Genomic DNA, 115,343 nt, shown 5'->3' with positions numbered 1-115,343 from the left:
ACAAAGACGGCGTTTTGTCCTATGGTGCTGGTGGGGCAGTTACCCTGCTCAGCGACCCCGAAGAAGAGTACAACGAGGTGGTAGTGAAGATGCTGCCATTTCGGTTGTTGCTCGGAGAGGAATCATGAGAGCCACGAGCTTTCGGCTTGTCGACGGCCGCGTCCGCAACCTCACCGGCCACCTTCAACGTTTACGACTCGACGAAAAGCAACTCGCAAAAGTCCGCACAACACTTCGCAATGCCGGTCCTGGCACTTATAACCCGATTATTCGAGCCACTGGTTCCTCTGTGGAGGTTGATATCCGGCCCGATCGACCCATAAAACCCCAAATCGTCCTTGATGCCCACCCTCACCAGGACCAGCGCCTTATCCCCACCGTCAAAGGCCCAGACTTAGGCTGGTTGGCCACCCGCATGGATATTTCTCGACGCCGCGGCTGCGATGAAGGTTTACTCGCCCATAACTGCAAACTTATTGAAGCGATTCATTCCGCCATTATCGTATTCCACAACAACACGGTCTTATGGAGTGTCCACGCACGTGCCCTCCCATCAACGACCGCAGCTCAAATTCTTCCCCTTCTGCAAGCACATGGTTACCAATTAAAACCTGTAAATGGCTATGCCATGCACCAACTCCGTGACGGCGAACTTTGGTTAGCAAATGCGTTTTCCGGCATTCGATGCGTTTCCGCATGGATGGAATACGGCGCACTCGAACCAGCACACACTGGTTTTGCGCCAGATATTGCTGAAGCGAATACGTGGTTATGGGAGCAAGCAGAAGAAGTGTAGTTCCCCTACACCTCGATAGTTTTCTCGTCGTCGAACGCAATTGCTATTGGCTGACCAAGAATATCCGCTGGTGGAGTGTCGGTATGTGCCCCACACCCATATCCCGAGTGAACGATTCTTCCATCTGCCGAATACTCATTCACGCACACCCCAAAGCGGGGCCCTACCGGCTCACCCACCGGCAAATAGAATGCACAATCGGCGCACTGCAATTTGGACCTAGTTGCGAACTCACTCGATGGCCCAAATTTTCCTTGCTGCCAGCGGCTCCGGGCATCATCCAATCCTTGCCGGGTCAATTGCTTCGCCGAACAACTGCCGGGCACTTTTACAGTGTGGGGGCCTTCAATATCCGCTAATCGAGGATCGTTACTTCGCGGTGGTAAATCATCATTTGGGCCCAAATCCCCTGGCTGAACGCGATCAATATACGGAACCCATTCCGGTGCCCGGAGCGCACCCTCACCCGGCAATAAGGCCAACTCATTTACGGTAATACGCCGTGTTCCTGGCGCGCAGGCCAAAACGACTTGCCATTCCCATCCCCGATACCCTTGCATCTTCGTTGCAAAATGATGGGTTACAAGATGTTTTCCACTACTAATAGCGCGAAGATGTTCGCCAATTTCCCCTTCGCCAAAATCTTCTAAAGCAGTGCGGGCTACTGCAATTGCTTTGGAATCTAAAAGGAAGTTGCGTCGACTACGAGATGGCACGTCGTTCATTATCACCCATATACGGCATGATAGTGTTCATGGCCCTCCGTTTTAGGTTTCTTTGTTCCACTGTCTATGCTCTCGGCGCGCTGAGCGCCTGCACCACCGAAGCCTCCCCACCGTCCGAACAACTCAACCTTGAAATTGTGGCCACACACCCATTTGATGATCGGTACTTTACGCAAGGCCTCGAAATGGTTGGCGATCAGCTTTTGATTGGTACCGGTCTGGAGGGGGAAAGCCGGATTCTGTACCGCACACTCCATGGCACCGAATCGCAGAGTAAAGACTTGGACCCAGAATATTTTGGTGAGGGAGTTACTCGCACCGAAAACGCCGTGTGGCAACTCACATGGCGACATGGAACGGCCATAAAGCGCGACGTCGATACGCTCGAGGAAACTGGACGCGCAACCTACTCCGGCGAAGGTTGGGGTTTATGCTCGTTTCCAGATCGCCTCATTATGTCCGATGGCACTTCCCAATTGCGCGAACTCGACCCGGAAACTTTTGTGGAACTCCACCGCGTCCAAGTCACACATAATGGCGAACCTATTGACGCCCTAAACGAACTCGAATGCGTAGACGATTCCATCTATGCAAACCGCTTCCTCACCAATGAAATCGTGCGTATCGACGCCACCACCGGCACCGTTACCGGCACCATAGACGCCTCCGGCATCGACAGCGGCGCCGCACCCGACCGGAACAATGTTCTTAATGGCATTGCGCATATCCCCGGAACCGATCGCTTCTATATCACCGGAAAGCGTTGGCCAAAACTCTTCGAAGTGCGTTTCCAACCAGCACGATAAACTCTCAAACATGGCTACGAAACGGAACCGCGCAAACCTTCAGCAATTTATTATCCTCATTATCGCAGTAGTGCTAGTTGTAGCGGCTTCCATCGGATTCCAAACATGGTGGAATAACCGTCCTGGTACCCAGCCTCACGATGTCACGCTGAAAGCAACCAGTGGCGGTCAAGAAATCACCGTCCCACCCTTTAGCGTTTGTGAAATCGGCACCACTTGTGAAGGTGAAGAAGTCCCCGAGCTAAAACTCCAAGACTCCCTCCATATCACATTGCCAAAAGAGATTTATGATCACGATTGGCGACTACTAAAAATCTATGACGATCCCGAAGCAAACCATGAAGAGTTCTACACCGGACACGAAAAAACCGAAGTCGACATCGCAGCAACCACCGACGCCGGCGCAAAACTTACCGTCGTAGAAGTATCCACCGCTCTTATTGGCACCAACCCCAATGGGGAAGAATCCCCCTACGCGGTTGTCTGGTCCATCAAACTCAACCAGGAGTAACCCAAAGGGGCTACCGAGTACTCGGTAGCCCCTTTACCGCTATACGAGCGCTGATTGCCTAGGCATCAAGCTCCTTGGCGACAGCCCTCAAAATCTCCGCAACCTGCTTACCAGACTTACGGTCCGGAAACCTCCCGGCCCGCAAATCAGGCTGCACCTTTTGCTCCAAAATAGTCACCATATCCAAAATCATGCCGTGTAACTGCTCAGGCTTGTACTTATGGTGTGGCTTGCGGGAAACACGGGGTTGCTCCAGGATTTTCACGCGAAGTGCCTGAGGCCCTTTTCGGCCCGCTGCGAAATCAAACTCGATTCGCTGGCCAGGATAAAGCTCCGTCACACCCTCAGGGAGAACCTGCTTACTAACAAAGCAATCCTCCTCGCCAGGATTTGTAACAAACCCAAAGCCCCGTTCGGCGTCATACCACTTCACTTTTCCGATCGGCATGTCCTATTCACCGCTTCCCAAGTAACTAATGAACGACGGGATAAACCGCCAGGCAATAAGCCTTCCCACCGACAAGGAAGGCAGACAGATAACTATACCCGCCAGTACAACGCTGCGGGGAGAGCGAAAATTTCCGCGACGTCGAAAAGCTTTTGTAGACACATTAATCAATGTCACACTATTCTTTTTGGCGACGCTTGAACTGGGGTTTTGCAAACTAAAACGATAAAGAGCAGACCTATTTTCGCGTTTTACGTGACACATTCGTTATAAACCGCTACGGTCTATGTCAGGCACAACAAGATGAGACGCATATGGTCCCTCCCGCCAAACCCTGTCTGGGGACCTAACGTAATCATTTTGTGCTTTATGTGCTTGTACGTATCACGACAATTTCATTGCAGACAGGGGTGGGGAACCCACTATTGGTGATTTGCTAAAAAGTCACCTTGGGGTGAAGCCACAGCAACACAGTGGCCGGGCGCTTTCCTTCTCAGCCCGAACCCGACAGCTAACTTCGCAGGCGGAACAACGAGAGGATTTATTTTTCAATGGCCCGACATGCAGCCCGCACTTCGCACCCGTTTGCCAAGCTTGCCGCAACTACCGCAGCGTTTGGCACCGCAGCCACATTGATGGCACCGCCAGCTGCCGCTGCCCCAGACTCCGACTGGGACCGCCTTGCACAATGTGAATCAGGCGGCAACTGGGCAATCAACACCGGCAATGGCTATCACGGTGGCCTCCAGTTCTCACCATCAACCTGGAACGCTTACGGTGGCCAGCAGTTCGCAACGTACGCATTCCAAGCCTCCCGCGAACAACAAATCGCGGTTGCCGAAAAAGTACTCGCTGGTCAAGGTTGGGGAGCATGGCCTTCCTGTTCATCACGCCTCGGCCTGAGCGCTGGTCCGACACCTCGTGATCACGTTGGCGCAGCCGCCGCCCCCATTGCCGCCCCCGCTGTACACGCAGATCCAGTAGCGCAATTCATGGCAAATCCGACCAAAGCTGTCTACGAAGCAATCAAACAAGCTCTTCAAAACGCAGGCATTCCAATGCCTGCAGCTATTAACGATGCCTACTACGCGCACTTCGGATAACTCCTAGGCCACCCCCTTTTCAGGGGTACGATATCCAAACTTCTTATAATGCCGCTTTTCCTCTTGGGAAGGCGGCATTTTTGCATTCGTACTTTTGCCCCCATGCAGCACATTCAGCGACTCAAAGCGCATTACAAAACTGGAAGTTTGCAAAGAAATTTGCAAACTTGTTAATGATCTAAGCCTGAGATTTTCGCCCGATATCTCAAAAGTGTGACAAGTTGGCGAAGATCATGTGTAATGTCTCACAACGTCACCAAAGCGTGATGCAGCTTTCAGATCAATAAAGCGTTCTGCAGCACGCTCCCCGAATAGCCTGCCGAGAGAGGTAGACATGACTGACCCCACACGTGCCAAGCACGTTCCCACCCCAGAGGAATTCCTCGAAGTCTCAAAGAGCGACGAATTCGCCGAACTTCGTGGCACTTTCCGCCGCTTCGCATTCCCGATGAGCGTGGCGTTCCTTGCCTGGTACCTCGGGTACATCGTTACAGCCACGTTCGCTGTAGATTTTGTGCAACAACCCGTCTGGGGTGCCATCAACGTAGGAATGGTTATGGGCCTCGCCCAATTCGCAACAGCTGGCCTTGTTACCTGGGCTTATGTTCGATTCGCCGATAACAAACTTGATCCTGCCACCGCCGCAATCCGCGACAAGATGGAGTCCCCTCGATGAACCTCTCAAACCAGACACTTGCCAGCGCGGCCGTCGAAACTGGCAACCCGATTCTCAATATTTCAATCTTCGTTCTCTTTATTGTGGCCACTATGGCCATCGTGATTCGTGCTACCCGGCAGACCTCCCAAAAAGGTTCAGACTTCTACACCGGTGGCGGATCCTTTAATGGTTGGCAAAATGGTCTAGCCATCTCCGGCGATTACTTGTCTGCAGCGGCATTCCTAGGAGTCACTGGCGCCATCGCCCTCTACGGCTATGATGGATTCCTCTATTCAGTGGGCTTCCTTATCGCTCTTTTGGTCGCACTCGTGCTGGTAGCAGAGCCACTGCGAAATACCGGTAAATTCACTATGGCGGACGTACTTTCATTCCGCCTTAAGCAACGTCCAGTACGCACTGCAGCCGCTATTTCCACACTTACAATTTCTCTTTTCTATCTAATCGCACAAATGGCTGGTGCAGGTGGTCTCGTGGCACTGCTCCTAGGCATTTCCGGTAAAGGCGCGCAATCTGCAGTTGTAGCAGTCGTAGGTATTCTTATGATCGCCTACGTCCTTATCGGTGGTATGAAAGGCACCACCTACGTACAAATGATCAAAGCCGTTCTATTGGTTGGCGGTTCTCTAATTATTTCACTCCTGGCGTTCTGGGCAATCGGTGGCGGCTTTAACGCAGTCCTCGAAGCAGCTGTAGCCAACCACCCACAGGGTGATGCCGTTCTTAATCCGGGCATGAAGTACGGAAAGAGCACCTTAACCAAACTCGACTTTATCTCCCTTGGTATGGCACTGGTATTTGGTACCTCCGGTCTGCCACACGTACTTATGCGCTTCTACACTGTGCCTACCGCACGTGAAGCACGCCGCTCCGTAACCTGGACCATCGCAATCGTTGCACTCTTCTTCCTGCTCACTGTTGTTATGGGTTACGCTGCTGCAGCACTTGTTGGCCCAGAACAGATTCAAAACGCACCAGGTGGAGTAAACTCCGCTGTGCTCCTGCTTTCTTCTAAGGTCGGCGGCACAATCTTTATGGCATGTATCTCAGCCGTTGCCTTCGCAACAATCCTCGCAGTAGTAGCAGGCCTAGCGATTACCGCTTCCGCATCAGTAGCACACGACCTGTACAACTCTGTATTCCGAAACGGCGAAGCAACAGAAGAAGAACAGGTCCGGGTTTCTCGCATCACCGTAGTAGTTATCGGCATCCTCGCAATCGTCCTAGGCATTGGCGCAATGGGCCAAAACATTGCCTTCCTGGTCGCCCTCGCCTTCGGCATCGCAGCCTCCGCTAACCTACCTACCATCTTGTTCTCCCTCTACTGGAAGAAGTTCAACACCACAGGTGCTCTATTCTCCATCTATGGTGGCCTGCTTACCTCAATCATCCTGATCATCTTCTCCCCAGCAGTATCCGGTTCACCAACCGCAATGGTTCCATCAGCCGACTGGGCATGGTTCCCACTTACAAACCCATCCATTATCGCAATCCCAGCTGGCTTTATCCTGGGCATTATCGGTACTTTCATTGGAAAGCCTGATAACTTCGAAAAGAAAGCCGCCGAAATGGAAGTTCGCTCCCTTACCGGCGTCGGTGTGGAAAAAGCAGTTTCCCACTAGTTCCAGTCTCGATCAAAGGCCTTATGCCGCAGAAGCGTGTATAAGGCCTTTTGGCTATGCAAGGTTAGCCGTAAAAGGTGTGGAAGACATGCACGGTATGGAAGACATGCACGGCTCCGATCCAACACACCCACAATTTGGCGCGGAGGTTTGGCATTCCCAAACCGATCACAGTGGGTACTGAGAAGACCAAACCTTCCCCCCTCAGATCTCGCAACTCCCATACAGACAATAAACACGTTTGCAGGAATGAATTGTGTTGGGGTTGGAGCGAGCTTGGCTTTTTCGGAGAGCCTTGTGGTTGGCCTTAAGGAGTCGTTGGGGCTGATGTAGTTTTTGGTGCTTGTGTGATTATAGTGTCACAGATGTCGCTGGGAGTGGCTTGCTTTGCGGTTTGTTTGCAGCCGGCGGTTTGGTTGTGCGCGTCCGGTGGCCTGGGATTTGGTTGGGGGTTGGTGGGAGATGCCTAGTCTTTTCGGGCGCTGGCCGGTCTTTTCGGGCGCTGGTTGGGCGTGTTGTCACAGATTCCATTTTTTTCGGCGGATTTTATGGAATTTGTGACACGATAGGTAGGGAACCTGTCACAGATTCCATTTTTTTCGCTGTTTTTATGGAATCTGCGACAAACCCCAGGTCAACGATTGTGCGCAATGTTGGTTGCTGTCACAAATTCCATTTTTTCGGGCGATTTTATGGAATCTGCGACAGTTGGCATAAAAACATCACCAGTTCAATAGGGTCAGCCTATCAAACTGCAGGGAAAGCGGCTCAAAGGCTCGTAAAGCCAACGTAAACCCCTGGGAATCCCTGGTTTTCAGCCCCACCAACCTGAAAATCAGGCAGATCTAACACACCCCACCACCCAACAAAGGCAGATTTCACATCACCCACAACCCGCCACCGCATTTCCCCAGCTCACACCCCCAAACCAGGAGCCCACAACACAAATCTGCCTGCTTCTAGCGCTTCTTCCCTATTCCAGGCATTTCTCAGACGACTCCCCCGAGCTTCCCACGATCTTCCACACCCCAGCCCACTCCAGAAACACATCGAACCTCTAAAACCCTCACTTCAAGGTTCCGCAGGAAGAAAGTTCCACAAGAAGAAGGTTTTAGAGGTTCAGCGCTATTGTGTGTTAGGGCTTATTGGTGTTGGTATAGGGGTGTACGTAGCCGAGTTTTTCGGCTGGGAGTGGGAATGGAGTTTCATCGCCGTATGGGCTTGAGGCTCCAGCGACTTTGGAGATAAGTTCGGTTACTACGTGTCCGTCTCCTGGGGCATGGTCGGGCCAGCCCGGATCGACGTAGCCTTTCTTTTGCATATTAGCCATGTGCTTATTCTTTCAAATCGGGGGCAGAAAAGTCATCTCTTCTATGGTTAGACTCGTGTCCATTATGTCTAAGAGTGTTGATTTGCCAGAAGAGTTTGGTTCGTTTCGGGATTGGCTGATGTCACTGGATAATGCCGCCTTAGAGGAACTGTTTGAGCTTCGCCCAGATGTTTTACATCCACCACCTCCCAGTTTTGGGGTTTTAGCTGCTCGTTTACAATTGTGGCAGTCTCTTGCACTGGCACTTTCGCAATTGAATGCGGTGGATCTTTTGGTTTTGGAAGCGGCAGCAGATTTGGGTGGAGAGTTGACCCCGGTGGATGCCCCCGCTGTGGTGTCGTGGGTTTTAGAATGTGTAAATGGTTCACGTTTTGAACCTCCGCAGGATAAGGATCTTAATGAGGCGATTCGAAAGCTACGGGCACTGGCTCTGATCTTTGGCTCTAAAAAGCGTTTTCGGGTGGTGTCGGAGGTGATGGCAACGTTACCTATAGATTGGCAACTATTACCGGAGCCTGGAGTGCCTTCTCCTTCGTATTCAGAGGCGCAGGAGTTTATTGAGCATGCGGATTCTCGGTGCCGCAAGATTTTAGAAACGTTACTGGATTCGGGTGGTTCTGGGATCACAAAGGATGCAGATGAAGATGCTGATCCTCAGCGTCCTATTCCGATATTATTGGCGGCGGGGTTATTGCTCCGGGTGGATTCGCGAACTGTTCGTTTAGCGCCAGTGACTCGGCGGGTGTTATGGGATTTAGGTCCTTTGGATATTCCGTTTGTGCCGCCATTCCCGGATATAAGTTCGGATGATCAACAGTTTGATCAAGCAGATCGTGGGGCGACTGCAGCGGGCCTCGAAGTAGTCCGACATATGGGGGAATTGATTTCCGTTTTGGGGGATTCGCCAGTGGCGTGTTTACGGGATGGTTCGATCGGGGTTCGTAGTGTTCAGCGCTTGTCAAAAGAGCTAGATATTAGCCAATTTGAAGTGTGTCGATTGGTGTGTTTGGGAGTTACTGCGGGTCTATTAGACACCGGAATTCCTGAGCTCGCTACTGAGGGCACAGAGCTCAAACCCGTATTAGCACCTACGGTCGATGCCGATGCCTGGCTTGCAACAGATCTTCATGTTCGTTGGGCCATGCTGATCCAAGCTTGGTCTGGATCGTACTTCGGTGCGTGGTGCGTGGTTCGTCCGGTGAATTTGTTGCATGTAAATACATTCCTGCCTGCGCTACGGAAAACGAAGCAATTATTACTCTCGCAATTTGTTCGAGCGGGGAAAATGTCGCTTGATCAGGCATTAAGTATGGCTGGTTTTTATGCGCCTTTAGATGCTAGCAATATGCAGTATCCAAAAGAGGTTTTAGATGAGGCAGTGTGGTTGGGTGTGCTTGATGCGGATTTTTCCCCAACGCATATGGCTAAAGCACTTATCGAGGACCCCGCACAACTGGAGAAAGCAACGGCTTTAGCAACCCCTGCGACTGTGGATTATTTTATCGCTCAAGGGGATATGACAATTTTGGTGCCAGGTCCTTTAGAGCCAGTGATCCAGCGCAAACTTGAACTTTTGGCGGATCTTGAATCCCCCGGGTTGGCGAGTGTGTATCGGATTTCAGAAGGATCTTTGCAACGAGCATTAGATGCTGGTCTCGGCGCAGAGGACATTGCGTCGTTTTTGCGGGATTACATTAAAGGTGAAGTGCCGCAGGCAATTTCATATCTTTTGGCAGATTTAGGACGCCAGCATGGTGATCTTCGAGGTGGGAAAGCACTGAGCTATGTGCGGTGTCAGGATACTGATTTGCTAGAGCATGCGGTGTCTGTAACTCCAGAGCTACGGCTTATAGCACCAACTGTAGCTATTTCGCATTTGTCTCTGGGCTCTATTTTGGAGAGTTTGCAACGTGGTGGCTTCCGGCCAGTAGCTGAGGATGCACATGGTTTCACTATTGATATGCGCCCTAGCCCAACTCGATTGATATCTGGTACTACGGTACAATTAGCGCCGGAGCTACCAAAGATTGATGCAGCTGAGGTAATCGCTGAGCTTCGGCAAAATACAAATAAGGCGACCACTGAGAATTCTTCGCCCAATATTCTATCTACGCTGCAGGCAGCTGTACGTTCGAAGCGGAGGGTGACCCTGGGGTTCGTCGATAAGCATGGTGTGGCATCTGTACGGGTGGTGCAACCTATGTCAGTGACCGGCGGTCAGCTTGATGCATTGGAGCCTTTGACGGGGGCAATACATCGCTACCAGTTGCATCGCATTACGAGTGTAATTGTGGATAATTAGGGAGTTGAATTGTGCAAATGGTAGGAGGCCTAAGGTGTCCTTTGGAGATGGACCACTTATTGTCCAATCCGATAAAACTGTCTTGCTAGAGGTGGATCATCCGCTTGGCGACGAAGCCCGCGCCGCCCTAGCTCCCTTCGCCGAGCTCGAACGCGCACCCGAACATGTGCATACCTATCGGATTACTCCCCTAGCATTGTGGAACGCCCGCGCAGCTGGCCACGACGCAGAACAAGTAGTCGATGTATTAGAGCGTTATTCGCGCTTTCCGGTTCCACAACCATTGCTTATCGACGTCGCCGAAACTATGGCACGCTATGGACGCGTACGTTTACACAAACACCCCGCCCACGGGTTGATCTTGGAATCCAGTGAAACCGCCATTCTGACTGAAATTACCTTGCATAAGAAAATCAAACCTATGTTGGGGCAGGTAATTGATTCGGAAACCGTAGTAGTGCACCCATCAGAACGTGGACGGCTTAAGCAAGAGTTATTTAAAATCGGCTGGCCAGCCGAGGACTTAGCCGGATATGTTGATGGTGAGGCCCATCCAATTGCGCTTTCGCAAGACCAAGAAACCTGGGAGCTTCGGGATTATCAGCGACGCGCGGCAGACTCCTTTTGGCAGGGCGGCTCTGGAGTTGTGGTGCTTCCATGTGGTGCCGGAAAAACTATGGTTGGGGCGGCAGCGATGGCAAAAGCCCAAACCACCACTCTGATTTTGGTAACCAATACGGTTGCTGGGCGGCAATGGCGCTCGGAATTACTTCGCCGCACTTCACTAACCGAAGATGAAATCGGCGAATACTCTGGTGAAAAGAAGGAAATCCGTCCAGTAACTATTGCCACCTATCAGGTAATGGTGCGGAAAACCAAGGGCGAATATCGGGCGCTTGAACTCTTTGATAATCACGATTGGGGCCTGATTATCTATGATGAAGTCCACCTCCTGCCCGCGCCGGTTTTCCGTATGACCTCTGATTTGCAGTCCCGACGCCGCCTTGGACTTACCGCCACATTAATCCGTGAAGATGGCTGTGAGGGCGATGTGTTTTCCTTAATCGGGCCGAAGCGTTATGACGCTCCCTGGAAGGACCTGGAAAACCAAGGGTTTATTGCTACTGCGGATTGCGTGGAAATCCGCACCACTATGACCGATGCGGAACGTCGAGCCTATTCACTTGCCGATTCCCGCGAACACTACCGGCTTGCCGCCTGCGCGGCCACGAAAATGCCTGTGGTGCGGAAGCTTTTGGAAATGCACGCTGGACAACCCACCCTTATTATTGGCGCGTATTTGGACCAATTAGAACAAATAGGCACTGAGCTTGGAGTTCCGGTCATTGAAGGGAAAACCCCAACCAGACTCCGGGAAAAACTCTTTAGTGCATTTCGACGCGGCGAGATAAATGTCTTGGTAGTAAGTAAAGTGGCAAACTTTTCTATTGACCTCCCGGAAGCCGCAGTGGCCATCCAAGTTTCCGGAACCTTTGGATCGCGGCAAGAAGAAGCGCAACGCCTTGGCCGATTGCTGCGTCCCAAGGCTGATGGTGGTCAAGCACATTTCTATTCCGTGGTGAGTCGGGATACTAAAGACACATTGTATGCCGCACACCGACAACGCTTTCTTGCCGAACAGGGTTACGCATACCGAATCCTCGACGCAATAGATATCCTCCGACCCATGAAAGAAAACTAATGTCAGCTTTTAGTTTTACCGTTGACACCACACACGCCAAAACCCATAATGAGTTTCTCAAAGACCAAAAACGCCTCCAGATTTCCGCACTGGTGTTTGGTATCGTGCAGCTCCTTGTGGCCGCAGCGTTTCTATGGTTTACCAATCAGGCAACATGGGCCTGGCTGCTTTCAATTGGACTCGCGGTTACCGCCCTGGTGAGCTTTAGCATGATCGCTATTATTCCGAAAAAAATAGGCACGCCCCAACATATGTATGACACCTATGAGCTTGTGCCAGCAATAATCGCCAAAATAAACCCCCGCGATATGGTACTGCTCGCGCTTGTCGACGCCCGCGTCGACAACACCAAAGGCAGCCCGGCCCCCGCACTTGCCGCTCGCACGATCACAAATCTGGTCGGGCATTCACGAACCGTTGGCGAACGCGTGCCAGCGGTGGCCGTTGCGGGCCGTCGTAATATGAAAAACACTGGCTTTTGGGATGAAATCTCCCCTATGCCAATCGCCTGGGGAACGCCGCTACCGGAAACGATTAAACAGGCCAGCAAGGCTATCCCCCAGCAACAATGGCAAACGCTCGCTAAGCACGCCGCGCGTATCGACGACGTGCTGGCCACCCCCCTCAATTTACTGCGGCTCTAATGACAGTTACTGGTAATACCCAGCTTGCAAAGCATTACCCTAAACCATGACTCCAGGGTGGAACGCAAACCAATCTTTGGAGCAAACACCACATCAGAAGGGTTTGAGCCACCACCAAAAATATTCCAAAGCGCCGTAATAGTAGCGATCTCCGCAGGCTTTTCTGGAGGATTATTCGGGTGATATCCAAAATCAAGTTCCCGATGTAACTCCTCCGTTGGCGGATCAATCACCGAAAACGCATCCGAAGCCGCACTAGTCGATTTGCTGTCTGGCGGGATTAGCCAAACTTCTTGTAACCCCGTGACCTCATTGCCAAATACTTCAACATCGAGAGTCACGGCGTCGGCACGCTTATGAGACGTTGCAGCTGCCTGCCAAGGTTTTGGCGCGCGTACACGGACTTGATACAAGCCATCCGGGGCGTCTGTAAAGAAATACCTACCATTGGTATCGGTCTCAACCGTGGAAATAACCTTATCCCCACTGAGTAACTCGACCCGAACCTTCGCTGCGGGCCGCTCCGTTACCTGACGTCGCGAATCGCCATTGGCATCAAAAAACACGTCCCCCGCAAAGCTATACGTTAATGCCGCGCCCATATTAACCGACTTCGACGAAGCTGATACCTGAAACGGTTCACTTAACCGCCCACCGTCGGCACGCCGGGTTGCGTGATTATCGGCACCGTCTGCCGAAAAATTAAAGCCATCGGGAGCCCGGTACAGCAATTGATACTCCCCAACAGGCAAATGCTTAAAAGTAAATTTTCCGTTTTTAGCCGAAGTCTTTTTAACAGCCCAAGGCTCTTCAATCGGCTTCATTTGGCCGTCAGGAGACTCCTTGCGAAGCAACTGAACTTCAACTTCAGGGACCGAGCCCGTAGCGTCTGTATCCTCGCGAACGCCATCACCGTCGGTCTCAAACCAAATAGCGCCAAACACCTTACCAACTGTAGGCACAAACATTGGCGCTGGAATATCCACGGTACTACCAGCAGCAAACTCGACGACCTGAGAATATGCGTATTTAAACTCTGGATTCTCAGGAGCAAAACCACTGGTTCCTTCAGGCGCAGGATTCGTTTTACCCCAATCAGAATGCGCAGGAGATAAGACATAGCCCTCAGGAATAACCACGCGAGCTACATACTTACCAAACGGCACATCAGAAAACTCAAAAACACCAGACTCATTCGAATGTGCCACAATAACACCCGTAGGGCTCGGGGCAGCACCATCAACAACGGGCAGTAGTTCTACCGCAGTCCCGGCCAAAAAAGCATCAATATCCTTGTGGAACTTCCCATCGCCATCATTATCAAGCTCAAGCTTGCTCGACCAGGAAACACAACAAGAAGCATCCGCAGGTTCAGCAACCGCCACAATAGAAGAAGATAAACCTACCGACGAGACCGTCAACGACAACGCAGCAATTGCAGCAATAGCAGCCCTACGAAAGGTGTTGGACATTACGTACAGCCCCTTTCCAAAGCCTAAGAAAACTAAATGACTGGACAAAGAATCCTATTAAAACCAATCGTATAGGACGCAGAACCGCTAGCAAATTAGACAACCATGCCGCACGGCGAAGGGTGCACCCAAAACCGTCAATATAACGCAATCGTTACCTAAAATCTTGGCAAAACCGCAGGCAAAAAGCATTATATAAAGAAACAATAAAGATTCCCCCGATAGGTGAATTCACACCAAAATCCCCGCCCCTGGATCGATAAAATCCATGTGAAATTTTAAGCATATATTAGCTCGGTACGTAAAAAGCCCAACCGTGGTGGTTGGGCTTTGTGGGTTGTGGTGTCGGCGGTGTCCTACTCTCCCACACACTTCCGTGTGCAGTACCATTGGCGCTGGTGGGCTTAGCTTCCGGGTTCGGGATGGGTCCGGGCGTTTCCCCGCCGCTGTTGCCACCGACTGGTTGGTGGGGTGGGTGTTGGTTGTTGATACTGTGTAGTGGACGCGTGGCGTGGTGTGGTGTGGTTGTGTTCGGTGGATTAGTACCAGTCACCTTGCATATTGCTATGTGTGCAGTTCTGGCCTATCGACCCCATAGTCTGTGGGGCACCTGTTGGTGAAACCTTATCTTAGAACGGGCTTCCCGCTTAGATGCTTTCAGCGGTTATCCCTTCCGTACGTAGCTAACCAGCGGTGCCACTGGCGTGACAACTGGCGCACTAGAGGTACGTCCGTCCCGGTCCTCTCGTACTAGGGACAGCCTTCTTCAAGTTTCTACGCGCGCGGCGGATAGAGACCGAACTGTCTCACGACGTTCTAAACCCAGCTCGCGTGCCGCTTTAATGGGCGAACAGCCCAACCCTTGGGACCTACTCCAGCCCCAGGATGCGACGAGCCGACATCGAGGTGCCAAACCATCCCGTCGATATGGACTCTTGGGGAAGATCAGCCTGTTATCCCCGGGGTACCTTTTATCCGTTGAGCGACACCGCTTCCACAAGCCGGTGCCGGATCACTAGTCCCTACTTTCGTACCTGCTCGACCTGTCAGTCTCACAGTCAAGCTTCCTTGTGCACTTACACTCGCCACCTGATTGCCAACCAGGCTGAGGAAACCTTTGGGCGCCTCCGTTACTGTTTGGGAGGCAACCGCCCCAGTTAAACTACCCACCAGGCACTGTCCCTGACCCGGATCACGGGCCGAGGTTTGAAGATACCCAATACGATCAGAGTGGTATTTCAACAACGACTCCTCCATCACTGGCGTGATGGGCTCATAGTCTCCCACCTATCCTACACAAACCGTATCGAATATCAATACCAAGCTATAGTGAAGGTCCCGGGGTCTTTTCGTCCTGCCGCGCGTAACGAGCATCTTTACTCGTAGTGCAATTTCGCCGGGTCTGTGGTTGAGACAGCAGGGAAGTCGTTACGCCATTCGTGCAGGTCGGAACTTACCCGACAAGGAATTTCGCTACCTTAGGATGGTTATAGTTACCACCGCCGTTTACTGGGGCTTAAATTCTCCGCTTCAACCCACCACACAGGTGGGTTTCACAGGTCCTCTTAACCTTCCAGCACCGGGCAGGCGTCAGTCCGTATACTTCGACTTGATCGTCTTCGCACGGACCTGTGTTTTTAGTAAACAGTCGCTTCCCTCTCTTCTCTGCGGCCCCGCGCAGCCTCACCACCGCAAGGGTGGGTCACCACGCGTGGCCCCCCTTCTCCCGAAGTTACGGGGGCATTTTGCCGAGTTCCTTAACCACAGTTCGCCCGATCGCCTGAGTATTCTCTACCTGACTACCTGTGTCGGTTTCGGGTACGGGCCGCACACACACTCACTAGAGGCTTTTCTCGGCAGCATAGGATCATCGACATCCCCACATACTGTGGGTACGCATCACGTCTCACCCTCCCAACCGTATTGGGGCAGTACCGGATTTCCCTGGCCTGCGGGCTACACGCTTACACCACAATCCAATCAGTGGCTCGACTACCTTCCTGCGTCACCCCATCGTTTGGCTACTACCAGATATTAGGCCCCACGCGAATACCACACCCACCATCATGCGAACACGTAACCGTGTCCGCGGCAGGCGCACTATCGGGTGGTTAGTCTCACTGATTCACCATGGGCGCATGTGCGCGGGTACGGGAATATCAACCCGTTGTCCATCGACTACGCCTGTCGGCCTCGCCTTAGGTCCCGACTCACCCTGGGAAGATTAGCTTGACCCAGGAACCCTTAGTCATTCGGCGGACGAGGTTCTCACTCGTCATTCGCTACTCATGCCTGCATTCTCACTCGCATAGCCTCCACCACTCGATTCCTCGGCAGCTTCACCGGCCACACGACGCTCCCCTACCCACCCACACAACACTGCATGGATGCCGCGGCTTCGGCGGTGTACTTGAGCCCCACTACATTGTCGGCGCAGAACCACTCGACCAGTGAGCTATTACGCACTCTTTCAAGGATGGCTGCTTCTAAGCCAACCTCCTGGTTGTCTTCGCGATCCCACATCCTTTTCCACTTAGTACACGCTTCGGGGCCTTAGCCGGCGATCTGGGCTGTTTCCCTCTCGACTACGAAGCTTATCCCCCGCAGTCTCACTGCCGTGCTCTAACATTACCGGCATTCGGAGTTTGGCTGGCATCGCTAAGATGTTGGTCCCGCTTAACCATCCAGTAGCTCTACCTCCGGCAAGAAACACACGACGCTGCACCTAAATGCATTTCGGGGAGAACCAGCTATCACGGAGTTTGATTGGCCTTTCACCCCTACCCACAACTCATCCCCTCAGTTTTCAACCTAAGTGGGTTCGCGCCTCCACAGCATCTTACTGCTGCTTCACACTGGCCATGGGTAGATCACCCCGCTTCGGGTCCAGGACATGCCACTACAACACCCTCATTAGGATTCGCTTTCGCTACGGCTCCCACACACACATGTTAACCTCGCGACATGCCGCTGACTCGCAGGCTCATTCTTCAAAAGGCACGCCATCACCCCCACCCCAAACACATGAGGCACAGGCTCTGACGGATTGTAAGCGCACGGTTTCAGGTACTCTTTCACTCCCCTCCCGGGGTACTTTTCACCATTCCCTCACGGTACTCAATCCGCTATCGGTCACACTGAGTATTCAGGCTTACCGGGTGGTCCCGGCAGATTCACAGCAGATTCCACGAGCCCGCTGCTACTCGGGACATCATCACACACACCACACACAGCTTTCAGGTACGGGACTCTCACCCACTCCGGCAGACCATTCCAAGCCACTTCCCCTAACCACGCGCAGCACGCCACAGGCACGGCAGCACCCGCAACAACAACATCCCACAACCCCACACACGCAACCCCTGCCGAGTATCACACGCATATGGTTTAGCCACCATCCGCTTTCGCTCGCCACTACTCACGGAATCACTATTGTTTTCTTCTCCTACGGGTACTGAGATGTTTCACTTCCCCGCGTAACCTCCACACCAGCTATCAAACCTTCACCAGCATGGCGACCGCACACAACCACGGCCAGGTTTCCCCATTCGGACACCCTCGGATCAACGCTCAATTGACAACTCCCCGAGGCTTATCGCAGCCTTTCACGTCCTTCATCGGCTCAGCATACCAAGGCATCCACCGTGCGCCCTTACAACACAACAAAACACACACAAAAAGAAAAAACGCTCGCGTCCACTATACAGTTCAACAAACAACACCCGAAACAACACAACAACACGTGTCACCCCAGACACCCAACAGCATGCCACACTCATCCATTACCAACCGGCCAACCAATCTGCCCCAACCACCTGCACGCAATCAATCACATGCCGTCCACCTGGAAACAACAAAACAAACCAGCCACACACCAACACGATGCGCAGCCACAAAAACAAAAAACAAAACTCCTTAGAAAGGAGGTGATCCAGCCGCACCTTCCGGTACGGCTACCTTGTTACGACTTCGTCCCAATCGCCAATCCCACCTTCGACCACTCCCTCCAGCAACAGCCGGTTAGGCCATGGGCTTCGGGTGTTACCAACTTTCATGACGTGACGGGCGGTGTGTACAAGGCCCGGGAACGTATTCACCGCAGCATTGCTGATCTGCGATTACTAGCGACTCCGACTTCATGGGGTCGAGTTGCAGACCCCAATCCGAACTGAGGCCGGCTTTCAAAGGGATTCGCTCCACCTCACGGTCTCGCAACCCACTGTACCGACCATTGTAGCATGTGTGAAGCCCTGGACATAAGGGGCATGATGATTTGACGTCATCCCCACCTTCCTCCGAGTTGACCCCGGCAGTCTCTCATGAGTCCCCACCATCACGTGCTGGCAACATAAGACAAGGGTTGCGCTCGTTGCGGGACTTAACCCAACATCTCACGACACGAGCTGACGACAACCATGCACCACCTGTATACAAGCCACAAGGGAAACACCATCTCTGGCGCGATCCTGCATATGTCAAGCCCAGGTAAGGTTCTTCGCGTTGCATCGAATTAATCCACATGCTCCGCCGCTTGTGCGGGCCCCCGTCAATTCCTTTGAGTTTTAGCCTTGCGGCCGTACTCCCCAGGCGGGGCGCTTAATGCGTTAGCTACGGCACAGAAGTCGTGGAAGACCCCCACACCTAGCGCCCACCGTTTACGGCATGGACTACCAGGGTATCTAATCCTGTTCGCTACCCATGCTTTCGCTCCTCAGCGTCAGTTACTGCCCAGAGACCTGCCTTCGCCATCGGTGTTCCTCCTGATATCTGCGCATTTCACCGCTACACCAGGAATTCCAGTCTCCCCTACAGCACTCAAGTTATGCCCGTATCGCCTGCACGCCCGGAGTTAAGCCCCGGAATTTCACAGACGACGCGACAAACCACCTACGAGCTCTTTACGCCCAGTAATTCCGGACAACGCTCGCACCCTACGTATTACCGCGGCTGCTGGCACGTAGTTAGCCGGTGCTTCTTCTACAGGTACCGTCACAAACACGCTTCGTCCCTGCCGAAAGAGGTTTACAACCCGAAGGCCTTCATCCCCCACGCGGCGTCGCTGCATCAGGCTTGCGCCCATTGTGCAATATTCCCCACTGCTGCCTCCCGTAGGAGTCTGGGCCGTATCTCAGTCCCAATGTGGCCGTACACCCTCTCAGGCCGGCTACCCGTCGACGCCTTGGTAGGCCATTACCCCACCAACAAGCTGATAGGCCGCAGGCTCATCCCGTACCGAAACAACTTTCCACCATGACACACTAAAGCATGGTCCTATCCAGTATTAGACCCAGTTTCCCAGGCTTATCCCAGAGTACGAGGCAGATCACCCACGTGTTACTCACCCGTTCGCCACTCGAGCACCCCGCAAGCAGGGCCTTTCCGTTCGACTTGCATGTGTTAAGCACGCCGCCAGCGTTCGTCCTGAGCCAGGATCAAACTCTCCACAAAAAAGAACAATCAGCTCAAACAATCATGAAAAGCCAACATCCCAACAAAAACAAACAACCAACAAAAACAATCAGTTGCCCAAAAAAACAAAAAACAAAAAAACAGTCGAAAACCAAGTCCCAACCATCCACCATGACCAGCCACACGCCAGCTCACGAAGCATGAACCCCGCCAGCAACACACAACCAACCACAACAAACAGCCAAAACAAACCAATCAACCACAACAAACAAACATGGCACACTATCGAGTTCTCAAACAACACATTCCACTTTAAGAGCGGACCCGCAACATTACTTAACTCATTAGAAGATTGTCAAGTAGATGTTTTAGGATTATCAGCCGACTGATTGTTTTACCAACAAACATCTGCCGCGCTGACTCATAAAACCTTACACACGGCAATGATTTTCCACAAATCACCTGCTTAACACCTAAAAAGATTTTGTGCTTTACGACGTAACTAGCTGCCAAAACTCTACGTTTGTAACAACATAGAGACTTCTCAGGCACAAATGTTCCACCGAGCATAGAAGTTTGTTCCAAAGCTTCGTAGCATGGAATGTGTCCCTGGTGTTTTAAACACCAACTCCCCATGCTCTTTTAAGGAGTCAAAATGTCTAACAAGAGCACCCCTCACATTAATCCGCACGGAGTCGAGATTGCTGAGACCGTTCTCATGCCCGGGGATCCACTTCGCGCAAAGTTTATCGCTGAGAATTACCTGGAAAATCCGGTCCAGTTCAATGAAGTCCGAAATATTCTTGGATTTACAGGAACGTTCCAAGGCACACCTGTATCAGTAATGGGTAGCGGCATGGGAATGCCTTCCATCTCCATCTACGCATGGGAATTGATCCACGAATTCGGCGTTAAAAAGATAATTCGAATCGGTTCTTGCGGATCCCTTCAAGAGAATCTCGATCTTTATGACATTGTTGTTGCGCAATCCGCATCAACCGATTCAAATTTCCTCTCGCAGTACAATCTTCCAGGAACCTATGCCCCCACTGGTTCATGGAAACTCATTTCTGCCTTGATCGAACAGGCAAAGCTTCAAGGAGTAACGCCTCATGTAGGCAATATACTCTCCAGCGATATTTTCTACAATGCCGATGAAACCGCGAATGCCCGATGGGCACGTATGGGCGTACTGGGCGTCGAAATGGAAACCGCTGCGCTATACGCAATCGCTGCCTACTCCGGCATCGATGCACTCGGACTCTTTACCGTGTCCGACAATATTATTACCGGCGAGAAAACCACCGCTGAAGAGCGCCAAACAGCGTTCACCACGATGATGGAACTCGCGCTTCCACTGGCAGGCGTGTAGATCATGTCTAGCGCCACAGCTCAACAAGCTAAGAATCCCAAAGCGGCCGTACCAATACTGCTTTTCAGCTTTGTGTTCTGTTTGGTTATCGACAATGGATTTAAGTTCATGTCGCAACCAATCGCTGATGATCTGGGCCTTTCTGTCACAGAGGTAAGCCTCCAAGCTACACTTGCGGGCATTGTTATTGGTATTGGCGCAGTTGTCTACGCCGCAATGGCCGATGCCATAAATATCAAAAAGCTAATGCTCGTAGGCATTGCCTTTATTACGGTAGGTTCGCTGCTGGGTTTCTTTTTCAGCTCCTCTTGGTATGCCGTTCTCACTGGAAGGCTTATTCAAACAAGCGGTCTAGCCGCAGCCGAGACTTTGTACGTTATTTACGTTACAAAATATCTCTCGCGTGAAGATCAGAAAACGTATTTAGGCTTTTCGACGAGCGCGTTTCAACTCGCCCTACTTATCGGAACGTTAACAAGTGGTTACGTTGCAACCTATATTTCTTGGACAGCAATGTTCCTGATACCACTGCTTATGCTTCTCACCGTTCCGGCGATTATAAAGCAAATACCCCCAGAAGAAGCCACTCAAAGCAATTTGGATATATTTGGCTTATTCCTTATTACAGTAATCGCCACTTCAACGATGCTGTATATGCAGGATTTTAACTACTGGTATCTAGTCCCAGTTATTGCTGGCATTGCATTGTTTGTGTGGCATATTAATACAAATCCAAAAGCGCTTGTTGCACCGGAGTTTTTTAAGAATGGCCGATATGTCTGGGCGATTATTCTGGTCTTAATTATCTATTCAGTGCAACTAGGGTACATTTTATTCTTGTTCCCCTATGCAATGAGCGACCTCCAGGGAATGACACTAGATCAAGCTTCACTTATGGTTGCACCAGGATATGCGTGTGCCGCAATTGTCGGCGCATTGTCAGGTTTTATTGGACGGTATATGTCATCTCGGGTGACTATTTTTTCCGCGCTCGCAGGCATAATTATATCGCTTGCAATAGCAGCGTTTTTCCTTGAATCTGGGCGCATACCGCTTATCATTTCCGTGATTGTCTTTGCATCAAGCTTTGCACTGCTTTATGCCCCACTAGTATCAACAGCGATTCAAAACATTCCAGCAGAAAAGTCTGGTGTTGCGATTGGTTTCTATAACCTTACAATTAATATCGCAATTCCTGTTGGTATTGCATACACCGCAAAATTAATAGACCTCAAATTGTCTACATTTGCGGCGCTCACGGGAGCAGAATCCGAAGTGGGGATTCAGTATGCGACAGTACTTTGGATTATCACATGCATAGCTTTAGCTGGGGCAGTCATCTATGTCCTTGCAGATCGAACTATGGCAATAAAGGAGCGATCGATAGCCACCACATAACCTACTCCGTTCTGACCAAACAGCCCGCCATCCGTTTTCTGGTAAGCGGGCTTTTATATTATTAGCTTCGGTTTCGGAAGCTTTTACAAGACACAGGACTCCTCTCCGATATAAAATGAGGATATCTATCATTTCTTGTACAGCTAAATCAACCTAAACTTTTTAATCCCTGATTGATCATTGAATCAATATGCATCTCCATCAAGGACTACCACTATGGAAGTAAAAGAATATAGCCTAAAATCAACCATTATTTTTTACGTTATTGCATCATTGCTTTTCTGGATTCTAGCAATTCCGCTATGGCTTGTCGATGAACAAACTAAGTTTTTAATAATTTTGCCTCTATTGCTGCTTGCGATGTTCACCCCCACCGTTGCCGCGGTTTTCGTCGCGCGTTATTTGCATAAGGTCGCCTGGAAACAGGTACCGAGTTTTCTCAACATCACAATTCGCCAACCTTATAAAAAGACAGTTGTGTGGATTTTGGTGAGCATGGCACTAGCCATTCTGATTCCCGTAATCTCTAGCTTTATTGCTGCAGCATTTGGCTGGTTCCGGCTCGATCTGCTGAACTTCTCAGCATTTGAAAGCAATCTGCAAGCGCTATCAAAAGAGTCCGATCAACCCGCCTTGCCGGTTAAGGTATTGCTTTTAATCCAAATAGCCTCAATTCCATTTAGCGGCTTATTTAATAGCTTTTTTGCTGCTGGTGAAGAGATTGGTTGGCGTGGTTATCTTCTTCCTGCATTACAAAAATATGGGGTTTGGCCTGCACTTTTAATCAGCGGAGCATTATGGGGTCTTTGGCATAGTCCAGTTATCTTGATTGGATACAATTTCAATCGAACTGATTGGGTAGGCGTCGCAGTAATGACTATTGGTTGCATGTTTTTGGGTGTAATTATCGGCTTTACCCAGATTTTTAGCGGAAATATTTGGCCTGCAGCAATTTTCCACGGTACTTTTAATGCAGCCGCTGGACTTCCCATACTTCTTGGCCATATTGATCAAGAACCTGACCCTATTAAATTCTTGGCACTAGGGTATCCCGGTTGGATCACTGCCTTAATTATATTAGTATTTTTTATTCCACTCTATATGAGGCATGTACGTCAGCATGCATCTCAAACCGGCGACTAGCATTGTCTAGCAATAGCGGATGAGACCTCAGTTGAGGTCTCATCCGCTAAATGTTGTTCTACCTTCGATGTTTATTGCGATTCGCAACGACCATCCGCAAAAACTCGTATTCCATTTCCAGTAGCATTACAGGATCGCGCAGCCGCGGATTCTGATGCAAGAATAGCGGTAATTGCCCCTGCAGCTGTGGGACCGATCCCGGCTTTGTGCGTCAATATTCCTGCGGGGCCTGCAAACCCTACATCTAATGATTCCGAATGTTCTGCGGCATTAATAATGCAACTATCTATTAAGATCGCTGGTGGATTAAATTGGTACCCGTTTACGCCTCCGCACGTTCCAGGAGTGTTAAATTCGCTCCGCAATTGTTGAGCTTTGGTCTCAATGTCTGAGATTCCGCCACCAGTACCGACAAGTTCCCAACCTGATGATTTCAAGCCAATGGCATAGTCTCTCACTATTTTCTGATCAACAGCGTTATCAGCTGAAGCGGCCCCGTAGTCAAATGTCGCGTTTGACATATCAATGTACTTTTCCAAAGCTCTCAAAGTACTTTTTTCATAGTCACCCAGGTGAGAAGCATCCAATAGTTTCTCAATATCTTCTGGGCTAAGCTCCAGGTATCCAGCTTCTTCCGCAGCTTGTTTGATTACGTCAACATTATTCGTTATTTCCGTATCTAGATCTGCTGCACCAGCAATTGCGTTTGAAAAAATGAGTCCTGCAAAAAGAGCGGCAGAGATCTTAAACGCCCGCATACTGCACCTTCCTTTTGGGAAAATTCGGCCAATCCAAGAACTTGTACAAGCTTTTCTTTTTTGAGCCTACGTATCCCAAAGGGCGCTGTCTACACTTCATTTTAAGGGTAATTTAATCGTTATATTACAGCACTTTAGTTTTAAAATTGTTATACATTAACGATATGGAAAGTTATAAAACAGCATTTCCCAAGGTCATCATTTCAAAACCAAAAGCACGTAACACATAATCGCCGACTATGTAATATCCACATCTTTAAGGTTTCAATTATTGGAATGCCCACAATAGTTATGGAAGCAGCTCTGCAAGTTGTGCAAAATATTGATATTGCTTCCACGCCTCGCGATCCCCCACAACATAGAGTCGGCGTTTCGCACGGCTAACAGCAACATTAATTAGGTTTACTGACGACGCCGCCCACTTTTTCGCTCCATTTCGTGCAGGATCTCCTCCCAACACAAAAAATACAATGTTGGCTTCTCGTCCTTGAGCGGTGTGAATGGTTCCAGCTCGTAAGCCTGGGTATTTGCGTGAGAATTTTTCTAACCACTTGGCAAGCTCACGAAATGGAGTTATGGCGATAATGTCTGTGGTTGGGATACCTTGGTCAAGCAATAACTGTAAGCCATTTTGAAATCGTTCGAGTTGGCGTTGTTGGATATGCGTGCCTGGGTTCGTTGCTGGTTCATCACACCAAAAGCTTTTTGGTAGCTGCTTGTTTTCGGATGCTTCATGAACACCATGAACCATAATTCCGTCATACGCAACCTCATTGCAAAATTGAAACATTGGATTGCTGCAACGTCTATGCACTCTTAGTGGCATGGAAACCCAGATTGGGTCACTGTCTTCATTTAGGGTGGTGCCGTAGCGTGATACGCGATCAGCAAGTGTCTGCACGGATGCGTTAGGAGGTATCCATAAAGAGGGCACCTTACATGCGTCAATGATTCCACGTTGCATTGCCGCTGGCAGAGTCACCACCGGCTGGAGCTGCAACGGATCACCAACCGCTACTACTCGTTTTGATCTCCAAATAGCCCCAAGTGCGTGTTGTGGAGCCGCTTGGCCAGCTTCGTCTATAAAAAGCCACCCTATTGACTCTTCAGTTAGACACTGGAACATCGATCCGCAAGACGCAAAGGTCGTTGAAATAACTGGCACAACCAAAAAGAGGACTTGCCAGGCAGCAAGCGTTTTCTGGGGGCTTAAATCTGCAGGTGCGCTTCCTTTTACGATGTCACAGACTGCGCGCAAGTTTGTGAGCATCCGTCCAGCGTTATTTGCAATGAAATCGTGGTGCAATTGCAATGCCGCCAGAAAAAGCTCCGAACGAGCAATCTCTAATTCTTTATTGAGCCAAGGAGCGTAGAGTTCTTGTTGGTCACCTTGCCACTGTTCGTCTGGATAATTCTGTAGAAAACGCGCTTTATCATTCGAACATTCGTTGGCTAGCTCGTCGTGTTCCTGCAGGCTTTGGTTAAAAGCATCTTGCGCGGCTAAACGTTGTTCCTCACACTTGTTCTCTGTAGCTCGTAGTTGCGATTCTTCGTCCTGATATTGCCGGAGTGTTTCTTCAGCTTGGGTAAGCGCTGCGGATATTTCCGCAAGCGCAGCTCTCCATGTTTTTCGTTGGCCCCCTAGGTCAAGCCAAGTCTCTAGTAATCCTGGTTTGAGGTTTAGTTGGCGTTCATATTGGGCTTTGGTAAGCGCATAGTGTTCTTCGGATTGTTTTCGCACCACCGCTATTTCATGCAATTTCTGGCGTATTTCTTCCAATTGCAATTGGGTACTGGTAAGTAGTTGGGAAGCCTGTAGGAGCTTTTCTTGGATAGCTACAAGTTGGATTCTTCGCTGATTTGCTGATTCGCATTCCGCTTTAAGCTTTTCGACGCGCCGCTGGGCTCGGCGAAAATTTCGTCGGCTTTCGTCCCAATTTGGGATCGGTTCCTTACCTTGGTACCAGGCTTCTAAGCGACCCTTCATATCAGGTATTTTCGGACCGCTTTTTACTTGCTTCGGCGTGCTCCAAAATAAATCAATAAATTTCTTGCGTTTCGCTCGATTTCCTAACACCGCGGCATTATTTGCGGACGCTACAACCATCTCATAACCAGTAATTTCAGGCTTCAGCGCAAATACACTTCGCTTGTAACCTTGTTCTGTCGACCAGGTGAGTTTATCTGGAACAAAGCCGTCACCGGGGCGTCGTAAAGCGGCTAATTGCTGGGCTCGTTGAACAACGTTTGCGGCAATAATATCCCGCAGCATTGTGGTTTTTCCGGTACCCGGAGGACCATTTACGCCAACGAATTTTTGTGCAGCTTCAGCAGGATCCAATATCTTGTTCACCGCAAACTGCTGGCTTAATGCTAGCGAATGCTCTGGTCGCGCCGGCCAACGCCCCAATGGAATGTGACTTGGAGTCACGGAGGAAAGCACAACGTTTCGATCTTTACGCAAATCTATTCGATTGCCTGTTTGGGCGGTATCCTGTTCAGATAGATAGATGCCGCAAGCAGATTGAGAGTCGATATTTTGGCGGCTTACTCGCGCTAAATCATCTAGAAAAAAGCTATTAAGAAAATCTCGTTGAAGATTCGCTTCCTCGGTATGTGGATTCACTAGATAGCTTTTAATAATAAAATAATCGCTGAAGATTTCCGCTAGATCCCGAACTCCCGAAATAGATTGGGCAATATCCAAAAGCGTTGTCAGATCATCCCAGCGCAAGGTTTTTGAACCCTCATCGCACGTTACTTCAGCTTGCAAACCCTGCTCCGCAAAATCATCTACTTTCATTGAAAATCTATGTTTTGCTTCACTAAATCCTTCTACCCAATCAGAATTCCCAAAACCAACTGTGCGCAAACTACCAACAGCCCAGAGCGCAGAAGAAAGTTCGGCAGTTCCTTTAATGATTTCGCCACATTCATTAAGCATTAGTGCCGCACACGCACTATTTCCAGCTACTTTTTCCTCATATCCCCCTTCACGTAAGCGAAATAATGTTCGAAGATAATTATGGGTTGATTGGAGCGGGTATATACCTGCAAAGATTACATGCCGCCACACTCGTTTCTTTCCCTTTTGCGCTTTCGGCGGCTGTAGATATTCCCAAGGCAATCGGCCCCCAGGACGAAGTCGGACAACTTGCTCATCAAATGGAGATTGCCTGCTAGCTTTTTGAATCCGCGGTAGCGGCTGCGGATTCAATAGCTCTAATGCTCTCCAACATTGGACAATATGACTCCAACCAGAAGAAACCATACCCCTATTGTTCTCGGTAAAAAACCAAAAAATCAATGGTTTTATGTTTCTTTTTACATTGAGAGTAAAAATAATGGCAGCGATTACTGATACCAGCTAGTTATAGCGCTCTTTGCAAGTAGATCATGTCAACCAATTGGACACCACATTCAAAAATTGGGTGGTCATAGTTGTCCGTAAAAAAGTCTTTCACTACATGCGACCTGATAAAATCACATTTTTCATAAAAGCCGAGTGTTTGAGGGCTTTCACCAGTGCCAACCTGTAATACAGAAAATTGGTTCTGGTATCTCTTGGCTACAAATTCAATAAGCGCCCTACCATACCCATTGCCCTGAAACTCGGGGACGGTCGCCAGATTTTTAATTTCCAGAATCCCACCACCTTCATCAGTAACCACGCACTCTGCCTTAACCCCGTTATCGTCTAAAACGAACATGGTTCCTCGACCGAGATACTTATCGATCATATTTTCTTGCTCATCGGCGAGAAGCAGCAGTTCCAAAAACTGTTTCTTATTTTCAGTGACTTCCAGTATCTTCATGTGTTTCCTCGCCACTATTACACGGATATTGCACGCAATCAGTTTATGGCTTCTAAGACCCTAGACTCCTGCATCCAACCGCCAGTTCCCCCAGAATCCTAGTAACAGCAACTTTCCATTGAGCACATCTGATACAAAATGGCAATGTTTTTTAAAAACTTGCCCTTTTTGTATCACCTGCGGTTATGAAAACTCTCCTCTAGCTCCCAACAACCAACCCCACCCGATAGCTACATCCGACATCCACTCAAGCTCGGCCCCTCACTGCCGACCCTCTAGGACAGCCATCCCCCGGACCACTGCCTACCCTCTAGGACACCCCCCAAAAAACCACCGCCGACCCTCTAGCATCGCCGCCCCCAACCAGCAATCATTCACGCAGTAAAGAAAAAGTACCAAACCTGAAAATCTATCTCTCAGGTTTGGCACTTCTAGTGGAGCTGCCGGGAATTGAACCCGGGTCCTTCGTCATCTTGCCAGGACTTCTCCGTGCGCAGTTCGCACGTGATCTCTACTCGGCCCTCCGGATCAGACGAACATGTCCGGATGATAGGCCCAGTTGTCGGTGAAAGTCCCGCCACATCCCGTCAACACAATGTGGCAGCAAGTCCTTTAGTCGATGCCAGACTCTAGGCCAAGGACGAAACCTAGGCTGACAGACATGCAGTCGCTGGATTAGGCAGCGAGTGCATAGTCGCGCTGAGTATTCTCTGCGCTTATTTTGTGCCACGACGCTTAACGGTGGTCTCTAGCCTGCACCGGCACGCTTCCCCTGGCTTAATGTACGGAGTCGAAACCTAAATCAGCCCCTCACATTTCTTTCGGCGGGATTGTGCCTTCCGAAAGAGCTTCACCATTGTAAACCAATTGTGTTTATATCCGCAAGCTTTTGCTTTTTGACGCCCACCCCCACTCTTATCAGTTAGTTCGGCGTATCGTCGCTTTCATCCCATGATTGTCGGTTTTTCGGGAACGTTTATGGTCCCGGTACGCAATTAGGCCTATAACCACCCCCACTACCAATGGCATCCAAAGATTCGAATTATCCAAAGCCCACACTGTCCATGCTGGAAGCTTCGGCAAATGAATATTCGGCCATGGTATGGCTGGCAGATGAAACGCTGGCCAGGGAATATTCGGCACATTAATAGTGGGGAGCAAGCCAACCAATTGTTTTAAAAGCGGGACAAATATAAGAGCAAGTATTGCCCACCCAACTTTCCCGAGCCCACCAAGTAGCGGATAGAGCAGGCGCTTAATTGGAGTTTGTTCCATTTCTTGATAGCGCTGCGCGGCCGGTGAACCTTTTGGAGGTTCCAGGAACACCACACCTTCAGTGGTGCACAGCTTTATTTCAATGATTTCACTAAATGGATTTGCCTGGATAACACCGTAGTTTTTGGTCCGTTTCGGACGCATTGGACTAAAAACTTCGGGTTTGCATTTGGCCCCTAATACAAAGCGAACATTGGACGGGCGTTCGAAGCGTGCGGTAGGGGTGGCGTCGACAAGCACTAAGACGCTGCGCTTACCGCCGGCGATGGCTCGTTGGCCAATACCCTTCCATTTGATTGTGTGAAGTATGGAAATAGTTTTGGAGGGTTCTGGAAACCCGGGGTCAAATTCGCATAGTTTTTCGAACCCGGCCTCGATCACTTGAATGTGGCCGAGGACCGGGTGCGTTATTTCCCACACCCAAGCAGGGTGCTCACTCATCCACGTATTCCTTTAACGCGGCGCCCTAATTCGCGGGTAACGTCGCGTTCTGCGGCACGTCGTTTTAGGTCTTGTCGCTTGTCATATTTTTGTTTGCCTTGACCTAATCCGAGTTCGACTTTAAGCCGGCCGTTTTTAAAATACAGTTTGAGCGGTATAAGGGTTCGGTTTCCATCCCGCACTTTGCCTATAATCGCATCGATTTCGCGCCTATGTAGCAATAACTTTCGGCTGCGGCGTGGGCTGTGGTTCATCCACGAACCATGCGAATATTCGGGTATATGCAGGTGACGTAACCAAATCTCACCATCGTCAATGGTTGCGAAGGCATCGTTGAGTGTTACTTTGCCTTCACGGAGTGCTTTAATTTCCGTTCCTACGAGCGCCACACCGCACTCATAGGTCTCTAGTATTTGATAATCGTGTCTTGCTCTGCGGTTGGTAGCGATAACCGGGTTATCCACCGCCTTCTTCTTTTTCTTAGCCATAGCGAAATTAAGCTTACAGCTATTTGCGGACGTACATCCGCAATGTCACCTGTGCAGTGATCGCCGCAAATATAATGCCGACGATCGCAACAATCGGTGAAACCACCCAAATATCCGCCGCAGTAATAGGCGCAATCAGTTTCGATTCATAAAGTCCCGTAAGCGCCCGATCTAGAACAAACTTTTTACCAGCGATAAGACCTACCATGGCAAGAACCGAACCAAACAAGGCAGCCATTACTGCTTCCATAACAAAGGGTGCTTGGGTATACCAGCGAGATGCTCCGACCATGCGCATAATGGAAATTTCTTCGCGCCGAGCAAAGGCAGCAATTTGAACCATATTTGCAATAAGGAAAATGGCTGCAATTGCTTGAATTGCGGCAATTAAAAAGGTGGCGTTTCGTACTGCATCAAGGTTTCCGGTTGCCGAACGTAGGTCATCAACTTGATCAATAACATCGGCGACCTGGGGCATTTCTCGCACTGGGTCCAGCGGTGATGGATTAAGCGGGTCTGCAAGGCGTACATGCAATGCAGCAGGGAGGGCATCTTTACTAGTAGAAGCGACCAGCAATGGATCCGAATCTTGGAATACCTCTACAAAGCGTTCATAGGATTGGTCCCGGGAACGGAAGGTCACACTTTCAATACCATTTGCGCCATCAAGCTTATCCCGCACTTCTTTACACGGCTGCGATGAGCAATCTGGATCATTCGCCGATATTTCTTCATTAAGCTGCACCATGACTTCTACACGATCAAGGTAGATTTCCTTGGTACGCTCCGTCATTCCGGTAACTAGGAAACCTGTTGCAAGCAACGCCAATGAAATCGCTGTTGTAATAATCAATGCCACAGTCATGGTCAGATTGCGGCCTAAACCTTGAAAGGCTTCACGCAGGACAAAACCGATCTTCATAAGTCTGGATTCCTTTTCTACTAGCGGCCTACGCCATACACGCCGTGAGCATCGTCGCGAACAAGCTTGCCAAGATTAAGTTCAATCACTCGCTTGCGCATTGCATCCACCGCAGCCGCATTGTGTGTGGACATCACCACAGTGGTTCCAGTGCGGTTAATTCGATTTAACAGAACCATAATGTCATTGGCGGTCTCTGGATCGAGGTTTCCGGTCGGCTCGTCAGCAAGTAACACAAGTGGCCGGTTTACAAAGGCCCGAGCAATAGCTACTCGTTGCTGCTCACCGCCGGAAAGTTCGCCTGGTGTCCTATTTGCTTTACCTTCAAGCCCTACAAGTTCCAAGGTTTCTGGGACAAGCTTATCGATGATATTTCGTTTTTTGCCGATCACTTCAAGGGCAAAGGCAACATTATCGTAAACCGTTTTTTTGGGAAGCAAGCGAAAGTCTTGGAACACGTATCCGATTCGCTGACGGAGTTTATTTACCTGGGAACCACGCAACTTATTAACGTGAAACTCCCCCACATGGATATCACCCGAGCTAACTTTTTGCTCACGCAGCATAAGCTCTAAAAAGGTTGATTTGCCAGATCCGGAAGGGCCAATAAGAAATACAAACTCACCACGATCAATGCTGAGTGAGATATTGTCTAGAGCTGGCCGTGTGGAGGTTTTGTAAATTTTAGTAACACTATCGAAGGTGATCACTCAATCCACAGTAGTTCACACCTGTCACATGATCTAGTGCGTTCAGGTAATTCTCAGAAAACCTATACGGGCACTGCAAAGCTTGGCTACTCCGCCTAGCGTTGAGCGTTCACTTGCGAATATTCCTTTTGCACTTGTCCTGAGCTCGCAGAGGCATCTGATTCGCGCTTATGCTTTTTGCCGAGCAGTAATAAATGCACACTTACAGCGATCCCAATAACACCCAGAATTACCGCGACAACCGGTTTACTGGACATATACGCAGAAAAACCTAGACCAATCCAGAGGATGGCAAGTGTGCGGATTTTATCCGCAAGAGTAAGTGCACCAGATTCATAACGTTGGAGGTACCCACCAAAAATTGAATGCTCATACAGATAGTGGTGTAAACGCTCAGAACTCCGCGCAAAACAAAACGCGGCAAAAAGTAAAAATGGTGTTGTTGGCAGGAGCGGAAGGACAACTCCGACTGCCCCGAGACCTAGGGAGAGTAAGCCAAGGACCTTGAGAAGGATTTTCATACCAGACACTGTAGTAGGTAAGCCTAAGGCAATTCCAATAGTTTCCTACGCTTCCGTCTGAGACATCCGCCAACGAATGCCTGCTTCAAGGAAGGCATCAATTTCACCATCAAGGACTTTTGCTGGGTCATTGACCTCAAATTGGTTACGGTGATCTTTCACCATCTGGTAGGGGTGCAATACATAGGATCGCATTTGATTACCCCATGAAGCATTACCACCCGCACCGAGTGCATCCATTTCCGCACGTTCTTCTTGGCGTTTGCGCTCCAAAAGCTTTGCTTGCAGAACCCGCATTGCTGACGCCCGGTTTTGGATTTGTGATTTCTCATTTTGGCAGGTCACCACGATCCCAGTAGGGATATGTGTAATACGAACTGCGGAGTCTGTTGTATTTACCGATTGCCCACCTGGCCCCGATGAACGGTATACATCGACACGAATATCGGAGTCCGGGACGTCGATATGATCTGTGGTTTCCACCACCGGCAATACCTCAATTTCCGCAAACGAGGTTTGGCGCCGCGCCTGGTTATCAAATGGGCTAATGCGCACCAGGCGATGCGCCCCCTGCTCCACCGAAAGCGTGCCATATGTATATTCGCCATGCACAACAAAGGTTGCGGATTTAATGCCAGCTTCTTCCGCGTAGGAAATATCGTAAATATCAACATTGCGCCCAGACTTTTCCGCCCAGCGAATATACATTCGCATAAGCATTTCAGCCCAGTCTGCAGCATCGACCCCGCCAGCGCCGGAGCGAATATTAATCACCGCTTCCCGGGCGTCGTACTCCCCAGACAGCATTGTTTTAACTTCCAAGGATTGAATATCCGCACACAACTCGGCGAATTCTTCATCCACCTGTTCGGTCCCCTCACCTTCTTCTTCGGCAAGTTCGTACATAATTGGCAGGTCATCAAGGCGTTGGCGTAGCTCCTGCAGTTTCCTAAGGTTGCCCTGCACCGTGGAAAGCTCACTGGTTACTTGCTGCGCGTTTTCCGGGTCGTCCCAAAGCGAGGGATCGGAAGCCCGCGCCTCCAATTCGCGCACCCGTTCCGACATCTCCTGCGGGTCCATAATTTTTTCAATAGTGGTAAGCGTCGCAGAAAGGGCCGAAAGTTCAGCAGCAAGATCTTGTCGCATAGCGATCAAGTTTAGCCGACCCCACACACCCGAGCATCTTGCGTAACGACGCCGCGCCCACCACCAGGCTACTTCCGCCTAGCAATCCGAAAATGCACGGTCAACATGGCAATCAAGGTGAGTCCCGAAAGGGTAAGACACACCATCGTACAAAGCTGATGAAAAAATACCTGCTCATTCATAGTTGGTGACACCCACACCGCCCACGGAAGCGTCACACCAATAACTGTCCCATAGGTAATTCCTGCCGCACTCCCCCATTTCCGCCGGCCATTCCACGTCCCTGCAGAAACAACAATCACACATGCCACAGCCAATAGGAAAAACAATATGATCATTGGCCCGTCACCCAAACCTAAAACAATGCCCCAAAACGGAAACAACATCCATAGCCCAGGTCCGATAAATAGCCCAGCCCAAAATAAAGAAGAACTGCGGATTCCATTTTCCCAACATATGCCCTGATGCATACAGCACATCTCCCCGATTGCGGGTACTGCAAGGCAGCCAACCATAAAAACCAGAAAGAACACTGCGGACAACATAAGATGAGCGTACCTAAGTTCTATAAGATCTATTTCATTGCCCAGGCTATACCATTCCAGCGCACAAAGTCTGGCGTGACAATGCAAAATAGAACCTATGCAAAACTCACAAAATCTCGAAGAGATGATCGGAACAATTACCAAAACCTTTGTTATTGCACATGAGGCGGATACCGATGAGCATCTCGCACAAGCTTTAGTATTTAACGCCGGACGGCTCGCTTGGCGTATGCGCGAAACCGGAATTACCACTCAACGAAAAACCAATATTAGTGACGTGGTTACAGAAGCAGACCACGCCGCGGAACAATTTATTTCTGGCGCATTATTGGCACTGCGTCCAAATGATGGTGTTTTAGGGGAAGAGGGTGCTTCGCGGCCTGCTGAAACCGGCCGTATATGGGTAATCGACCCTATTGATGGCACGTACAATTTCGCTTCCGGCAGCGACTATTTCTGCTCCGCCCTAGCCCTACAGGACAACGGCGAATTACGCTTCGGCGCAGTACACCGGCCTACAATGGGCTATACTTGGTTTGGCGGAAAACACATCCCAACCACGCGTGATTCGCAAAAACTAGCGCCATTACAGGACACTCCATTAAGCGAAGTTTCCCTGGGGTCATATCTTCACCCTTCGTATATGAATTCGCTTTCTGCTACTTGGATCAATGTTGCGAAACACGCAGCCACGGTACGAATGCTCGGCGCTGGCAGTATTGATTTAGCAAGTGTGGCCGATGGAACCCTAGGGGCGTGGATGCAACACTCGGCCCCAGCATGGGATTGGCTGCCCGGCAAGGCCTTAATCGAAGGCGCGGGCGGACGCTGCGAAACAGCCGATGCTGGTGGCGTAACCTGGCATATTGCTGGGAACACACGCGCGGTTGCAGAAATACTGGACGCGTTACACTAAAACAATGCATAAAGACCTCGTCATAGCGCTACAACTTGCCGATCTGGCGGACAGCATTACCCTCCCCCGGTTCGAAGCCAGCGATTTGAAAGTGGATTCGAAACCGGATATGACACCGGTTTCTGATGCCGATCTTGCCTGCGAAGAAGCACTTCGAATACTCATTAATGAACTAGCCCCCGAAGATGAAATTCTTGGCGAGGAATTCGGTGGAAGCACCTCCGCAGGCCGCCAATGGGTAATCGATCCAATCGACGGCACCAAAAACTATGTTCGAGGCGTTCCCGTATGGGCGACACTTATCGCACTGCTTATCGACGGCCGCCCGGTCTTAGGCGTTATATCAGCCCCAGCGCTCGGACGGCGCTGGTGGGCAGTTGAAGGTGAAGGAGCTTGGCGCTCGGTATTTGGCGGCGAACCAAAGCGTTTGGGGGTGTCCGCAATTTCCAAACTCGAAGATGCATCCGTTTCCTTCTCGTCCCTCGACGGTTGGCGTGATCTTAATCTTCGCGATAATTTCTTTAGCCTCTCCGATATCACCTGGCGGCTCCGCGGCTTCGGCGATTTTTACTCCTATTGCCTCGTGGCCGAAGGCGCCGTCGACATTGCAGCAGAACCAGAAGTTAGCCTTTGGGATCTCGCACCTCTAGCTATCCTGGTCACCGAGGCAGGCGGCCGTTTTACTTCCCTTGAAGGTATCGACGGCCCCCACGGTGGCAATGCACTCGCCACTAACGGGCTTATACATGAAGAGACACGGAAAATACTGACCGAGGGCCGATAGAATTCCAAAGGTACTATCGCTTAGCCCGTTCCCACGCCAATAGAAATAGTTGTCCCATTGGCATCGGAGGCGGGCACCCTGGGATAATCGGCTGCACATCCTGGCCAGCCAATAGCGAATATAGTTTCGCCTTGTGCTGTTCCATACCCACATAGTGATCATGGCTTTCAAGCCACGGTCCGGGGATACCCCATTTACGCCGAGCATCTGGGCGCGCCAATGGGGCCAAATATGCATCTAGCTCACGTGCTAATACTGCCAGGTAACCGGGCTGCCAACCATTCCAATAGCAAATATTCTCATCATTTGGATCAGTAAGCGCCAGCAACTGCAGGTAATAGCGTGCGGCATCAATCCCAACCTGCAGATCATGAGCTACAGCTTCCACCACAGTAGGGGCAGAAACCAGCGGATCATAAGGGTGCCCGCTCGGGCTACCATACGGACGAGATGCCTCAAGCAATGCAAGATTTAGAACACCCTTTCGTAACATTTCTAAAGTGAGGGCATCTAAGTCCAGTAATGAATTATCCGCAATTACTTCATCAAAACCTAGATTGAAATCTTCCGGGAATTCGTAGTTTTGTTTGTGGATATGGCGCTGTACCTCTCGCAATTGCCTGGCTATAAACGCACGTTCAGGATCATCAGTTCTACGCCACGATAAAAGAAGCAGCAATGCCCCGATGAATTGGGCGCTTATTTCGTCTACTTCAATCTGCTTCCATAATTGCGCACAGGTTTTCGCACTAAAAAACCGCAAAAGTTCCGCATACTCATAATCACTCAAATGGAGTTGCGGCTCGCCAAACTTACTCCGCCAAGCATTGATACAGAATTCGATTCGCCTTCCGTATTGTATTGACTGGTCTGGATTTTCAGAGTCGATAAGTTCAACTAAAATCTCCGCGTAATCAATAAACGGTCGCTCCCCTAGCTGGGCAATTGCAATATTTCGCAATTCGCCATTGAGCGGCTTGCCACCTAAAAGCCAACGGGCTGCCGCCGGAGTCCAACATGTCCCAGCACTCAACATTTCAATTTCTTTTTCGAGTTTTTCAAAGTCGGGTTCCTTGCGCTCTTCCAATGCTTCCAATCCCGCCAAGAACTCCGCCCGAGGCAACCCAAATTCTTCCAAAACTTCTTGCGCTTCCACAGCCACTGAAGGGGCCAACACCTGGGCACTCAAATGTTGAGATTCCAACACAATACAATCCCCAATCACACTTGGCGCCTGTAAATCATGCAATGGCACAACAACGTGAGCTAATCCACCACTCAACACACCAGCATTTGTGACAGCCCGTAAAAACCCAGCAAGTTCGAACACAATTTCCCGACGTAACAGGGGTGCACTAAGCAAACTTAAAAGCAATCGCTCTCGCCCAATAAAATAGAAAATTGGCGCAAAAAATAGGGAGTCATCAATCTCACTCGGATGGTGTAATACCCGTGCAAGTGTCTCAAGAGCGATCCTGACCTGGTCTCCACTGAATTGGCCAGTATCCGCACCATAAAGGTAGCCAATAAGGTCATTGGAAATATCTCGCAATTCCGGAAACGAACATACTTCCACGAAATCGGCGGCATTCCCGGTGCCTCCCCTTAAACTTTCAAATCGCTGCGCCAAGGCCGCAATATCCGCAGCCGTATGTACGATTGCAATCGCCAGCTCTTGTGGCATCGCACCAAACTGTTCATTGATCACACGAAGCACCTGGGAATCCGAATTGGTATTCATACTCGTAGTGAATTCAACCGTGTTATCCCCATAACGCCACCATTGCTTTCCTGGTTGCATTACGCTACCCACTTTGCGACCTGGCTCTGGAACTAATGCGCTCAGCAGACGAGCTGCCTGCTCGGCCGTACAATGGCGCAGTTTCTCGCTAGCACCTTCGTTTCTTGGGCGCATATGATGCCAACCAGCTAGTGGCAGGTTCGAAGACATATACATTGCTTCGCCATGCGCGTTAAAGCTTTTCATCAACGGTACGTCAGCAGCGGCGTCGAAAAGCTCTGAACCATTGGTAAGCCAAAAACCACCACCTGGACGAGCGAGCACGGCGCACACATCATATGCACTATGAAATACGCCAAATGGAGAAACAATAGTAGTGCCGCTATCCGTTTTGAATACGATATTAATGTGTCGATCACCAACCCGCCCCATAGGGCTCGGCGCCGTTTCAAACGCAATGGGAATTACTGTGGAGTGATTCGGCCTAAACCGAACATTTGGCCAATTAAATGCCTCTCCAACAGCGTTTTTAACCCACGAATAGACGCCAAGGCATTCGAGAACCTCTTGGAGTGTGGCGCTGCGCCCCAGGTTTTCCGCGCGGAATCCTTCCCGTATAGCCCACACCGCAAAACCGTTCCCCTCGAGAGGAATGTATGCAATGTCCCCATTGACCAAAACCTGCCCGCCAGCATGCCACACCGCTGGCTCCCGTTGTTCTCCCGAGCGCAATATGCCCACACCGGTCAGCCGAGAATCTCCAAAAGGAAACGAATATCTTTCCGCATTGTGGAATCCGCCTGAGACTTCCTCCAGCTCACCACCATCCAGCAAGCCAGCAAGGAAGACTGAGTCATAGCTCATACATACGGCTACATCATCACCTACCATCCGCAACGATGCTATATCCCAAAATGCAAAGGAATAATCCACATGATGAAGTACAGCGTCACCGGACACGAATTCGGCCTCATTGTGTGAGATCACAGCAAGCGCGGGCCATGATTCACACAGCTGTGGAATATCACCTTCAGAATCTGACAAACGTTCAATACAACGTTCTAAACCTTGCCAGCCCAATTCCGCCGCCAGACCGAACCGAAGGGCTGCCGCTAACTCCAGTGGGGCGTCGAAACGCAAAATGCGTTCCATTGCCTCTGGCGCAAACTCCCATAATTCCGGCGCCGCGAGATTAGCAATCCTATTCTGATAAAGGCTTGCCAGACCAGGAACACTCCCCTTATACCGCTCCCGATCATGCGCAGTGGAGCGTAAATATTCCGCCAATAATTCGCGAGTGCCATCGAATGCCAACAGCGTATCAACATTACGTTGCAAATCTAATACCGAAATAGTCGAATGCAACCACGAACCCAATTTCGAATGTTCGCGCAAATGTTTTAAATTGCTGCGGGAATAATTCTCCGGAAAACTTTTACACCAGCGATACAAACTATATGTAAAATCTGCCCGCCCCTGTTCGAATTCAGTAACGTCCCAATCCACCGCAGTAGCGCATAAAGCGTTTATTAGTTCGAGAGACATAGTGCCGAAAGGGACCTGGCGCGGAATTATCAAACCATCGAACCCATCACGCGCTTCCTCGATTGCCGCAATCAATTGAGGATGATAATCCTGCAGGTCATCGGCTACCCTCGCTAATAAAGCAACGATCCGACGAGCCAATACCCTAGGCTCGCACGCTGAAGTAGCCAATGGATACTGCAACTCAATCCGACGCAAAAAATCCTCCACCAAAGCCTCCCAGCAGCAAAAGTATCAATGCTTCTAGTTAAGCAAACAGAAGTGCACAACTGGGGGACAAATCGGATTGCCACAATAAAATAGAACTAATTATTAAGGAAAACTATTTACAAGATGGCAGGGCGCTGGACTAGCAATGAATTTAGACTCAATATTACGGTTTATTTGAGTTATTGACCCCTGAGGCTAGTGAGAAACATGAGGCACTGTCGCAAAATACACCAATTGGACACAAGATGGTGTAAAAAGCGTCACCGAAGCCCCTCAGAAGCCATAGTTTTGTCGCTAAATACACCAATTGGGCACAAGATGGTGTATTCGGCGACAAGCCCCAGGTCAGCGATTGTGCACTATCTACCGGCATGCCCACCCCACCAATAAACAAGAAAATCAGCCAGCGCCTTACCGCGTTGTATGCTTTCGCATCGCGGAGGCGTTGGCTGATTTTCCGGAACTTAATTACCCTAGTTGATTTCCACGAGGGCTTGGCCGCCTTGGACGGCGTCGCCTACATCCACATGGATTGCTTGGACGGTTCCGGCGGAAGGCGCAGTGATTTCGGTTTCCATCTTCATGGCTTCAAGGATGAGCAGTACTTGGCCTGCTTCAATTTCTTGGCCTTCTTCCACAAGGATCTTAAAAACAGATCCAGCCAGTGGTGCCACCACAGCATTGGCGGATACACCTTGGACACTGGCGGTTGCTGGTTCGGAATCGTATTGGCTTCCACCGAAAACGATACTGCCGAGTTGGCGCTGCTCTTCTTCGACCTCGACATCAACGCTGTAGGCGATGCCGTTAACTGTCACTTTGAGCTTCATGACTTCTCCTTACAGGTGACGGGAGCGGGATTGAACTGCTTGACGACCTTGGGCTGCCCAAGTGCGATGGCGGCTAAAGTGTACTGCTTTTACGCGGCCTTTATTGCCAAGGTATGCAGACACTGCCGCGGAGATAGCCAGAAGGACGTCTTCAGGGATTTCTTGTTCTGAACGCTTTTTCAGTTCCGCGAGTTCGGCTTCAACGTGGTCGAGCCGAAGTTGCAGTTGTTGAACCAGTTTGAGGAGTTCAGGGTTTTCCATTGTTTACACCGGTCCTAGGCCATGCTTCTTCGCTGGGCGGGTAACGCGCTTATTGGTCAGGACCTCAAGTGCCATCGCTACTTCGTGGCGGGTAGCTGCTGGGTCGATAATATCGTCAACGAGCCCGCGAGAAGCTGCCATAAATGGTGTAGAGAAGGTGTCCTTATAGAGCTGGATCAACTCTTCTCGTTTTGCTTCTTTATCTTCGGCAGCTTCGATTTCACGGCGGAACACCACATTGACAGCGCCATCGGCACCCATCACCGCAATTTCGGCGGTTGGCCAGGCGAAAACGCGGTCAGCGCCAAGATCCTTGGAGCACATTGCAAGATATGCGCCACCATAAGATTTCCGTAGTACTACCGTAATCTTTGGAACGGAGGCGGAGGAATATGCGTAAAGCATTTTCGCACCATGGCGAATAATACCGCCATGTTCTTGCGCCACACCAGGCATAAAGCCTGGAACATCCACCAAGGTGATCAGTGGGATATTAAAGGCATTGCAGAAACGGATAAACTGGCTGCCTTTATCCGAGGAGTTAATATCCAGAACACCGGACATTACATTTGGCTGGTTGGCAATAATGCCAACGGTGCGGCCAATGAGGCGGCCAAAGCCAACGACCAGGTTGCGGGCGTAGCCGGCTTGCACTTCCAGGAAGTCACCGTGATCTACCAGGCGCTGAATAACCTCGCGGACATCGTAGCCTTTTTTGCCTTCCACAGGAACGATATCCCGCATGGCTGGGTCCGGCTCCACATACTCGTCCGGGGCAACGATTGGTGGTTCTTCCGTATTGTTTTGCGGCAAGAAGCTAAGGAGTTTTTGGGCAATAAGTATTGCCTGCTCATCATCTTCTGCCACGAAGTGAATATTGCCGGCTTTGGTCATATGGGCATCGGCACCACCGAGGGCTTCGGAGGTTACTTCCTCACCGGTTACAGACTTAATTACGCCCGGACCAGTAATAAACATCTGGGCCTGACGGGTTTGGATAATAAAGTCAGTAAGCGCAGGTGAATATGCGGCGCCACCTGCACAAGGGCCGGCAATAATGGAAATTTGGGGCACCAAACCGGACAAAAGTACGTTTTGGTAGAAAACTTTGCCATATCCGGAGAGGGAGTCAATACCCTCTTGGACACGAGCTCCACCGGAGTCGTTAATAAATACAAAGGGGGTACCGGTGGTAGCGGAGGCTTCCATCATTGCGGCAACTTTATTGGATTGGGTTTCACCTGCGGAACCACCCATAACCGTAAAGTCTTGGGAAGCAATATGGACGGGGCGTCCAAAAACAGCACCAGAGCCGGTGACCACACCATCAGCGGGTGCTTCAGCCTTATCCATGCCAAAGTGAGTGGTGCGATGTTTAGCAAACATGCCTGTTTCTTGGAATGTGCCTTCATCCACCAGAGCGGCAATGCGCTCACGAGCAGTGAGTTTCCCGCGCTCATGTTGCTTTTCGAGTTTTGCCTCGCCACCGCCGAGTTCAACAGTGGTGCGTGCTTCTTGGAGCGCCTCAAGGCGTTCTTGCATGCTGGCTTCGTGTGCCATAAGTGTTCTCAGTCTCCTTAGGCCGGTTCGACCTTAACGGTCTGCGTGCGGCCACCCACAGTGACCTTGTAATTAATAGGTTCGCGGACTGCATTTGCAGCACCCGAAGCTGCAGCTTTCTCCTTTTCCAGCTGCTCGGCAGTCTTGCCCACATTTTTTGGCCCTTCGGGGCGGGTCTTTAAAAAGCCGGGGGCAACACCTGGGAAGAGTGCAACAGTAAGCACATCTTCATCGGAGCCATCAAAGCCTTCCAAACTAGCGGCTTCTTCGCGGAGTTTATCCCATTCTGGTGCCAGTAAATCAGCCGGGCGAACAGTAATAGATTCCTTCTTGGTTTGTGCTTCGGCTTGTTGAATAAGCTCCGGGTTGCGCTCACCAATACATTCGCCATAATAGCCAAGCATAAGGTCGGCGAATTCAGCGGTCATCACCTTGTAGCGGCCCATAAGCACATTAAATACGGCTTGGGTACCTACAATTTGGGAAGATGGCGTTACAAGTGGCGGATAACCTGCATCTTTACGTACAACTGGTACTTCCCGCATCACATCATCGATACGGTCACCTGCGCCTTGTGCACGCAGCTGCGACTCCATATTGGAAAGCATGCCGCCGGGGATTTGGGAAAGGAAAATATCCGTATCCACTAAAGTTTTTGATTCAAACTCAGCATACTTCGGGCGAATGGCTTTGAAATGATCGCGGATTTTAATGAGCAAATCCATATCAAGGCCGGTTTCATACCCAGTGCCTTCAAGCATTTCCACAAGAGATTCGGTTGGGTTATGCCCAGGCCCAAGGGACATGGAAGAAATAGCCGAATCAACCACATCGGCGCCAGCTTCAATAGCCTTCATAAGGGTAACCAGTGTGACACCTGTAGTGGAGTGGCAGTGCACATTGATTTGGGTATCTTCACCGTAGGTTTCTTTAATGCCGCGAACAATATCGTAGGCGGGTTGTGGCTTTAATAGGGCGGCCATGTCTTTCAAAGCAATGGAATCTGCACCCATATCAAGCAGGCGACCTGCTTGTTGGATATAGCCCTCAACCGTATGCAATGGGGAAACCGTATAACAAATGGTACCTTGTGCATGCTTACCAACCTTTTTCACGGCCTGCATGGCGTGTTCAAGGTTGCGGTCATCATTGAGGGCGTCAAAAACACGGAATACATCCATGCCGTTTTCGGCGGATTTTTCTACGAATTTATCAACCACCATATCCTCGTAGTGGCGGTAGCCAAGGAGGTTTTGCCCGCGAAGTAGCATTTGCAGGCGACTATTCGGCATGAGTTTGCGGAACGTCCGTAACCGTTCCCATGGGTCTTCATTGAGGAATCGAATACAGGAATCGAAAGTAGCGCCACCCCAGCACTCAACGCTCCAATAGCCTGCTTGATCGATTTCCTCACAGATACCGACCATGTCTTCAAGGGCCATACGAGTGGCCATCAGGCTTTGGTGCGCATCGCGCAAGGCGACTTCTGTTACGCCAATTTTTCGTGGACTCATACCCTCAAATCTATTGCAAACAAGAACACAATGCATTTCAAGAAACCAACACAACCATGCCCGATTCACCCCATGAAAAGCCCGTTTTATGCCCGACCAAAAAAATTTCCCCTTTTCAGGACTATTTGCGAGCTATTTTGCGTTACAGAGAGCAGACCCAAGAAACGCAACTGTTCCCCGAATTTAGTGAAAAAGATCGCACTAAGAAAGGCTTGAGATGACCTCAAAAAGGCGCATTATCATCGGAGCTCTTGTCGCTTCTGTAGTCGTTGTTGTTGGAATCGGGTTGGCCGTATTTAAGCCATGGCTGTTGTTTGTTAATACCGAAGTCAATGACACCGTTCCCAGCGTCAGCGCCCAGGCGAACTCCTCTTCACCAGGCGATTCAAAAGAAAACGGTAGCGCTCCAAGCGGACCAACGATCGTTGCTGAAGGGGAATTTATTTCCCATGAGCACACCACTACAGGTACCGCTCGTATTTACCAACTGCCCGAGGGCAACTACCAACTTGCGCTCGAAAACCTGGACACTTCAAATGGACCCGATGTAAGGGTCTGGCTCTCTCAAGGCCCCGTAATTGAGGGCACCGCTGGATGGACCACCGCTGGCGAACACCCCCACCTTGATGTTGCACCTATTAAAGGTAACCGAGGTACCCAGGTCTATGACCTCCCTGCGGACTTTAACCCCGCAGACTGGCCAACTGTGGACTTATGGTGCGAAGATTTCTCCGTCTCCTTCGGCGCTGCCGCTCTCAAAGCTCTCTAAGTTGCTTTTCGACGCCCTGCCTTCCGGACATGCCCGGTTCAAGGCAGGGTTTTTTGATTGTCTGTGTTTTCCACTACAGATGGGCATACCCAAGAACCACCAAAACAAACGCCACAATAACGCCTGTAGTTTTGGTTACTGTCTCTTGGTTTTCCCGCGCCCATACAAATCCCCTGCCCAAAAATCCCTCCGGATGACGGCGTATATACCCAACCGCAATCGCACATAGTGCCGGAAGACTTAACGCTAAGGTTGCATAGAGAAACAATGTGATATAGCGAGTAAATACGGTAAACCCACCCGCTGATAATAATAAAAGCCCTCCGTAGAATGGTGCTGAAGTCAGTGATTGCACTGCCCCTAGAATTACACCCATAAGCACGGTTTTTATCGATGGTGTCCGCAACGGCACCAGTATTTTTTCCACCAATCCATTCGATTCCCCACCGCGAAACGCCATTACCAATACAAAGACACCGGTAATAATTAATAACCATCCAAATATTGGTGAATACACGAGTGATTGAACCGTATCCCCGATGGCGTCGAAAAACACCAAGCACAATACGGAAACTGCGAATACGCCTAACCAGTCCCCAGCGACTAATAGCGAAGCCGTACGACCATACTTCTTTGGTAGCACCACCCCAATGCCCACAATTACGCCAATTAGCAGTGCATTCACGGAATCAATGAGTGCGAATGTGAGCACTGAGAGCATTAATTCGACCTTTCTTTACTGCGGCCCGAATCGATTCATCCAAACGAGGCCACGAAATACATGTGCTGCCGTCTATATTCGGAACTCGAGATTTCGAACCCTAAGTAAACAGCGTCCGCACACAGTATTCCGTTACACGCAGCACAACTTGAGATACTACGTTTACATACAGCGCCTGGATGCAGCTCTTAAGTAAATTTAATGGACTGAAATGACTCTCACGCTCACAATTGGTGCCTGAACTTCCTTGGAAAAATGCCCGGAAATTGCACGTTGAACGTCCTCAACGGTCCCTCGAATGCTCGTTCCTTTTTCCAGTGAAACCTCAACTGTGATTTTGTGCTCATCTTCTTGAATAAGCACGCCGAAGCGCGCATTAGATGTATTTCCCTGCCTCAACCTGGCATCAAGTGTCCGCAGCGCTGTTCCCACACTGGCTTGGATACCACGGACACCCGGGACTGCTTCAACCAAATCCACAATGTCGGTGGCCCTGAGTTGTATAGGTTTATTCGTCATGTAGATCCTCAATATGAATATCGATCTCTAACTCATATAACCCAAGCTGCTCTGCACACGCTGTTGCAATAGCATTTCGCACATTTTGTGCAACTGCTTGATAATCCGGGCAGGTAACTCGGACCGAAATATAGCAAACTAAGCGTTCTGGTAAGCCACGTTCAAAGAACGCTTGGTTTTCCTCATTAGTAATAATGTCACTATGGAGCGCTAGCGCCCCTTCAATAGAATCCACACTTACACGAACTAAATTTCGTAATGTCAATTCAGAGATGGAATACGGCCCGAACGCTGTTGGGGGCATTTGCACTTGGCGCCCGTATTTTACTTCCGAACGCACGGCCTCTTGAATCGCCGTGATTACCCGCGACGATAACTGGACCGATTCATCACCATTTCGCTCGAGTTCAGTCCACTCATCGTTCACTTTTCGTAGCAGGTCAAGGTACTCTTGAGAAGTATCTTCGTCGAATACTTTTTCTACATCGGCCATTCCCGTCACCTCCAATCCTTCATGCGGTCAATGATCGCAGAACGCGCACGCGCAATCCGCCCTCTGACGGTTGTTTCGGAAGCTCCAACGATCGAGGCGATTTCACGGTAGTTTTGGCCGTCGATTTCATACAGTACCCAGCACGCCCGATTCCGAGGTTCAATAGTCTGAAGTATTTCTGCAAGCGCTTCCAATTGCGCATTTACAACGGCGGTCCGAGCCGGATCACTGACATGACTTGTGGTGTGTTGCGGCTGAGTGTTGTTCTGTGCTGATACTTCAAGAGACTGCACCTCCGCGCTCTCCGTTGCCCTTCGAGCACGTTTCCGCACAACATCAATGGCCGCTCGTGAAGTTATTTGCGAAACCCAAACAGAAAAAGCATTTGGGTCTTCGAGCAGATGTATGCGCCTCCATGCCGTCATCAGCGACTCTTGAACTACATCTTCTGCATCCATTCGATCATGGATAATCATATAGGCGATTCGAAATAATCGAGCCTGGTGGATATTGATTAATTCGCAAAAGGCAACATCATCGCCATCCTGCGATCGCACGACTAGCTGACGCTGTTTTTCTGTATGTAAGGCCATATAATTCCTAGCGGGGTTCTGATCGCGCTGCTACCTGCGACCCAACCTTGAGCCGCTTAGACGTTGATCCACTGCCAGAACCCAATTTCACCTGAAGGTCAAGTCGCTGCGGCAGCACACCGAGCGATGCTTGAATAGCATTGGCAAGACCAGCACGAGTATGGCGAACAACCCAATCAACCTGGGAATCTTCCGCAACGGTAATTTCGGCTTGTAACCAAGGAGCACGAGCGCTACCGCCAAAGTATACCGATGAATCTAAAACCCCCGGATAATTATCAACAATCTCTTGTAATGCTCGTTCAAATACTTTTGGCTCAATTGATGCAAGCAATTGATCTTGATCATCGGTGATCTGTATATTGCTCGTCGCGGGAGATTTAGGTATCTGACCCCAAAGCACCACTACACCAAACACTAGGCAAAACACCGAGACAGCGAATGCCACCGGCAGAATCCAAGGTTGATTCATCGCTGCAAACTCAGAAAATGTTTGATGCCCATCTGGAAGAAATTGCTCTCCTTGCGGCCATGTTTCATTCAATGATGTTGAGGCAGTGGCGATCCATGCACCAGCGATCAATAAGAGTAAACCGCCAATAGCCAAGGCAAAGCGATTACGGCCCCGAGAAATTGTACGCATTGAGAGTTCCTCTCTATTTCGTAGTCATTAGCGAACTTGTTGAACGCGAATCTGTGGACGAACCGGGCGTACTGGGCGGAAGCGTTCAATTGTGTCATTGACCACTGCAATAGCACGTTGCTTGACCGAGTCAATAGCATCAATCGGCGTAGCAATAGAAACCCTCAGTTTACGGCCCCTGAAAGCGACACGGACCTTACTTACGCCATCGACTAACTCAACCCGGCGCTGGACCTGACGGGCAAAATCCCTACGAGACATCGCGGTTTTTCCTGGCAAATCATCAGTGCATACTTCGCGGTTTGCTGGATCACCCGGAATCAGAGCACACAGCAGCAAGCACAAACCGAGCAGTGCAAGTGCTACAGCAATAGCGGCAATCCCAATATCATTGAGTCGAATACTTGCAAGCCATTGCATTGTTTCTGCGACCTGTGATGGCCAAAAGTGGTTTATCAACTTCCCACCAAAAATCCATGCGCCTAAGCCACCAATAACAAGAGCGAATAGCGCTAGGACAATGGCTGGAATAGTTCGTGGTGGACGTAGTATCAATGTATCGGGGCTGCTCATAATAACTCCCGCCGTTCTGCTACTGCACCGTGTAACCACGACACCTTTACATCCATGTGCCCGACTTGAAAGCCGGTGAGTTCCAATACTCGCGATTCCACATGCGTGCGAACACGATCCAGGATCGAAACCAAATTCATTGGAAACCCAATGCCAATGTTCATTCGAACAACGACTGTATTTCCGTAAATTTCCACGTCTACATCAGGTGACGTTTCAAAATCTCGGTGCGATCCAATACCAAGGAAACCACCAGATCCGGAACCTATCCCTGGTACTTCAAATGCGGCCTGCTGGGCAATTTTAGAAATCACTTTCTCCCGGACATTGGTATGCCCGCGAGTTTCTAAGTGGCGTTTCCCAACAGTCAGTTCACTTGTAGAGGTCATTGCTTACCCCTTCCACAAGTTATTGGCCCCGCGAATTTCAATGCGTCCTTCTGCAATAAGCCCAATGGCGAATCCTATAAGCGCAAACAAACCAACCAGTAAAAATTGGCCAAAGGTTCCAAACGCAAATACGGCACCAAGAAGCAGACCAATAAGTAATGCAAACTGCGAAGTTTTCATAAGAACTCCTTTAAGAAAAATGCCTACGTTGTGCCTTTATAAAAGGCACAATTGTTTTACAGGGCTTCAGTTATTGGAGCTCGGTATCGCGCTTTTGCTGAGCATCATCATCGTCTTGTGGAACATGAACATCAACCACATCGATATTGACTTCAATGACCTCAAGTCCGGTTGCAGACTCAACCTGCTCAATAACATTGCGACGAATTGCATTCCCAACCTCGACGATTGAATACCCGTACTCGATAACAATCGTGCAGTCAATCGCGGTTTGAACTTCACCTTTTTCCACGCTAATGCCGCCAGCAACATTCGTTTGCGCGTTTGGGATTCGCTCACTTACTGCGGAAAACGCACGACGCGCCGCATTGCCCATGTCATACACTCCAGGCACTTCCCGGGTAGCAATTCCGGCAACCTTTGCAACGACCGTGTCTGAAAGTGTGGTCACTCCACGCTCGGTTTGCAGCGGCCCCTGCAGTTTCTTGGCATGGTCGCCTTGACGTGCATCCTGCTTGTCAGCTTCACGGTCCCGTTGTACACCGGTCTGTGGGATCACATTGTCACTCATAATCTTTTCCTTTGCTCGAAGCATCAACATTCGCTGACGCGTTTGAAAGCGGACAAAGGTAAGACGTGATCAACGCACAAACCCTCACGTGAAATTTTAGTGATTTGAATCACATAAGTATTTTGTTTACTCCGTCTTTAGAGAAAAACATAAAGAAGACTCATTGTTACCACCGCTCCGACCAGGTAATTCAGCCAGAGAAATACCCGCCAGGCACGATTGACTTCTTCGCATGTGCAATCAGTAATATTCCAGAAGCGCAGCGCATTAGCCACATACCCAAGCCCCGCAACCCCAACAATCCAACCAGGTGAAGGCAAGAAAAATAGTAGTAGCGCAGTAAGAAGATACGCTACAGCGGACAATCGCGTTATAGTGCGGGCTCCAAAGGCTGTGACGATCGACGAAAGACCACCCTCACGATCAGCCTTTACATCCTGTACCGCTCCCAGGGCATGGCTGGCCATGCCCCAAAGGAAAAATGCGACGACGGCCACCCAAAAATAACCAGGTACCGGCAATTCCCCTTCCCGAATTGTGGCACCAATGATAGCCGGTGTGACAAAGTGAGCGGAAGACGTTACGGAATCAAGGACGGGGCGCTCCTTAAAACGTAGCTTTGGAGCAGAGTACGCCACCACGGCAGCAATAGATATGAACAGCCAAAACACCGACTGTGCAGTGCCCGTAATACTCATTACGGCAATAAAAGGCAGCGTCGTTAGCACGGAAGCCCATAACAGGGGCGCATGCATTGACTTTGGTAGTACTGCCCCTTCAACACCACCTTTGCGGGGATTACGAATATCAGACTCATAGTCGAAGACATCATTGATGCCATACATGGCAATGTTGTACGGGATTAGGAAAAATACCACGCCAACCCAAAACAACCAGTCGATCCGGTTGCCAACAAACAAATAAGCCACGCCAAAAGAAAAGGCAGTGTTCACCCAACTAATAGGACGTGAAGCGGCAAGAATACTACGAAAGATACTCATCGCTTTCCGCCTAGCCATAATGCGGGGATAACTAGAGCGGCGAAAATGACATAAAAGAAGTCTTCTACCGGCACTAACCCCAATTGAAGACCCAGGTGTTGCTCCTCACCGTAACCAACAAGCTCCGCCAGAATCATAAGGTTGTCAAAGATAGCGGTAAGCACCAATAGGACAGCCATAACTACACCTGTAACCATCCACTGTCGAGGGCTTGTGTGGCGTCGCCACCAGGCAATCGCTAGAGCTATACAAAGGAAAGGGGTACTGATAAGCAGGTACGTCATGTGCTCACCTGCCTGACGGGGGCGTCGAAAAGCAAACGTGCGCTAGACGTAAAGTTCATGGTCAGATAGGTAAGGAAAAACAGGAAGATCGGCTCCTCCAGAGGCAACTCTGGCGCCAATTCAATGCCAGTCATATAAGGCGAATTCCCACGATAGAAGGATCCCGTGGCAATTCCCAAAGCATCCCACACCAGAAATGCGCCGACCATAATCAGACTGATACAACAAGCGCGGCGGAAGTCTTGGAAAAAGTGAGTCCCCAGCGCAAGTCGCAAAGCACCATGCACCCCAGAGCCACCAGCAAAATACTTAGATATATAAAGGCCATGTGCTTACCTCCAGCGAAACACACGGATAGGAAATGCGTTGGCGTAACCGAGCAAACCACGTGCCGCCAATCGCCTATGTGGAGGGTGCCTGCGCCAAGCACGCAGAATAGTATGCATTCCTCTACGAAAACGCCGGAGCATTTGCCTGGTTCCATACAGTGCCCGAGGATCCATATCAAGAGTCAGATCGGGTTGAAACCATACCGTTTCATCAGACCTCACCTCGAAGGAAATCTGCATATCTTCATGCGATTCAGTATCCGAAGAATCAACCTCATCTCGAATCTCCTGCCACCATGAAGCACGCACCGAATAATTGGTCCCAAACAGTGGGTAATGCCCTAACGCTAAGCCAACGCTGCGCCGATAAGCGCCCAAATATATAGAGCTAGCTATATCCCCCAACCACCCAGGCACCTCAAACCGTGCGACCCCAGTAACGCCAATAACACGGCGCCCAGCAGAAAGATCCGCAGCAGCCCAGGCGGCACGAAGCTTAGAAATATAATCAGAAGGGGCAACCACATCCGCATCAATGCGAGCAAGAATCTCGCAAGAAGCCGCATCGAAACCAGCTCGGGTCGCCCAAGTAATGCCGCGGCGCTCCTCGCTGACTACGCGCGCACCTGCAGCTATGGCAACCTCTACGGTGTTATCAGTAGAAGCATTATCCACAACAGTGACTTCGTCCGGAGGTGTGTGCTGCGCCGCCAATGATTTAAGGCAGCGCCGAAGTAAAGCTGCATCATTAAAACAAGGAATAACAACGCTAATCGAGTGCAACGACGGCTGACCAGCCGCATCCCATTTCGAACACCGACGCCCCTCTAATGTATCTAAGGAAAGATCCGTCTTATTGTTCATAGTTACCCTCGGGCGGTCCGTCCTGCAGGCTGCTAACACCACGCTAACAGAAAACGCACCCGCGCTTATCGACGCCGCGGAAAGCTGCCGCAGCCTACATATTTCGGCCTCCCGGCAAAATTACATCTAAGCGTGACAACCGCAGCTTGCTATAATTATATTTTCTACCGGAAGAGAACCATTGGCGTTTAACGAGGTAATGCATGAGCGCTGATCTTTACTACAGCCCATATACACCTTGAGCGTTTTACCCCTAAAAACTAAAGACTTTTGCGCAGGCATTGCAATTGCAGAAAGGAGCGCTTTTATGTCATCCACGGCTCTGTTATTGACGCCACGTAAAATCGGCTGGGGTTTAACTGCATTAAGCTATATTTTGCCAGGATTTTTCTGGTGGAACACTGAAGGCTACGAATGGACCCATGCTGTCTATGTGGCGATAATTCTGCTATCCGTAGTGGTCAATATAATATTTGCGATCAAGTTTAAATATTATGACCTTTGGGCCGGAGCACTATTTTCACTTACATCACTATTCACCATTTTCTGGTGGCACGCACCGTTTTTCTCAGTGAGTTGATCAGAATGCCTATAGCTAACCCCTCGTTTATTATCCGCTACGCCCGAACACTTGGTTGGGGACTCACCGCCCTGGCATACCTTTTGGCATTTGCTTGGCTCAACCAACTATTTGGGCCCGCATCCCGAGAAACCACCACCATCATGTGGGCCTTGATTTACGGGATAATCATTATCACCGCCGCTATTTTACGGCTAAGCGTGGTATCCAAATGCCACGACCTAGTGTTTGCCGGGATACTTGCGTTTTACTCCACAATAATTCTCGGATTCGGCGGTGACATTATCAGGCCGCTGCTCCCCTAGCGCGTGGCGTCCGCTACCCCCTAGCGCGTGGCGTCCGCTAATACACCCAGGAAATACCAACACCCTTTTGCGCCAAAATGGGACCCTCTGTCAAGCTACACAATTGCGGCGATATGTTCGACATATAATAATCGGTTGACTTTGAGTTCAAACTTTACTTCAGTGCCCGATGGCAGCCGCAATTGTTTATCCACCAACCACCCAGAGTCCACCTTTCCCGCAGCACAAAAAGGCGATTCAGATTATTAACACTTTCTGCAGCATTATAAACCTGACACTCTGAATCACTTTATATTTCAGTGAAAGTATCTTCGAAAAAATAAAAAGTTCGAAATAGTGTGCGATATAGCCATACAGGAAACACCATTCCACCCGACTATGAAACACATCCGCCCTACATATTGCTAAAAATAAAGCAATAAACACCCCTGAAGATTGATTCCACAGCAACACTAGACACGAAACAAAACTACTGCTTACCTGGATAGCGGAGTTATATTACCTCCAATCTAAGCCATCTTCACCTAAAGAAATCGTCCTTTTTAAGGAGAAAATTCATGAAGATCAAAAAACTTCTCACTACAGGGTATAAATCTGGGTAAAGATATATGTACCTGCGATGAAGAATTCGTGAATAAATTGCGAAGCCTTCGTGGCGAATATCCGTCGGAGAAAGATCGTCGTGCTCGAACATATCTCGAGGCGGCGATATTTGGAACCCCTCGCTATCACGACTGCTACTAATATTGTAGCCATCCGGAAGTATACCAAGCGGAACCAATAAGTAAGACCAGGCAAAGCCAAAGCACCCGCTGCAGCCCCCTCCAATGAAAACGGCCGTCATACGCTGCGTAGGGCCAGCTGCGGGCGCGGCAACCTTAAAGGTTGCAACTAAGCCACAAATTACCCACAATTACTACCATTTAACAAATAATAATTTCGATCAGCACAATACATTGATAAAATTAGCATACTGACGGACAACAAAATTAATCTAAAAGCACTTCCCATTGGCCAATAAAAATCAGGTGAGACTATTGCACAAGTCTGTAACAGCACGTAAAGTCGGATGGTCCTTGACGTTCCTAAGTTATATCGCTGCGGGAATTATTTGGGAGATCACCGACATGCAAATTTTATGGCTAGGAGATATATTTTTAGGCGTGATTATTATCAGCGTAGTTTTTAATATTTTCTTCGCAATAAAGTCTAAATACCATGATTTGTGGGCCGCCGCCGTGATATCACTAATTTCGTTACCAACCTTATTTATGTGGGCAGTGCCCTTTTTTTCCGAACATAATTGAAAGTGGTGAACTACACAATGCAATTAACACATTCGAAAACACTTATACGTTACGCCAGGCCAATAGGTTGGGGACTTACGGCAATTGCATTTCTCCCAGCCGCAGCCTGGCGCTTTGAGTTTTTTGGCCCAGCACGCTCAGTCTATACATTAATGTGGTTAATGATATTATGTGTTGTAATCATTACATTCTGCATCATCCTGCTAGCAAACAAGAGCAAATGCCACGACCTAATTCTTGCAGGACTTATAGCCTTTAATGCCCCACTAATAATGATAGTGCTGCCCAACTATTTCAATTAATTTAACCGTCACAAAAGTTCATTACAGATTTTTGGGGACAATGTGCCCAAAAAAATAAAACTTAATGATTAGGCGATTTCCACCAACGTAAGCGTAAGAATTCTCGATAGTCAACCTCAAAATTTGTCTGTTGTAAGGTTCATATTATACAACTAAATAGTTGCATAAATCCGTATAGCTTCACATTCTTCGATTTTAATCTTTTTATAAAAATTATTTAAAGCTACTATCGGTCATAAATAGTTACCTAGAGACGTTACAACATGCAGAATTATTGCGTCTGTGAATAACACTAATTGCAAGATAGAACCTTACTACTGACTAGAAATAGGCAAGATTTTACCCCCTTTTTTCAACTGCCCATAAAGTCGTTACGTCCCTCACCTTCCTAATCTACATAACAGCAGAAATATCCGGAATCACATTAGCAGTTTTCTTGATACTATGATCAATGGCCAAAAACTCCGAAATTCATTGCGAGAAGACAACCAGCTTCAACAAACTCTAATAAAGTCAACGCAACGATCACGCTCCAGCTTGTTGGCGATGAATCATAGAAAAGAAATCCCCTTTACAACTACCGTGAACCAGATCAGACGCATTAAGACAGTGAGTCACGTGAGCCTGAATCCACATCACGTGACAATTCTAATCTAACGCTTACTTTTTTAATTGAAATATATTTCAATATGATCAGAAGTTGAATAGTTATTCAAACTCAAAAATGGTACTTGGAAATGTTCGAAGGTTATTCAATCGCAAAAAATCAGCATATAAGAACTCCTGCCCCGCAAAATCATTAATTCCCCTGGCCAGTATTCTACGGAGGATTACCATTTGTTAAAGCACACAAACACAAGTAACGAGTATGTGCATGCGACACAGCGAATATCCCTGGAAATAAAAAGTGAGCGTCGTAAGCTGCCTTGAATCGGCGCTCGCTCTGTACTAAAACCAAATCTCGGGGGCATATGAACTAATATAGTATAAAACTCATAATAATACGAAGGAGTGATTCATGTGTTTATTACACCACGAAAAATTGGTTGGTGCTTAACGATACCAAGTTACATCTTGGCCTTTTTATACTGGTCAAACCTAAATGGCCCCACATGGCTCCATTACGTGAATATAGTTGGAATTCTAATATGCTTTCTAGCAATCGTATTTCTTGCCATAAAATTTAAGTGCTACGACCTTTGGGCCGCCGCATTATTCTCATCCACTTCATTACTTGTTGTTGTTGGATGGGCTGCCCCGTATTTCTCCGCAAAGTGATACTAATGATTCAAAACAACAAGGCAATTTTTATCCACCACGCTCGACCAATAGGCTGGGGGCTCACGCTCTTCTCTTTGGTTCCTGCCAGTGCATGGGCTTTGCATCCACTCTGGCTTCCAGGCGAAAACTACACAGCACTGTGGTTTTTGATCTTTTGTGTAGTAGCAATCTCCGCCACTATTTTAACGCTAAGTGTGAAATCAAAAAGCCACGATCTGATTATCGCCGGTATACTAACCTTCTATTCTCCACTCTTGATTTTCTTCATAGTCCCTCCTTTAGCGCCCTTATTCTACTGATTTACAACCGCGATTTTAAATGTAAGAATGAGGTTCCCCATGTTTTTACAGCACGCAAAATCGGCTGGTTTTTGACATTCCTAAGCTATATCGCTGCAAGAATTATTTGGGAAATTGCGGACATGGAAGTTACTTGACTAAGTAACATTTTTTAGCGTAGTTTTTCAATGTATTCTTTGCAATCAGGCCAAAATCCTATGACCTATAGGCAGCAACTATCTTCTCATTGATTTCATTACCAACGTTATTTATGTGGTCAATCCCATTTTTCTCAGAACACCATTAAAAGCTCTGGATTAAAGGATATAGCAAACATTTTCTAGATGCTAAACTCCTGATATTAGCACATACAATCTACATATTAATATGACGCACTGCAGCTGTTAAAGTTTGCCTTTGGAAGAAATAAGTCCATTGCAGATTTTCAGGTCTGAACAAGTTTGGCGTTTTCCAATACCGCATAGAGTTGCAGACTCGCCAACAATCCCTGATATCACAGACACGATGCGCAGCTACACAAGTTAGTAAGTTAATGAGTGAGGTTCCGCATCCACCCTCCTTTGATAGACCCCCCATTGAATTGAACACTAGTTCGCAAAAGGAGTTTTCTGTGAGGATTGGGATACAACGCTAATGCGCATCCGTAAATCACCTCACGGAGCCACAGTATTCCAGGCGTTCTACCTCACCTCAAATTTCGCGGAAACAATGCAAAGCTTGTGCATTGTTCTCGCAGTATTCGCGGCGACACAAAGTCCGGTGTGGGTTGGGGTGATTGGCGCCACCGCATATCTTCCCGGGGTCATTGTAAGTTTGTTGTTCCGTTCGCTTGCCGACGCCCCGGGCGCTGAACGACGCCTCGCAACTTCGAATTCTCTTTTGGTTGCGGGTGCCATTGTCTTAAATACTTAGCCCTTCACACCCGATCTACCTGACCATCTTTGTTATTTCCCAATCATCTTTGAGTATTGTCAAAGCATTTAATAAAGGCTACGCAGGACGTATCATTCGCATACATTTTCCAAGTTCCGACGGCTCCAAGATCCTCCAGAGAGCCACATCGCTTGGCATTTTCGGCGGCCTTGCTGGCGCTGGCACTACCGGCTTAGTCACCGACTCATTGGGCATAACCTGGTGTTTTACTTTCTCTGCCGCCCTCTACATACTTTCGCTTGTCTTTGCAAAACTTTCGTTATCCCGGTCTTCAAATGATCTGAAGCCCACAACAACATCACCGAAACCAAACCCTCACCAAGGAAGTCCCAAGCATCTCACTCGATTAATGACCCTCGTACTCGTGTTCTCCGTGCCAAGCAGTGCTTTTCTCCCTTATCTCAACACGCTCATTGTCCCTCTTGCAGATTCCCTCCAATCAACCGCGAATGCAAATAGTGCTTCCTTGGTGTCCGTTTTAACCCTCGCCACATCGGCCGCTGGTATCTTCGCTGGAGCCATTCTGGGAACTGACCGCCTTCCCCTGCCGATCACGCTCAACACCGCGCTCCCTCTTGCCGCAATCAGCTCTTTCGGGCTGGCTTTTATCACCTCCCCCTACACGGCAATCACCTTAATCTTTTTCGCCTCTCTCTTTGGAACTGCCCACGTACTGACCATGCAAGTTTTGACCAACCAAGCGCCACCAGCGGACCAAGTCGCGAGCTTCACCCTCCTACGCAATGCATTCGCTGGCTTATCCAAAGCTGGGGCGTCAATTATCGCAGGTAGTATCGTTGCCACCGGTGATTTGTCCCTCGCTTGGCATATCGCATCAGTCATCCTCGTTGCTGCAAGTACAACTTGGTTATTGTTTGTCCGCTCACACGATCTTAAAGCAAATCACTAGCACTGATTTACTAAACATACCGGCCAACATGTGGGAACGGGACGTCGATAAGCTATGAAATAGTCCGCCCCCTCGCAAGCTACATAGTGCCAAAGAAGTATTTACTCGAGCTTTTTCTTTTAATATCCTTTGCGAATGCGGCGCGAAAGTGCAGTAAGTGCCCGCGGCACAATGAACGAACGGAAATTCAATGGGCCAAATACTTGGGGCTAAAAAGCGACTGGTTAATATCACCCCTCCGCGGTTTTATTGAAACTGAGCCGCAAGCACCGAGGGGCTTATATTAAAAGATATTGCCAAATTAACCGGGGTGCGACCTTTTGCTTTTACTTGTCCCCCTTTGCACTGCCACCAAGGAACGCACACCAAGCAGATAGCCGTGAAATGCTTAGGGAAGGTCTGGGCAAAGTCTGGGAAGGACGCTGACACCTGGCAGAGGTAATCTGAGTTTACATAACCTCGCGGCCTTATAACATTGCGCGCATTTTAATTTTTCCCTGTAAGGCGTTGGAATACGGCTATTGCATGCCGCTACCCACAAAATCCAGAAATCGCCTAGTTTAGCTGCTGCACAACTGGTACAAAAAGGGCATGTTTTTAAAAAACCTGTCTATTTTGTATCAACCGAAGATTTTTGACCTTGGGTTTTGCCGCCACCCCTGGTACAAAAAGGGCATGTTTTTAAAAAACATTCCTATTTTGTATCACTCCCCCGCCTAGTAATACTTAAAAGAAGCACCCCGAAACACCTGTACCCAGAAACTATCTCGCTTTATACCGAACGCCAACCGACGTGCAGGTGTCCCCCACTCAGCGAACCTCATCTTCCCACAAGGCAGTGTATGCGGACCAAGGTATGCGGTCTGGTGTCATTGTAACTTGTTCACCATTTCGGATTTTGCGGTCTTCTTCGCGAGCGTGAGGGGAGATAATATCGATCACCACTTCAGCAACTCGCTTTACATCGCTGTCATTTACACGTGCACTGAGTGTTCTGATTCTACGCTCACCTACTGGAGTGTCTGGGTGTTCAAGCGCCCACTGCTCAAAGAGGTAAGGTTCCGCATCTCCATCATGAAATTGAGGCTGTATATCGCTTCCAAAATGGGCACTGAGCTCTTTTAGAATCCAGGCTTCATCTTTGGGGAGAATCAACATTGTTACCAGTGATTTCAACTCCATAGCCTTCGTTACCCTTCCAATGGAGAAAACCCTCGTGCTAGGTTTCTCTAGCACGAGGGTTTTACGTGGTAGCGGGGGCAGGATTCGAACCTACGACCTCTGGGTTATGAGCCCAGCGAGCTACCGAGCTGCTCCACCCCGCGTTGGGTGATTATTCACCGTTGCCGTATTTCTTGGCAACGATGAACTACTTTACACACGTTACTAAACCTGCGCAAATTTCACCTTTGAGCTGGCATTTTACTGGTTTGCTTGGAAGTCCTTTACGGCTTTATCAAGTTCGTCCAGTGCTTTGCCGTATTCCTCAAAGCTACCGTTTTTCGCCTGTTCGAGTTTCTGCAAGGCTTTGTTAATTGCTTCTACTCGTGATGCTTGGTCGCCCGAGGTTTGAGACGACGGTTTGTCGCTACTTGGTTTATCCGTATTGGTCTTATCTGCTTCTTTTTCTGGGTCTTTGGTTTCTCCTGCCGTTACTTCGGATTCTGCCAGGTCACTAGCCTCTTTTGGATCGATCCCCACTTGGCTAAGTGCTTCTGCGATTGTTGGCGCATAGCCCACTTTGCCGTCATAGGAGACGAGCACTCGCAGTAGCTTAGGGAATGCAGAGGTTTGGCCTTTGCGCTGTGAATAGATTGGCTCCACATAGAGGATTTCACTATCTCCAACGGGCAGAGTCAGGAGGTTACCGTTTTTAATGTCATTAGTAGCTTCCCAAAGACTGCGGTCACGGGCGATTTGGTCGGAAGACATCATAGTGTCTTGAGCCTGCTTGGGACCTTGGGTTTGGGTATTCGTCGGCAAGACTCGAACAGTGATGCGACCGTAGTTGTCTGGGTCGGAGCTTACGGACATATGGGCCGCCAAGAATTCACGCTTAAGGCCACGGAATGGGGTAATGAGCTGGAAACTTGGTTTTCCAGTTTCCGGGTCTGCGGCTACAACATAATAAGGCGGTTGGTTGGGGGTACGCTCGTCGTCGGTTTTTTCTTTGGAGTTGGGGTCTCCTGGAACCGACCAGAAAGCGTCGTTGGTAAAGAAGACACCAGCGTCATCAACGTGGTAGCGGGAAATCATTTCTCGCTGAACTTTGAACATATCCTCTGGATAGCGGAGGTGTTCCATCAGGTCTGCAGAAATATCGCTTTTTGGTTTTACTGTATCTGGGAAAACACCACGCCAGGCCTTTAGTACGGGATCTTCGGTGTCGAATTCATAGAGTTCCACCGTGCCGTCGTAGGCATCCACAACTGCTTTCACAGAGTTGCGAATATAGCCAACTTCTTCGTTGACGATCGGGGTTTGCAATTGACCGTTGACGGTCTGGGCGTCGGTAATTGCCTGGTTAAGGTTGGTCCTTGAGGCATAAGGCAGGCTATCAAGGGTGGTGTAGCCATCAACGATCCATTTAATGCGGCCGTCGATCACGGCTGGGTAGGTGGTGTTGTCGGTTTCTAGCCAGGGGGCGACCTTTTCTACGCGAGTACGTGGGTCACGCTGGTAGATGATTTTCGAATCTTCGCCAATACGGTCCGAGAGCATCATATTGAGCTCTTGGTAGCGCAGTGCGAATGCCACCCGGTTCATAAACCCGGAAATATCTACGCCGCCACTACCGTCATAGGTGAAGTTAGAACCGTCGGTATCGTATTCTACGGGGTCGCTTCCTGCAGCACCGACAATGGCGTAATCCTCAAGTGGTGCCACATTGGAAATCACTGGACCATAGTAAACGCGCGGTTGGTCAACCTTAATGCCAAGCTTTTCGGCGCGTTCTTTATCGCTTTGAGCCTGCAGGTCAGACACGGTGTACACGGGATAGCCACCACGAGTTGAGCCTACATCTCGGGCAACCTCATCTACTTTATTGGCCGGAGCGGCAACAATGCCATTGCCATGGGTATATACGGTATGGCGGTTAATCCAGTTCTTTTGGTTTTCGCTTAAAGACTGCGGATCAAGCTCACGAGCTGCAACAACATAATCGCGGAGTTCCCCATCCACGGTATAGCGGTCCACATTAAGGTTTTTGGGGAATCCATAGAAATTCTTTAGTTGCTGTTGCTGGGTAAACGTTGCCGAAAGAATCTCTGGATCAAGCAGACGAATATTCGAAAGTGTAGCCGCATCGTTGGCTACTTGGTCGCGGACTTCTTTGGCATCCTTGCTTTTATCTGCACCCCAGTTTTTTACGTAATTTACCTTGTCATTGGTAATACCGTAAGCAAAGCGTGTGGCCTGAATATTTCGGGAAATAAATTCAGCTTCTTTGGAGGCACGGTTTGGTTTTACGGAGAATTCCTCCACCATAAGCGGCCAACCATTGCCTAGAACCAGGGAGCTCAGCACCATAAGTCCGGTGGCCAGTGCCGGGATACGCAAATCTTTTAGGACTACTGCGGAGAAAAACGCCAGTGCGACCACAACCGCAATCACCATAAGAATGATTTTTGCGGGAAGTTCGGCGTGAATAGCAGTAAAGCCTGCGCCGGTAAAAATATCGTTTTTTACATTCAGTAGGTCAAAGCGGTCAAGCCAGTAAGTTATTACTTTTACCAGCATCCATAGGCCTGCGGTCACAGCGAGTTGGATGCGAGCGGCATTGGAAATATGGCCTTTTTGGCCGAGGGCTTGGTTGCCTACGCGAATACTTCCAAAGGCATAGTGGCCTACAAGCGCGATAAGAAACGCCACAACTAAGAGTGCGGAAACGGATCCGGTAACAAGGCGCAAAAATGGCAGCGTAAAGGCATAAAACCCATAATCCATATTGAATTGCGGGTCGGCTTGCCCAAATTCACTTCCATGCAGAAACATTTGCACGGTTCGCCAATTGCTCTGACCTACTAGTCCAGCAAGCACTCCTATAGTGAGCGGCAGGAATAGCAAGGCTTTGCGGAGGCTCGCTTCAACGCCAGCTCGGAATGCCACGATCGGATGATCTGGATCAAGACCAAATAAGTGTTCAGGTCTATTTCGAATCACCAGGTAGCCCGCGAACCATGAAATGGCGCCGGCGATAGCGGCAAAGACAAGGAATAAAATAATCCTGGTAAAGAGGACTTTGGTAAATACCCCACGGAATTGAACTTCACCAAACCATAACCAGTCTGTGTAGTATCCAACGAGCCATGGGACAATAAACACCAACAGGAACACTGTGGCGATAAGGAAACTGATCACACGTGGTGGTCGCTTCACGGGTGGTGTAAGGCTAGTAGCCAACTCCAACTCCTTTTGGGGTTATGGTGCCGAGTATCCTTACTACTTTACGCAGTTACGCTAAGGCAAGGAATTTAACGGTCATGTCCAAGCTGACAATCCAGGCTCTCAATAAGGCTATGCTTGAGGCCGTCGATTTTATTCACGCCGAGGGTTGGGATGCGCACCCCACTCTCTTTGCGCTGGTCCCCAGCGAATTGCTTATCGACGCCCTGCCCGCTGAGGATGACGCCCCGCTTACGCTGGTGGTCCAAGACGACCTTCCGGAAAACCTCGGTGGTGGCACAGACGAACTCGGGGATTTTATTTCCCGTCTGGCATGGCCAGAACAGGTCGCAGGTGTGATTCTAGCGCAAGAAATCCAATTCGCTGTACCCGATTCACCGGATGCCCCTCGTCCCGCTCGTTTGTTCTCGGGAGTCCTGCGCGGTGGCATTGATCAAACGCTCTTACAAATTCGGCCGTCTGAAGAGGAATTGGACAAGCCGTTTGCGGATGACCACGTGGAACTTCGCGGCGGTACAGGTGTGGCTCCTGGGGTAATCACCGCGCTGCGATACACACTTGGCGAGGGTGAACTGTAGATTTAAGGTACAAGAGTTGATTTCAATCTTGCACAACCAGGAGAAATAAAGTGTTGCACAATCGCTTGTGGGTTTCAGTGCTAGCAATAGGCACCTTGGCCTGCACTCTTACCGGTTGCTCACCTGAGGAAAACCCAACACAACAAACTCCAACCACAAGTGCTGTTACCTCGACAACATCAGCTGAAAGCACCACCTCAAGCACGCCTGCAACTTCCACCACCGAGACGTCGACAAGCAGCGCAAAAAAGACCGGAATGGAAGAGAAATCCGTAAAGGAAGCCTACGATCTTTTCCAATCGCTGGCGCCGAAATCGCTTTTTGAACAGTTGGAAAGCTGCATGCCTGGCGGAGTAGATAAATCTATGCAATGCTCCGGCACGGAAGTCGGGCAATTCCAGTTTTTTGAATCCGAAAATAAAGCAGTGACCACGACCCAACTACTAACAGAGCTGGATTCCTCCCGCATTGTCGAACGCGATGACGACAAACTTATCGGCTGGTCATCATTGGGTTCCACCGCTGTTATTACCGTGGTAGACACTAAACGCGGTTTGGTTATGCAGCAGATGATGAGCGCCGATAAGCAGGAGCCCAAAGATCGAATCATTGAACTTGGACTCCTAAAGAATCAAGAGCAGGTTGAAACCTCAGAGCCTTCCGAATAGTTTTTCAATTGCTGGATCGCCTGGTCCAAGTCTGTGATTTTCAGCACAACCATATCGCCGGTATCTCGGCTGACAGCTTCCGCGCAATTCGCCTCCGGAGCAAGAAATACCTCCGCCCCTAAATCCCGCGCCGAGCGAACTTTATGCGCAATACCGCCAATCGGGCCAACTTTGCCATCCTCCGCAATTGTGCCCGTACCAGCCACAAACTTGCCACCGCCCAAATCGCCAGGGCTGAGCTTATCTACCACTGCCAGGGTAAACATTAGACCCGCGCTAGGACCACCAACCTCCTCCAGATTATATTTCACGCGCACTCCATCGGCTGGTTGCACCATCATAGTGACACCAAGCAATGGCACATTTTTATCTTCTGGATGTTCACCAAGTTTAATTTCTTTGGTGATTTCCTCCCCGCGCTCACCTTCCTTCGCCTGTGAATCCTTCCGAATACCCACTTCAACGGTATCCCCAGGCTTATGCTCTTGAACGAACGCACGTACTAAAGCTGGTTTATCCACAGGAATTTTATTAATACTGGTAATTACATCACCAGATTCGATTTCTTTTGCGGCAGCTGAATCTTTGGAAACATCGGCAACGGAAACCTCAATTGGACGATTTAAATATTGCATTGCTGCCAATGTGGCGGTGGAACCAGACGTTGAAAACGCAATAGAGTTTTGCTCCCGCACCTCTTCCTCAGTGAGCTCCGGTGGGAAAATATGCTCGATTGGCACGAGGGTGTCATCCGTGGTCAACCATCGGACCAGCGCTTGGGAAAGCGACATTCCATGGCGTACCGAGACTGTAGTCATATTTAAATTGCCATGCACATCATCGGTTTCAGTACCTTTAATGTCCACTACTTGGACACCATCGACATCACCCAAAGTGTTAAAACTTGGGCCTGGCCCCTCCGCAGCATATGGAACCGTTAATGGAATATCCGTTCCCGGAATGTGGTCGGAGACAACCAAAGTAGTAAACGCAGCGACTGGTAGCGCGCCCCAAAGGAAAGTACGAAGGAGTTTCACAGGGCACTACCCTACCGTGTTCGCTAACAGCGTCCCTAAGATACATAGTTTCCATAGCTCAAGCACGGTACGTTGGAAACCATGAATAGCAACGGCTTCGGTTTTAACCCAAATAACGATGACGATGACGAAGATCGCCGCAACAACCAGAATCCGTTTAGCATCTTCGGATTCGGTAGCAATGGTTTTCAAGGCTTCCACGCCAGTAGCTCCGGTTCCGGTGCAGGGGACGGTGGCCTCGGCGATATTTTGAACCAGTTTGGCCAAATGCTTTCTGGCTTTGGTTCAAGTTTTGCCAATCAGGAACCCGGTAGCCCGGTGAACTATGAAATAGCCGAACGAACAGCCGAACGAAGTATTGGTAATGTTCCGGCTCTTAAAGAATCCGACCGGGCAGCCATTGATGAGGCAGTAAAACTAGTAGAACTCTGGCTCGATGATGCCACGATCCTGCCAACCTCAAATAGCCGGGTGGAAACCTGGAACGCATTAGACTGGCTTCGACAAACCCTACCGATGTGGAAACGCATGGTTACACCGGTTGCCCAACGGATGAATGAATCCCAGTTAGATAATGTCCCTGAGGAAGCTCGGGAAATGCTCAATGCAGCAGCAAGTATGATGCAACAAATGTCCAGTATGCAAGTGGGCATTGAGTTAGGCCGTGACCTGGGCGAACTAGCAACCCAAGCACTATCTGGCTCGGACTTCGGTGTCCCAGTATCCCCCACCGGAGTGATCGCCATTTTGCCGGGACATATGGCAAAGATGACTAAGGATCTTCCGGTACCTCCGCAGGACGCCATGGTGTACCTGTGCGCATTGGAGGCGGCCCGCCAGCGACTATTTAAACACGTGCCATGGCTTACCGAACGTCTTATCGCTTCAGTAGAAGAATATGCTGCCGGGTTAGAAATGGATTCCTCCCATGTGGAAGACGCCTTACGGAATATCAACCTCGAAGGTGATTTCACCCAAATTCAAGATGCAATGTCCCAGCTTCAGGACTTTGATTTTTCCCCACGTATTACTTCCCGCAATGCGGGTGCCACTTCACGGTTAGAAACCTTGCTTGCGCTTATCGAAGGTTGGGTGGAGTACGTAGTTACGGAAGCACTTAGTGAACGTATCCCGTCAACCATTGCCATGAATCAGGCTTGGCGACACCGCCGCGCCACCGGTGGATCGGCAGAACAGGCGTTTTCAAAAGTTGTGGGAATCGAATTTAGTGCACCAAAAGTCAGTGAGGCTTTGGAGTTGTGGCGTCGCGTTACGGTAGCAGTTGGCGCCCAGCGTCGCGACAAGATTTGGGATCACCCTGATTTCCTTCCAGTGGCATCCGACCTAGAAAATAGTGCCGAATTCATTGATGGGCTCCTCGCCGAAGGCGACGATTTCGATCCGATTGCCGAAATCGATGCCTTAGAAAAAATGCTCGCAGAGGAAGCCGATAAGAAGGACGACACCGCCACAAAGAATGATGGTGAAAATAACGACGAAGACCCTAAGGACGACGATACAAAATCATAGGTCCTAGCAGCCTCAACCCACCGTCATAGTGATTTGTAATCACTTAAGGTCGTCGGTGCGATATATGCGCTGTGCAACGAAGCGGAGCGGATAGGTAATCACCACGGGAAGCAACACCCACACGGGCCAGAAATAGTGAAATCCTTCACTCATAGCGACAATGGCCCAGATCATCGCACAAATGACAAAGGAGCTGGCAGTGACATAGAACGGAGTGCTGTACACATGAATCATAACTTTATTGTGTGATGCAGCCATCTCCTTTTGTTGCTCTTTTGCACGAATAAGCGACCATGGTTCTTCCAGGTCCACAATAAATGCGCGAGCTGCCAGTGGAGTGCCAGCGTTAGCGATTCCTTCAAGCCGACGATCCAGGTCATGTACATCAATCCAACCATTGGCAAAGGCGGTTTGAACTATTTTGGTGGCTTCAGCATGAGCAGTAAGATCCCTGGCAGATTGTGATTCAGGCACTGGTTGCGGGACGCTCATCTAAATCCTCCTGGTTACTCACATTGTGCGACTACTCACCACCATACCGTTGGTAAGCCTCCAGGAATCCTTTCGCGCGTTCAGCATGCGGCGCCCGGTCCGCCCACGACCAGAATTCCTTGGTGTGACCACCACTGACAAAGGTGTGGACAAGTTCATGCACAATGACCGCCGCTAGCACGTAGTCCGGCACGGTTTGCAGACGATCAGAAATGCGGATATCACCAGTTGCCGGAGTGCAAGAGCCCCAGCGTTTCTTTTGGTTTGCCACCCAGCGGATACTACGGAATTTTGCCCGCCCTTCGAGGAGTTCCGCATTAAGCTTTTCGGCGAGCTCGGCGAGCTGGGCGTCGACACGCGGTGTGCGGCGCTGCAACCTAGCCACCACGCGGGCCACAATCTCAGCCTCCTCAGCAGCACCCAATGATGCAGGCACCCGAACCTGAATCCGGCCATCGACAAACTGCGCCTGCACACTACGCCGACGCCGCGCCGACCTAATAACCTCAACCTCAGGGGTAGCCATAACAACACATTGTATTTACACTCAAATCATGCACGGGGAGGACAATACAATTCAGCTTTCATCAGCCACCCAACTACATATTCGCCCAGGCCCAGCTATACAATTCGGCACCGACCCACACCACGCAGGCATTTTCGACGCCCTCACCCCCACCAATGTCAAAAGCGTCGCGCTCGCACTTCTTACCGCCCGCAACCCCGTACCCCTCAACACCATAACCGTCGGCCTTACAGCAGCAGGACTCACTAAAACCGCAGCACAAAGCCTTATCCAGGACCTACTCAACTATCGAATCCTCCAACCCAAGCCACCACACCAAACCATAATCATCCTGGGAAACAACCCACTAGCACGCCACACCACCAACACCCTCCAAAACAGCGGACTCACCATCCGCCAACCCATCCCCGAAGAACACACCAAAGACTTCCTCGACCGAATCCAATACGAAAAACCCACCCCCATAATCGCCATCCAACAACCCATCAATATCGCTGAACACCTCAAACACCCAAACCAAACCTGGATACCAGCCACCATCACCGACGGCCAAGGACACATCGGCCCCCTCCACATCAAAGGACAAGGCCCCTGCCCCATGTGCTACGAACTCCACCAAACCCAACAAGACCCACACCGGAACAAGCTCCAACCTTGGGAAACCCCACCCCCACCAAACCAAATCCTCCTCCAAACTACCGCCGCACGCATAGCCACATGCGCACTCACACTCCTAGAGCAACACGAGGAGCCACCAGGAACCCCACCCCTCCAACTCACACCAGGCGAAATCCAAACCATTAACCCCTACGCAAACCATATCCAACGTACCTACATCCAAATCCACCCCACATGCCCGATCTGCTGGGAACGCGAAACGAGCAAATAGTGGTTTGGGGGTGGTGGTTTGGGGGTGGTCGGGTATCTGTTCGTGCGGCTGATCGTGTAGTGGTCGGAGTGCTGGCTGAGCTGCTATTCGGGGGCTGTCACAGATTCCATTTTTTCGGCTGTTTTTATGGAATTTGTGACACGATAGGTAGGGAACCTGTCACAGATTCCATTTTTTTCACTGTTTTTATGGAATCTGCGACAAACCCCAGGTCAACGCTTGTGCGCAACATGGCTTGCTGTCACAAATTCCATTTTTTTCAGCCGATTTTATGGAATCTGTGACAGTGGGGATGAAAACATCACTAGTTTAATAGGGTAGGCCTATGAAACACCGGGTCAAGCGGTCCAGAGGCTCGAGAAACCAACCCGCCGCCCCGAAAATCAGGCAGATTTGACACGCCCCACCACCCAACAAGGCAGATTTCACATCACCCACAACCTATTACCGCATTTTCCCAGCTCAAACCCCCAAACCGGGAGCCCACAACACAAATCTGCCTTTCTGAAGCCTGGCCAAGCCACCCAGCCCGTCCCAGCCCCGGCCCACAGAGGAAAAATTCAGAAGAGAGTTTAGATGCTCCCGGCTACACCATCTTGTGGCAATCAAATGCAAACATGAAAGGTCGCCACTACAAGTGCCACCCAATTAAAGATGAACCAAAACCTCACCAGTTTTTAAAGTCCACCATAACCGCGCTGGCTATTTCTGGATCTGATTCAAGACCTTTAGTATTTCCGCGCCATAGCGCTCAACTTTTATGGGGCCGATTCCAGAAATATCAAGAAGCTCAACCTCTGTTTTGGGGAGCCGCTCGGCGATTGAGGTGAGGGTGGCGTCGGAAAACACTACGAATGCGGGGACATTTTCTTCGCGTGCTTTTTCGCTTCGCCACACCCTTAAGGCGTCGAATGTTTGAGCGTCTGCTTCACTGGGGCAATCTTCGCAGCGACCAAGGACTTTTTCGGCATTGGTTTCGAGCGGCATCCCGCATGAACGGCATTTTTTCGTTCGGTTTTTACGCGGAGCAGAAATAAGTTCAGTTTCTGGGGCTATCCCATCGAGGAATCGGCTGCGTGTTCGGTTTTTGCGTCCGCCTTCTTGTCGGGCTAAGGCCCAGGAACAGTGGAGAATTTCCCGCGCTCGGGTGATACCTACATAGAACAGGCGTCGTTCTTCCTCGATATTTTCATCGCCAGCTTTTATGGCATGGGTGATGGGGAGGGTGCCGTCAACAAGTCCTACGAGGAAGACTGCATCCCATTCGAGCCCTTTGGCGGCGTGGAGTGATGCAAGGGTAACGCCTTTAACTGTGGGTGGATGCTTTGCTTCGGCGCGTTCTTTCAGTTGCTGGAGAGCACCGTGGATATCTAGGTCTGGGGTGGCCTGACCAAGTTCATCAATGAGTTCGACAAGGGCATTGAGAGATTGCCAGCGTTCGCGTGCTTGTGCACCGGTGGGTTCGGTAGGGGTAAGCCCCATTGGGGCAAGGATGGCGCGAGCCACTCGGTGAAGTTCGGGACCGACTGCTTCTTCAGGGAAGGTGTTGGCTGCGGCGGCTCGAACGAGTTGGGTAATAGCCTGGCGAATTTCCGGCCGCTGGTAGAAACCTTCGCCGCCGCGGACCTGGTAGACAATGCCAGCGTCGGCTAAGGCCTGTTCAAAAACAGCGGATTGGGCGTTAATGCGATAGAGAATGGCGATTTCGGAAGGATCAACCCCGTTGTTGATTAAGGTAAGGATTTTTCCAGCAATTTCCCTGGCTTCTGTGGGTTCGTCATTGTAACTATGAAATTGTGGTCGAGGGCCAGCGGGGCGCATGCCTTGAAGTTCAAGTCTTGTTCCGGCTACACGTCCGCGGGCTTGACCAATTACGGTATTAGCCAGGTCGGTGATTTGGGGGGTTGAGCGATAGTCCCTTTGCAGTCGGGTAATTACTGCGTTCGGGTAGGTGCGCGAAAATTCGAGGAGGTAGTGGGGGGTTGCGCCAGTAAATGAATAGATAGTTTGGTTGGCGTCGCCAACTACGGTGAGGTCGTCGCGGTCACCAAGCCATGCGTGAAGCACTCGTTGCTGGAGTGGGGTGACGTCTTGGTATTCATCAACCACAAAACTGCGGTATTGGGCGCGGAATTCTTCGGCGACAGCCGGAGAATTTTCAAGTGCACCGGCAGTGTGGATAAGAAGGTCGTCAAAGTCCAGGAGAATGCCTTCAGGTGTAGTTTTTGCCTGTTCATACCTGCGATAAATTTCGGCAATTCGTTCGGAATCTAATGGAATATTTCGTCCGGATTCGGATACCCGTTTGGCATATTCGGTGGCGTCGATAAGGGAGGCTTTGGCCCATTCAATCTCACTTAGAACATCCCGCACCGTCTCTACTGTAGATTCCACACCGATACTGCGAACGGCACGGCCTACCAGGGGGAATTTATTGTCAATCAGCTTCCAGGGCAGATCACCTGCGATTTGTGGCCAAAAATAGCTGAGTTGTCGGCGGGCTGCGGCGTGAAATGTGCGGGCTTGGACACCGCCAATGCCCATAAGGTTCAGTCGGTGGCGCATTTCACCAGCGGCGCGGGCGGTAAATGTAACGGCAAGGACCCGATTCGGGCCAACAAAACCAGAGGAAATAAGGTGGGCGATTCGGTAGGTAATGGTCCTGGTTTTGCCAGTTCCGGCACCGGCAAGAATACACACGGGGCCACGCGGCGCGGTGGCGGCAATGCGTTGGTCTTCGTCAAGGTCGTGAAGGTTCATTATGTGGTGTTTGCCCAGTCTTGAATCATGCGGTGTGCCAGCGAGCCTTCGGGTGCGAGCGGAAGTGTGCTGTGGTGGATATCTGCCCTGGTAATCCAACGAATTTCGGCGAGTTCACCATCGCATTCGCCAATGGCGGTGTCGTCAGAGGTGGTAGCGCGAACTCCAAACATTAAGGAACTGGAGGTTGGCCAGGGCTGGCTTGCTACATACACAATATCGGAGACTCGGCGCCCAGCCTCTTCCCACACCTCGCGAGCGAAGGCTTGTTCCATTGTTTCGCCTGGGGCAATATAGCCTGCAATAAGGGAAAAGTAGGAGCGACGGATATTGCGGCCCACAAGTAATCGGGGTTCAACACTGTGTTCAATTAAACCAATGACGGCAGGATCGATACGCGGAAAATATTCTCGCCCGCGCGTTCCAAAAGCGCGAGTGTTGTCAGCAGACCATGTGATTTTTTCACCAGTAAGCGGGTCAAATTCAAATGCTTCACGGTGGCGAACAAGTGCCACTGCTTGGCTAATAAGAAAGCCAAATTCAGTATTAAAAAATGCACGCGGCTCCACGGTTTGGACACCAGGTTCGGCAGTGAGGGTGTGGGGTGTAGCAGGGAGGCGAGCGGCGGTGTGGGAGGCGTCGATACGCACTGTAAAGAGGGCGTGTGGAGCGCTGTCCCATAGTGGGCTGCCGTTGGGTGTGGTGTAAATATGGTCGGCGGGGTCGATAAGGATATATCGGGTCATAGCTCGCGCACTTCGTCGTTGAAGACGCGGCGCACATAGAGCAGGCGATCGCCAGGCTCTACGATTTCGGCCTCTGGTGAGTCGATACGGTATAGCTCACCGGAGCGCACCACACCAAGCACAATATCGGCGAGGTGACGTGGGTTGGCACCGACCTCATCTTCCCGCACTACGCGTTCGGCGATAGAGAAGCCTTCATCTGGGGAGAGAAGATCTTCCATCATTTCCACCACGGATGGGGTGACGGTGGCTAAACCTAACATTCGGCCAGCGGTTTCAGAGGAGATTACTACGCTATCGGCCCCGGATTGTTTGAGTAGGTGGAGGTTTTCTGATTCCCGCACACTAGCCACAATCGTTGCACTGGGGGCGATTTCTCGTACAGAAAGGGTGACCAGGACAGCCGTATCGTCCATATTTGGGGCAACTACAACGGCACGAGCACGGGTAACACCAGCCAGTTTAAGCACGTCGGCTTTTGTCGCAGATCCTTGCACGGTAACAAGCCCCTGGCTAGAGGCAAGGTCAAGGGCTTGGGTATCGGTGTCTACTACAACGATTTGGCTGGGTGGGGTGCCATCGGCAAGAAGTGCGGCCACAGCAGATCGGCCTTTGGTTCCATACCCAACAACGACGGTATGATTGCGCATCTTTTTCCTCCAACGCTGGATTTGCAGCGCCCTTCGGGTTTCTTCGGTCAGTACGGAAAGGGTGGTACCGACCAGTAAGATCAGGAACGCGATACGAACCGGGGTGATAATCGTAATATTGATAAGGCGGGCGTGCTGTGTCACCGGGGTAATATCACCGTATCCAGTGGTGGATAGTGATACTGCAGCATAATAGACGGCGTCGATAAAAGTAAGGTCTTCGCTATAGCCGTCTTTGTCAAAATACACAATGAGAGAAATTGCCGCCATAAGCAATAGCGCATACACCACACGGCGGGCAATAAGCGCCCACGGACTATAGGTTCCCTGCTCTGGGATACGAATAATATTGAGTAGCGCATGGTCAGGCAGATCATCAAGCTCAAGCTCTGCCCCAAACCGCTTCCGGAATGTTTCACGCATGCTGCCTACTCCTTTCTCTCCGCTAATAGGGAAACGACCTTAACCATAATGCTTACTCAAGCATCGCTTCCAATTCCTTTAATTGTGGCAGGTAATCCGGTTCAAACGTGTGATTCCACCCAACGTAGTGGAATGCGGCGCGTACCAGGCTGGGGTCAATGCCCCGTAATTGGGCCCATGCATGCCGATATACCGCAAGCTGTACCATAGCGGCGCGCATATCCTTGCCTTTGGGCGGACCGCCGGTTTTCCAGTCCACCACAATCCAACCACCTTGCGTATCGACGTCGCGGAAAACGGCGTCCATACGTCCGCGCACAATATGCCGGCCCACCGAAACTTCAAATGGGTGCTCGATAAACGCTGGAGTGGTATCTGCCCATGGGCTTTCCAAGAACTTCTGTTTTAAATGCTCCAGTTCGCTAGTGGCGATATCCTGATCTTCCTTATTAAATAGCTGCTCTTCATCCCAGAGTGCCTGTAACCCATACCGATCTTCAATCCATTGGTGTAGCGCTGTGCCTCGTTTCGCATACGCATTTGGTTTAAATGGGACCGGCCGGCGGATTCGCTGCGCATAATGCTCTGGGTTTTGCTTAAGTGCCACCATATCGCTGGCAGTAAGTTCACGGGCGATTTCAACTTCTAATACTGGTGCGGCTAAGCGTTGTTGCTCCTCAATTAAAGCTGAAACTTCACGTTCCCATAAGGTCTCTATATCCCCCTCCATATTCGGTGGATCCGGTTGTTCCAATGCGTCCTTTACCAAAGCCGCCCCACGCAATACCGCATCCTCATTTACCGTAAATGCCGACGCCGGGAACACCCCCTGGAGTTGCTCTGGTTCCGCAATATCTTCTGCATCGAAGCCCTCGAACCAATGCACCACCGCATTTGGCGCCTGCTGACGCAATAACTCCAATCCGACATAGGGCGCACCGGTCGTGCCTGTTTCCGAAACCATAGAACCAGTCACATACAACACTCGCTCTGAACGAGTAAGTGCCACATAGAACAACCTGGTAGTTTCTTCAAACAGGCCGGTTTTAAATTCCTCTTTATGGGCCTGGATTGCTTCCTCTAATTCTTTTCTATTTTCTGCAAAACCAATATCAAGAACCGGCGCACCTCCCCTACCATCACCGGTATCCGCATCACCACGCAATGTGGATGGAATCTCCGCCACCTGAGTTACCCAGGTATCAACCTTGGCACGTTTGGTCACATCATCCTCGTAAGTGGTATTTGCGGCATGCAATACACTCACTACATCCCACTCCAAGCCCTTTGCTGAATGCGCCGTAAGGATCTGCACCCGATCCGCTCTCACTTGGACTTCACCACGAGTAAGGCCTTTATCTTTAGCTTTAGCTAATTGGAAATACGCCAGCAGCCCTTTCAGTGTTGCCCCTGGTATCAAAGCATATGCATGAACTTCCTCTGCTAGCCGGTCTAAATGCACCGTTCCTGCGGCCCCATCCGCATTCGGGTCCTGGCGGGCAAGAACTTCAGTACGAATTCCTAATACGCGTTCAATATCAGCAAAAAGATCCGGCAGTGGTTGGCTTAAACTCCGAGTGCGAATATGACGCAACTCGGCCGCAACCTCCATAAGCCGCTCATAGCCTTCCGGGGTATATTTCTCCTGCTCTCCCAAATCCGCAACAGCATCTGCCAAGCCAACCTGGGCTTCCGGCTCCGCCCGAACCGTTTCTGCCACAATCTGATGCAATCGCTCCAAGGGGTCTGATGCTGGCTCTGGCCGATCCTCCTTTGCCCGCCCGGCAAGATTAGCGACCCGCTCCCCCAATGCCAAGAGATCTTTCGCCCCCAAGCCGACATGCGGGCCAGCTAAAATCCGCAGCGCCGAGGCTGTATCCAGCGGATTCACCAGCATCGACGCAAACGCAATCATATCCGCAACCTCAGGCACATCGAGTAGGCCCGAAAGACTTACCACCTCCACTGGAATACCACGTGCCTGAAGCTGCGCCGCCATCGATGCACTATGGCGATTTTTGCGCACCAATACCGCACCAGTAAATTTTTTACCTTCAGCTTTACGTTCACGGTATTCTCGCGCAAGCTGGTCCGCCACCCATGATTGCTCATTGTGGAAAGTATCAAACCAACCAAGATGTACTTTCCCTGGCTTCGCGTTTGGGCGAGGAGACAACGGCTGGACGGTTCGATCCGGAGCATTAGCCGGGCCAAGTACTGTAGATGCCACTGCATTGGCAAGCTCCAATACTTCCGGAGGATTCCGCCAACTTGTGGTTAATTCCATTTTCGGGGCATTCTGGCACCGCCCATCAGGCGTTATTGTTTGAAAATCTTCAACAAAGCGCGCCAAATTTGCTGCCGTTGCACCACGCCAGCCATAGATAGATTGCATTGGGTCACCGACGGCAGTCACAGTGAGATCCGGGTCAATTGATACTGGATCTTGCCCGCCAAAAAGGCTGCGTAATAGTTCTCGCTGGGCGTGGCTTGTGTCTTGGTATTCATCCAGCATAACCACACGGAAACGACGCCTCAGGGTTTCCCTTACCCGTGGACAATCCCTTGCAAGCCGAGCCGCCATAGACATTTGTTCCCCAAAGGTCACAACATTACGCCGAGAAAGCTCTTCCTTTAACGCTCGCACCAACGGCAAAAACTCAAGCCTAAGCTGTTGGCGATCATAGATATTCTGAGTAGTTTTAGAAAACACATCCCGCTGCCGTGGTGCCTTAGGCAATTCATGAAATAACCGCAATAACGGCTCGGTTTCTTCATAAATACTTTCCAGGGTGACCATATGGTTATCAATACTGCCGGTGAGCTGCAATAACGTATCAGCAACCGAAGCAGGACTCGAGGTGGTATTCAGCGAGCCACCATAATCACGTACTAAATCCCACGCAATTTGAAATAGCTCTGTTTGCGTAATAACCCGTGCTGAAGGTTCTACCGGCAGCAATAAGCCAAATTCCCCCACCACACGACCAGCAAACGAGTCATAGGTTGCTACCGTTGGGGTAATCGCCTGTAGGTTTGCGGCAAGTTTGCCGGTTGGATCAATATCGCGCAGCGCATCAATACCTGCGAGCACCCCAAGCCTGCCGCGAATACGCTGTGAAAGCTGCTGGGCGGCTTTTCGGGTAAACGTTAAGCCAAGTACTTGTTCGGGGGTAGCAAAACCATTAGCAACTAGCCATACCACTCGTGCCGCCATGGTCTCGGTTTTTCCGGCACCTGCGCCCGCAACCACAAGCATTGGTCCGGGCGGCGCTCCAATAACAGCGCCTTGCTGCTCAGTTGGTGGGAATTCCTGGCCAAGTGCAATAGAAAGGTCTTGTGGGGAAATACGATTAGACATGGGTGGTCATCCGCCCTTCTGGTTGCACTGGACATACTGAACGTAGATTGCAATTTGCGCAGGTTTCATTGATGCGTGCGGTGAGTTCAGGGCCACGTATTTCCATAGCGAGTTCAGGAAGACGTGCAGCCAGCGCATCAAGCTCTTCGGGTTCCAATGCCACCTGTGTGCGGGTAGGAACATTCTTTTGATCTGGCGCCGGAAACACCAATACTCCTCCGCCCACTGGTGCCGGGGTTTCCCCAGCGCGCGCACCACGAACTTTATCGTCATCTACGACGCCGCGTGAGAGCGCCAATTGGTATGCCGCGAGTTGCGCATGGTCATGCATAGTTTTTTCGGGCGGCATAGTCTTCCCGGTTTTAAGGTCCACAACAACTAGAGATTCGCCATCTCGTTCGAGGCGATCCATGCGCCCTTTGATCATCACTTGCTGGCCATCACTCGTGCGGCCAATTGTCACCAATAATGGCATTTCTACGCCGACTTGAGTAAAAACACTCCGGCTTGTTTTCAACCATAAGTTTGTACGGTCAATAAGATGATTCCATTCTGACAGTGTCGATGCCTGCTTCCATTCCGGCTCATTCACAATTTTCTGGTATGCCTCAGTAACTATTTGTTTTGCCTGTTCAGTATTAACGCCACGGGCTACTGCCTCAGCAAAAGCATGGACGAGGGTACCTCGCAATAAATGAATTGGAGTGTCTTCCTCAGTTTCTAAATTGCCCAATACCGCCTTGAGAGGGCAATGTTCAATCGCTTCTATACGCGAAGGAGAGAGTCGAGCCGGACTTTCCTGATCGTGCAGCTTTGCATTAATTGGTGTGCGTACACCCCACCATTCTTCCGGGCGGGCACCATAAATCCCAGCATCGGCTAAACGTGCTAATTGGCGGGCTGCTTGTCGACGCCGCCGTGGGCGCTCCGCATCATCACACACCACGCGCCGCAGCTCCGCAATCAATGATGCAATTGAAAGCCTGCCAATGTGCTGCTCGTCCATTGATGCGGATTCACCTGCATCACCAATGGCAGTGACCTCTACACCAAGTGTTTCTAAAAACCGCGAAGGCTCCAAAACTTCATTTGATTCTGGGCTTGCTACTGCACTGACCAGGAGGTTGTATTTTGCGCGAGAACAAGCCAAATGGAATAGGCGCTCTTCTTCCCGTAGGCGCTCCACCGCTCGACTAATTGGTTGGTTAGGATCAATATTCTCATCGAGGAGGTCAATAAATTCCTCCTGCCCAAAAAGCGAGCCAGTCTCCCCCAAAGACGGCCACACTCCCTCCTGGACACCAACAACACAAACAGTATGCCAGTGCCTGCCACCAGTAGCGTGAGCGGTAAGAAGCTGTACCGCATCGGGTTCACCACCACGGCGGTCTCGTTTTCCAGTGGGTAATTGTTGTTCTTCAATGTGCCGGATAAAGCTCGCTAGTGAAGCCTGGGGGAAACGCTCGATATAGTCGCCCGCGGCGTCGAAAAGCGACATTACGGCGTCTAAATCTCTATCTGCCTGAGAACCGCCCGGCCCGCCGCGCAAACTCCGTGCCGCAAAGCTATCCGAAAGCCCTGTGGCCTCCCATAACACCCATAACACCTGTTCAATGGAATCATTGCGGGCCTCGTAACCAGCGGCCAACACCGAACGAATGCGCTCCAACACCGCAAGTTCCCGCTCCGTTAACCGCTGCAATACATCCAAATCCCCTGGTTCGCGGGTTGGCAACACCACATCCGCAAGCACATCCAATGCACGCCGATGCCCGCCTAGGGCAAGTTCCCCATGCCGCAAGCCTCGTAATAATCTCCGCAGGGTCACCGGATCCGCCCCACCAACCGGGCCGAGCACAAGTTCTTCTAACTCTTCATGGGTGAGATCCCTTGAAAGTGCGTGCACGGCCAAAATCAATGCTGCAACAATTCGCTGCTCTGATAACACCACGTCTGTGGGGTCAATATGCACTGGCACCCCTGCCGCCAATAACCCTCGGCGCACCGCCCCAATCTGCCCAGCAGAACGCACAATCACCGCCTGATCACGCCACGACACACCATCGAATAAATGCGCGCGACGAAGGGTATCGGCGACAAGTGCGATTTGGGTTCCAGGATGTTCCGCAATTACCGCACGAACATTCGGTTGGAATAGTGGTTCAGGCAGCCGCAATTCATAATCAACCGGTGTACGCATAAGGAAATCAGGTCTGGCACCGCGGAAACGGAATACCGATTGCTCAGGGTCCCCCGCCAAAACCACAAGCTTTGCGCCTTGGTACGCGGTGGAAATAAGTTCCGCCGCCCGAGGATCTAAATGTTGGGCATCGTCAATAATCACTACTTGGAGTTGGCGGTGTACATCCGCTAAAACCTCCGGGTGCAATTGCAAGGTATCCAGAGCCGCAGTGACTAACTCAGATGCATTAAAACTCCGAATACCAGCCAATTCCATCGTCTGTTCGTATTCCCGAAGAAATGTTCCCGCAGCCGACCATAATGGCCGCTGATATTCTTGCCCTAAGCGTTCCAAATCCTCCGGTGAAACACCACGCTCCACCGCTCGCAAAAGAAAATCGCGCAGCCCCCGCGCAAACCCCACAAATCCTAATGCATCACGGTTTTCTGTGGGCCAGGGGCCACCACCGTGTTCAATATGTCCAAGTAATAATTCGCGAATTACCGCATCTTGCTCAGCGCCAGTAATGAGCTTGGCATCATGCATGACCTTTTGAATAATCGAAAACGCAAACGAGTGCACGGAGCGCACAACAGGACCCTCCGAAGCAAATCCCAAATGCGCACACTGGTCAGCAATATCACCACGCAACGATGCCCCGGTCTCCTTCGAATGCGCAATCACCGCGATTTTCGACGGCCGCACCCCACGGCGTACGCACTCCACCACGGTATCCACAACAATACGGCTTACCCCAGAAGCCGCAGGGCCAGTAACCCGCCAACGACCACCAGTATCCACAATGCGCACAGCCTCCGGATGAGGCTCACGAATCTCCGCGGCACTACTTGCAATAAGACGTACCTCAGGAAACGGAATATCCCGAAACCGGTGGGCTGGCTCAAATGTACTCATGACCTACAGTGTGACAGACCCACCAAACAACACCCACGGCATGGGGGTGCACTACCAGCGTTTTAAAAACCTTGCACTAAGTATTTCACTAGATTTTCCATATTGGTTCGGGTTTCCGGCTTTGCACTCGGATGCAGTGTATGCACAAATAGCCGATACAATGTTGCCCGAAGCACCAATTGGGGAATATCCGGTATATGAGCAAACCTACGAATCACACCATAATCCACTGCACCGGCAATCATCCCATCAACCATTACCTGGACAGCGGTATACCCATGAGGGCGTGACACGGGAACAATATCCGTAACCACCGGCACATTCGTACCCTTATACAACGTGGTCGCTAGCATATCCGCGTGACCAACCTGGCGGCGGGCATGTAACTCTGTAAGATGCGGCGTGATTTCAGCAGCCAGGTGCAATGCCGCGAGCTGTTCTTCCTTTGGTGTAGCCGTAATATCGAGCCCAGACTCCAGAACACCTGCGGGGTTTGCCGACCATGCTGCACGATCTGCTACCGCAAAAAGATCATTATCACTCCACGGCGCACGAACGTTCGCAACGGCACAATCAGGTACAGGGACCTCCGCAAGCGCGTCTGCAAGCCGTAGAGCCGCACATACGGTCTCATCTACGCGTTGCGCACTGTGCCCTTCAGCGTATGCAGATGCCCGCCAACCGCTCACCACAAGCCGTCCATCGGTAGCACGCACCGGGCGGACCATTCGGACGCCCTCGGCGTGAATTGTTTCCCGCACCTTAGCAGACCAAGAAGCCTGCACTGGGTCCACGACCTGGGCTAGCACGGTTTGCTGCACCAAGATACCGTAGTCCCATTCTTGTCCCAGTACTTCGGCTGGGCCATTGCCTACATGGAAAGCACTGCGAACTCGTTCGGGAATTAAACTCATGGCGGACATTTTAATCACGCATCCACCAAGCTGTAATACCACCTTCGAGCGAAGTGACATCCAGAAAACCTGCTTCTTCCAGCAGAACTGCCGCTACCCGAGAGCGTGCGCCAGCCGCACAATACACCGCGACAGGTTGCCTACGGTCAAGTAGTGCAACACTGGAAAAATCATGGTTACGCAGCGCAGATAATGGAGCAAACACAGGTTCGCCAATCACTCCACCGCGCCATTCATGCGGTTCCCGAACATCAATCAAGGTAATACCAGAATCCACAAGGTCGCCCCACTGCTCGATGCTAAGGGTACGCACCCCTGTTGGCGGCTCCGGCTCACATACTTCGGCTGCCAAAGCGCTATGGCGAAGCGCTTCACTTTCCGGAGATCGTTCAAAACCTAACACTCGAAATTCGGCTTTTTGGCTGTCCCACACTCCAATACGCCCAATTAATGGCTCGCCAATACCGGTAAGAAATTTAATGGTCTCCGTGGCCATCATTGTGCCAATTACCCCTGGTAATACTCCAAATACACCAGCTTCTGCACATGAAGCAGCTTGCGACGGCGGCTCTGGATAAATATCACGCAATGTAAAGCCTTGGGCAAATACGGAAATCTGACCTTCAAACTGATAAATCGACCCCCATACAACCGGGATTTCTAAATCCGCGCAATAATCAGAAATTAAATATCGCGTGGCAAAATTATCGGTGCCATCAATCACCACATCAAATTCAGAAAGAATCTCCCGAATATTGCTGACATTAAGATCATATTCATATGGAATAACCTTAATATCCGGGTTTAATGCATGCACCCATTGTGCAGCCGAAGCGGCTTTTACTTGCCCAAGTGCCGGCATAGAGTGAATAACCTGCCGCTGCAAATTGGAGAGCTCGACCACATCGCCGTCGATAATCCCCAGTGTGCCCACCCCGGCTGCGGCTAAATACTGAATCACTGGAGAGCCTAACCCACCGGCCCCTACGCACAATACGCGAGCATTTAATAATTTTTGCTGCCCTTCAACACCAACCCCGGGAAGCACTAAATGGCGAGCATAGCGCCGAGAATTAGCCTGCGTGAGGGAACGGCCATGGGTTTGTGGAGCAGGTTGCGTTGTCATCCGGATAGACCTCCTCAGGGTTAATCCCGTGTAACTCGGAGTTATTCACACTCAACGTCTGCTGCATCATAATTGGTGCTAATTCACCATCCTTCGCGCATGGCTGGTGAGAGGAAAAACCAATCCCATGCCCAACCTCATGATTGACCATATACTGCCGGTACGAACCTAAATCCCCTTCAAAGGGAATCGCGCCACGTACCCAACGAGACTCATTTAAAATCACACGATTGCCTGCTGAGGTGAAGCAACTAGTCTCCATCTTAATATCAAAACCACAGTTCGTGTGGGTTGTTTCCGCAGATGCCAATTGAATACGCAAGTCCGGTTCCTCATCTGGACCAATATGACGGAAACCAAACTTTGGGTCCCCAATCCAACCCTTTGGATTAGATAATGTAGCGTCTATCAACGCCGCGAAACTATCATCACCGCCATAGGTGCTGGTATCAATACCATCTTCAATTTCAACCACATATGTATAGGTTTTTTCCAAACCTTGACCCACCTGCTCACCAGGGTTACCTACCAGCCGAAAAGTACCAAGGCCAGCCTCCGCATACGGTGCACCCGCCGGAAGATCTCCCGTTGCAAGCTGCGGTTTTGGGGTATTTGCCGGGTTCGGGCCGGAACCACGTCCAGGTGGACTCGAAGTCACAATCGAAGTAGCTGCTGTTTTATTTGCGGTAGTTGTTGTTTGCCCATCAGTGTTCGCGCCTACAAGGACGTCTACAAACACCCAAATGGTAATAACGAACAAAACTGGAATCGCATATGCACGCCACCCGAATTCACGGGCAAAACGCACGAGTAATGGTTCCGCATCTGGGCGGCGCTGCCTAGAAATGGCTTACTCCCTTAACGTTGAACGAGCCTGCAAAATGATCTGCCATGGGGTTACAATGGGCAATTTTCCCGCGAATACATCGGGATGTTCCAAGCCATATAAAGCAATGGCTTGAAACACTAAACATGGTTATCCAGCAAAACCGACTTGACGTTGCGTTGTGGTACCAATCTCCACATACGCAATACGACTATTGCGCACAACATACTGGCGGCCTTTGTCATCGGTGAGTTGCAGTGAACCTGCATCATCTGCCAATGCGGTTTTAACCAATTGCACTACCTCGTCTTGGGTTTGATTGGAAGACACTACGAGTTCTCGTGCGCTATCGCTAAAACCAATTTTGATGTCCATTAACTCCACTCTTTCTTGAAAGTGTGCATATGCGGATAAAAGCTATCTCAAAACTAGACCCCACATTTAGGTGTGTAAACCTCAATGGTGACTCTTCAAGCTTTCATAGTTTGCCTATGCAGTACTCATGCTATGTGCTTCCGGCAAGAAAGCCGTGCACTGACGCGCCCTGAATCTGGGGCCCTGCACCATCATAGACACCAGACAACTAGTATCAATGACGTGTCTGCTCAAGTTCAAGGTACCTCAAGTTCAATTGGCCCCACCTTTGCGGAACTCGGCGTAGCTGTCGAAATTACGGACGCACTAGCTACCGCAGGGATTATAAATACATTTGCCATTCAGGAACTCACGCTGCCAGTTGCGCTGGATGGAGGCGATATTATTGGCCAAGCGCGAACAGGCATGGGCAAAACCCTAGGCTTTGGCGTCCCACTACTCGATCGCGTTTTCGACGCCGCAGATATTGAGGAAATAGATGGAACACCCCGCGCATTAGTGGTGGTTCCTACTCGCGAACTCGCTATCCAAGTCGGGGAAGATCTTGGCCTTGCAGCTAAAAATCTGCCGCTAAAAATCCTTACCATTTATGGGGGCAGGCCTTATGAAGAACAGATCAAAGCGCTTCGAAATGGCACAGATATTGTTGTGGGCACCCCTGGTCGGCTCATTGATTTATATCAGCGTGGCGACCTTACCCTAGATAAGGTCGCCATTCTCGTCCTAGATGAAGCTGATGAAATGCTTGATTTGGGTTTCCTCCCCGATATTGAGAAATTACTAAAAGCCCTTACCCATAAACACCAAACAATGCTGTTTTCAGCTACTATGCCTGGGCCTATTCTCACATTGGCCCGTAGTTTTTTGGATAAGCCAATGCACATTCGTGCGGAGGAACCAGACGCTGGGCAGACTCATTCCACTACGCGTCAAGTGGTCTTTCAGGCACACCGTATGGATAAAACGGCGATTACGGCTCGGGTACTTCAAGCTCAAGGACGAGGACGAACCATTATTTTTACTCGGACAAAACGAACCGCAGCCCAAGTGGCTGAGGAATTAGCAATGTGTGGCTTTACCGTTGGCGCAGTTCATGGCGATATGGGCCAAGTAGCCAGGGAAAAATCCTTAACAGCGTTCCGCGATGGCACGATCGATATTTTGGTTGCCACCGATGTTGCTGCACGCGGCATCGATGTTACGGATGTCACGCATGTGATTAATTATCAAACCCCTGATGATGAAATGACCTATGTGCATCGCATTGGGCGTACTGGACGGGCTGGACAGTCTGGTACCGCTGTTACGTTGGTGGGCTTTGATGAACTGCCGAAATGGCAGATTATTAATACTGAGTTAGGGCTCGATCAACCTCATCCGCCGCAGTGGTTTTCTACCTCCCCTGAGCTTTTCCAAGCCCTAGACATCCCCGAATCCGCAACAGGCAATGTCGGACCACCCCGCAAAGTTTTTGGCGGCGTTGGGGCTATTCGAGCACCACACCGCGTATCTAAAACACGTGCTTCATCCCGTAAGTCTTCACATAGCTCTTCCCGGCGGCGTCGATGAACCGAAATCTTATTGCCGCAGCCGCAATTGTTACCTGCACGTTCCTGGGCGTCGGCACTGTTTGGTATAACGCCCCTGCACGCCATACTGTTTATGCTCCCGCCGAGCAAGAATTTACCGCCGCCCCAACCTTATCCACTCCACCACGGCAACTCAGCGAAGCCTGGACTCACCCCGACACCTGGGGTGGAGTCCGCCCAGTGCTTATCGACGGCGTGATCGCCACCGCAGACGGCGGCAAAGTCACCGGCCTCAACCCCACCACGGGTGAAACTCTTTGGAGCTATAGCAGAAACCTTGATGTGTGCTCCCTGGCAGCCTCATTCCATTCCATCGTCGCCACATACCGCAATGCTGCAGGCTGCGGAGACGTCACCGCACTTTCCTCCACCACCGGCAAATACCACGCCACCCGAAGCTCCGAAGCCCCCACCGATGTCTGGCCAATAAGCTCCCACGACGCCGTGGGAACCTACAACCATGAACGCTTAGAACTCTGGCGCAGCGACCTAGTACGCACCGTAGAATACGGCGATAAACCCATTAAAGCCGAACCAAACCTCCAACCCCACGAAGACTGCACTATACAAAGCGCTGGCACCCGAAAAGACCTTGTAGCCGTGGTAGAAACCTGCCCCGAAGCGATGCTACGCTACCAAAAACGAGTCCCCGAAGACTCCCGCGAACCGAAAATCACCCGCGATATTGCCATCCCCGGGACTGATGCCCAACTCGTAGCCATCGGACAAACTGGCGCCGCCGTCTATGTAGCAAAACCAACGCCAAGAATTCTGTCCTTTGTATCTGAGCATCCCCTAGTTTTTGAGGTTCCTCCGGCATCCCAACCTGACTCCCGCGATATGGCGGATTTACCGCACCATATGACATGGTTCGACGGAAACCGACTTTACTTGTTTAAACCTGAGGATCTCAGTATTACTCACAGCTTTGACAACGCACTCGGCACTGGGACCGCCGTAGGAGACCGCCTACTCTTTCCCACAAAAGAGGGTATTGCTGTAGCCGATTGGAAAACCGGTGAAATCGAATACACGATCCCCATAGATAGGGGCTCCCACAATGGCCATGTCTCACTTGCCTTAGTGGGGGACACCATTGTGGAAAAGCGAGGCGAACAGTTAGTCGGACTACGCTAAACCTCATAGTTGGCCGTAGCCCACGCTACGGCCGACCGACTAAACAACTGACTCAATCCAAACACTCCAAGCAGCAATACCGGCACACCTAAATACCATTGCCCAGCTGTAGCAATGTAATAAGCCAGCGGCAATAAAAAGATATTCCACATCACTACAGGACCACGCCCCCAACGTCTACCCCGTGCCATCATCCAGCCACCAAATCCCACGGCACCGAACACAATAACCAAAAAAATCGGGGTGGCGAAGATTAGGTAAAGGCTCTCCGGATTTTCCTGCCAAATCCTGCCGATATCCTGGTGAAATAGCAGAAAAACCGCAAAGCCCATCCCCACAAGAGCTTCAGCAAAGCTCACCCAGCCAGCTCGTTGCACAGTTAATGGCGGCAAATGTTGCGATTTAGTCACAGTTAACGACTCTACCTACTTAAAACCTTAGTATCACCCTAAGAGAACACACCCTCATGTACCCCCTTGCAAGCTTGTTCCGAATTGACGAAGCAGAAAACACCACACTCACCCCCGAATCAAAGCGATTCCCACAGGTCACTTCATATTGGTTGTGCACGATCAAAATAACTTTCGGCAACAATAGAGCACCCAATCTAAGTGTAGGTTGCATCCCCCTTGCGTGAGTTCTGTCACATTTTCAACCTAAACTCTAGCCAAGAAACTCGTAGCGTGCCATTATTTTGCAGTAGCCGGAGACGTCATACGATTCCATTTTCGGACTCTTACAGCGTCTTCATCCCCCCAAGATTTACCCGATCTCAAGAGGATACATAAGTAGGCCTTGCGAGTATCACTGATGCAGCGTAATTTTAAGCTGAGAACAACCTGACACGAGAAGGAGAACAAACATGGATTGGCGCCACAAGGCAGTGTGCCGCGATGAAGACCCCGAGCTCTTCTTCCCGGTCGGCAACTCGGGCCCCGCACTCGCACAAATAGCAACCGCTAAGGTTGTGTGCAATCGTTGCCCCGTTACTTCCCAATGCCTCGCATGGGCTTTGGAATCCGGCCAGGATGCTGGCGTTTGGGGCGGCATGAGCGAAGACGAACGCCGTGCACTCAAGCGCCGTAAGAACCGTGGTCGTACCCGCACCCGCGCGACAGTCTAAAAATTTCATCCCACGCCTTGTTCCGACTACAGTGGTGAGAAGTTTTACACCAACTTTTTCAAGGAGATACACATGAGCAAGCGTGGCCGTAAGCGCAAGGACCGCCGCAAGGGCAAGGCAAACCACGGAAAACGACCAAACTCCTAGTATTTTCTCAGGAGCTATAAACCGCCACTCTTTTAATAGATGTGGCGGTTTTTGCATATCAGGCAGATTTACATCGCACCCAACTCGACCGAAATTGAAGCATGAAGTTCAAGTTTGTGAGTTCCCCGAGAATCCATCCGGGGTCTTGCACGGAACCAAGATTCGCAGCGCCTCATATTCCACGTATTACGCGCATTCCAAAGGCACAAAAAGGCAGATTTAACAATCGGCGATATTTTGTGCACTATTTCTGCAGGTCAGAAAAAACTGGCGTTAAATCTGCCTGAGGCAGATTTACATCGTGCACAACCAACCAACAATGAAGGCACGAAGCTAAAGCCTCTGGGTCCCACACCCACCCCCCACGCCAAGACCTCACCTAAGCCTTCACCACACCAAAAGCTCCGCCCTTACCTTCGGCGCTGTTCAATTCGAATAGCCACGGTGATTCGTTCTCTAAGTTGCACTGGTGCGTGCACTCCACAACAGCGTTTCATTAGAGAACGTACTTCCTGCTCAATCCCGAGCGCTTGGAAGCAAGCGGGGCATGCGAGGACTTTTTCTTTGAGCCGTTGTGCTTCGGCTTCTTCCATATGTCCGTCTAGCAGTTCGAAGAGTGCTTGGTAGGCGTCTTCGCATCCGCAAAAGCATTCATGATCGTCTTTCATGTTTGTTTTGCCTTCCGATTATTGCCGGCTTTTTGGGCGTTCTAACCCAATGCCGTGTTCCTGGGCCACATCTTTCAACATTGCGCGGAGTTGTTTTCTTCCACGGTGGAGTCGGCTCATAACGGTGCCGAGTGGTGTGTCCATGATTTCGGCGATTTCTTTGTAGGCGAGCCCTTCTACATCTGCGTAGTAGACGACCATTCGGTAGTCTTCCGGGAGGTCATTCAGCGCCTCGGTGATTCGGGAGTTTGGCAGCAGTTTCAGTGCTTCGACTTCGGCGGATTCCAATCCTGTTGATAGGTGTGTGGAGGTTTGCAGGAGTTGGTGATCTGTGATTTCCTCGGTCGGTAGCTGCGAGGGTTGGCGTTGGGCTTTGCGGTAGGAATTGATATAGAGGTTGGTCATAATGCGGTACAACCAGGCTTTAAGGTTGGTGCCTGGCTGAAAGCTATCGAATGCTTGGTATGCCCGCATATAGGTTTCTTGCACGAGGTCTTCTGCGTCGGCGGGGTTGCGGGTCATTCGTAGTGCACCGCCGTAGAGCTGGTCGAGCAGTGGCAGCGCTTCAGCTTCGAACCGAGCGGAGGATTGTTCCGTCATGAGTTTCGATTTTAGGGGGTATATGGTGGTTTTATGGCAAAGAAGAAGTCCCGTGCGGCGGCCACTGCGGCTCTCCAAGTGCTTGTCGACGCCGCGGTACCCCATAAGGTTTACAGCTTTGCCGCTGGCGAAGGGGATTATGGCGCTCATGCAGCCAATGAGCTGGGGCTTCAATTGAAAATCAGTTCCAATCAAGTTTTTAAAACACTAGTGATTGATCTCACAGCTGCGAAGGGTCCCAAGCGGGACTTAGCAGTGGCGGTGATCCCCGTTTCAGGTTCGTTAAGTCTCAAAAAAGCGGCGGCGGCTTTTGGGGTTTCAAAAGTGGTTATGGCGCAACCCAGTGATGCGCAGCGATCTTCTGGCTATATTCCTGGTGGTATTTCACCAATTGGCCAAAAGCGTGCCTTGCCTACGGTAATCGATGTTTCGGCGTTGGAATTTGCGGAAGTATTTGTTTCTGGCGGTAAGCGTGGATTGGATATTGCGATATCGCCAGAAGATCTAGCTGTGGTGACTCATGCACGGTTCGGGGAATTGCAAGCCTAGAATAAAGAATTGGATTGTAGGAGTTCTGGGTAATCATTTGCCACATTGCCTACGGCACTATTTGCGGGTCGGGCTTGAAGTTGGATGCTCGTAGGTTGCATAGTTTCGATTGTTGGCTCATTCAGCCACGTGTTCGCTTGCTCTGGGGCAAGTAACAGCGGAGCCCGATGGTGAAGCCATTCCAAGGCAGGAGGCGCCGCGGTTGTGACCATAGTGGCTTCACCATTCCGGTACAGTCCGGCGGTCCATAGAAGTTGATGAGTGGAAACATAGTACGGGATGCCGCCGTGCCATTCGTAGTAGCCGTCCATGGGGATAAGGATTCGTGAATTACGAAATGCCCAGGCAAATGATGGTTTTTCAGCGAGGGTTTCAGCTCGCGCATTAAAGAGTGTGGTGCGACCACTGAAGCCCCATCGTGCAGGCTGGAGAGTCTCGTTAATAATTGCAATGGTGTGCGTGGGGGCAATGTTGTAGCGCGGAGCAGGTGTGCCATGTGGGGCAGCTACTGGACGGCCAAGCAGGGTGGTCGCGGCGTCGAGAAGCGTTTCGGAGGTGGTAAAGAGAACAAAGCGTCCGCACATAACCTCTATCATGGTCTATGTGAGTGATCTAACAGCCGCCGCCGCGCCATTATGGGAGGCGCCTACGCCAGCCGGGCCTATTTCGTGGACGCAGGAGGTGCCGGGTTCGAAATCAATTACTAATCGAGCGCTCATCCTTGCGGCGCTTGCCGACACCCCTTCAACCTTGGTTGGTGCCCTCCGCAGCCGTGACACCGACCTTATGATGGATGCGATTGCAGCACTCGGCGCCAATGTGGACATCAATGGAACAACAGTACGGATTTCTCCACGTGAGCTGCGTGGCGGGCGCGTTGAATGCGGGCTAGCGGGAACAGTTATGCGGTTTGTACCGCCGCTGGCAGCCTTAGCCTCTGGAATCGTTGAATTCGACGGTGACGAGCAAGCCCGAAGCCGACCAATGCACACTATGCTCAATGCTCTCCGTGATTTAGGAATAGAAATTACGGGCGAATCCCTGCCGTTTTCCCTGGTTGGCGGAACAATTACCGGCAATGAGGTCACTATTGACGCTTCGGCATCTTCGCAATTTGTTTCGGGATTGCTACTTGCTGGTGCGCGATATCCGAACGGATTGACGGTGCGCCATAGGGGCGCGAAAGTCCCTAGCACGCCACACATAGATATGACGCTGGATATGCTGCGGCTCGCCGGAGTAACCACACGCACAAGCGACAACACAGTTTGGACAGTAGCCCCCGGAACGATCGCCGGACGAACATGGCATATTGAGCCGGATCTTTCCAATGCCACCCCATTCCTAGCAGCCGCAGCCGCAACGGGCGGGACAATGCGCATCCCACACTGGCCGGAAACAACAACTCAACCGGGGGACGCCATGCGAGATATCCTCGCAACTATGGGCTGTACCGTTTCCTATAACTACGGTGTACTTGCTGTTACCGGACCAAACACTGCATTACACGGCGTAGATTTAGATCTCTCCGATATTGGCGAACTCACCCCCACAATCGCGGCCCTGGCCGCACTTGCGCAAAGCCCATCTACACTTCGCGGAATCGCACATCTACGCGGGCATGAAACAGACCGATTGGCTGCCCTCGCCGCAGAAATTAATAATCTGGGCGGATTATGTACGGAACTTCCAGACGGCCTACATATTGAACCCGCACCACTTCGTGGCGGTATTTGGCGCAGCTACGCTGATCATCGAATGGCAACAGCTGGGGCGATTATTGGACTTACTATTCCTGGTGTAAAGGTAGAAAATATTGCAACAACCGCGAAAACGCTGCCTGGATTTGCAGCTATGTGGGAGGCTATGACGAGTGGCTAGGCGATCCTGGGATGAATCCGATGTCCGTATCCGACCTGGAAAAGGTTCCCGCCCCCGCACCAAAGACAGACCTTCGCACGAAAATGCGAAAGTAGGCATGGTTATAACCAAAGACCGAGGCCGCTGGGGAGTAGTCCTTGATGGCGAGGAACATCCAGTAGTGTGTATGCGCGCACGTGAACTGGGCCGAACCCCCATTGTGGTTGGGGATCGTGTAGCGGTTGTCGGTGATACTTCCGGAAAGCCAGGCACCCTTGCCCGTATAGTTAGACTCGAAGAACGAACAAGTGTTCTTAGGCGGACAGCAGATGACACAGATCCCTATGAACGCATTGTTGTGGGCAATGCGGAACAATTGCTTATTGTCTCCGCGGTAGCCGACCCTCCCCCAAGATCCGGTTTTGTAGAACGCGCACTCATTGCCGCATTTGCCGGAGGGGTAAAACCAATTATTTGTTTGACTAAATCCGATTTGGGGGACCCTGCCGAATTCGCATCTGAATTCGCAGACCTCGATGTTCCTGTGGTGATTTGCGGGATCAAGGACCCCCTCCAGAACATCGAAAAAGTTGTAGAAGGACATATTACAGCTCTTATTGGACACTCCGGTGTAGGCAAATCAACGCTGGTCAATAGGCTTGTACCAGATGCAGAGCGTGCCACTGGCGAAGTTTCCGGAGTAGGAAAAGGCCGCCACACCTCAACACAATCAGTTGCACTTAGGCTGCCGCATGGCGGCTGGATTATTGATACCCCAGGCATTCGTTCATTCGGCCTGGCACATATCGAACCAGATACAATCATTAATGTGTTCGATGATCTTGCTGCCGCAGTACAAACCTGTGATCGAGGCTGCAATCATATAGATGACCCCGGTTGCGGCCTAGATACCCTCACCGGAACATCCGCCCGGCGCGCCACCGCCGTACGCACCTTGCTCACCGCCTTAAATACCAATGAGGACTGGGAGTAATCATGGGCTGGTGGGTAGGTAGCGGACATTCACGCAGCCACGACAGCTCCGGCCAAGGCCTTAGCGAACGCAAGCTTATCGACGCCCACCACGACCGCGTCACACCAGAGCCTCCAGCATTACCAGCGCTCCAACGCGGCCCCATGACAGAAACCCCGCTAAACCGACTTGCCCTTATTTCTGTCCTTGCTGGTGTAGTCACCGGATTACTCGTTGCTGCCCTAAACTACGCCATAGTAATTACCGAACGCCTTGTCTACGGCACTGATCATTTACATACACTCGACCCAGGATCTGCGGTATCCCCCACTCGGCTCGCCATAACCCTGATATTCCTGGGGATCATTAACTCCTGGGCATGGTACCTACTCGGAAAATTCGGACGCCCCATGGTTTCCGTACCCGGCGCAATGCGCGGCCGGCCAATGCCTACTTTGGAAACCCTACTAAGCGTATTTATCCAAGTCACTTCCGTGGCCGCCGGCGCACCTGTAGGCCGAGAAAACGCGCCCCGATTGGCCGGAGGACTTTCCGCCGCCAGCATAAGTTCATGGTTTCACTTGGATATTCATTCCCGGCGCATTGTGGTTGCCTCAGCCGCAGGTGCAGGCCTTGCTGCCTCTTTCCATCTCCCTCTCGCCGGAGCACTATTCACCCTTGAATTGTTGCTTGTAGAAATGTCTACCCGAACCGTAGTCACCGCCATGCTTACCTCCGCAACGGCAGTGGCAACCACAGGTCTTTTTATAGATCCACACCCGATCTACCACACAGTTCCTCTTACTGAAGACTTCCACAATGTTATTGCCGCAATCATCGTAGGATTTATTGCCGGAATGGCAGGGCACTGGTTTGGTATTGCAGCACGTGCAGCCGCCGCAGCACGCCCCTTAGATTGGAAAATACTCTGGCAAATGCCCCTGGCATTCATTGCAGTTGCTGCCACCGCCTACTTTATTCCAGGAGTCAGCGCGAATGGGCGCTGGGCAGCCGACACGATTTTTACCATAGGTTTACCGCTAGTAACACTGCTTATTTTAGGTGTGGCACGAGTACTTATGGTGCTTGTATGTTTCCGTGTAGGGACCGTTGGAGGAACCCTTACCCCAGCGTTTTCATTAGGGGCAATTATCGGCGCAATTATTGGTACAGCAATCGACCCACTCTTCCCACAAGTCCCGTTAGGTGCCTGCGCACTTATGGGCGCCGCCGCATTTCTATCCACCACAATGGCTGCCCCAATGTTTGGAATGATAGCTGCGATTGAATTCACCGATATGCAGGCACAAGGTTATCTCCCAATGTTTGTTGCAGTGGTTGCTGCGGCCCTCGCCGTACGAATTTGGGGTCTAATTACAAATAAGGAACAACGCGTCCAGCCCTTTACATCCGCAGCATGGACTGGCGAACCCACACCAACACGTCCAGCACCCAGGTAGAGCTAGTCACTGACGTTTCAGGAAATTAGTAATTCTTACCTGTCTTTATCCTCTGATTGAGTTTCGCAATACACGATATCTTGCGCACCCAAAAATGTGTAGCGCAATGAAACTGAAATAATCCTGTAATAATTTGTTATTTTAGAATAAACCCAATGATAAAATCGATTCCGTAACAATAATTGGTTTTATTTTTTAATTCACTGCCCACTTAGCCCCTTTAAGGCGTTTTAGGAACTTATACAGTGGTGTACTGTTGGATTTTATTTAGTTTTTGATCATAAAGAATAGGAGTTAATTGTGATCAAAAAACTTACTCTTTCACTATCGACCTGCTGCATGATCTTTGCAGCGCTCGTATCAATACCAATCACATCCGCCCAAGAAACGGATGAATCCGAGGTCACTGCCGTAACTGAACCCAAAACCAACGATGCGAACATCACTGAGTTCGATACTGCTCCCATTCCGGCATCTGACGTCACCGAAGATACCGATATTGACACTGCTGCCGCCACTCTCAGGCAGTACATTGTGCAGGAATCGAATGGTCAGCCTCGATTTAATTCCGCTAAAGCAAAACAAGACAATGCCTCAGAATATTTGATAAGCACTGGTGAAGAATTCAATAAAATCGCCGAATACCATGAAAAGAACTCGGAATTTACCCAAGAACTAGGTATCCCGATTCATGGCAACTGGTGCGGTCCTGGACATAGTGGCCCAGGCGCACCTATTGACACCCTTGATAGGCTTTGTCAAACACACGATCGTTGCTATGGCAATCGTGGATATTTTGCATGTTCTTGTGACCGTGAGCTTGTTCAGGCTATCCGAACCAGTCGTTTTAGTGGAGCAGCTGAAAAAGCCAAAGCTGTAGCAATCGCTACATATTTCAGTACCGCTCCCTGCAATCCTTTTGCATAACCAGAGGTGATTTATATGAGCAGGATGAAGAAACTGAAATGGGCCGAATGGGCATCACTTCTTATTTCATTAGGCACAATCGTTTTCCCATACCTTTTTATGAGCCTTTTCCCTAATGGGCTGTTAGATTATTTCCTTTTCTCCATCCCGCTCGGAATCATAGCGATTGTGCTCGCAATTATTGGCCGAAACCCATTTCTTGCAATGTTGGGCTGTGTTGCCATTGCCGCACCATTCGTAGGCGTATTCCTTTTAACAATCGTCGGACTATTCGTCCAACTCATTACTTTCGGACACATCTCACCCGAAGATTGGTTGTTTACCCCACGCTATGCCCACTGGCATTGAGATCTCAGCTAATCCCAACATGAGCCCGTGCAATTCATCAACATAGCAAAGGCGAATAGTATGAGTATTTTCCAGAAGTGCAAGAAACTCAACTGGGCGGGGTGGGTTTCAATACTCATTTCAATATTCGCCATTGCCTTTCCATACCTGTTCCCAGGTGTGTATCCCCAAGGCATAGGTGTCTACTATCAAATCACCATCCCAATTGGAATCCTAGCGGGCATATTTGCTGCTATTGCGCGTAATTCTTGGCTAGGAATTCTTGCGTTCTTTGCGGCGTTTTCACCCATTTTTACAATCTGGTTGAGTTTCGCAGCCGCACTATTCCTCTACATCATTACATTCGGCAATTTCCCAACCGAATATTTAATCTAGGCCCTGAGCACCAAAAACTCACCCACTTTTATGCCCATCTCCCAGAAAGGAGATGGGCAATTCGCAATACATTTCGGTATTCAGCTAGCCATACTGGATCATCCCAATTACGGCGGGTAATTTCTTTTTCAAAATCCGTAATTGACCAGGATTGCAATTCCCATTCGTCTTCAACTATCCGGAGGGTTCCATCGTCGCTCCGATATAGCGTGACATTCCTCCCAGGGCCAATATTTTCGAATGATTTCACATGCTCAGCCTCGGTAATTTCGGCCCCTTGTGCGATCCAGGCGTCGCCGCGTATTACGGAATTGGATGTAACTTTCGCATTATCAAAAAGGCTAATGCTGCCGCTTAACCATGCATTTCCCCCAACGAAGGCTTCTCCGCTTACAAACACGTCGTCGGCAAGGCAGGCATTATCCTGAATTTTTGCATTGCCTGTTATTCGGCATCGCCCAACGATTTCGGCGGCGTCGCAAATGTGGGCGTTTCCATCGACGATTACGGAATCATCCAGGATTACGTGACCAGCCACGCGGGCGTTGTCTTTTATTAACGCGTCTGCACGAAGTTCGGCATTGTCGTGCAGCCAGGCGGTTCCGGAAATTCGTGGTTCGCCGCTGCTAGTAAAGCCGCTTTGTACCCATCCGCCGAGGTCACCTTTACGGACACCTTGTTCAGGGATATCGCGGGTGGCACGAATACGAAAAAGCACTTCCGGCGAAAGTCCCACTACTTTCCGCAGGTTTGTTAGCTCATAGCTCAAACCAATGTGTGAAGATTCTCGGGTTTCGGACCAAGATTTAATAGTGGAACGAATAACCGTAAGCCAGGGTTTCCAAATGTGTTGGTTCTCCCAGCTCATTACTTCGCACTTAAATTCTTTCCATTTCCTAAACCGCCAATAACCAAGCGTAATTTCCGGAGAGTTATCGTACTGGCGTAGCACCATCAGGGTGTCGCCTTGCGGGCCAAATGGCGAAACCATAAGACAATGCGAGGTATGGCTAATATTTGCTGCACCACCGATATATCCAATCGGTGGAATATGCGCTCCCCCAAATACATGGGCGTTTTCGCAAATATGCACTTCCCCGTGGGCTTCCACGTCCTCGACCTTGGCGCGACCAGAAACCGAAACCATATCTCCCACTGCACTTCGTCCGAGGATTTGGCTGCGATCAATAATGCTTGCTTGCCCGAATATTCGTGCCATTCCGGTTACCAGCGCACGCCCGCCAATAATTGCGGATTCGGTGATTTGTGCATGTCCAGTAATGTGTGCGCATTCATATACATTGGCGTCCCCACTTACTTGAGCATAGCCGGACACTCTAGCATTTCCGGAAACTCTGGCTTGGCCAAATACCCGAGCATGTCCTCGAATTCGGGCTGTTCCCCGGACCACAGCATGGCCGGAAACAATGGCGGTATTGCTGACGCGCGCGTCGTCGATAAGCATCGCCTCATTTCCAAGCCATGCCTGTCCGGAAAGGCGGGGCTTGCCGCGTGATGTTGTTGCCGAGCTGACCCAGCCGCCGCGCTCCCCTTTGCGAACGCCGTGCAATGGTAGGTTTTCCAGTGCTTGAATTCTAAACACACGCACACCGTAGGCTGTCATCTGCGATTCACTGGTGAGTTTAAAACTAGCTGACACGCTGCCTGCCTTTCTGCCGGGGTTCCGTACCAGCTAAACACGGCAAAGGCCCGAGCTTCATGCATTGCCCGGACCTTAAAGGACGTCGTTAGCAAACTCCCTACTTCTTCTTACGGCGCACCAAGAAGATACCAATCACCACAGCGATCACCGCAAACGCAATCACACCAAATACCGACGCCCCGGTATTTGCCAGCACACTCGGCTTTCGCACTGTTTCCGCATGTTGCACTGGCTTTTCGACGCCCTGATTCGACGGCATTGCAGTACCGCTTGGCGCTGCAACACTTTCCTGAGGAGCGCCACCAGAAGCTAACCCACCCAAAAGAGGGATACCTAGTAGCCACCAAGGCAAATTCGAACTCGATGATACTGGCGGCGTATCTGAGCGCGAATACGAATTAGTCACCGTAACCACCTGCCCCGCCGATACTGGACCAGACACCGCCACATTCCAGTCCAAACCATCAACCTTGGCTTCCCGTTCATTCACACTACAGGTATAGCCCTCTGGAACTTCGCCAGATATTACGGCTGTGCCAGCCTGCACATGTTCGATAGTGCCTGTAATATCCGGTGATCCCGACTTTGTGCAACGATAATCAAACTGGAATTCCTGTGGGACCTTGATATTCGGTTCAGCCTGGACAATCTTTTTCAATGTAAAGGTGCCAGCCTGCGGAATTATCCGCGAATACACATTAGTAATCGTGATCTGTTCACCGATCCGAACTTTGCCAGGGTTTTGTATTTCCAATATTGCTTCAGGAATATCTGCATTTAATTCCGTAACCGTGCAAGTAAAACCTTCCGGAATTTTCGCTGATTCTCGCGGGGTATTTGGCACAACATCTTTTAACTTATCGGCAAATACATCAGTTGTGCCTTCTTTTTCACACCGATACGAAAAATCAAATGTACTTGGCACCAAAATACCTGGTTCAGCTTCTACCCGCTTCACTAATGTAAACGTCCCGGAAGGCCCATAATCCTGTACATAGGTATTTACAAACGTAAAGGTATGGCCATTATTTGGAATAATGAACTTTTGCGGATCAGGTTTTTGTAAAATATATCCGGCTGGCGGCGTGGAATCCTGCTCCGTTACAGTACATTCTTTGCCAACCTCAATATTGCCTATTCCAGTTTCTTTATTTACTTCCACACGAACCTGACGGTCAGCTTCGCCTTCACACTGCACTAAGAAATCAAATCCAGTCGGCGCATTTACTGGGGCTCCGGAGATCTTTTTTAGTATTTTCACCGGTGCTTTTTCGCTCGTTACTTTTTCGATCGTGTTTTTTAGAATGATCTCGGTGGACGTAAGATCCTGAATTATAAAGGTATTACTGGGATGGAACTCTGGCACTTTCCAAACCATGCCCTCGACCCGCGGCAGTAATTCTGTAAGTACTACAGATGTTCCTTTTGGCAATTGGCCCTCGAGTTCACCTTTCAGTTCGCCACCGCCGACAGACTTCAAAGCGATTTCAGCCTCACCACCAGTGTGTTCATTATTTAAAGTTCCCGGCGCAGTATATTCTCCGCCATTGAGCCGAAAATCACCGGCGCGTGCTCCATTTGGAAACGTGTATTTCACTTTAATAACGTAATCAGCATTAATAAATCGGTCAGCAGCAACGTTTTCTGGGTTCTGGAATTGTTTCACCACGTGAATGCCACCAAACCCTGGTGCCAGCGTTATCTTTCCATTGGCACGTTCACCACAATGCACCGACCCCATAACCGTTTCACCAGATCCGCCAAGAAGTGAAATTGAATTATGGTACTCCCGACCACAAGCATGTCCTCTGAATTCCGAACGCAGTGGTGTACGGAGACCAATCAAGTAATTAGCATCAGGACGGAATGGTCCAGTAAGCCGGATCCGCGCGCTTCCTTCTGGAGTAAATTCCACCTGCATTTCGAAACCATCTGCAAGGGAATTTCCTGGTTTTGCCAAGCCTCGAGATTCCGTGGATGTTGCCGAGATAGACTCTACAAGCGCCCAATTTCGCAAAATTCGTTCATGCTGCTCGCCTACTGGAAATTCTTGAAATGCGTCTCCGAGTTTATCCTCAAACTCAATTGTTTGCGGAGTAACACCATCGAATGTGACACCGAGTTTATTGGCAATATCCTCACCATGAAATCGTACGCTCCATGGAATTTCCGTATGAGAATCCTCGATCGGAGTGCTTACTTTATCAAATACCTGAGGTTCGTATGCGCGTAGTTGACCAGCAATACCGAGTGGAATCTGAACCAATGCAGGAACGGAGTTGACGGAGAAATCAAATTCAGTGTTTTTGGAGGCTTCTTTTGCTTTTGCTAGAAACCATAGTTCTCCCGGTGCACGGTCTTCAGCTAAACGAGCACGCTGCTCTAGGTCATCATTGAATGTGCAAGTAATCGCTTGCGCAGTAGGAGTACAACGGCCTACCGGTTCCCCTTCGTAGGCATGAAAGTGAAGATCGAAATCTTGTTGCGCATAGGCCTCAAATTCCGGCGGGATATTTACGGTTATCGTATCGCCTTGCCGAATCGTGGAGGCCTCTAAAGCAGTGAAACCAATAGTGACACGAACGACGTCATCTACCGATATTTGCGCTTGCTCCCCCTCGAGATGTTCTTTTCCATTTGCATCAGATTTCACCGCGCGCGTCGAGTTTACTTCAACACGTACAGGTTCCCCGGCATGTGCCAAAGGAACAACGAGCGCGAACATCAGTGCGATGACCCCTAAGGCGGTGGCCACCGCCCTCGCGCCCATTTTCAACTGCATCATGAGTGCTGCCTTCCGTAATCCATGGGCCATTCTATCGCCCCTAAAGTCCTCAATATGCCATGCTGACACTTCTCCTACAAGGACCTCAGATTATCTACCCCCAAACGGTACTTTTCATTAAAAAATGTAAAACCTGCAGGTGAGGGCATACACAGAACTTACGGAAAGCTTATTGGCAGCTCAGGCTGTTATGCTTTGCGCAACCTTTTTACGTCGACCAAGATAGGAATTTACGACGTCCTGTACGCCAGGGCGGATCGACTTCAAAAGCTGTAACCCTGGCTTAAGGCCACGGCGCTTACCAAACTCGTCTACACCGATATGAAGCTGCGACTCCACCTCAGGATGGTCCGTAAACGCCCGATTCGAACGTACTTCCGGTGCATTGTGTGGGGATGCTACTAAGAAATGATTTGGCAATGTCAGCTTTAAGAGTGTCCGTTGCACCTTTAAAAACTGCTTGGGGAACGAATCGATGTTGTATGGGAGATCAAATTCCTCAGCAAGAGCTTGCACCTTTTTGCCAATTTCCGCCAACCGGTTTGAAGGCATATCAGGATATAGATGATGCTCGATCTGATAATTCAAATTGCCAGAAAGAATGGTCAGTAGTTTTCCACCCTTAAAGTTTGCAGAACCCAGCATTTGACGCAAATACCACTCTGCATGAGTTTCGGTATGGAACTGCTCCTTAGTAAATGTTTCTGCTTCATCTGGGAAGTGACCACAGAAAATTACCGCATATGCCCATACACTACGGATCCAGTTTGCGGCGGCATTTGCTTTGACAGTATTCAGATAATTCGGGCCAGTCAGTGCTGGGAAAAGTACGTAATCTTTCAATACCTGATTGCCGGATTTCCGTACTGCTTCCCAGAATCGCGGCGCGGTTTCCTCCCATGTTTGTTTACCGGCAAAATAGCGGCCAAGTTCCACATCATAGAAGGCGATTGCCCACTGAAAAAGGGAAGCTAGGACAACATTTGTAACTGGTTGGAAGGCGTGAGCAGGAGTCCACTTCCGATCGCGGGTTACACGCAAAATCCCGTATCCGACATCGTTGTCCATGCCAATAATATTGGTGTACTTATGGTGGACGAAATTATGGGAGTGCATCCACTGGGAACTAGGACATGTCATATCCCATTCCCACGTCGTTGAATGGATCTCTGGATCATTCATCCAGTCCCACTGACCGTGAATCACATTGTGGCCAATTTCCATGTTTTCAAGAATTTTCGAAAGCGCGAGCATACCGCTTCCAGCCCAGAAACAGGCTTTCTTATGGCTAAAAAGCAGTGTAGCTCTGCCTGCCACTTCAAGACCTCGCTGAAACCGAATAAGGTTCTTAATATATGCGACATCCCGCTCGCCAAGTGAAGATTCGACTTCTTCTTTAATGGCATCCAGCCTACGGCCGATTTCCTCAATGTCTTCATCTGTTAAATGCGAATATGCGCGAATATTATCAATTGCCATTGTTTCCTCCTAAAGACTAATTCGAACATCCCCTGCAGCCACACAAACGCATGTGCGGATACGCGCTCCTGGGCTATGGGTTTCTCCGGTACGAAGATCGTGTGCATGTCCATCTTCCAATGGACGAACACACGTCTGGCATATCCCCATCCGGCATCCAAATGGCAGCTGCACTCCAGCGGATTCCCCGGCTTCCAGAATTGTGGTCGCACCGTCTACTTTGATCTCAGCGCGATCACCAAAACGCACAACACCACCCGTGGCATCAGACGCACGATCTAACGTAAACCGCTCTGTCCGAATATCAGGCCACTGGGCTTCCAGTGCATCAAGCATCTCCGCAGGTCCGCAAGCATAGATCTCTCGCTCATCAACATCCGGTACTAATGCTTGAATGTCCGCAATACTAAGACGTCCCTGTTCACTGGTTACCTGCAAATGTACGGGAATAGGTAGTGCATCTAGAACTTCTTTAAATAACACACTATTGCGATGCCGTACCGAATGCACGAGTACCACATCCCCCAACTGGTTACGGTCAACCAAAGTACGCAGCATTCCAATAATTGGGGTGATTCCGGTCCCCGCGGAAATAAACAAGAGCTTCTCCGGAACGGGATCTGTTAAATGAAAATCCCCCGCTGGCGCCGCAAGTCGTACCATCATTCCAGGAGTTGCAGTACCGACAAGATGGTTGGAAAGTTTACCGCGCTCGACGGCACGAACTGTCACCGTAAGTACGTCACCCTGTGGTTGTGGCGCACAGGTAAGCGAATAGCTACGCCAGGTGTAGCGGCCGTCGATAGGCACGCCAATGCCAATATATTGCCCTGCATGAAAGTCAACAGGAACACCCCATCCACAGCGAATACTCAAGCTAACAGTATCCGGAGTTGGGCGCTCCACATGTTCGATTCGACCGCGCAATTCACGGGCCGACCATAGCGGATTAATTAGTTGGGTGTAGTCGTCCGGCAAAAGCGGGCTCGTAAAACGACGAAGTACACCCCGAAGGGTTCTCAAGCCGTCGCGTGGGAGGGCTGGTGCCACGTAAGGCTCCTATCATGTACGAAATTTACGATACCGTAGCTTACGCACACGTAGGTTAATTTGTAAATAAACGCACTAAGCATCGGTTAGAACAAAGCAACCAACAGCGGCAACTCAATTGGGTCGTACCAAGCCATAAGGTTATCTAATGCGTCGCCAACCTGAAGCTCTGCGTCCTCATCCCCGAGGTCCGCGGCGTCGATAAGTTCGATTGCGCGCGCAGTAGCCGCCTCGTTCTCTTCAATATCAACATGTATAGCCGCAACCTGATCCAGGCCAATCTGAGCAGGTGAAAGCTTAACTACCGACTCCCCCATCTCCGGCTCCAAAACGACCTGAGCATCCGGAACTTCCACCGACACAACCACACGCCTGTGCGGAAAAGCATCCACGCCAATCTGCAATAACCTAATCGACGCCCGCGCGGCATCATCAAATGCGGAATGCGCGATCTCATCCTCATCCCCAGAAATATAAAAATCACGCAAAGCGGGGGTAACCGCAAACCCCCACCCCGAACGTACATTTAACACCCCTGCATCATGCAACTCACCCAACATAGGGAATGTCGCCGGAATATATACCCTCACTAGAACTCGCCCTCGATACCAAACAACCCCATAATCTCCACAACAGCCCTATCAAACTGCTGGTAATACACCCCAATCAAACCACTATCAACAGCGGCACGAACATTCAGAATCTCCGAATCTACAAGCACACAATCCCGGCGATCCAACTCCACAACATCCGCCGCAAACTGAAACGACTCCAAATCTGGCTTTACCAGACCAGTATCCTTAGCCAGTACAACAGCATCAACCACCCCATCGGCATGCAATGCCTGCATAGCCTGCACCTTCTCTGGATCTTCCTCATTCGAAAGAATCACCGTGCCAACACCGTGCGCCTTCGCCGCCGCCAATAGCTGCCGCCACCTGCGCTGATCCTCATCCGAACCATCAAGCACGCCAACATACTCCACAATCAAACCACGCACGCTCTTCGAACTCCTTTACAAAAACAGCGCTACAACACTAAAAAACATGCACCCGCATACACCAGCACACACGCATGCCCGCACAAAAACATGACATAGTAAAACTATCCCGAAAGCCCACAAAAGTCACCGTGCGCAATATAAAACACCAAAATCCCGGGGGAAAACCAAACAATGCTCACACCAATACCAGGATTCAACCACCTAAAAACCTGGAAACCCACCCCACAACAGCCAACACTTCAAACAACACCAGAAAAGAAAACACCGCAAAAACCTGCAAAGGCGCGCTTGCTCAACCAACACGCAGTCCACCACATCATCAACACCGCACTCGAAGTAGCCACCGGCATCAAACCCATCAATATACTGACCAACGAGCGCTACCATCCCTCTGTACTGCGGCACATCACAGCACGCCGACGCTACCAACAGCGAGGCCCCGCCACCATCACATCAATGCACGCGCACCAACAAAACCCAACCACGCTTAATATCAGCGGCGCCTGCCAACTCGCCGGAAAAACTTATGCTTATGCCGCGAAAATCCAATTCACTAGTTCTGGGAAACTCAAACTCGCTGCCTTGCGGATTTTATAGAAGCGTGAAGCCTGTTGGGTTCTGGAGCTTGTTGGGTTCTGGAGCCTGTTGGGTTCTGGAGCCTGTTGGGTTCTGGAGCTTGTTGGGTTCTGGAGCTTGTTGCTTCAAGGGGCGAGTGTGTTTGAGCTGGGCGTTTTCGCCTCGTGATACAAAATCCGGGTGTTTCAGAAAACTTCCTAATTTTGTAGGACCTAATGCCCGAAAGCCCTTAGCTAAACTTCCTGCCCATAAACCCGTGATCTTGAACGAGCCAACATACTCCCCGGTTCTGAAATGTTCCCCGGATGCTGTGCTGTACAAGTACAGGCTTTGGGGCTGAGGCTTGTGACACCCTGTGATTAATGTGAGTTTTGTGGCCGGTGGTTTGGTTGTGTGCTTGTGGTGGGCTGGGATTTGCTTAGGGCTGGGTGTTCTTTTTGGGCGCTGGCTGGGCGCTGGCTGAGCTGCTATTCGGAGGCTGTCACAGATTCCATTTTTCCGGCTGTTTTTATGGAATCTGCGACAATCGGGATAAAAACATCACTAGTTTGATAGGGTGCGCCTATCAAACCGCAGGGAAAGCGGCTCGAAGGCCCAGGAAACCAGCCCAACCCCAGGAAACCAGCCAAACCACTGGAAAACCAGCCAACTCACCCCGAAAACCAGCCAACCCGCCCGAAGCCCTCATATAAAACAAGCCCAGTCACCTAAAGACCAGCCCGTCAGGCGCGTCCAAACCAACACCCCACCTTGGAATTCCCCATCACAGCCTCGCCAAATTACGCGCTGGCCAGCGTGTAAGAAATCTAAGGTAGAGCACAAAGCACCCTCCCATCCAACGCTTTGTTATTTAGGGTTATTTAGGTTGGAAGGCAAGGGTGCTTGTGTGTTTGGTAGTTATACCTCGGCCGGGCCGCTGAATCGTAGGTCGCGTGGGTTGCGTGGGCGCACGTTGCCTAGATCTTCAGCATCTACTTTTCCGTCATTATTCACGTCTGCAGTGCCAGCAGCTTCCATTTGAGTGAGGAATTGTTTGCGTAGCAAGAAGAGTTCCCGAACGGTTTCTTCTTTGATGCCGTCTTTCATGGCGTTGAACATGTCACCGCCTTCTTTTTGATATTCCACCAGTGGATCTCGCTGTGCCATGGCACGGAGACCAATGCCTTCTTTGAGATATTCCATCTCGTAAAGGTGCTCGCGCCATTTTTGGTCGACCACGTTAAGGATTACCATGCGCTCGATTGCTCGCATTTGGCTATCGCCACCAATGAGTGCAACTTGTGATTCAAGAGCTTCGTATTGCTCGTGTGCGTCTTTGGTGAGGGCATCATGGAGGTCGTCTGCGCTGAGTTCTCCAGGACTGCCGTATTCCGAGCCATTCAGTAGGTCTTGCCAGGTCATAGAAGGCCCGTACAGGCCTTCGAGGGCGTTCCACAGGGTATCCAAATCCCAGTCTTCTACATAACCAGTTTCTGTTGCGCCTGCGATATATGCATCGATGGTTTCATCGATCATGTTTTTTACTTGCTCGCCAACGTCGCGACCATCAAGAATTTCGCGTCGCTCCCGGTAGATTACCTTGCGCTGCTCGTTCATTACCTCGTCATATTTCAGAACATTTTTGCGCATTTCAAAGTTCTGATTTTCCACCGAGGTTTGAGCACCTTTAATGGCGTTGGAGACCATCTTTGCTTCAATCGGCACATCGTCTGGAACATTCAGACGATTCATCATATTTTCCATTGATTGACCGGAGAAGCGGACCATGATTTCGTCGCGCATAGAAAGGTAGAAACGGGTTGTTCCTGGGTCACCTTGGCGTCCAGAACGTCCACGAAGCTGGTTATCAATACGGCGTGATTCATGGCGTTCCGTGCCAAGCACATAGAGTCCACCTGCCTCTCGAACTTTTTCGGCAAGTTCGGCGGAACGTTTTTTCATTTTGGTGATTTCTTCATCCCAGGCTGCTTCGTACTCCTCAGGGGTTTCCACTGGGTCGAGGCCTTTTGCACGCAGGTTAAGGTCAGCAAGGATGTCTGGGTTTCCGCCAAGCACGATGTCGGTACCGCGACCAGCCATATTGGTGGCTACAGTCACTGCCCCAGGCAAGCCGGCTTGCGCCACGATTTCAGCTTCTTTGTCGTGGTATTTGGCGTTGAGTACGTGATGCTTAATGCCACGACGCTGCAAGAGCTGGGAAAGATACTCCGAGCGTTCTACAGACGTGGTGCCTACCAGGATTGGTTGGCCAGCTGCGGAGCGCTCAGCGATATCGTCGGCAACGGCTGCGAATTTTGCTTCTTCGGTTTTGTAAACCAAGTCTGTAAGGTCTTCGCGTTGGTTTGGCCGATTAGTTGGAATCGGCACAACATCAAGTTTGTAAATTTGGTGCAGCTCGGAAGCTTCGGTTTCGGCTGTACCGGTCATACCTGCGAGTTTTTTGTACAGACGGAAGTAGTTTTGCAAAGTAATGGTGGCCAGTGTCTGGTTTTCGTTTTTAATTTCCACCCCTTCCTTCGCTTCGATAGCTTGGTGCATGCCATCGTTATAGCGGCGACCAGGAAGAACGCGGCCAGTGAATTCGTCAACGATCATTACTTCGCCATTGCGCACAATATAGTCTTTATCGCGGGAAAACAGCTCTTTAGCTTTAATCGCGTTGTTCAGGTAACTCACAAGCTGTGAGTGTTCTGGCGCATAAAGATTATCTATGCCAAGTTGATCCTCCACATATTCCACGCCTTTTTCTTTGACGCCGATAGTGCGTTTACGCTCATCGATTTCGTAGTGGAGATCACGGGTCATGCGTGGCACAATCATTGCGAATGCTGAGTACCATTCGGATGAACCATCGGCGGGGCCGGAGATAATCAGTGGGGTACGCGCTTCGTCGATAAGAATAGAGTCCACTTCGTCGACGATGGCGTAATTGTGGTCGCGTTGCACCAGTTCGTCGATTGAACGTGCCATATTGTCGCGCAGGTAATCGAACCCAAATTCATTATTGGTGCCATAGGTGATGTCGGCGTTATATGCGCGGCGTCGCATATCCGGGGTCATTTCAGAAAGGATCACATCGGTGGTTAGCCCCAAGAAACGGTGTACACGACCCATCCATTCGGCGTCGCGCTTGGCCAGGTAGTCATTAACAGTAACTACGTGTACGCCTTTGCCTTCCAGAGCGTTGAGGTATGCAGGGAGTACACAGGTCAGGGTTTTACCTTCACCGGTGCGCATCTCAGCAACATTGCCAAAGTGGAGAGCAGCACCACCCATAATCTGTACTGGATAGTGTTTTTGGCCAAGTACACGCCACGATGCTTCGCGGGCAACGGCAAAGGCTTCCAGCAGAATATCGTCTAGGTCTTCGCCGTGAGCCAGACGTTCCTTGAATTCCTCCGTCTGGTTTTTTAGCTGCGTATCGCTCATCCCTGAGTACTGGGATTCCAGATCCAAAACAGCATCGGCGATGCGCTGGAGACGTTTGATGGCGCGGCCTTCACCAAGTCGCAGGATTTTGGACAGTCCAAACACGGGCAAAAGTCCTTACAAAAATTGAGGGTTTTATCAACAGTCCCGGCTATTCTACTCTGTCGCTAAGAATGCAGCGAACCCGCCTCCATAAGGAGGCGGGTTGCAGGAATGAGGTAGGCCTTAAGCTTCGGTAGCGAGGCTAATGAGGCCATAATCAAAGGCGTGACGACGATACACCACAGATGGACGGCCCGTTTCTTCATTTACAAATAGGTAGAAATCGTGGCCCACAAGCTCCATTTCACTCAACGCATCATCTACGCTCATTGGAGTTGCAGGGTGTTCCTTCGTACGGACGATTTGGCCAGGCATTGCATCGCTAACGGCGTCTGCATAGGGGTCCTCATCGTATTGGCCTTTGGCCTCTACCTTGGGGGCAACCTCAGTGACTAACTCAGCCGCTAATTCACCTGTGCTCATTGGTGCGCGGTGCCCTGAGCGGCTGATCTTCCGGCGAGCCTTCACTTTCCGTAAGGAGCGTTCCATGCGAGCGAGCGCAGTTTCCAATGCAGCATAGAAACTATCTTCTTTGGCCTCGGCGCGGGCAATATGCCCCTTACCGGTTGCTGTGATTTGGATCTTATCGCTTTCATCAGCACGGCGCGGATTTGGCTCATGCTGAAGCTCAACATGGAAAAAAGTGAGGGTTGGATCGAGATGCTCGATCTTGGCAAGTTTCTTTTGCACTCGCTCAGCGAAATGCTCAGGAACTTCCACGTTTCGTCCGGTGATACTCACCTGAGTTTCGGGGCGCAGAACGTTGCTTTCAGCAGGTCTGGTCACGTGCTCTTACCTCCCGGTATCGGCCACCGCATGTTGTGAGTGGGATTACTCAGAACATCCAACGGTGAACTGCACCTTCAGAATACATCTGGTCATAACCATCGCGCCACGAGTTATGCCGAACATACAACCAACACACCCGTGACCTGCACACCCGCGCTACGCAGCACAGATGCTGAGGCTTCCCCCGTTGCCCCCGTAGTAACAACATCATCGATAAGGAGGACTTTTTGGGGAATTTTCCGCACTGGTCGCAAGTTGATTCCGTGGGCTAGATTCGCTCTTCGCTGGGCGGGTGTAAGTCCCACAGAATCCCGCACATTGCTCCCATGTTCTAGACACGCGAGCACCGGAAAATTCGTGGCATTGCAAATGTGCGTTACGGGGTCTCCGCCGCGCAATCGTGCGTTTCGACGCCGCGTAGGTGCAGGCACTAAAACTAAGTCTCGGGGCAGCTCGCCTCGGGCGATAAGGTAATGAATTGCCGCTTGAATTACTGCCCCAATTTCCTTACGGATATCTGTTCTCCCGCGTTCTTTCATTGCCAAAATTACTTGTCTGTGCACGCCGGAATATGGCGCCAGAGCCCATACTGGAGCGAGTGGATCAACGGGCGTCGATACGCGCATTGGTAGTTGGCGTAGTTTTGTTCGACATTCCGCACATAGCCGCGAACCAGCAGCACCACAACCGGCGCAAGATTGCGGCAGTAATAATTCAATCAATTAGCCACAACCGGTGCGGCTCGGGTGCCTTGTAGCGCTGGTACTTCTCGCCAAAATGCAGAACCTTCAGCAGAGGTAGGAAGCCTAAGTACCGCACGGGAATCCGTGATGTAAATTGTGTTTGCGCTGGCCGCAATTGCAACCACTGGCGCAGTAACATTGCCTGCCGGAAGTGAAGATAATGCTGAACCATCAACCTCGATACGCCAGACCGGAGCATCAGAACTCGCGGTACCAACCAATAATGAGTCGTCCTGCTGCCAATCAAGGGTGAGGGCGGTGTCACCAAGTGTGGGCGCGACCTCAATCACATCGACTATTTTTCGCTCACCTGCACTAGGCCGGACCACGGTCCCCACATAGACACGGCCTCCCATAATTGCAGCAACACGGACACCCGAGCGAGAAAGTCGCAAAACGCTAATAGGATCTTCGGCTTGATCAAACTCCGAAGTGTCAACCTCTACTTTTGCGACCTCACCAGTGGTGGTAGAGCGCGCAACGCGAATCACCTGCTTTCCATCAGACACTGTCCACAGGGCAGCACCATCATGTTCGAAGGTTGGCCGAGTGAGAGACCGAGCTTCTAATGCCTCTGTACTTCCACCACCTTGACGCGATAATTCAAGTTTAGAACGGCGATTCTCACCTTCCCCACGGGCGATAACCGCTGCTGTAACCCCGCCCGCTGCAGACACATCCGCTGACTCAATTGAACCGGAAGACCCAAACTTCCCATTTACCGGAACCGCGCGGGAAGCATCAACCGTATACAGTGAACCACTACTCAGCGCATAGAGCGGCACCACCGCACCAGCGGCAGCATTCGGATTAAATTCCGCCACATCATCGACATTGAGTTCGGGAACATTCGAACCGTCGATTGTGACCTGATATGGAGCATTGACACCCGCTGAAGCGAGTGTCCACGTTAGTTGTGCATGGAATTGATGGCGGTCTTGTTCATCCAAATCACTCAGCCCAGTAAATGTGTATTTTCCTTCGTGTTTTCCGGCAAATGCCGCATCCTTTGGCGCTTTTGTAACCACACCTTGGGCCAATGGCCCTTGCGGTCCTTCCATCAATAATGAGATAAGCGCGGTATCTAGACTCGCCTGTCCGTTGTACACCCAGCGGCGATCTCGAACCAAGAATTTCTCCGTTGGATCAAAGAAAAATAGGTGATATGGCTGATAGTTTTTCCGCATTTCGGCGCGCTCCATAATTACGCCGGCAGGAAGTCCGGAAATACGCCATTCACCTTCTTCTCTATTGAGCTCAATAACGGTTTCATAGTCGCCGTGGTCGGGACGGTATACCCCACCTGGACCAAGCGCCCCCACAACAGTGCCGCGAACCACATAGGAAATAGCATCTTGAGAAGCCCCTGGCTTTGCATTTAAATCAATGCGATCCAAGATCATTGTGGTGGATTGGTCATCCCATTCATCCGCCATCTGCTTAGTTAAAAATGCGCGGGCCCCTTGATGCCGCTGTGTTGGAACCGCCGAGGCAGCAAAAAAATCGCGCAATAAAAGGTCCGGTTCTCTCCCAGCAACTGGGCCAGTAGCTGCGGTACTTGTTGGTGCGGCTGTAAATGATCGCAACACTTGAGGGGAGGATTCCCCCGGCACCGTAGTGCAGGATGCCAGCAATGCTGCCGCACTGATTATGGCGAGCAGCCTCATACACTAACCTCCTTGGACGGTGTGCTTTGAGTTTTATCGATCGGTGCTGGTAATTCCAGTGGAATTGGGCTTTCCTTATAGGGCTGTTTCGGTTCCCGTGGCAGGGTGAGCCGGAATCTGGAACCGCGACCTGGTTCGCCCACGGCGTCGAGAGTTCCACCGTGAAGTAGTGCGTCTTCGTGGGCGATTGCCAACCCCAACCCAGTGCCACCGGAATGCCGGACACGGGCGGGGTCAGCACGCCAGAAACGATTAAATACCAGCTCTTCTTGGCCAGGTTTCAAACCAACACCATGATCTGTTACGGCAATGCCCACGGCGTCTTCAGTGGCCACCACATCTACTTCTACGGGATTCCCTTCACTGTGGTCGATAGCATTTGCCAAAAGGTTGCGGAGGATACGCTCAATGCGCCGGGAATCAACAGTTACAGGCACTGGACCTTCTGGTTGCCGGAATGTAACCGTAACGCCGAGTTTTTCAGCTAGGTGATGCACTTGTTTCCAGGCGGCGGCTACGCATGTCTTAATGTCCGTTTGGCTTTCAGAAAGATCCGCCACGCCAGCATCATGCCGGGAAATTTCCAATAGATCATTAAGCAGAGATTCGAATCGGTCCAATTCACGAACCATTAGCTGGCTTGCCCGTTGTGTATACGGGTCCAATGAATCTGAATTATCAGCAATCATATCCGCAGCCATACGCACCGTAGTTAGCGGGGTACGTAGCTCATGGGACACATCGGAAGTAAATTGCCGTTGCAGATTCCCATATTCCTCCAGTTGGTGAATCTGCTTGGAAAGGTTCTCCGCCATAGTGTTAAAGCTGACCGCAAGGCGGGCCATTTCATCTTCGCCTTCCACCACCATGCGTTCACGTAAATGCCCAGCCGAAAAACGCTGCGCAATACGGCTAGCAGAACGCACTGGTGCGGTGACTTGTTGGGTAAGTAACCAAGCAATACCCACAATAAGCACAACTAAGACAATCCCACCTGCGGAAAGGAGACCACGCATTAGTGCTAGCGTGGATTCTTCGGCTTCCAGCGGCATTACAAGGTACACCTGTAAACCGGGAATATCAGAATCCGTAGGGGAACCCACAATAAGTGCCTTATATGGGTCACCATCAACCCGATTAATTGTGGCGAACTGGAAGGACACTTGCCCTTCACTAACAAAGTGTCGGAGTTGTTTTGGTATTTGATACCCCTCTGGGGAGGTGATATTGGAACCATCATCCACAAGGAGTACGGGTTCAAAAACTGTAGACGGGTCAGCGGCGGCACCATTACGGTTGGCCAATGATGCACGAGCTGAATTTACTCGGGTTTGGAGTGAGTTCGAGGTGTCGGTGGCTGCGATCTGTTGTTCTACTGCAATGCGGGCGCGGTCGATTTCAGAGCTAGCGATTTCAAGCTTGGCATCAACTAAACGCTGCGCAACAACATTCACCATAAAAAGGCCAAGCACGGCCACTACCAAGACGCTAGCGGCCAAAATTGAGCCAATGACACGCACTTGTAGCGAAGTGCGCCATAACTCTACTGCTTGGTGGCGGAGCAGGAAAAACTTCCGCCGAACATCGGCAACCACGATCTACCTACTATTCACCAAATCCTGTCTTATAGCCCACTCCACGCACCGTAAGGATAATTTGCGGATTTTCCGGATCCTTTTCAATTTTGGCGCGTAAGCGCTGCACATGCACATTGACCAAACGAGTATCAGAGGCGTGACGGTAACCCCACACTTTTTCCAATAACTCCTCCCGAGTAAATACCTGCCTAGGCTTACTTGCAAGTTCTAATAATAAATCAAACTCCAGCGGAGTGAGTTGGATCTCTTCCCCACCACGAGTGACCACATGTCCGGGCACATCTACCGTAAGGTCGCCGATTTCAATGACTTCCGCAGGACTATCTTCAGTGCGACGCAGCCGGGCGCGAATACGAGCAACGAGCTCCTTTGGTTTAAATGGTTTGTTTACGTAATCATCAGCACCAGATTCTAAACCAAGTACTACATCGACGGTATCGGTCTTGGCGGTAAGCATGACAATTGGCACGCTGGAAGTCTGCCGGATCGTGCGGCAAATATCGATGCCGTTCATTCCAGGAAGCATAAGGTCCAGCAAGATAAGGTCTGGCTGAACCCGTTCAGCGGTTGCCACAGCTTCCGCCCCGTCCATTACCGCGACAATATTAAAACCTTCTGACTCCAAAATTATAGAGAGCATTTCGGAGATTGCAGGGTCATCATCGACGACAAGAATGGTAGCGTTCATGGCTCCTATAGTTGCACACTACATTCCAAAACGGTGGAGGATCACCTCTGCTACGTCCCCCGCGTCGGCATTATGCGGGGCAATAAGCCAATCTGAAGCCCACTGACGCTTAGCCAAACGACGGTATGCATCAGCTGTTCGAGCCTGCAATCCATTATCCAACTCATATGCGTCACGACGCCGCGACGCATCCTGCCCGGCGCGCAGTTTAGCACGCTCACCTGCAACGGAGACCGGCGTATCCAAAAGCACTTGAAGATCAGGCAACGGTAATCCAAGGGTCGTAAACTCGAGTTCGTAGACCCAATCAATCACCGAATCATCGTTCAAACGGGCTGCCGAATATGCGGCATTTGAGGCAACATAACGATCTAATAGCAATACGCTATTTGCTGAGCACAATTCGTCTTTAGCGCCGAATCGATCCAATGCAAACATAGTTGCCATTCCATAAACGCTATCTGTAAGGTCACCCATCTGCCCATGCAGCGCTCTGGCCGCCAATTGCGCATGGATTGAGTCAGCGTAACGCGGAAACGCTATAACGTGGGCGTCGATACGCTGCTGTAAGGCGCTGACCAGCGTGTTCTTACCTGCGCCATCGATGCCTTCAATTGCAATAATCATTAGTAGCGGTAGTGCTCCGGCTTATAGGGGCCAGCGACATCCACGCCAATATACTCAGCCTGTTCTTTTGTAAGCTCAGTGAGCGTTCCGCCCAAAGCTTCGACATGTATGCGGGCAACCTTTTCATCGAGAATCTTTGGAAGGCGATACACCTCATTACGGTACTTTTCGCCGTTACAGAACAACTCAATCTGTGCAATGGTTTGGTCAGCAAATGAGGTAGACATCACAAAACTGGGGTGTCCCGTGGCATTGCCAAGGTTAAGCAAACGCCCTTCGGAGAGCACGATAATCGAGCGCCCATTCGGGAGAGTAAATTCATCCACCTGGGGTTTAATATTTACCCGGGAAACATCATCTCGGTGATTGAGCGAATGCATATCAATCTCGTTATCAAAGTGGCCGATATTGCCCAACACCGCATGATCCTTCATCTTGAGCATGTGGTCAAAGGAAATAATGCCTAAATTGCCCGTCGCGGTAATCACAATATCGGCGTCCTCGATGGCTTGATCCACGGTAACTACAGGGAAACCATCCATCAGAGCCTGTAGCGCATTAATCGGGTCAGCCTCGGTGACCTTTACGCGGGCCCCCTGGCCAGCCATCGCCTCTGCACAACCTTTACCCACATCACCATATCCGCAGATCAAGACGTTCTTTCCGCCCATAAGCATATCGGTGGCACGGTTAATCCCGTCAATCAAGGAATGCCGCGTCCCATACTTATTATCGAACTTGGATTTGGTAACAGCATCATTGACATTCATTGCAGGGAATGGCAATACTCCCTGCTCAGCGAAATGATACAAACGATGCACACCTGTTGTGGTTTCCTCGGTTACACCTTTGACTGCTTTTCCGATTCGTGTCCACCGCGAAGCATCTCGTTCCAAGGATGCACGCAACATGCCCAGGAAAGCGATGTACTCATCGGAATCTCCCTCGGATTCTGGTGGCACAAGACCTGCAGCCTCAAATTCAGTTCCGCGAATTACGGCCATCGTGGCGTCACCACCATCATCAAGGATCATATTGGGCAGGATTTCATTGCCTTGCTCATCACTACCCCAATCAAAAATTTGGTCGAGGCACCACCAATATTCGTCGAGGGTCTCACCCTTCCACGCAAATACGGGCACACCTTGAGGGTCTTCCGGAGTCCCGGAGCCAACTACAACAGCAGCCGCAGCCTCATCCTGAGTGGAAAAAATATTGCACGACGCCCAGCGCACTTGAGCACCCAAAGCAGTCAGCGTTTCAATAAGCACAGCGGTTTGCACAGTCATATGGATAGAACCAGCAATACGGGCCCCGCGCAATGGTTGCTCTTCCGCATACTCGCGACGCAACTCCATAAGGCCTGGCATTTCATATTCCGCAAGACGAATCTGATGTCGGCCAGCCTCGGCCAGTGTGAGATCAGCGACCTTAAACATGTGTAAGTGTGCTCCTGAGGCGTTGAGAAAACATTCCTCCACCACTGTAGCGATTCCAACAGATTTCTAAGGAAGTGGGTAAGGAGTGAAAGCTGTGACTACCATGCGACCAAAATCACAATGTTAGCTAAGTCACACTTTATGGATGGCGGTCAATTAAGCGCCTCCAAATAGACATCAAGGTCATCTTCGACATCTGACTGTTCCAGCACTTCAGCAGCAGCGGCATTCAGTTCCTCACCACCGTAACCTGAGAGTTCGCGAATAAACGGGTATTCATCTACAACATCACCCGCAGAATACGGAGCACCAGCCCAAATCGCAGCAATGGTCGCAGCACACAAACCATTTCGCTCATCATCTGCGGAAACATTGGTCCCGCCCAATACTAATTTGCAAGCATCTTCGATTGCCTCGACGATGTCTTCATTGTCCAAGCCTGAAAGCTCATCCAAAAACTCAACATTGACGTCTTCTGCGAAGATTTTCATATCCCAGGCACCCATGGCATTCCCCTACTTTGATGAAAGGTATTGAGGTCGATTCGCTGGCCGTGCTAGTCTCAGCGCTGTTACCAGCTTGTTACCTGTCAATGTAGTTGAGGAGAGTCGCCGTTGAAAGCGGAGACCCAAAGCTTTCTTGCCTTCGTCGCTGCGGGGTGCTTTGCCGCAGCGGTTATAGGCATTCTTGTGTGGAAGTTTTCTGAGGCCACGCCACGAGAAACTGTGGCTGGCATGCAGCACACCACATCTTCCTCTCAATCCCAACTCTCCTACTTCTCAGCACCTGTACCAGCTTCGACGATGCCTTCAGCACCGTCCATAACAGATTTGCCTCCGATTATTGCCGCCCTTCGCGGCGATCCTTTTCTAGCCCCCAATGCGCACATTTCTACCGGGACGGCAAACACACCAACACGTTTGTACCGTCCACAACCAGATAATGTGAGTACCACAACAGCAATGACTGTTGTTTCAACTACATCAAGCAAGCCAAGCACAGCGGTGCGCCCCGAGCCGACCGCTCAAAACAATCCACCACAGCAGGTCATTCCAAATACTGTTGCACCTCAACAAACATCAGCTCCTTCACGTCCTGATGTTCCACAGCAACCTGAAGACCCACGACCTGCTCCCACCCCAGACAATCCCCCGGTAACTACGGAAGCTCCGCAACCACAGCCTCCTGCACCGGCGCCCCCGCCTGCCCCAGAGCCGCCAAGCACCGAGACACCTACTCCGGAACCTCCAAGTACTGAAACACCCACTTCGGAAACTCCGAAGCCAGATCTACCAAAACCAGATCTACCTAAACCGGATCTACCAAGGCCTCCGGAGCCGACTACTGAACCAAGCCCTGAGCCATCAGAGCCACCTGCTCCAAGCCCGACAGAGCCCGAGCCAACGCCACCTGCACCGGAACCAATTCCACGGCCTACACCTCCTCGGCCAGGTCCAATACCTGAACCTCCGGCACCAAGTCCAACTGAAGAGCCAAGTCCAGCTCCGACCACAACGGAGAACCCTGCTCCACCACAGCTGCCACCGGCACCTCCAGAATTGCCACCAGGGCCTCCGGAGGTTACCGAGCAGCCTGAGGTGCCATCGCCTACAGAACAACCGCCTGCAACATCAGATGCTCAAGAACCCCCTGCCCAACCAGACCAACCGGAGCCGAGTCCTTCGGAAACAGTTGAGCATGAGGTCATTATTGAGGATGAAGATGCTGCGGTGTTCGTGGCACAGCCTAAACCCGCACCTACCGGATTATTCGCACTTCTAGAGCATATAATTCCATCAAAACCCTCAGACAAAGCTGAAGAGAAATCCACAGACAAGGAAAAATCAAAGAGCGAGGAATCTAGTTCAGAGTCAACGGACGAGAAAGATACTCGAAAACAAAAAGAAGATAAAGAACGTGCACGAAGGGAAGAAGAACCCCAAGAACCGTTTACACCAGAAACTATCTAATTTTTATTGGTGGATATAAAATACCCGGCAAGGAGTTCCTTGCCGGGTATTTTTACGTATCTACACACTGGCGACAAATACTTGATTTGATGGCTCTATACCTTGTATAGAAACACTCTTATTCCATTGAGCCGGCACCCATAAAGCCTCTGTCGGCATAAGGATCTTATCTTCGATTACAAGTTTCCCGCTGGTACAAAGTAAAATTGTGGGGCCTTGGATTTCAAGAGCTTTTTCTTCTCCAGCCACCAATTGAGCCGATGCCAGTGTAAATTCATCAGTTGGTA

At 50.4% G+C, this 115,343-nt stretch carries 102 protein-coding genes, 1 tRNA gene, 3 rRNA genes, 1 other RNA gene and 1 riboswitch (2 of these 108 running past the window's edge); of the genes, 36 read left to right on the top strand and 71 right to left on the bottom strand.

Annotated elements, in window-relative coordinates:
* Together CFREI_RS03435 and CFREI_RS03430 are read left to right on the top strand one after the other, a co-directional pair.
* Positions 1 to 128 carry the 3' end of a chorismate-binding protein gene (locus CFREI_RS03435; RefSeq protein ID WP_027013087.1) on the top strand. The gene continues 1,693 nt to the left of window position 1, outside the view, so 128 of the gene's 1,821 nt are visible here — the last part of the coding sequence; its start codon lies off the left edge, out of view; the stop codon is at positions 126 to 128.
* On the top strand, positions 125 to 796 hold the full coding sequence (locus tag CFREI_RS03430; protein ID WP_051256024.1) for an aminotransferase class IV: 672 nt from the start codon (positions 125 to 127) through the stop codon (positions 794 to 796). The genes CFREI_RS03435 and CFREI_RS03430 overlap by 4 nt, the downstream gene beginning before the upstream one ends.
* A gap of 5 nt (positions 797 to 801) precedes the next feature.
* On the opposite strand, the gene CFREI_RS03425 is transcribed toward CFREI_RS03430, so the two are convergent.
* Positions 802 to 1,521: a DUF3027 domain-containing protein gene (locus CFREI_RS03425; protein WP_035112293.1), complete on the bottom strand. Its 720-nt coding sequence runs from the start codon at positions 1,519 to 1,521 to the stop codon at positions 802 to 804.
* 29 nt (positions 1,522 to 1,550) lie between these two features.
* Between CFREI_RS03425 and CFREI_RS03420 the strand changes: the two genes are divergently transcribed.
* Both CFREI_RS03420 and CFREI_RS03415 read left to right on the top strand, forming a co-directional pair.
* Entirely contained in the window at positions 1,551 to 2,327 is a 777-nt protein-coding gene (locus tag CFREI_RS03420; protein ID WP_051256023.1) for a glutaminyl-peptide cyclotransferase, read from the top strand.
* A gap of 10 nt (positions 2,328 to 2,337) precedes the next feature.
* Positions 2,338 to 2,838, top strand: coding sequence for a DUF2771 domain-containing protein (locus CFREI_RS03415; RefSeq protein WP_027013085.1), 501 nt, complete (start codon positions 2,338 to 2,340; stop codon positions 2,836 to 2,838).
* A 58-nt stretch (positions 2,839 to 2,896) separates the two neighbouring features.
* Here CFREI_RS03415 and CFREI_RS03410 read toward each other — a convergent pair whose 3' ends face one another.
* On the bottom strand, positions 2,897 to 3,286 hold the full coding sequence (locus CFREI_RS03410) for a cold-shock protein (RefSeq protein WP_027013084.1): 390 nt from the start codon (positions 3,284 to 3,286) through the stop codon (positions 2,897 to 2,899).
* A gap of 377 nt (positions 3,287 to 3,663) precedes the next feature.
* A riboswitch (cyclic di-AMP (ydaO/yuaA leader) is annotated at positions 3,664 to 3,829 on the top strand.
* Between the two features lie 8 nt (positions 3,830 to 3,837).
* On the opposite strand from CFREI_RS03410, the gene CFREI_RS03405 reads away from it, so the two are divergent.
* The 3 genes from CFREI_RS03405 (at position 3,838) to CFREI_RS03395 (ending at position 6,687) form a co-directional block, all read left to right on the top strand.
* Entirely contained in the window at positions 3,838 to 4,389 is a 552-nt protein-coding gene (locus tag CFREI_RS03405; RefSeq protein ID WP_027013083.1) for a resuscitation-promoting factor Rpf1 domain-containing protein, read from the top strand.
* Between the two features lie 334 nt (positions 4,390 to 4,723).
* Positions 4,724 to 5,065, top strand: coding sequence for a DUF485 domain-containing protein (locus CFREI_RS03400; protein WP_027013082.1), 342 nt, complete (start codon positions 4,724 to 4,726; stop codon positions 5,063 to 5,065).
* Positions 5,062 to 6,687: a monocarboxylic acid transporter gene (locus CFREI_RS03395; RefSeq protein WP_027013081.1), complete on the top strand. Its 1,626-nt coding sequence runs from the start codon at positions 5,062 to 5,064 to the stop codon at positions 6,685 to 6,687. The genes CFREI_RS03400 and CFREI_RS03395 overlap by 4 nt, the downstream gene beginning before the upstream one ends.
* Positions 6,688 to 7,822: 1,135 nt before the next feature.
* On the opposite strand, the gene CFREI_RS03390 is transcribed toward CFREI_RS03395, so the two are convergent.
* Complete coding sequence (locus tag CFREI_RS03390; protein WP_027013080.1) at positions 7,823 to 8,017, bottom strand: hypothetical protein; 195 nt, start codon at positions 8,015 to 8,017, stop codon at positions 7,823 to 7,825.
* A gap of 64 nt (positions 8,018 to 8,081) precedes the next feature.
* Here CFREI_RS03390 and CFREI_RS03385 point away from each other — a divergent pair, with 64 nt between their 5' ends.
* The 3 genes from CFREI_RS03385 to CFREI_RS03375 are packed head-to-tail and all read left to right on the top strand — an operon-like array spanning position 8,082 to position 12,665.
* The gene (locus CFREI_RS03385; RefSeq protein WP_027013079.1) at positions 8,082 to 10,319 is read left to right on the top strand and encodes a helicase-associated domain-containing protein; all 2,238 of its coding nucleotides are present in this window, start codon (positions 8,082 to 8,084) and stop codon (positions 10,317 to 10,319) included.
* Positions 10,320 to 10,353: 34 nt separating this feature from the next.
* The gene (locus CFREI_RS03380; RefSeq protein ID WP_027013078.1) at positions 10,354 to 12,021 is read left to right on the top strand and encodes a DNA repair helicase XPB; all 1,668 of its coding nucleotides are present in this window, start codon (positions 10,354 to 10,356) and stop codon (positions 12,019 to 12,021) included.
* The gene (locus CFREI_RS03375; RefSeq protein ID WP_027013077.1) at positions 12,021 to 12,665 is read left to right on the top strand and encodes a DUF3239 domain-containing protein; all 645 of its coding nucleotides are present in this window, start codon (positions 12,021 to 12,023) and stop codon (positions 12,663 to 12,665) included. The genes CFREI_RS03380 and CFREI_RS03375 overlap by 1 nt, the downstream gene beginning before the upstream one ends.
* Here the strand turns inward: CFREI_RS03375 and CFREI_RS03370 are convergent.
* The 4 genes from CFREI_RS03370 to CFREI_RS03355 all read right to left on the bottom strand — a co-directional run bounded on the left by CFREI_RS03370 (position 12,662) and on the right by CFREI_RS03355 (position 19,585).
* Positions 12,662 to 14,137: an SdrD B-like domain-containing protein gene (locus CFREI_RS03370; protein ID WP_027013076.1), complete on the bottom strand. Its 1,476-nt coding sequence runs from the start codon at positions 14,135 to 14,137 to the stop codon at positions 12,662 to 12,664. The genes CFREI_RS03375 and CFREI_RS03370 overlap by 4 nt on opposite strands.
* Before the next feature lie 343 nt (positions 14,138 to 14,480).
* A 5S ribosomal RNA gene (gene rrf / locus CFREI_RS03365) occupies positions 14,481 to 14,597 on the bottom strand.
* Between the two features lie 60 nt (positions 14,598 to 14,657).
* A 23S ribosomal RNA gene (locus CFREI_RS03360) occupies positions 14,658 to 17,803 on the bottom strand.
* Between the two features lie 253 nt (positions 17,804 to 18,056).
* Positions 18,057 to 19,585 (bottom strand): 16S ribosomal RNA (locus tag CFREI_RS03355).
* Together the 16S, 23S and 5S rRNA genes form the textbook arrangement of a ribosomal RNA operon.
* Positions 19,586 to 20,201: 616 nt before the next feature.
* Between CFREI_RS03355 and deoD the strand changes: the two genes are divergently transcribed.
* The 3 genes from deoD to CFREI_RS03340 all read left to right on the top strand — a co-directional run bounded on the left by deoD (position 20,202) and on the right by CFREI_RS03340 (position 23,459).
* Positions 20,202 to 20,918 (top strand): purine-nucleoside phosphorylase, encoded by a 717-nt coding sequence (deoD, locus tag CFREI_RS03350; RefSeq protein ID WP_027011417.1) that lies wholly within the window; start codon positions 20,202 to 20,204, stop codon positions 20,916 to 20,918.
* A gap of 3 nt (positions 20,919 to 20,921) precedes the next feature.
* Entirely contained in the window at positions 20,922 to 22,316 is a 1,395-nt protein-coding gene (locus CFREI_RS03345) for an MFS transporter (protein ID WP_027011418.1), read from the top strand.
* 216 nt (positions 22,317 to 22,532) lie between these two features.
* Positions 22,533 to 23,459, top strand: a complete 927-nt coding sequence (locus CFREI_RS03340) for a CPBP family intramembrane glutamic endopeptidase (RefSeq protein ID WP_051255726.1) — start codon at positions 22,533 to 22,535, stop codon at positions 23,457 to 23,459.
* 71 nt (positions 23,460 to 23,530) lie between these two features.
* On the opposite strand, the gene CFREI_RS03335 is transcribed toward CFREI_RS03340, so the two are convergent.
* From CFREI_RS03335 to CFREI_RS03285, 11 genes are all read right to left on the bottom strand, one after another.
* Positions 23,531 to 24,217 (bottom strand): hypothetical protein, encoded by a 687-nt coding sequence (locus CFREI_RS03335; protein WP_027011419.1) that lies wholly within the window; start codon positions 24,215 to 24,217, stop codon positions 23,531 to 23,533.
* Between the two features lie 289 nt (positions 24,218 to 24,506).
* Positions 24,507 to 27,488: a DEAD/DEAH box helicase gene (locus tag CFREI_RS03330; RefSeq protein WP_027011420.1), complete on the bottom strand. Its 2,982-nt coding sequence runs from the start codon at positions 27,486 to 27,488 to the stop codon at positions 24,507 to 24,509.
* 100 nt (positions 27,489 to 27,588) lie between these two features.
* A complete protein-coding gene (locus CFREI_RS03325) occupies positions 27,589 to 28,032 on the bottom strand; it encodes a GNAT family N-acetyltransferase (RefSeq protein WP_027011421.1) in 444 nt (147 codons plus the stop codon).
* A 432-nt stretch (positions 28,033 to 28,464) separates the two neighbouring features.
* Positions 28,465 to 28,842, bottom strand: a transfer-messenger RNA (tmRNA) gene (gene ssrA / locus CFREI_RS03320).
* A 108-nt stretch (positions 28,843 to 28,950) separates the two neighbouring features.
* Positions 28,951 to 29,748: a hypothetical protein gene (locus CFREI_RS03315; protein ID WP_027011422.1), complete on the bottom strand. Its 798-nt coding sequence runs from the start codon at positions 29,746 to 29,748 to the stop codon at positions 28,951 to 28,953.
* On the bottom strand, positions 29,745 to 30,236 hold the full coding sequence (smpB, locus tag CFREI_RS03310; protein ID WP_027011423.1) for an SsrA-binding protein SmpB: 492 nt from the start codon (positions 30,234 to 30,236) through the stop codon (positions 29,745 to 29,747). The genes CFREI_RS03315 and smpB overlap by 4 nt, the downstream gene beginning before the upstream one ends.
* A 19-nt stretch (positions 30,237 to 30,255) precedes the next feature.
* Positions 30,256 to 31,158 carry a permease-like cell division protein FtsX gene (gene ftsX / locus CFREI_RS03305; protein ID WP_027011424.1) on the bottom strand — a complete coding sequence of 301 codons (903 nt, stop codon included), beginning with the start codon at positions 31,156 to 31,158 and terminating at the stop codon, positions 30,256 to 30,258.
* 20 nt (positions 31,159 to 31,178) lie between these two features.
* Positions 31,179 to 31,868 carry a cell division ATP-binding protein FtsE gene (ftsE, locus tag CFREI_RS03300; RefSeq protein WP_027011425.1) on the bottom strand — a complete coding sequence of 230 codons (690 nt, stop codon included), beginning with the start codon at positions 31,866 to 31,868 and terminating at the stop codon, positions 31,179 to 31,181.
* A 95-nt stretch (positions 31,869 to 31,963) separates the two neighbouring features.
* On the bottom strand, positions 31,964 to 32,389 hold the full coding sequence (locus CFREI_RS03295; RefSeq protein ID WP_084170617.1) for a YbaN family protein: 426 nt from the start codon (positions 32,387 to 32,389) through the stop codon (positions 31,964 to 31,966).
* 45 nt (positions 32,390 to 32,434) lie between these two features.
* On the bottom strand, positions 32,435 to 33,535 hold the full coding sequence (gene prfB / locus CFREI_RS03290) for a peptide chain release factor 2 (RefSeq protein ID WP_027011426.1): 1,101 nt from the start codon (positions 33,533 to 33,535) through the stop codon (positions 32,435 to 32,437).
* A gap of 68 nt (positions 33,536 to 33,603) precedes the next feature.
* Complete coding sequence (locus CFREI_RS03285; protein WP_027011427.1) at positions 33,604 to 34,080, bottom strand: hypothetical protein; 477 nt, start codon at positions 34,078 to 34,080, stop codon at positions 33,604 to 33,606.
* 97 nt (positions 34,081 to 34,177) lie between these two features.
* Here CFREI_RS03285 and CFREI_RS03280 point away from each other — a divergent pair, with 97 nt between their 5' ends.
* Both CFREI_RS03280 and hisN read left to right on the top strand, forming a co-directional pair.
* Entirely contained in the window at positions 34,178 to 34,996 is an 819-nt protein-coding gene (locus CFREI_RS03280) for an inositol monophosphatase family protein (protein WP_027011428.1), read from the top strand.
* Positions 34,997 to 35,000: 4 nt separating this feature from the next.
* Positions 35,001 to 35,780 carry a histidinol-phosphatase gene (gene hisN, locus CFREI_RS03275; RefSeq protein WP_027011429.1) on the top strand — a complete coding sequence of 260 codons (780 nt, stop codon included), beginning with the start codon at positions 35,001 to 35,003 and terminating at the stop codon, positions 35,778 to 35,780.
* 13 nt (positions 35,781 to 35,793) lie between these two features.
* Here hisN and CFREI_RS03270 read toward each other — a convergent pair whose 3' ends face one another.
* The 5 genes from CFREI_RS03270 to CFREI_RS03250 form a co-directional block, all read right to left on the bottom strand.
* Positions 35,794 to 39,276, bottom strand: a complete 3,483-nt coding sequence (locus CFREI_RS03270) for a hypothetical protein (protein ID WP_027011430.1) — start codon at positions 39,274 to 39,276, stop codon at positions 35,794 to 35,796.
* A gap of 473 nt (positions 39,277 to 39,749) precedes the next feature.
* Positions 39,750 to 40,106: a biotin/lipoyl-containing protein gene (locus CFREI_RS03265; RefSeq protein ID WP_027011431.1), complete on the bottom strand. Its 357-nt coding sequence runs from the start codon at positions 40,104 to 40,106 to the stop codon at positions 39,750 to 39,752.
* Between the two features lie 9 nt (positions 40,107 to 40,115).
* A complete protein-coding gene (locus CFREI_RS03260; RefSeq protein WP_027011432.1) occupies positions 40,116 to 40,367 on the bottom strand; it encodes a hypothetical protein in 252 nt (83 codons plus the stop codon).
* 3 nt (positions 40,368 to 40,370) lie between these two features.
* On the bottom strand, positions 40,371 to 41,927 hold the full coding sequence (locus CFREI_RS03255) for an acyl-CoA carboxylase subunit beta (protein ID WP_027011433.1): 1,557 nt from the start codon (positions 41,925 to 41,927) through the stop codon (positions 40,371 to 40,373).
* 17 nt (positions 41,928 to 41,944) lie between these two features.
* Entirely contained in the window at positions 41,945 to 43,441 is a 1,497-nt protein-coding gene (locus tag CFREI_RS03250) for a methylmalonyl-CoA carboxytransferase subunit 5S (RefSeq protein WP_027011434.1), read from the bottom strand.
* A gap of 217 nt (positions 43,442 to 43,658) precedes the next feature.
* Here CFREI_RS03250 and CFREI_RS03245 point away from each other — a divergent pair, with 217 nt between their 5' ends.
* Positions 43,659 to 44,210: a DM13 domain-containing protein gene (locus CFREI_RS03245; protein ID WP_205618435.1), complete on the top strand. Its 552-nt coding sequence runs from the start codon at positions 43,659 to 43,661 to the stop codon at positions 44,208 to 44,210.
* 73 nt (positions 44,211 to 44,283) lie between these two features.
* Here CFREI_RS03245 and CFREI_RS03240 read toward each other — a convergent pair whose 3' ends face one another.
* The 13 genes from CFREI_RS03240 to CFREI_RS03180 form a co-directional block, all read right to left on the bottom strand.
* Positions 44,284 to 44,931 carry a membrane protein gene (locus CFREI_RS03240; RefSeq protein ID WP_027011436.1) on the bottom strand — a complete coding sequence of 216 codons (648 nt, stop codon included), beginning with the start codon at positions 44,929 to 44,931 and terminating at the stop codon, positions 44,284 to 44,286.
* 198 nt (positions 44,932 to 45,129) lie between these two features.
* Positions 45,130 to 45,450 (bottom strand): hypothetical protein, encoded by a 321-nt coding sequence (locus CFREI_RS03235; protein ID WP_051255728.1) that lies wholly within the window; start codon positions 45,448 to 45,450, stop codon positions 45,130 to 45,132.
* Entirely contained in the window at positions 45,440 to 45,943 is a 504-nt protein-coding gene (locus CFREI_RS03230) for a hypothetical protein (RefSeq protein WP_035111151.1), read from the bottom strand. The genes CFREI_RS03235 and CFREI_RS03230 overlap by 11 nt, the downstream gene beginning before the upstream one ends.
* Before the next feature lie 5 nt (positions 45,944 to 45,948).
* Entirely contained in the window at positions 45,949 to 46,536 is a 588-nt protein-coding gene (locus CFREI_RS03225; protein ID WP_027011438.1) for an RNA polymerase sigma factor, read from the bottom strand.
* A gap of 7 nt (positions 46,537 to 46,543) precedes the next feature.
* On the bottom strand, positions 46,544 to 47,179 hold the full coding sequence (locus CFREI_RS03220; RefSeq protein WP_051255729.1) for a hypothetical protein: 636 nt from the start codon (positions 47,177 to 47,179) through the stop codon (positions 46,544 to 46,546).
* Between the two features lie 27 nt (positions 47,180 to 47,206).
* Positions 47,207 to 47,752, bottom strand: a complete 546-nt coding sequence (locus tag CFREI_RS03215; protein ID WP_035111131.1) for a DUF6286 domain-containing protein — start codon at positions 47,750 to 47,752, stop codon at positions 47,207 to 47,209.
* Entirely contained in the window at positions 47,749 to 48,141 is a 393-nt protein-coding gene (locus CFREI_RS03210; RefSeq protein ID WP_051255730.1) for an Asp23/Gls24 family envelope stress response protein, read from the bottom strand. The genes CFREI_RS03215 and CFREI_RS03210 overlap by 4 nt, the downstream gene beginning before the upstream one ends.
* Positions 48,142 to 48,144: 3 nt before the next feature.
* Positions 48,145 to 48,321, bottom strand: a complete 177-nt coding sequence (locus CFREI_RS03205) for a hypothetical protein (protein WP_027011440.1) — start codon at positions 48,319 to 48,321, stop codon at positions 48,145 to 48,147.
* Positions 48,322 to 48,391: 70 nt separating this feature from the next.
* The gene (locus tag CFREI_RS03200; protein ID WP_027011441.1) at positions 48,392 to 48,892 is read right to left on the bottom strand and encodes an Asp23/Gls24 family envelope stress response protein; all 501 of its coding nucleotides are present in this window, start codon (positions 48,890 to 48,892) and stop codon (positions 48,392 to 48,394) included.
* A gap of 137 nt (positions 48,893 to 49,029) precedes the next feature.
* Complete coding sequence (locus CFREI_RS03195; protein ID WP_027011442.1) at positions 49,030 to 49,893, bottom strand: prenyltransferase; 864 nt, start codon at positions 49,891 to 49,893, stop codon at positions 49,030 to 49,032.
* Positions 49,890 to 50,177 (bottom strand): lycopene cyclase domain-containing protein, encoded by a 288-nt coding sequence (locus CFREI_RS03190; protein ID WP_027011443.1) that lies wholly within the window; start codon positions 50,175 to 50,177, stop codon positions 49,890 to 49,892. The genes CFREI_RS03195 and CFREI_RS03190 overlap by 4 nt, the downstream gene beginning before the upstream one ends.
* A complete protein-coding gene (locus CFREI_RS03185; protein ID WP_240483170.1) occupies positions 50,174 to 50,464 on the bottom strand; it encodes a lycopene cyclase domain-containing protein in 291 nt (96 codons plus the stop codon). Before CFREI_RS03185 ends, CFREI_RS03190 begins: the two co-directional genes overlap by 4 nt.
* Positions 50,465 to 50,509: 45 nt before the next feature.
* The gene (locus tag CFREI_RS03180) at positions 50,510 to 51,370 is read right to left on the bottom strand and encodes a glycosyltransferase family 2 protein (RefSeq protein WP_084170615.1); all 861 of its coding nucleotides are present in this window, start codon (positions 51,368 to 51,370) and stop codon (positions 50,510 to 50,512) included.
* Between the two features lie 585 nt (positions 51,371 to 51,955).
* On the opposite strand from CFREI_RS03180, the gene CFREI_RS03175 reads away from it, so the two are divergent.
* The 3 genes from CFREI_RS03175 to CFREI_RS03165 all read left to right on the top strand — a co-directional run bounded on the left by CFREI_RS03175 (position 51,956) and on the right by CFREI_RS03165 (position 57,287).
* Positions 51,956 to 52,255: a hypothetical protein gene (locus CFREI_RS03175; protein WP_027011446.1), complete on the top strand. Its 300-nt coding sequence runs from the start codon at positions 51,956 to 51,958 to the stop codon at positions 52,253 to 52,255.
* A gap of 3,822 nt (positions 52,256 to 56,077) precedes the next feature.
* On the top strand, positions 56,078 to 56,356 hold the full coding sequence (locus CFREI_RS03170; RefSeq protein WP_027011451.1) for a hypothetical protein: 279 nt from the start codon (positions 56,078 to 56,080) through the stop codon (positions 56,354 to 56,356).
* A 49-nt stretch (positions 56,357 to 56,405) separates the two neighbouring features.
* Positions 56,406 to 57,287, top strand: coding sequence for an MFS transporter (locus tag CFREI_RS03165; protein WP_169719115.1), 882 nt, complete (start codon positions 56,406 to 56,408; stop codon positions 57,285 to 57,287).
* An 810-nt stretch (positions 57,288 to 58,097) separates the two neighbouring features.
* On the opposite strand, the gene CFREI_RS03160 is transcribed toward CFREI_RS03165, so the two are convergent.
* The 3 genes from CFREI_RS03160 to CFREI_RS03150 all read right to left on the bottom strand — a co-directional run bounded on the left by CFREI_RS03160 (position 58,098) and on the right by CFREI_RS03150 (position 61,691).
* On the bottom strand, positions 58,098 to 58,469 hold the full coding sequence (locus CFREI_RS03160; protein WP_027011453.1) for a hypothetical protein: 372 nt from the start codon (positions 58,467 to 58,469) through the stop codon (positions 58,098 to 58,100).
* 66 nt (positions 58,470 to 58,535) lie between these two features.
* A tRNA-Met gene (locus tag CFREI_RS03155) sits at positions 58,536 to 58,612 on the bottom strand.
* A gap of 97 nt (positions 58,613 to 58,709) precedes the next feature.
* Entirely contained in the window at positions 58,710 to 61,691 is a 2,982-nt protein-coding gene (locus CFREI_RS03150; RefSeq protein WP_027011454.1) for a UPF0182 family protein, read from the bottom strand.
* 80 nt (positions 61,692 to 61,771) lie between these two features.
* Between CFREI_RS03150 and CFREI_RS03145 the strand changes: the two genes are divergently transcribed.
* Positions 61,772 to 62,272: a PPA1309 family protein gene (locus CFREI_RS03145; RefSeq protein WP_027011455.1), complete on the top strand. Its 501-nt coding sequence runs from the start codon at positions 61,772 to 61,774 to the stop codon at positions 62,270 to 62,272.
* A 50-nt stretch (positions 62,273 to 62,322) separates the two neighbouring features.
* Entirely contained in the window at positions 62,323 to 62,940 is a 618-nt protein-coding gene (locus CFREI_RS03140; RefSeq protein WP_027011456.1) for a hypothetical protein, read from the top strand.
* Here the strand turns inward: CFREI_RS03140 and CFREI_RS03135 are convergent.
* Entirely contained in the window at positions 62,904 to 63,977 is a 1,074-nt protein-coding gene (locus CFREI_RS03135) for a YlbL family protein (protein ID WP_027011457.1), read from the bottom strand. The genes CFREI_RS03140 and CFREI_RS03135 overlap by 37 nt on opposite strands.
* A gap of 81 nt (positions 63,978 to 64,058) precedes the next feature.
* Here CFREI_RS03135 and CFREI_RS03130 point away from each other — a divergent pair, with 81 nt between their 5' ends.
* Entirely contained in the window at positions 64,059 to 65,507 is a 1,449-nt protein-coding gene (locus CFREI_RS03130; RefSeq protein WP_035111135.1) for a zinc-dependent metalloprotease, read from the top strand.
* A 39-nt stretch (positions 65,508 to 65,546) separates the two neighbouring features.
* On the opposite strand, the gene CFREI_RS03125 is transcribed toward CFREI_RS03130, so the two are convergent.
* The gene (locus tag CFREI_RS03125; protein WP_027011459.1) at positions 65,547 to 65,999 is read right to left on the bottom strand and encodes a hypothetical protein; all 453 of its coding nucleotides are present in this window, start codon (positions 65,997 to 65,999) and stop codon (positions 65,547 to 65,549) included.
* Positions 66,000 to 66,030: 31 nt separating this feature from the next.
* Positions 66,031 to 66,525, bottom strand: coding sequence for a M48 metallopeptidase family protein (locus CFREI_RS03120; RefSeq protein ID WP_027011460.1), 495 nt, complete (start codon positions 66,523 to 66,525; stop codon positions 66,031 to 66,033).
* Positions 66,526 to 66,553: 28 nt separating this feature from the next.
* Between CFREI_RS03120 and CFREI_RS03115 the strand changes: the two genes are divergently transcribed.
* On the top strand, positions 66,554 to 67,414 hold the full coding sequence (locus tag CFREI_RS03115) for a hypothetical protein (protein ID WP_027011461.1): 861 nt from the start codon (positions 66,554 to 66,556) through the stop codon (positions 67,412 to 67,414).
* A 702-nt stretch (positions 67,415 to 68,116) separates the two neighbouring features.
* Here the strand turns inward: CFREI_RS03115 and CFREI_RS03110 are convergent.
* The 9 genes from CFREI_RS03110 to CFREI_RS03070 all read right to left on the bottom strand — a co-directional run bounded on the left by CFREI_RS03110 (position 68,117) and on the right by CFREI_RS03070 (position 81,692).
* Entirely contained in the window at positions 68,117 to 70,177 is a 2,061-nt protein-coding gene (locus CFREI_RS03110) for an ATP-dependent DNA helicase UvrD2 (RefSeq protein WP_027012540.1), read from the bottom strand.
* On the bottom strand, positions 70,174 to 70,920 hold the full coding sequence (locus CFREI_RS03105; protein ID WP_084170752.1) for an NAD(+) diphosphatase: 747 nt from the start codon (positions 70,918 to 70,920) through the stop codon (positions 70,174 to 70,176). Before CFREI_RS03105 ends, CFREI_RS03110 begins: the two co-directional genes overlap by 4 nt.
* The gene (locus CFREI_RS03100) at positions 70,917 to 71,993 is read right to left on the bottom strand and encodes a potassium channel family protein (RefSeq protein ID WP_027012539.1); all 1,077 of its coding nucleotides are present in this window, start codon (positions 71,991 to 71,993) and stop codon (positions 70,917 to 70,919) included. The genes CFREI_RS03105 and CFREI_RS03100 overlap by 4 nt, the downstream gene beginning before the upstream one ends.
* A gap of 52 nt (positions 71,994 to 72,045) precedes the next feature.
* Entirely contained in the window at positions 72,046 to 75,354 is a 3,309-nt protein-coding gene (locus CFREI_RS03095) for an ATP-dependent helicase (protein ID WP_035111983.1), read from the bottom strand.
* Positions 75,347 to 78,451: an ATP-dependent DNA helicase gene (locus CFREI_RS03090; RefSeq protein ID WP_027012537.1), complete on the bottom strand. Its 3,105-nt coding sequence runs from the start codon at positions 78,449 to 78,451 to the stop codon at positions 75,347 to 75,349. The genes CFREI_RS03095 and CFREI_RS03090 overlap by 8 nt, the downstream gene beginning before the upstream one ends.
* Positions 78,452 to 78,513: 62 nt before the next feature.
* Complete coding sequence (locus CFREI_RS03085; RefSeq protein ID WP_035112080.1) at positions 78,514 to 79,365, bottom strand: TIGR02569 family protein; 852 nt, start codon at positions 79,363 to 79,365, stop codon at positions 78,514 to 78,516.
* Positions 79,366 to 79,375: 10 nt separating this feature from the next.
* A complete protein-coding gene (gene moeB / locus CFREI_RS03080; protein ID WP_027012535.1) occupies positions 79,376 to 80,491 on the bottom strand; it encodes a molybdopterin-synthase adenylyltransferase MoeB in 1,116 nt (371 codons plus the stop codon).
* Positions 80,439 to 81,299: a DUF3152 domain-containing protein gene (locus tag CFREI_RS03075; RefSeq protein ID WP_027012534.1), complete on the bottom strand. Its 861-nt coding sequence runs from the start codon at positions 81,297 to 81,299 to the stop codon at positions 80,439 to 80,441. The genes moeB and CFREI_RS03075 overlap by 53 nt, the downstream gene beginning before the upstream one ends.
* A 168-nt stretch (positions 81,300 to 81,467) precedes the next feature.
* A complete protein-coding gene (locus CFREI_RS03070; RefSeq protein WP_027012533.1) occupies positions 81,468 to 81,692 on the bottom strand; it encodes a DUF3107 domain-containing protein in 225 nt (74 codons plus the stop codon).
* Between the two features lie 132 nt (positions 81,693 to 81,824).
* Here CFREI_RS03070 and CFREI_RS03065 point away from each other — a divergent pair, with 132 nt between their 5' ends.
* Together CFREI_RS03065 and CFREI_RS03060 are read left to right on the top strand one after the other, a co-directional pair.
* Complete coding sequence (locus CFREI_RS03065; protein ID WP_084170729.1) at positions 81,825 to 83,261, top strand: DEAD/DEAH box helicase; 1,437 nt, start codon at positions 81,825 to 81,827, stop codon at positions 83,259 to 83,261.
* A complete protein-coding gene (locus CFREI_RS03060) occupies positions 83,258 to 84,418 on the top strand; it encodes an Rv3212 family protein (protein WP_027012531.1) in 1,161 nt (386 codons plus the stop codon). Before CFREI_RS03065 ends, CFREI_RS03060 begins: the two co-directional genes overlap by 4 nt.
* Here CFREI_RS03060 and CFREI_RS03055 read toward each other — a convergent pair.
* On the bottom strand, positions 84,415 to 84,828 hold the full coding sequence (locus CFREI_RS03055; protein ID WP_051255915.1) for a hypothetical protein: 414 nt from the start codon (positions 84,826 to 84,828) through the stop codon (positions 84,415 to 84,417). The genes CFREI_RS03060 and CFREI_RS03055 overlap by 4 nt on opposite strands.
* A 452-nt stretch (positions 84,829 to 85,280) precedes the next feature.
* On the opposite strand from CFREI_RS03055, the gene CFREI_RS03050 reads away from it, so the two are divergent.
* Both CFREI_RS03050 and CFREI_RS13415 read left to right on the top strand, forming a co-directional pair.
* Positions 85,281 to 85,541: a WhiB family transcriptional regulator gene (locus CFREI_RS03050; protein ID WP_027012530.1), complete on the top strand. Its 261-nt coding sequence runs from the start codon at positions 85,281 to 85,283 to the stop codon at positions 85,539 to 85,541.
* 72 nt (positions 85,542 to 85,613) lie between these two features.
* Complete coding sequence (locus tag CFREI_RS13415; protein WP_390885311.1) at positions 85,614 to 85,688, top strand: 50S ribosomal protein bL37; 75 nt, start codon at positions 85,614 to 85,616, stop codon at positions 85,686 to 85,688.
* A gap of 410 nt (positions 85,689 to 86,098) precedes the next feature.
* Here CFREI_RS13415 and rsrA read toward each other — a convergent pair whose 3' ends face one another.
* Both rsrA and CFREI_RS03040 read right to left on the bottom strand, forming a co-directional pair.
* Positions 86,099 to 86,356 carry a mycothiol system anti-sigma-R factor gene (gene rsrA, locus CFREI_RS03045; protein ID WP_027012529.1) on the bottom strand — a complete coding sequence of 86 codons (258 nt, stop codon included), beginning with the start codon at positions 86,354 to 86,356 and terminating at the stop codon, positions 86,099 to 86,101.
* Positions 86,357 to 86,374: 18 nt separating this feature from the next.
* Complete coding sequence (locus tag CFREI_RS03040) at positions 86,375 to 86,956, bottom strand: sigma-70 family RNA polymerase sigma factor (RefSeq protein WP_027012528.1); 582 nt, start codon at positions 86,954 to 86,956, stop codon at positions 86,375 to 86,377.
* Between the two features lie 33 nt (positions 86,957 to 86,989).
* Between CFREI_RS03040 and CFREI_RS03035 the strand changes: the two genes are divergently transcribed.
* Positions 86,990 to 87,505 (top strand): aminoacyl-tRNA deacylase, encoded by a 516-nt coding sequence (locus tag CFREI_RS03035; protein WP_027012527.1) that lies wholly within the window; start codon positions 86,990 to 86,992, stop codon positions 87,503 to 87,505.
* Here the strand turns inward: CFREI_RS03035 and CFREI_RS03030 are convergent.
* Positions 87,502 to 88,089, bottom strand: coding sequence for an SOS response-associated peptidase (locus CFREI_RS03030; RefSeq protein ID WP_027012526.1), 588 nt, complete (start codon positions 88,087 to 88,089; stop codon positions 87,502 to 87,504). The genes CFREI_RS03035 and CFREI_RS03030 overlap by 4 nt on opposite strands.
* A gap of 10 nt (positions 88,090 to 88,099) precedes the next feature.
* Between CFREI_RS03030 and aroA the strand changes: the two genes are divergently transcribed.
* From aroA to CFREI_RS03000, 6 genes are all read left to right on the top strand, one after another.
* Positions 88,100 to 89,386 carry a 3-phosphoshikimate 1-carboxyvinyltransferase gene (gene aroA / locus CFREI_RS03025; protein WP_035111979.1) on the top strand — a complete coding sequence of 429 codons (1,287 nt, stop codon included), beginning with the start codon at positions 88,100 to 88,102 and terminating at the stop codon, positions 89,384 to 89,386.
* Complete coding sequence (gene rsgA / locus CFREI_RS03020; RefSeq protein ID WP_027012524.1) at positions 89,379 to 90,359, top strand: ribosome small subunit-dependent GTPase A; 981 nt, start codon at positions 89,379 to 89,381, stop codon at positions 90,357 to 90,359. The genes aroA and rsgA overlap by 8 nt, the downstream gene beginning before the upstream one ends.
* 143 nt (positions 90,360 to 90,502) lie before the next feature.
* Positions 90,503 to 91,798 (top strand): chloride channel protein, encoded by a 1,296-nt coding sequence (locus CFREI_RS03015; protein ID WP_027012523.1) that lies wholly within the window; start codon positions 90,503 to 90,505, stop codon positions 91,796 to 91,798.
* Between the two features lie 300 nt (positions 91,799 to 92,098).
* A complete protein-coding gene (locus CFREI_RS03010) occupies positions 92,099 to 92,725 on the top strand; it encodes a phospholipase A2 family protein (RefSeq protein WP_205618456.1) in 627 nt (208 codons plus the stop codon).
* 15 nt (positions 92,726 to 92,740) lie between these two features.
* A complete protein-coding gene (locus CFREI_RS03005) occupies positions 92,741 to 93,073 on the top strand; it encodes a hypothetical protein (protein ID WP_156907742.1) in 333 nt (110 codons plus the stop codon).
* A 60-nt stretch (positions 93,074 to 93,133) separates the two neighbouring features.
* Complete coding sequence (locus CFREI_RS03000; protein ID WP_027012520.1) at positions 93,134 to 93,448, top strand: hypothetical protein; 315 nt, start codon at positions 93,134 to 93,136, stop codon at positions 93,446 to 93,448.
* A 28-nt stretch (positions 93,449 to 93,476) separates the two neighbouring features.
* Here CFREI_RS03000 and CFREI_RS02995 read toward each other — a convergent pair whose 3' ends face one another.
* The 6 genes from CFREI_RS02995 to CFREI_RS02970 all read right to left on the bottom strand — a co-directional run bounded on the left by CFREI_RS02995 (position 93,477) and on the right by CFREI_RS02970 (position 101,425).
* Positions 93,477 to 95,108 (bottom strand): LbetaH domain-containing protein, encoded by a 1,632-nt coding sequence (locus tag CFREI_RS02995; protein WP_027012519.1) that lies wholly within the window; start codon positions 95,106 to 95,108, stop codon positions 93,477 to 93,479.
* A 100-nt stretch (positions 95,109 to 95,208) separates the two neighbouring features.
* The gene (locus CFREI_RS02990) at positions 95,209 to 97,896 is read right to left on the bottom strand and encodes a DUF5979 domain-containing protein (RefSeq protein WP_156907741.1); all 2,688 of its coding nucleotides are present in this window, start codon (positions 97,894 to 97,896) and stop codon (positions 95,209 to 95,211) included.
* 180 nt (positions 97,897 to 98,076) lie between these two features.
* Positions 98,077 to 99,375 carry a fatty acid desaturase family protein gene (locus CFREI_RS02985; RefSeq protein WP_027012517.1) on the bottom strand — a complete coding sequence of 433 codons (1,299 nt, stop codon included), beginning with the start codon at positions 99,373 to 99,375 and terminating at the stop codon, positions 98,077 to 98,079.
* 9 nt (positions 99,376 to 99,384) lie between these two features.
* Positions 99,385 to 100,425 carry a ferredoxin reductase gene (locus CFREI_RS02980; RefSeq protein ID WP_027012516.1) on the bottom strand — a complete coding sequence of 347 codons (1,041 nt, stop codon included), beginning with the start codon at positions 100,423 to 100,425 and terminating at the stop codon, positions 99,385 to 99,387.
* Between the two features lie 86 nt (positions 100,426 to 100,511).
* Positions 100,512 to 101,015 carry a DUF6912 family protein gene (locus tag CFREI_RS02975; RefSeq protein WP_027012515.1) on the bottom strand — a complete coding sequence of 168 codons (504 nt, stop codon included), beginning with the start codon at positions 101,013 to 101,015 and terminating at the stop codon, positions 100,512 to 100,514.
* Positions 101,015 to 101,425 carry an HAD family hydrolase gene (locus CFREI_RS02970; protein ID WP_027012514.1) on the bottom strand — a complete coding sequence of 137 codons (411 nt, stop codon included), beginning with the start codon at positions 101,423 to 101,425 and terminating at the stop codon, positions 101,015 to 101,017. The genes CFREI_RS02975 and CFREI_RS02970 overlap by 1 nt, the downstream gene beginning before the upstream one ends.
* Positions 101,426 to 101,599: 174 nt before the next feature.
* Between CFREI_RS02970 and CFREI_RS02965 the strand changes: the two genes are divergently transcribed.
* Positions 101,600 to 102,025 carry a hypothetical protein gene (locus CFREI_RS02965; RefSeq protein ID WP_027012513.1) on the top strand — a complete coding sequence of 142 codons (426 nt, stop codon included), beginning with the start codon at positions 101,600 to 101,602 and terminating at the stop codon, positions 102,023 to 102,025.
* Between the two features lie 876 nt (positions 102,026 to 102,901).
* Here the strand turns inward: CFREI_RS02965 and secA are convergent.
* The 9 genes from secA to CFREI_RS02920 all read right to left on the bottom strand — a co-directional run bounded on the left by secA (position 102,902) and on the right by CFREI_RS02920 (position 113,592).
* A complete protein-coding gene (gene secA / locus CFREI_RS02960) occupies positions 102,902 to 105,538 on the bottom strand; it encodes a preprotein translocase subunit SecA (RefSeq protein ID WP_035111978.1) in 2,637 nt (878 codons plus the stop codon).
* A 120-nt stretch (positions 105,539 to 105,658) separates the two neighbouring features.
* A complete protein-coding gene (hpf, locus tag CFREI_RS02955; RefSeq protein WP_027012512.1) occupies positions 105,659 to 106,321 on the bottom strand; it encodes a ribosome hibernation-promoting factor, HPF/YfiA family in 663 nt (220 codons plus the stop codon).
* 113 nt (positions 106,322 to 106,434) lie between these two features.
* Positions 106,435 to 107,046: a ComF family protein gene (locus CFREI_RS02950; RefSeq protein WP_240483204.1), complete on the bottom strand. Its 612-nt coding sequence runs from the start codon at positions 107,044 to 107,046 to the stop codon at positions 106,435 to 106,437.
* On the bottom strand, positions 107,043 to 108,734 hold the full coding sequence (gene lpqB, locus CFREI_RS02945; RefSeq protein ID WP_027012510.1) for an MtrAB system accessory lipoprotein LpqB: 1,692 nt from the start codon (positions 108,732 to 108,734) through the stop codon (positions 107,043 to 107,045). Before lpqB ends, CFREI_RS02950 begins: the two co-directional genes overlap by 4 nt.
* The gene (mtrB, locus tag CFREI_RS02940) at positions 108,731 to 110,329 is read right to left on the bottom strand and encodes an MtrAB system histidine kinase MtrB (RefSeq protein WP_276201886.1); all 1,599 of its coding nucleotides are present in this window, start codon (positions 110,327 to 110,329) and stop codon (positions 108,731 to 108,733) included. The genes lpqB and mtrB overlap by 4 nt, the downstream gene beginning before the upstream one ends.
* Before the next feature lie 10 nt (positions 110,330 to 110,339).
* Positions 110,340 to 111,020, bottom strand: coding sequence for an MtrAB system response regulator MtrA (gene mtrA, locus CFREI_RS02935; protein ID WP_027012508.1), 681 nt, complete (start codon positions 111,018 to 111,020; stop codon positions 110,340 to 110,342).
* 18 nt (positions 111,021 to 111,038) lie between these two features.
* A complete protein-coding gene (locus tag CFREI_RS02930; protein ID WP_027012507.1) occupies positions 111,039 to 111,647 on the bottom strand; it encodes a dTMP kinase in 609 nt (202 codons plus the stop codon).
* Complete coding sequence (gene ahcY, locus CFREI_RS02925) at positions 111,647 to 113,086, bottom strand: adenosylhomocysteinase (RefSeq protein ID WP_027012506.1); 1,440 nt, start codon at positions 113,084 to 113,086, stop codon at positions 111,647 to 111,649. The genes CFREI_RS02930 and ahcY overlap by 1 nt, the downstream gene beginning before the upstream one ends.
* Positions 113,087 to 113,238: 152 nt before the next feature.
* Positions 113,239 to 113,592 carry a DUF4259 domain-containing protein gene (locus tag CFREI_RS02920; protein ID WP_027012505.1) on the bottom strand — a complete coding sequence of 118 codons (354 nt, stop codon included), beginning with the start codon at positions 113,590 to 113,592 and terminating at the stop codon, positions 113,239 to 113,241.
* Between the two features lie 108 nt (positions 113,593 to 113,700).
* On the opposite strand from CFREI_RS02920, the gene CFREI_RS02915 reads away from it, so the two are divergent.
* Complete coding sequence (locus tag CFREI_RS02915) at positions 113,701 to 115,056, top strand: hypothetical protein (protein ID WP_027012504.1); 1,356 nt, start codon at positions 113,701 to 113,703, stop codon at positions 115,054 to 115,056.
* 60 nt (positions 115,057 to 115,116) lie between these two features.
* On the opposite strand, the gene manA is transcribed toward CFREI_RS02915, so the two are convergent.
* Positions 115,117 to 115,343, bottom strand: partial view of a mannose-6-phosphate isomerase, class I gene (gene manA / locus CFREI_RS02910; RefSeq protein ID WP_027012503.1) — the 3' end only. 964 nt of this gene lie beyond the right edge of the window; only the last 227 of its 1,191 coding nucleotides appear in the window; the start codon falls outside the window, past its right edge; it ends in the stop codon at positions 115,117 to 115,119.

Origin of the sequence: Corynebacterium freiburgense, assembly GCF_030408815.1 — a bacterium.
Taxonomy (GTDB): domain Bacteria; phylum Actinomycetota; class Actinomycetes; order Mycobacteriales; family Mycobacteriaceae; genus Corynebacterium; species Corynebacterium freiburgense.
Note: the sequence above shows the minus strand (reverse complement) of the source record. Positions and strands in the feature narration are given on the sequence as shown.

Bases quoted from the DNA above. Each gene is read 5' to 3' on its own strand.
- CFREI_RS03430 (WP_051256024.1), top strand. From the start codon at position 125: ATGAGAGCCACGAGCTTTCGGCTTGTCGACGGCCGCGTCCGCAACCTC.
- CFREI_RS03425 (WP_035112293.1), bottom strand. From the start codon at position 1,521: ATGAACGACGTGCCATCTCGTAGTCGACGCAACTTCCTTTTAGATTCC.
- CFREI_RS03420 (WP_051256023.1), top strand. From the start codon at position 1,551: ATGGCCCTCCGTTTTAGGTTTCTTTGTTCCACTGTCTATGCTCTCGGC.
- CFREI_RS03415 (WP_027013085.1), top strand. From the start codon at position 2,338: ATGGCTACGAAACGGAACCGCGCAAACCTTCAGCAATTTATTATCCTC.
- CFREI_RS03410 (WP_027013084.1), bottom strand. From the start codon at position 3,286: ATGCCGATCGGAAAAGTGAAGTGGTATGACGCCGAACGGGGCTTTGGG.
- CFREI_RS03405 (WP_027013083.1), top strand. From the start codon at position 3,838: ATGGCCCGACATGCAGCCCGCACTTCGCACCCGTTTGCCAAGCTTGCC.
- CFREI_RS03400 (WP_027013082.1), top strand. From the start codon at position 4,724: ATGACTGACCCCACACGTGCCAAGCACGTTCCCACCCCAGAGGAATTC.
- CFREI_RS03395 (WP_027013081.1), top strand. From the start codon at position 5,062: ATGAACCTCTCAAACCAGACACTTGCCAGCGCGGCCGTCGAAACTGGC.
- CFREI_RS03390 (WP_027013080.1), bottom strand. From the start codon at position 8,017: ATGGCTAATATGCAAAAGAAAGGCTACGTCGATCCGGGCTGGCCCGAC.
- CFREI_RS03385 (WP_027013079.1), top strand. From the start codon at position 8,082: ATGTCTAAGAGTGTTGATTTGCCAGAAGAGTTTGGTTCGTTTCGGGAT.
- CFREI_RS03375 (WP_027013077.1), top strand. From the start codon at position 12,021: ATGTCAGCTTTTAGTTTTACCGTTGACACCACACACGCCAAAACCCAT.
- CFREI_RS03370 (WP_027013076.1), bottom strand. From the start codon at position 14,137: ATGTCCAACACCTTTCGTAGGGCTGCTATTGCTGCAATTGCTGCGTTG.
- deoD (WP_027011417.1), top strand. From the start codon at position 20,202: ATGTCTAACAAGAGCACCCCTCACATTAATCCGCACGGAGTCGAGATT.
- CFREI_RS03345 (WP_027011418.1), top strand. From the start codon at position 20,922: ATGTCTAGCGCCACAGCTCAACAAGCTAAGAATCCCAAAGCGGCCGTA.
- CFREI_RS03340 (WP_051255726.1), top strand. From the start codon at position 22,533: ATGGAAGTAAAAGAATATAGCCTAAAATCAACCATTATTTTTTACGTT.
- CFREI_RS03335 (WP_027011419.1), bottom strand. From the start codon at position 24,217: ATGCGGGCGTTTAAGATCTCTGCCGCTCTTTTTGCAGGACTCATTTTT.
- CFREI_RS03330 (WP_027011420.1), bottom strand. From the start codon at position 27,488: ATGGTTTCTTCTGGTTGGAGTCATATTGTCCAATGTTGGAGAGCATTA.
- CFREI_RS03325 (WP_027011421.1), bottom strand. From the start codon at position 28,032: ATGAAGATACTGGAAGTCACTGAAAATAAGAAACAGTTTTTGGAACTG.
- CFREI_RS03315 (WP_027011422.1), bottom strand. From the start codon at position 29,748: ATGAGTGAGCACCCTGCTTGGGTGTGGGAAATAACGCACCCGGTCCTC.
- smpB (WP_027011423.1), bottom strand. From the start codon at position 30,236: ATGGCTAAGAAAAAGAAGAAGGCGGTGGATAACCCGGTTATCGCTACC.
- ftsX (WP_027011424.1), bottom strand. From the start codon at position 31,158: ATGAAGATCGGTTTTGTCCTGCGTGAAGCCTTTCAAGGTTTAGGCCGC.
- CFREI_RS03295 (WP_084170617.1), bottom strand. From the start codon at position 32,389: ATGAAAATCCTTCTCAAGGTCCTTGGCTTACTCTCCCTAGGTCTCGGG.
- prfB (WP_027011426.1), bottom strand. From the start codon at position 33,535: ATGCGACAAGATCTTGCTGCTGAACTTTCGGCCCTTTCTGCGACGCTT.
- CFREI_RS03285 (WP_027011427.1), bottom strand. From the start codon at position 34,080: ATGTTGTCCGCAGTGTTCTTTCTGGTTTTTATGGTTGGCTGCCTTGCA.
- CFREI_RS03280 (WP_027011428.1), top strand. From the start codon at position 34,178: ATGCAAAACTCACAAAATCTCGAAGAGATGATCGGAACAATTACCAAA.
- hisN (WP_027011429.1), top strand. From the start codon at position 35,001: ATGCATAAAGACCTCGTCATAGCGCTACAACTTGCCGATCTGGCGGAC.
- CFREI_RS03265 (WP_027011431.1), bottom strand. From the start codon at position 40,106: ATGAAGCTCAAAGTGACAGTTAACGGCATCGCCTACAGCGTTGATGTC.
- CFREI_RS03260 (WP_027011432.1), bottom strand. From the start codon at position 40,367: ATGGAAAACCCTGAACTCCTCAAACTGGTTCAACAACTGCAACTTCGG.
- CFREI_RS03255 (WP_027011433.1), bottom strand. From the start codon at position 41,927: ATGGCACACGAAGCCAGCATGCAAGAACGCCTTGAGGCGCTCCAAGAA.
- CFREI_RS03250 (WP_027011434.1), bottom strand. From the start codon at position 43,441: ATGAGTCCACGAAAAATTGGCGTAACAGAAGTCGCCTTGCGCGATGCG.
- CFREI_RS03245 (WP_205618435.1), top strand. From the start codon at position 43,659: ATGACCTCAAAAAGGCGCATTATCATCGGAGCTCTTGTCGCTTCTGTA.
- CFREI_RS03240 (WP_027011436.1), bottom strand. From the start codon at position 44,931: ATGCTCTCAGTGCTCACATTCGCACTCATTGATTCCGTGAATGCACTG.
- CFREI_RS03235 (WP_051255728.1), bottom strand. From the start codon at position 45,450: ATGACGAATAAACCTATACAACTCAGGGCCACCGACATTGTGGATTTG.
- CFREI_RS03230 (WP_035111151.1), bottom strand. From the start codon at position 45,943: ATGGCCGATGTAGAAAAAGTATTCGACGAAGATACTTCTCAAGAGTAC.
- CFREI_RS03225 (WP_027011438.1), bottom strand. From the start codon at position 46,536: ATGGCCTTACATACAGAAAAACAGCGTCAGCTAGTCGTGCGATCGCAG.
- CFREI_RS03220 (WP_051255729.1), bottom strand. From the start codon at position 47,179: ATGCGTACAATTTCTCGGGGCCGTAATCGCTTTGCCTTGGCTATTGGC.
- CFREI_RS03215 (WP_035111131.1), bottom strand. From the start codon at position 47,752: ATGAGCAGCCCCGATACATTGATACTACGTCCACCACGAACTATTCCA.
- CFREI_RS03210 (WP_051255730.1), bottom strand. From the start codon at position 48,141: ATGACCTCTACAAGTGAACTGACTGTTGGGAAACGCCACTTAGAAACT.
- CFREI_RS03205 (WP_027011440.1), bottom strand. From the start codon at position 48,321: ATGAAAACTTCGCAGTTTGCATTACTTATTGGTCTGCTTCTTGGTGCC.
- CFREI_RS03200 (WP_027011441.1), bottom strand. From the start codon at position 48,892: ATGAGTGACAATGTGATCCCACAGACCGGTGTACAACGGGACCGTGAA.
- CFREI_RS03195 (WP_027011442.1), bottom strand. From the start codon at position 49,893: ATGAGTATCTTTCGTAGTATTCTTGCCGCTTCACGTCCTATTAGTTGG.
- CFREI_RS03190 (WP_027011443.1), bottom strand. From the start codon at position 50,177: ATGACGTACCTGCTTATCAGTACCCCTTTCCTTTGTATAGCTCTAGCG.
- CFREI_RS03180 (WP_084170615.1), bottom strand. From the start codon at position 51,370: ATGAACAATAAGACGGATCTTTCCTTAGATACATTAGAGGGGCGTCGG.
- CFREI_RS03175 (WP_027011446.1), top strand. From the start codon at position 51,956: ATGCCTATAGCTAACCCCTCGTTTATTATCCGCTACGCCCGAACACTT.
- CFREI_RS03170 (WP_027011451.1), top strand. From the start codon at position 56,078: ATGCGCATCCGTAAATCACCTCACGGAGCCACAGTATTCCAGGCGTTC.
- CFREI_RS03160 (WP_027011453.1), bottom strand. From the start codon at position 58,469: ATGGAGTTGAAATCACTGGTAACAATGTTGATTCTCCCCAAAGATGAA.
- CFREI_RS03145 (WP_027011455.1), top strand. From the start codon at position 61,772: ATGTCCAAGCTGACAATCCAGGCTCTCAATAAGGCTATGCTTGAGGCC.
- CFREI_RS03130 (WP_035111135.1), top strand. From the start codon at position 64,059: ATGAATAGCAACGGCTTCGGTTTTAACCCAAATAACGATGACGATGAC.
- CFREI_RS03125 (WP_027011459.1), bottom strand. From the start codon at position 65,999: ATGAGCGTCCCGCAACCAGTGCCTGAATCACAATCTGCCAGGGATCTT.
- CFREI_RS03120 (WP_027011460.1), bottom strand. From the start codon at position 66,525: ATGGCTACCCCTGAGGTTGAGGTTATTAGGTCGGCGCGGCGTCGGCGT.
- CFREI_RS03115 (WP_027011461.1), top strand. From the start codon at position 66,554: ATGCACGGGGAGGACAATACAATTCAGCTTTCATCAGCCACCCAACTA.
- CFREI_RS03105 (WP_084170752.1), bottom strand. From the start codon at position 70,920: ATGACCCGATATATCCTTATCGACCCCGCCGACCATATTTACACCACA.
- CFREI_RS03100 (WP_027012539.1), bottom strand. From the start codon at position 71,993: ATGCGTGAAACATTCCGGAAGCGGTTTGGGGCAGAGCTTGAGCTTGAT.
- CFREI_RS03095 (WP_035111983.1), bottom strand. From the start codon at position 75,354: ATGTCTAATCGTATTTCCCCACAAGACCTTTCTATTGCACTTGGCCAG.
- CFREI_RS03090 (WP_027012537.1), bottom strand. From the start codon at position 78,451: ATGAGTACATTTGAGCCAGCCCACCGGTTTCGGGATATTCCGTTTCCT.
- CFREI_RS03085 (WP_035112080.1), bottom strand. From the start codon at position 79,365: ATGAGTTTAATTCCCGAACGAGTTCGCAGTGCTTTCCATGTAGGCAAT.
- moeB (WP_027012535.1), bottom strand. From the start codon at position 80,491: ATGACAACGCAACCTGCTCCACAAACCCATGGCCGTTCCCTCACGCAG.
- CFREI_RS03070 (WP_027012533.1), bottom strand. From the start codon at position 81,692: ATGGACATCAAAATTGGTTTTAGCGATAGCGCACGAGAACTCGTAGTG.
- CFREI_RS03065 (WP_084170729.1), top strand. From the start codon at position 81,825: ATGTGCTTCCGGCAAGAAAGCCGTGCACTGACGCGCCCTGAATCTGGG.
- CFREI_RS03060 (WP_027012531.1), top strand. From the start codon at position 83,258: ATGAACCGAAATCTTATTGCCGCAGCCGCAATTGTTACCTGCACGTTC.
- CFREI_RS03050 (WP_027012530.1), top strand. From the start codon at position 85,281: ATGGATTGGCGCCACAAGGCAGTGTGCCGCGATGAAGACCCCGAGCTC.
- rsrA (WP_027012529.1), bottom strand. From the start codon at position 86,356: ATGAAAGACGATCATGAATGCTTTTGCGGATGCGAAGACGCCTACCAA.
- CFREI_RS03040 (WP_027012528.1), bottom strand. From the start codon at position 86,956: ATGACGGAACAATCCTCCGCTCGGTTCGAAGCTGAAGCGCTGCCACTG.
- CFREI_RS03035 (WP_027012527.1), top strand. From the start codon at position 86,990: ATGGCAAAGAAGAAGTCCCGTGCGGCGGCCACTGCGGCTCTCCAAGTG.
- CFREI_RS03030 (WP_027012526.1), bottom strand. From the start codon at position 88,089: ATGTGCGGACGCTTTGTTCTCTTTACCACCTCCGAAACGCTTCTCGAC.
- aroA (WP_035111979.1), top strand. From the start codon at position 88,100: ATGGTCTATGTGAGTGATCTAACAGCCGCCGCCGCGCCATTATGGGAG.
- CFREI_RS03015 (WP_027012523.1), top strand. From the start codon at position 90,503: ATGACAGAAACCCCGCTAAACCGACTTGCCCTTATTTCTGTCCTTGCT.
- CFREI_RS03005 (WP_156907742.1), top strand. From the start codon at position 92,741: ATGAGCAGGATGAAGAAACTGAAATGGGCCGAATGGGCATCACTTCTT.
- CFREI_RS03000 (WP_027012520.1), top strand. From the start codon at position 93,134: ATGAGTATTTTCCAGAAGTGCAAGAAACTCAACTGGGCGGGGTGGGTT.
- CFREI_RS02990 (WP_156907741.1), bottom strand. From the start codon at position 97,896: ATGATGCAGTTGAAAATGGGCGCGAGGGCGGTGGCCACCGCCTTAGGG.
- CFREI_RS02985 (WP_027012517.1), bottom strand. From the start codon at position 99,375: ATGGCAATTGATAATATTCGCGCATATTCGCATTTAACAGATGAAGAC.
- CFREI_RS02965 (WP_027012513.1), top strand. From the start codon at position 101,600: ATGCTCACACCAATACCAGGATTCAACCACCTAAAAACCTGGAAACCC.
- lpqB (WP_027012510.1), bottom strand. From the start codon at position 108,734: ATGAGGCTGCTCGCCATAATCAGTGCGGCAGCATTGCTGGCATCCTGC.
- mtrA (WP_027012508.1), bottom strand. From the start codon at position 111,020: ATGAACGCTACCATTCTTGTCGTCGATGATGACCCTGCAATCTCCGAA.
- CFREI_RS02930 (WP_027012507.1), bottom strand. From the start codon at position 111,647: ATGATTATTGCAATTGAAGGCATCGATGGCGCAGGTAAGAACACGCTG.
- ahcY (WP_027012506.1), bottom strand. From the start codon at position 113,086: ATGTTTAAGGTCGCTGATCTCACACTGGCCGAGGCTGGCCGACATCAG.
- CFREI_RS02920 (WP_027012505.1), bottom strand. From the start codon at position 113,592: ATGGGTGCCTGGGATATGAAAATCTTCGCAGAAGACGTCAATGTTGAG.